Source organism: Nonomuraea rubra (assembly GCF_014207985.1).
GTDB classification, from domain to species: domain Bacteria; phylum Actinomycetota; class Actinomycetes; order Streptosporangiales; family Streptosporangiaceae; genus Nonomuraea; species Nonomuraea rubra.
Genome location: NZ_JACHMI010000001.1, coordinates 1,034,621 through 1,147,811, shown reverse-complemented (window position 1 = coordinate 1,147,811; position 113,191 = coordinate 1,034,621). Strand labels below are relative to the sequence as shown.

Sequence of the window (113,191 nt, the reverse complement as noted above, 5' to 3'; positions counted from 1 at the left end):
GGCCTCGCGCAGCGCCGCGCAGTCGACCACCCAGGGGTAGACGACGTAGTGCAGATCGGTCGCGGGCGCCGGGGTGATGCCGAGGCGGTGCAGGCGCTGGGCCGTGCCGAACGTCAGGCCCGCCGGGAGCTCCAGGCTGCGGATGCCGGACAGCTCCTCGACCTGCTCCTGCTCCAGCCAGCCGTCGGAGCCGACCGCCACCACGCCGCTGACGAGGCCGCGGGCCGCCAGCTCCAGCGCCGAGACCAGGTCGTCGAGGTGGCAGAACTGCCAGTGCGGGCTGCAGCCCTTCACGGTCAGCAGCCTGGGCGACTCGAAGTGGCGGGTGATCACCGTGTCGATGCCGGGGCCGACGACCGCGGCCGGGCGCAGCACGGTCACCTCCAGGCCGGGGTGGCTGCGCAGCGACCGGCGCACCAGGGACTCGATCTCCAGGAAGTCGCCGACGACGCCGGTGTCGGGCTCGGCCGCCACGGGGGCGTCCTCCGGGAGCGGCACCTCGTTCTCGGGCGCGGCGCCGTACACCATCGCGCTCGTCACCAGCACCACCCGGCGCACGCGCGCGGCGGCGCAGGCCGTCAGCACGGTCTGGGCGGCGCGCAGGTTGTACGCCCGCCGCTCGGCCGGGTCGGAGTCGACGGCGTAGTCACCGGCCAGATGGACCAGGACGTCGATGTCCGAGATCCGGTTCGCCAAGAGCGGATCTCGTACGTCGATCACTCTCCACGTGGCTTCCTGGACGTCTCCGCGTTCCTCGTCGATGGCCACCACTCTGCGGAAATCCGCGGAGTTCACGAGTCTCGCGAGCACCTCGCGGCCGAGGCCGGAGGCCGCGCCCGTTACGGCGACGACGGGTTGACGCGGGCGTTTCGAGGTAGGCACCAGGTCCTCACTTTGCACTGATCCGCCGTCGGACGACTAACGTGGCGGATGTGGATTCCTCCTCCATCCTGCATGAGGTAGACCGGTGACTGACCTGCCAGGTCGCGAAAACGACCCCAACGAGAACCCGTTCGCCATGTTCGGCAACCCTGAGCAGATGGCTCAGGCGATGCGCCAGTTCGCCGACATGCTGTCGGCTCCGCAGGGCTCAGGCCCTGTCAACTGGGACATGGCGAAGAACATCGCCAGGCACGCCGTGGTCGCCGAGGGCGACCCGAGCGTCATGGAAGGCGAGCGGCGCCAGATCGTCGAGGCGCTCAGCCTGGCGGATCTGTGGCTGAACGAGGCGACGACGCTGCCCAGCGGCGTGTCGACCCCGCAGGCCTGGAGCCGTTCCGAGTGGATCGAGAACACGATCCCGATTTGGCGCAAGCTTTGCGAGCCGATCGCGGAGCGCATGGTCGACACCATGGGCGGCGCGCTCGGCGGCTCGGGGCTGCCACCCGAGGCCCAGCAGATGGCCGGGCCGCTGATGGGCATGTTGAAGCAGATGGGCGGCATGATGGTCGGCCAGCAGATCGGGCAGGCGCTCGGCTCGCTGGCCCGCGAGGTCGTCGGCACGACCGACATCGGCCTGCCGCTCTCCGACACGGCCGCGCTGCTGCCCGGCGGCATCGCGCACTTCAGCGAGGGCCTGGAGATCCCGGCCGACGAGATCAGGCTCTACCTCGCGCTGCGCGAGGCCGCGCACCACCGGCTCTTCCAGCACGTCCCGTGGCTGCGCTCCCACCTGCTGGGCGCGGTGGAGGAGTACGCCAGGGGCATCACGGTCGACACCTCCGCGCTCGAAGAGCAGATCCGCGGGCTCGACATCAACAACCCCCAGGCCATCCAGGAGGCGCTGAGCGGGGGCAACCTGCTCAAGCCCGAGGAGACCGAGCGGCAGAAGGCCGCGCTGGCCCGGCTGGAGACGATGCTCGCCCTGGTCGAGGGGTGGGTCGCCACCGTGGTCGACAAGGCCGCGCAGGGCAAGCTGCCCTCCGCCGTCGCGCTCGGCGAGACCGTACGCCGCCGCCGCGCCACCGGCGGGCCGGCGGAGCTGACGTTCGGCACGCTGGTCGGGCTGGAGCTGCGGCCCAGGCGGCTGCGCGAGGCCGCCGCCCTGTGGCGGGCGCTGGAGAGCGCGCGCGGCCTCGACGGGCGCGACGCGCTGTGGGGTCACCCCGACCTCATGCCGACGGCCGAGGACCTCGACGACCCCGACGCGTTCGTACGCGGCGAGGCGGCGTGGGACATCTCACAGCTCGACAAGGGTCCCGACGACGACAAGGGCGACGAAGGTTGAGCCTGCTGCACCACGACGCCGTGGAGGTGCTGTCCGCCTGGACCGCGCCGACGCCCGGGGAGGAGGCGCTGCGCGCCGAGTTCCTGGAGCACCTGCGGACGCACGACGACGCGATGCTGCGCGAGTGCGTGCCCGGGCACCTGACGGCGACCACGGCCGTGCTGTCGCACGACGGCTCCATGGTGCTGCTCACGCTGCACCCGAAGGCCGGGATGTGGCTGCCGATGGGCGGCCACTGCGAGATCTCCGACACGTCACTGGCGGCGGCCGCGCTGCGGGAGGCGTGGGAGGAGTCGGGGATCTCCGGGCTGGAGCTGCTGCCTGGGCCGCTCGCGGTGGACAAGCACGTCGTGTGGTGCCATCCGCCGCACAGCTGGCACCTCGACGTCGAGTACGCCGCCGTGGCGCCTGCCGGGGCCGAGGCCGTGATGAGCGACGAGTCGCTCGACCTGCGCTGGTTCCCCGTGGACGAGATCCCCGAGCTGTCCGACGAGGCGACGCGGAGATTGGCCGCACGCGGACGGGCCGCGCTCGGCTCGGGTTCGCGCCTGCTTGGCTAGAGTCCATTGCGTCGTTCCAAAGGGGGGCTGCGTGGAGACTTCTGCCGTCGGCGGCACGATCGTGACACCGGTACGCAAGCGCAGGAAGTTTCCCGCAACCGCGCTGACCTGGGCCGCGGTGACCCCGTTCGCCGCCTGGGCGGTGGCCAGGGTGGCCGGGCTGGAGCGCGGGTCGCTGCCGACGCAGCTCATGACCGCGACGCCGTACGCCGCGGCGGGCTCGCTCGTCCCCCTGCTGATCGCGGCGGTCGGGCGCAGGCGGGCCGCGACGGTCGTCGCCCTGCTGTCGGCCACGGCGCTCGGCATCAGCGTGCTGCCCAGGGCGCTGGGCGGCGCCGAGGCGACCACCGGCAGGCCGTTCAAGGTCATGACGATCAACATGCTGTTCGGCAGGGCCGACATCGCGACGATCATGAAGCTGGTGCGGGAGTTCCGGCCGGACGTGCTGAGCACGCAGGAGTTGACCCCCGGCGCGGTCGCCGACCTCGACGCGGCCGGGCTCAAGGAGATCATGCCGCACCGCGTGCTGCAGGACGAGTGGAGCGCCGGCGGCAGCGGCATCTACTCCAGGCACCCGGTCGAGGCGCTCTGGGACGTCATGCCGCCCGTCGGTCACCAGATGCCCGCGGCGACGATCTCGCTGCCGGGCGGCAAGCCGATCGAGTTCATCGACGCGCATCCGTTCCCGCCGCTGGGGCCGCAGGTCAGTGACTGGAACGCGGCGCTCGCGGCCTTCCCCTCCGCCTCCGCCGACCGGATCAGGATCATCGCCGGCGACTTCAACGCCTCGCTCGACCACGCCGCCATGCGGGGGCTGCTGTCACGGGGTTACCTGGACGCGGCCGACCAGGTGGGGGCCGGGCTGATCCCCACGTGGCCGGCGAACAAGCGGGTGCCGCCGCTCATCACGATCGATCACGTGCTGGTGGACCGGCGGGTCGGGGTGCGGGAGGTCAGCGTGCGCGACGTGCCCGGCACCGACCACCGGGCCGTGCTGGCCGAGCTCACCGTGCCCTGACCAGGGCCCTGGTGTTGTCCCAGCCTTCGAGGCCGGGGTCGAGGCGTCCGACGTCCTGGGGCGTGCGCAGGCGGTGCCAGCCCGGGGTGGTGGCGACCCTGCGCGGGCCCGGCGCCTGGGCGCGCAGCTCCTTGACCACGTCGTACGCGTCGAGGTCGGGGTCCGCCCAGGCGGGTGCCGGGAGTGCGCAGGCCAGGGCCACGGCGCCGCCGTTCTCCGCCGGGCAGATCGTGATCTCGGCCCTGCCGAGCTCCCTGAACAGCTTGCCGATGAGCAGCGGCGGCAGATCGGGCGCGTCGGCGCAGACGACTGCGGCCTGATCGGCGTCGAGACGGGTGAGAACGTCTTTCAGCGGCTCGTCCTCGGCGATGGCGATCACCTCGGTGCCGGGCCAGACGAGGTCGTCCAGGCCGGGGACGCTGGTGATCAGGACGGGGGTGACGAGCTCCAGGCCGGCGACGATCTCGTACGTGTCCTCCGCCACCGCCTCCAGGAAGTCTCCCGGGTCGACGCCTGGGGGCGCGGCCTGCGCCATGTGCTGTCGTACCAGGACCGCGGCGATGCGCGTCAACACTCCTCCGGTGCCATGTGGGCCGCGGCGGAGAACCCCTCCAGGAACCCGCGGGCCCGCTCCGCCTTGGGATACTGTTCTACCAGCGCCCAGAACTTGGGCCCGTGGCTGGGCACCAGCAGGTGCACGAGCTCGTGGATGATCACGTAGTTGATGACCCATTCGGGCAGGCCCTTGAGCCTGGTGGAGATCCGGATGGTGCCGGTCTCGGGGGTGCACGAACCCCAGCGGTGCTGCTGGTTGTCGACCCAGCGGACGCTGACCGGATCGGGCTCGCCGTTCAGGTACTTCGCCGACAGCTCCTTGGCCCGCTCCAGCAGCGCCTCGTCGGTCGGCCTTCGGCGGCGTTCCTTGGCGGCCAGCCGATCCAGCATCCGGCTCACCCATTCATCCGCGTCTTCGCCGCTCAGCCAGGCGGGCAGGAGCACGATCGTCTTGTCGCCGTCGCGGTATGCGGACACCGTACGCCGGCGACGAGAACTGCGACGAACCTCGACTGTCTCGGGGGGCACATATGCACGGTAGCCGAGACTGGCGAAATTCCACAGAGGGTGGACGTTGTTTCTGCTGGTCAGATGATTAAGAGCCGGTGAATTTGGGCATGCGCCTTTCCCGATGCGCGGCCAGGCCCTCGATCATGTCGGCGGAGGCCATGGTCACGGGCTGGGCCAAGGATTCCCACCTCAGAGCGGCTTCCAGGCCTTGATGGTCTTGGTTGAGGGCTACTTTGGTGAGCCTTGTGGCAATGGGAGCGTTCTGGGCGATCTTCATGGCGATGCCGGTCACTTCCGACATTAGGCCATTTTTCGGGAAACTCTGATTTACCAGGCCTTTATCCGCCGCTTCCTTGCCCGACACGGTGCGGCCCGCCAGCAGCATCTCCCGGGCCAGGCCCGGCGCCCTCCTCGGCAGGAGGTAGGTGGCCGCCATGCCCGGGTGCAGGCCCAGGGTCGTGAACGGGGCCAGCAGCCTGGCGTCGTCGGCGGCGTACACGAGGTCGCAGGCCAGCGCCACGCACAGGCCCGCACCCACCGCCGGGCCGTTGACGGCGGCGATGGTCGGGATCTCGAGCTCGGTGATCGACAACCAGGTGCGGTAGAAGGCCAGCATGCGCTCGCGCAGCCGCGGCACGGCCTCGGCGCCGCGCTCGCCGATCCACGACAGGTCGCCGCCGGAGGAGAAGGCGGTTCCCGCGCCCGTGACGATCAGGCAGCGGGCGTCCCGGTCGGCGGCCAGGGCGGTCATGGTTTCGCGCCATTCGGCCGTCATGGTGTCGGTCATCGCGTTGCGCATGTCGGGGCGGTCGAGGGTGATCTGTACGACTCCGTCGTCATTGCGATCAACTGAGAGCTCGTTCATGCGGGGAAGCGTAACGTGGGCACCTTCCCAGTTGACGATCAATGGGCCCGTAATGACGGCGGCGACCCATATGACCGGGCGGCCGATCATTACTCCTGTCCACAGGGACGCGCCTCATTTCCGAAGTTATCCACAGCCGCCACGGAACCCGCTCGGGATCTTGCCCGGGCATGGAAGCCTTTCCCGCCATGAGGCCACGTGTGAAGCCCACCCTGCGGCACATCCTCCGCGACGAGCGCACCCTGCAGCTCGGCGTGCACCCCCTCCGGGCCGTCATGCTGAGCGGCCTGACCCAACCCGTCCGGGAGTGGGTCGAGGGCCTCGACGGCACCCGCGACCTGGAGACCGTCCTGCGCGAGGCGGCCCTCGCGGGTCTCGACGAGTTCCGCGCCCGTTCCCTGCTCGACCAGCTCGCCGCCCAGGGCGCGCTGCACGACGCCGCCACCGGCCCCGGCTCCCTGCGCGACCTCCCCCTGGCGGAGCGCGACCGCCTCAGACCCGACCTCAACGCCCTCGACCTCGGCTCCACCGCGCCCGACGGCATGATCGCCCTCTTCGAGCGCCGCAGGCGGTCACGCGTGCGGGTCTACGGCGCGGGCCGCATCGGCGCCCAGGTCGTCGCCCTGCTCGCCGCCGCCGGCGTGGGCCACATCCGCGTCCTCGACCCGGACGAGGCGCGGCCGCAGGACATCACCCCTGGCGGGCTCACGTGGGCGGAGGTGGGCATGGCCCGCGAGGCCGGCGCCGTGGCGGTCGCCAGACGGCTCACGTCGGCGGGCCTGCCGCCTCTGGAGAGCGACGAGCCGACCGCGGCCGAGTACCGGGAGGCCCTCGACGCGGCCGGCGTCCTCCCCGACCCCGTTCAGAGCGCGGGCCAGGCGGCCACCAGAGCCACGGGAACGGCCGCGACTCCCCGGCCCACCGCCCTCCCACGCGGCAGCGGCCGCAGCACCAACCTCTCACCGCGTGATGGCGGTAACGGCGCCCCTTCGCGTGGGGCAGGTAGTGGCACCGGCATTTCTCCGCGCGATGCGGGCAGCGGGGCCCCCTCCGGCAACCGGCCCGCCACGTCGTCGCCGCGAGGCACGGGCGCTGCTAGCCCGCCGAGCGCGCGCTCGGGTGCCGCTCCATCGCCGAGCGCGCGCACAGGCGCCGCCCCGCGGCCAAGCGCGCGCTCGGGCATGTCTGCGCAGGGCGTGGGTGGCTCCTCCAGCGCCCAGTCCGCAGGCTCGGCCACACGGCAGGGCACCGGCCCCTCTTCCCCGGGAGACGCCCGCACAGCGTCCCCACAAGACGCCTGCACAGCATCCGCACAGGGCGCACGCGCAGCGTCCGCACAAAGCGCCCGCGCAGCGTCCCCACAGGACGCTCGCACAGGGTCGTCACAGGACGCCCGTGCAGGGTCCACGCAAGGCTCCCGCACAGCGCACGCACAAGGGGGCCGTACGGGGGCCGCGCAGAGTGCGCGCGCCGCTGCTCCTTCGCGCGGTGCCGGCGCGGCCACTCCTCCGGGTCATGGCGGTGCCGGCAGAGGTGTTCCCTCCGGCGCTCAGCCCGGTGGGCGGCGTGGGGAGAGGGAGGCCGGCGGGGTGGAGGGGCGGTGCCGGCCGACCGTCAAGGCGGTGGCCGGTGGGACGAGCCTCGGGGACAAGTCGGACCGGCCGGATCTCGTCATCCTGGCCCCGGTCGGTCCGCTGGACATGTTGCTGGTCAACGACCTCGACTCCCTGCGCATCCCCCACCTGCTGGTGTCCGCCTTCGAAGGGCACGGGACCGTGGGGCCGCTGGTCCTGCCGGGGGACACGGCGTGCCTGCACTGCCTCGACCTGACGCGGCGCGATCGCGACCCGTACTGGCCGATCGTCACGGCCCGGTTGGGCGGGTATCCGCCGGGGGAGATCGCCTGTGACGTCGCCCTCGCGACCGTGGTCGCGGCGCAGGTGACCGGTCATGCGCTGGCGTTCCTCGACGGCAAGGAGCCCTCTGTGACCAACGGCACAATGGACGTAACCCCTGATTGGCGCTGGAGAAGGCGCTCCTGGAAGGCCCACCCCCAATGTCGTTGTATGCGAAACAATCCATATTCGCTAAGAATGGTCATGGCACCTGACCGCGACTGACGTGCTCAGAAGGACCACGAAGGGGGGAAGCGGTATCTCGCCGAGGTTCCGCGCATCAGTGTGAGCGATCTTCCGCGCCGTGCTGTCACGCGTTCGGCCAAACTGGCCACCCTTCCGCTCAGCTTCGCCGGTCGCGCCGCCCTTGGGCTGGGCAAGCGCATCGGGGGCAAGTCCGCGGAGATGGTGGCCCAGGAGGTTCAGCAGCGCACCGCCGAGCAGGTCTTCAAGGTGCTCGGCGAGCTCAAGGGCGGCGCCATGAAGCTGGGGCAGGCGCTGTCCATCTTCGAGGCGGCGCTGCCGCAGGAGATCGCCGGCCCCTATCGCGCCACGCTGACCAAGCTCCAGGAGTCAGCCCCGCCGCTGCCCGTGTCGACGGTGCACAAGGTTCTGGCGGAGCAGCTGGGTGACGGCTGGCGGGAGCACTTCCTGTCGTTCGACGATCAGCCGACGGCGGCGGCCTCGATCGGCCAGGTGCACAAGGCCGTGTGGCACGACGGCAGGGAGGTGGCCGTCAAGATCCAGTATCCGGGGGCGGGCAAGGCCCTGCTCGGCGACTTCTCCCAGCTCGCCCGGCTGGGCAAGCTGTTCGGCGCGCTACTGCCGGGGCTCGACATGAAGGCGCTGCTGGGCGAGCTGCGCGAGCGGATCGCGGAGGAGCTCGACTACCTGCGAGAGGCCGAGGCCCAGCACGCCTTCGCCCTCGAGTTCCACGAGGATCCCGACTTCCACGTCCCCGATGTGGTGGCGGCCAACGAGATGGTGCTGGTCACCGAGTGGATGGAAGGCACCCCGCTGTCGCGCATCATCTCCGACGGCACCCAGGAGCAGCGCGACCGCGCCGGCCTGCTCTTCGTACGCTTCCTGTTCTGCTCCCCCGCCCGCGTCGGCATGCTCCACGCCGACCCGCACCCGGGCAACTTCCGCATGCTCGCCAACGGCAAGCTGGGCGTGCTCGACTTCGGCGCGGTCAACCGGCTGCCCGACGGCTACCCCAAGGCCTTCGGCCAGCTCACCCGCATCTTCAACCAGGGCGACATGGAGACCGTCACGGCGGGCCTGCGCAAGGAGGGGTTCATCCGCCAGGACATCGAGATCGACCCGGACGCGCTGCGTGCCTTCCTCGCCCCGTACGTGGAGCCGACGGCGGTCGAGGAGTTCACGTTCAGCCGGGAATGGCTCCAGGCCCAGGCCGCCAGCGTCGCCGACCTCCGCCCCACCAACGTGATCCGGCAGCTCAACCTGCCGCCATCGTACGTGCTCATCCACCGCGTGCATGCGGCTGGGGTCGGCGTGCTCTGCCAGCTCGGCACCACGGCGCGCTTCCGGGACGAGGTGATCCGCTGGGTGCCCGGCTTCGCCGACGACCCCGACGACCAGCCGCTCGCGATCGGCTGAACGGCACCTGCTGAGTGGCAGGTGGGTGGTACACGGTGGCCGGGCGCCGCGTGGGAGACGTCTGTGGCCAGGCCCGTGCGGGAGAGCACGATGGCGGGCGGTCTGCGAGAGCGCACAGTGGTGGGGCCGGCACCGTCGCAGGCTGCGTGTGAGAAGGCTCGGTTACAGGGCGGCACGGTGGCCGGGCCACGTGCGCGAGAGCGCGGTGGTGGGGCGGAGTCTGGGAAGGCACTGTTGGGCGGTGACTACGATGTGTAATTATTCGAGTGCCAATCGTTACTCTCTCTTGGGGGGATGCAGATGCACCGATCCGCGCGCCTGCTGGCGGGTGCTGCCCTGGTTGCCGTAGGGGTGTTCGTGGTGGCCCCGGCTGCGAGTGCCGTCGTCGATCCGGTTCGGGCCGGGGAGTGTCTGGCCTCGCGGGCGGGTGAGGTGACGACGACGGTGGATCCGTCGCTCAAGGGTGTGCCTGTCGAGTTGAGCGCCGTGCGTTGTCTCACGTCTCCCTGAGTGCATGGCGCCGTCACCGAGTGCGTGAGCCTTCGTGGTCCTCTTGGGGCGCGAGTGGGGCGCACGGGTGATCGGCGGTTGGGCAGGGCTGTTCGCCGGTGGCGTTCCCGTCAGGTTTGATCTTCCGCACGGGCCTCATGGGTGACCGGCGGTGGGCGGCTCGTTGGCCGGCCGGCAGGGCACATGCTCGCACGTGTCCTGCCGGTCGGCGCATTGTGCCCGTGCCTGGTCAGGTGAGGCCGGCGAGGAGGGCCTGGATGCCGTCGGTGAGGATGCGCTCGCCTTCCTCGCGCGAGTTCAGGAACCAGCCGGGTAGCGGGGTGCGGAGCGAGCAGGTGAGTTCGATGCTGACGAGGCCGTGGATCGTGGTCCATACGAGGTAGGCGGAGCGCTCCGGGTTCGAGGAGCGGATGAGGCCGGCTCGGGTCGCTGCCGTGGTGGCCTCGACTAGCAGGCCGAAGCAGCGGCGGAGGGCGTCGTGGCGTTGCTCGGGCGAAGGGTCGAAGTCGGGGAGCGGGCGCTCGAACATCAGCGCGTACAGGGCCGGGTGGGTCAGGGCGAACCGCCTGTAGCCGTACGCGATCGCCATGATCCTGGCCGGCGGGTCCGTGTGGCCGTTCAGGGAGGTGGTCAGCGCCTCGTGGAGGAGGTGGAAGCCGTGCTCGTAGACCGCCTCCAGGAGGCCGGCGCGGCTGCCGAAGCAGGTGTAGATGCCCATGGTGGAGGTGGCGGCGGCGTCCGCGACGCGGCGGAGGGTCAGGGAGGGGGCGCCTTGTTCGCGGAGGATGCGCAGGGCCGCGTCCAGGAGGTCCTGGCGCAGGGCGCCGAGTTCTTTCGGGGTGCTTACGGCTCTCGGCACCCCCTCACCATAGCGGGCGATAACGCGCATCATAACGAGCGTTATCGCCTTATCGGCCGGAGGTGAGAGGTCCGGTTCCGGAGGGCGGGTGCCATGGGTTCAAGGAAAGGGGATTCGTCCATGAGTGTTCAACGGGTCGCGGCGGTGGCGGGGTTCGCCTGCGCCGGGCTGCTCGTCGTCAACGCCGCCCGGCGGGGTGGGTTGCTGCCCGAGACAGCGTTCACCCATGCCATCGCACCGTTCGCGGCGCTGACCGGGTTACTCGCGATCACCGGTATCTACCTGCTCATCCGGGTTCGTGCCGGGGCGCTCGGGCTCGTCGGGTACGTGCTCAACTCGGCCGGGCTGGCCGGGGCGTTCGCGGTCGAGTACACGCTGCACTTCGTCTTTCCCTACCTGGGTGGCGGCACCGTGAGCGAGCTGCTGGCCGGGGGGACGGGGCGGGCGTTCCTGGTGACGTCGGCCGTTCTGCTGGTGGGGGTGGTGACGTTCAGCGTGGCGGCGGTCAGGAGCGGGGTCATGCCTGTGGTGGGCGTGGTGCTCTACGGGGTGGGCATGGTGCCCGGGTCGCTGCGGAACGTGGTGCCGGAGCCGGTCTATCTGGGCGGGCTGGTGATGGCGGCGGTGGGGGTCGCGTGGATGGTGACGCGGCTCTGGAACGCGGAGGAGGAGCCGATGGTGGCGTTGGGGTCGCGAGGGGCGAGCCCCGCCGGTTGAGGGCGTAGGAGGGTGCCCGGCAGCGCGGGATGAAACCCAGCGGTCGAGTCTCCGGGAAAGTGAGAAGGCGGCCGGCGTCAGGTGGCGAGGAGCGGATCCGTGCAGGGGCGGCGGCTCACGTCGTGCGGTGCGGACGGCGACGGAAAGGCCGGGCGCTCGGTCTGGGGAGCAAGGGAAGCAAAGGGGAGCAAAGGTAAGAGCCGGGCGCTCGGTGCGCCCGGCTCTCAGGAAAGGATCTGACGGGAGATCCTGCGCCGGCGGCAGGATCTCCGGATCAGATCTGGCGGCTCAGGGCCTGGCGCAGGCGGTCGTTCGCCCGCTTGACCTCTCGCCGCGCCCGCTGCACGCGCGTGACGCGCAGGATGAGGCGTTGCTCCTCCGCCTCTCGGTGGAGGGTTTGTATTCGGTCATTGACCAGGTCATGGATGAGATCCGGCACTGCTCGGCTCCTGCTCGGTCGAGTCGTCATTGGTTTGTTTCGCTTTCTGGTGCGTGGGTGGAGATGGCGGTCAGGCAGCGACCGGGTGCTTGCGGGGACGCCCGCGCGGACGCTTGCGGGGAACAACGGTTCCCCTGAGGATCAGCTCGCCGCCCCAGACGCCCCACGGCTCCTCGCGCTCGAGCGCGCGGGCCAGGCAGGCCTTCTGGATCGGGCAGCCGCCGCAGAGTGCCTTGGCGAACTCGACGTCCTCCGGCGACTCGGCGAACCACAGGTCAGGGTCGGTACGACAGGGGATCTTGGCTTCGTCGATCAGGTCCATGATCGTCTTCGCCCCCATCTGCTTCTCCTTCGATCGATCTTTGATCTTTAGTCGGGCACCTCATAGGTGGTCGGAGGATCACGGACAAACAAGAAGGCCGCGGATCCTGTGTGCGGATCCGCGGCCTGGAGGCTGCTATGTGCCGGTCAGGTTATGACCGGAGCATCCCTCCAGGGTTGCGGACCGCACAGTCCACCCTTGGTGAGCTGGTTGGCCGGCAGTTCGATACGTCCCTCGTAGACAGGAGCGCCTGGCATGGCGGCCACACCGACGTGGGCGCGCGCGTAGAAGGCGGCGGCCTGGCTACGGGCAGACTTCTCCTGCCGCAGCTTGGCGGACCCATCTGCGAGTCTCACCGAGTCGCGGCATGCGAAGGCGAGCCACTGCGTGGCCGACATCTGAATGCTGATCACCCGGACTCACCTTCTCTCTCTGGATCGTCGGAACAGACCTGTCCGACTCGCTTGACCATGACCCTAAACCGGGAAGCCGGGAAGGGGCAACATATTTTCTACCTGCGATTTCGCCTAATTCGTGAGGCGAATCATGGCCTCCTGGACGACTGAGACCACGAGGTCACCCGACGCGGTGTACATCTCACCCCGCGCGAGCCCTCGAGCCCCCGCCGACCACGGTGACTCCTGAGCATAGAGCAGCCAGTCGTCGGCCCTGAAGGGGCGGTGGAACCACATGGCGTGGTCGAGCGAGGCGCCCATGACGTTCGAGGCGCCCCAGGCCATGCCGTGGGCCAGCAGTATCGTGTCGACCAGCGTGAAGTCGGACGCGTACGCGGCCAGCACCACGTGCAGGAGCGGGTCGTCGGGCAGGTCGGCGTGGTAGCGGAACCACACGTTCGTCTGCGCGCTGCGCAGCTCGGGGTTCTGGAACGCCTCCCACGTGAGCGGCGAGGCGTAGCGCGCGTCCACCGGCCGGGGGCGGGTGAACCACTCGCGCAGCTCCGGGTGGTCGCCGACGAGCTCGTACATCCGGTCCTGGAACGTCGGCAGCGTCTCCGGGTCGGGCACCGAGGGCATCACCGAGGCCTGGTGCGAGACGCCCTCCTCGAAGACGTGGAACGAGGCGGACATCGTGAAGATGGCCTTGCCGTGCTGGACGGCCACCACACGCCGGGTGGTGAACGACCGCCCGTCGCGCAGCCGCTCGACGTTGTAGACGATCGGGATGGAGGGGTCGCCCGGGCGGATGAAGTAGGCGTGCAGCGAGTGCACGTTCCTGTCCTTGGGGACCGTGCGGCCGGCGGCCACCAGGGCCTGCGCCGCCACCTGACCGCCGAAGACACGCTGGATGCGCTCCTCCGGGCTCCTGCCGCGGAAGATGTCGAGCTCGATCTGCTCCAGGTCGAGCAGATCGAGCAGCTCCTTGAGCGCCGAGTTCACGTGTGCGTCCCCCTCGTGGTCACCGGTCATCGGGACACGTTCCCCCTCATGGTTACCGGTCCCTGGACAAGTTTGGCGTGCCGTCCATTCCACCCCATGAGGGGGTCTGGTTTGTCCGATGATGCCCCGGCCGGGTTTCGGCTCCGTTACGAACCCCGGCACAGGGACAGAACGGCCTCGCCGTACCGGTCGAGCTTGACTCGGCCGACGCCGGCGATCGAGAGCAGCTCCTGCTCGGTGACCGGCGCGCGCTCGGCGATGGCCTGCAGCGTCACGTCGGTGAAGATGACGTACGGCGGCACCTTGCTCTCCTTGGCCGTGGCGGTACGCCACGCCTTGAGGCGTTCGAGCAGCGCCTCGTCGTAGTCGGCGGGGCAGGTCGAGCAGCGGCCGAGCTTCTGCTCGGCGGCGTTGACCAGCGTCTTGGCGCACACGCGGCAGCTCACCGGCGTGGCCACCTGGCGGCGCTCGCGGGTGGGCGGCGCCAGGCGCGGCGGGGACGCGGCGCGGCCGGTGAGGCCGTCGAGGAAGCGGGACGGGCGGCGGCTCTTGCGGCCTCCCGGCGCGCGGGCCAGGGCCCAGGAGATCGACAGGTGCTCCCTGGCCCGCGTGACGCCGACGTAGAGCAGGCGGCGCTCCTCCTCGATCTGGTCGGGGGTCTCCGCGTAGATGATGGGCAGCATGCCGTCGGTGACCCCGACGAGGAAGACGGCGTCCCACTCCAGGCCCTTGGCGGCGTGCAGCGAGGCCAGGGTGACGCCCTCGACGGGCGGCGCGTGCTGCTCGGAGGCGCGGCGCTCCAGCTCGGCGACGAACGCGGGCAGGTCGGCCCCCTCCGCCGCCATGTCCTCGGCCAGGTCGGCCAGGGCCTTGAGCGACTCCCACTTCTCCCGTTCCTTGCCTCCCCCCGGAGGCGTGGGACTGAGGCGCAGGATGTTGTGGACCTCCGCGGCCAGGGGTTCGCCGGCGGCGGAACGGGCGGCGCCGCGCAGCAGCACGACCGCCTGGCGTACTTCCGGACGTTCGAAGAAGCGCTCGGCGCCGCGCAGCACGTACGGGATCTCCGCCTTGGTCAGGGCCTCCTCGTACGCCTCCGACTGGGAGTTGACCCGGAACAGCACGGCGATCTCGCGCGAGGGCACGCCCTTGTCGAGCAGCTTCCTGATGCCCCTGGCCACTCCGGCGGCCTCGGCGGGCTCGTCGTCGTACTCGTTGAAGAGCGGCTTGGGCCCGTCGGGCCGCTGGGCGACCAGCTCCAGGCGGTGCGGCGAGCGGCCCTTGGCGATCACCAGGTTGGCCAGGTCGACGACCTGCGGGGTGGAGCGGTAGTCGCGGACCAGCTTGATGACGGACGCGTTCGGATGTTCCACCCCGAACCCGGTCAGGTAGCGCGGGCTGGCGCCGGTGAAGGAGTAGATCGTCTGGTTGGGGTCGCCGACCACGCAGACGTCGTCGCGACCGCCGAGCCAGGTGTCGAGCAGCAGCTTCTGCAACGGGTTGACGTCCTGGTACTCGTCGACCACGAAGTAGCGGTACTGCTGGCGGATCTGCGCCGCCACCTCCTGGTGCTCGGTCATCACGGCCGCGGTCAGCTCCAGGATGGTCTCGAAGTCGACCAGGTGGCGCTCGCGCCTGATCCGCTCGTACGCCTCGTAGACGCGGCTGAGCTGCTCGGCCGGGATCGGCGGCGTGCGGTGGTACTTCGTCGCGGCCGCCACGTAGTCCTCGGGGCCGATCTGCGTGACCTTGGCCCACTCGACCTCGGAGGCGATGTCGCGCAGCTCGGAGCGCTCGGGGGTGAGCCGCAGGCTGCGGCACGCCTCGCCGAGGACGGGCAGCTTGGACTCGATGACCGACGGGGCGGTGCCGCCGATCACGCGCGGCCAGAAGAAGGTGAGCTGGCGCAGCGCCGCGGCGTGGAACGTGCGGGCCTGCACCCCGGGCGCGCCGAGCGCGCGCAGCCGCTGGCGCAGCTCTCCCGCCGCGCGCGTGGTGAACGTCACAGCCAGCACGCTCTGCGCGTCGACCACGCCACTGCGCACCGCGTACGCGATGCGGTGGGTGATCGCCCGGGTCTTGCCCGTCCCCGCGCCGGCCAGCACGCACACCGGCCCGCGCACGGCCTCGGCGACAGCGCGCTGCTCGGGATCGAGTCCGATCAGTACGTCGTCCGCGTCGTTCACGTGTGTATCCTCCCAGCCGCTGGCGGAGAACCACTTTATTCTGGCAACATGCGGGGCCGAACTATGTTCGTAAGCTAGTCGTCAACAAGATGCAAAGAACTGGTCTTTTCCCCCACAATGGGGCCCGACCATTGCATGGGGGAAAGGAAGGCCGTGCGAACTGCGGTTTCCGTGAGCGCTCTGGCGCTCGCTGCCGTCGCGCTCACACCCGTCGCCGCGAGCGCGTCCATGGAGCCGACCCCAGCTCCCACGGTGGACAACCCCGTAGACGCCGAGGGCATCGGCGGGTTGTCGATGGAGACAGTCCAGTACGGCTCGCACAAGCGCCAGAGCATGGATGTCTGGTGGACGCCCGACGGGCAGCAGCGGCCGGGGATCTTCCTCATCCACGGCGGCTGGTGGTCCAGCGGCGACAAGAAGTACATGAGGGAGATCACCCGCAGCTACGCCGAGCTGGGGTACACGGTCTTCAACCTCAACTACCGCCTGTCGGGTGACGCGGCCTGGCCCGCGCAGCGTACCGACGCGCTGGCCGCCATCGCCGCGGCGCGCAAGCACGCCGACCGGTACGCGTTCGACGCGAACAACTACGTGCTCATGGGTTTCTCCGCCGGCGGGCACATCGCGGCGGCGGTGGGCACGTACGGCGACGGCATCGGCGGGCTCAAGGGCGTGGTGGGGCTCTCGCCGATCATCTCGCCGCTGCGCGCGTACTCCGACGGCGAGAAGAGCGACAACGCCAGCAAGCGCAAGCTGCGCACGGCCGCGATCAAGCTGGCCGGCGGCTGCGCGCCCAAGGGCAAGTGCTCGCGCATCTGGGCGAGCATGGAGGTGGCCTGGCACGCCAGCCGTAACGACGCCCCGATGCTGACCATCCACTCCGAGAACGAGTTCGTGCCGCCGGTGCAGAGCCAGTTGCTCAAGCAGATGCTCGGGCAGGTGGGGGTGCAGGTGTCGGTGTTCACGCAGCCGGGCACGAACCACAGCTCGCCGCTCTACCGGGAGCCGGGCGTGGCCGAGCGGGTGCAGGCGTGGATCGCCGCTCGAATCGGGTAATCCGGGATTAGACGGGCGCTGCGCGTTGTTGCACGGATCGCCCGTTACCTGACCTTGGAGGGATGTCCCAAGATGGCGCTCACGGTCTACAGCACCACGTGGTGCGGCCCATGTAAGCGGCTCAAGGCCCAGCTCACCCGCGAGGGCATCAGCTTCGACGACATCGACATCGAGCGTGACCAGTCGGCGGCGGAGTTCGTGATGAGCGTCAACAACGGCAACCAGGTCGTGCCGACCGTCGTGATCGAGACGCCCAAGGGGCGCGTGGTCCGGACGAACCCCTCCGCCCTCGAGGTCAAGGCGCTGCTCGGAGCAGCCTGATCACCAGTCGCCGACGAGCTCGCCGCCGTACCAGGTCTCGATCAGGCGGCGAGCGATCGAGACGGGCGGCGGCAGGCGCAGCTCCCCCGACTCCAGCGCCCGCGCCAGCTCCTCCCGCGAGAACCAGTGCGCCTCGGCGATCTCCTCGGCGTCGGGCGTGAGCGTGGTGGTCACGGCCTCGGCGAAGAAGCCCAGCATGAGGCTGCGCGGGAACGGCCAGGGCTGGCTGCCGAGGTAGCGCGGGCTGGTGACGGCGATGCCGACCTCCTCGGCCACCTCGCGCACGACGGCCGCCTCCAGCGACTCCCCCGGCTCCACGAACCCCGCCAGGATCGACAGCCGCCCCTCCGGCCACTGCGGCCCGCGGGCCAGCAGGCAGCGGTCGGCTTCGTCGCGGATCAGCATGATCACCGCGGGGTCGACGCGTGGGAAGTGCTGGCTGGAGTCCTTCGGGCACACCCGGATGTGACCGCCGGCCTGCACCGCGGTGCGCGTGCCGCAGCGCGGGCAGAACTCGTGGGTGGCGTGCCACGCCTCCAGCGCGACGGCGTAGACCAGCAGGCCCGCGTCGCGGTCGCCGAGCAGGCCGCCGACCTGGCGCAGCCCGGCCGCCACCGGCTCCCCCTCCGGCGTGTCGCGCAGCGACATCGGGATCGTCACGCGGCCGTTGATGTCGCCCTTGGGCAGGCCGGGCAGCGGCGCGGCGACGGCGAAGTAGGCGACGCCGTCCTCGACGCCCAGGAGGTAGCGCTCACCGGGAGGTGCGTCGGCGGGCGTGAACAGCACCGCCTGCACGTCGTCACCCACCCGCCGCACGAGCGTGTGACCGTTGTCGATCACCAGCACCTTGGTCGCGGGATCCGCCCAGGCCCGCTCCAGCCACCGATCGTCGGCCCGCAACGCCGAGGATCGGTCGATGGTCCCCCGCGCAAGCAGTAGCGGGCCGATGAGTTGCTCTTCCGCGGTCTCCACTGGTGCCGCCCCCTCCTGAGTCCCATGTCATCCTATGACCTCGCAGTTAGCCGGTGTTTACGGTATCCGCGCGCCGTGGTGATCTCTGAAGGGCTAAGATTCGACGGGTTAGGTTAGCCTTACCTGATTCTTCGGGGGTGCCTTCGCGTTGCGGCTCTACCTGACCGCGCTCAAACCAACCGATTCCGTGACGGACGGCTTCCTGCCTGCGGCCCGGGCGCTCGGCTGCGAGGTGACCATCCTCACCGACCGGCCCGAGCGGCATCCGTCCGCGGTGCCGTGCGACGTGCGCGACCCGCGCGCGCTGATCGACACCATCGAACACCTCGGCAGGCCGGACGCGATCTTCTCCAACTCCGACCACCTGCAGACCGAGACCGCGCTGGCCGCGGACTACTTCGGGCTGCCGGGCAAGGACTGGCGGGCGTGCGCGGCGGCGAAGAACAAGTTCCTGATGCGGCGCAGGCTGCGGGAGGCGGGGGTCGAGCAGGTCTTCTCCGTACGGCTCGGGCCCGGCGATCCGGTGCCGTCGCAGGTGCCGTACCCCGTGGTGCTCAAGCCCCGCGAGGGGGTGGCCAGCGAGGACGTGATGCTGGTCGAGAGCGGGCTGGAGCGGGCCGTGGCCGAGGTGAGGCGGCGGCGGCCCGGCGAGTCCCTGGTCGTGGAGGAGTACCTCGAAGGGCCGCTGCGGACGCTGGAGACGCTGGGGGACGAGGGCGGGCTGCGGGTGCTCGGCGGGTTCGAGACGACGCTGGGGGCGTTGCCGTACTTCGTCGAGGAGCGGCTGGACTGGGCTCCTTCCGACGGGTCACAGCAGCATGTGCTGGGGGCGTTGCGGGCGCTGGGGGTCGGGTTCGGGGCCTGTCACACCGAGTACGTGGTCACCGCCGGTGGGCCGCGGATCGTCGAGGTGAACTACCGGGTGATCGGCGATCACTGCGACTTCCTGCTGGGGGACGTGCTCGGGGTGCCGGTGTTCGAGTGGATCCTGGGGGTGCATCTGGGGGCGCGGGTGCCTGCCGTTCCGGAGGTTTCCCGCTTCGGGGCTGCGGTCAGCGTGGTCGCCGATCGGGCCGGGGTCGTCAAGAGCGCGCCCGGGCACGAGTCCGTGGTCCTGGAGGACGTACGGCTGTGGCACCGGCCGCTGCGGGCCGTTGGGGACGTTGTCACCCTGACCCGTACCAACCGTGACTACCTCGGCGTGGTGCGGGCCGTCGGGCCGTCCCGGGAGCGGGTGGACGCCGTGGTCGAGGAGTTCCGGGCCGCGCGGCCGTGGGTGGTCGAATGAGGTCGCGGGAGGCCTACCTGGCCGCTCGGGTGCTGGACGCGCTGTTGCGCGAGGACTACGGCGGGCTGGCCTCCCGCGTCACCCGGACCAAGGACGGGGTGGGGCTGCCGCTGGCCGATGGGCGGTGGGTGCGGCTCGCGCCGGGGGTGTTGTTCCAGGACTTCGTGGTGGCGGCGGAGGAGCGGCTGGGGCTGGAGCAGGTGCTGGAGACGCTGGTCGAGGTCTCCCCGGGCGAGGACGCCCAGGGGGTGGCGGCGTTCTTCGAGGAGTGTGTGGCGGCGCTGGGGGCCTTGGAGTTGTTCGACGAGCGGAAGGCGGCTGTGCCGGAGGGCTCGTACGAGGTGCTGGCCGCTGCTGTGGATCATCCTGTTTATCCGACTTCGCGGGCTCGGGTGGGGTTGTCGGAGGCCGAACTGCTGGCCTACGCGCCGGAGTTCGGGGGGTCGTTCGAGTTGCGGTGGGCGGTGGTTCCGCGGCGGGCGCTCGCGCCGGGCTCCGCCGTACACCTACCCGCCGACGCGGCGCCGGGTTGGGCCGGCGCGTCCGCGAAGGCGCGCAGCCCCACGGCGCACAGCCTCGCGGACGCCGATGAGGTGTTGTTCCCCGTGCATCCGCTGGCCGTGGACGAGGTGCGGAAGATCGACGGGGTGCGGGTGCTGGACGAGGCGGCGGTGACAGTACAGCCGACGTTGTCCATGCGGACCGTGGAGGTCGGGCCGCGGCTGCATCTCAAGCTGCCGCTGCCGATCAGCACCCTGGGTGCCAGGAACCGGCGGTCGATCAAGCCGGGGACGCTGGCCGACGGCGCCAGGGCCGAGTTGCTGCTGCGGGAGCTGGCCGGGCCCGACGTGGTGCTCGCCGACGAGCAGACGTACGCGGACGCCGGGCACGAGTACCTCGCCTGGATGGTGCGGCGGCTGCCCGAGGGGAGGATCGTGCCGGTGGCCGCGCTGGCCGTTCCCGGTGTGCTCGACGAGCTGGGTGACGTGCTGCCCGGTTATCTGCGGCTGCTGTTGCGGTGGAACGTACGGCTGTTCGTGCGCTACGGCGTCGCGCTCGAGGCGCACCAGCAGAACCTGGCGCTGCTCTTCCAGGGCGACCGGCTCAAGCTGCTGGTCAAGGACAACGACGGGCTGCTGGCCTCCCCGTCGAGGCTGCGGGCCGCGGGGGTCGCGGTGCCGGAGTTCGCGGACGAGCGCATGCTGAACGACGACCCCCACGCCCTGGCCGACGTCTTCGTGACCATCACGCTGCACCTGGCGGCCGCCGCCGTGGTGTTCGGCGCGCTGCCGCACGACCGGGCCGCCGCGCTGCTGCGGGACACGCTGGCCGAAGCGCTCGACGAGTACGGCGACGACCCCATGGCCAGGCTCCTGCGCGCCAGGACGCTCGACGCGGCCAGGCTGACCGGCAAGTCCATGATCACCGCTGGCACGCTCGTCTCGAAGGAACGTTCCGGGGCGCGCGACGTCAACAAGTTCTACGGCACCAGCGGGCCGAACTACCTGAGGAGAGCCTGAACATGCACGGACTGGCCATCGACGCGCCTTCCGGCCCTGCCGAGCAGGCGACGCTGGCGGGCCTGCTGCGCTGCTGCGTGCGGGAGGTGGCCGGGCCGCGTGGCCTGGTGTGGCCGGCTCCGCCGTACCTGCTGCTGCGGGTGGCGGGCACGCTGCTGCGGGCCCGTACCCATGGCGGGGCGGCGCTGCGCTTCGACGGCCCGCCCGAGCGGCTGGAGGCCGGCGCGTGGCGGCCGCTGACGGCCGACGAGCTGGTCCGCCTGGTCGAGACAGAACTGCAGGGGCAGGGCGGGCTGGTGGAGGTCCCCGGCGGGCCACCGGTGCGAGGCGGGGTGGAGGCGCACGGCGGGGCGCAGGGGTACAACGGGGAGTTCGCCGAGCAGGTGGCGGCCAGCAGGGACGCGGTGGCGGCCATTCTGCGGGCCAGGGCCGCGGCTGTGCCGCCCGCCGATCCGTGGCTGGCCTCGGAGCAGGCGCTGGTGTACGGGCACCCGTTCCATCCCAGCCCCAAGGCGCGGGGCGGGGACGGCTGGCTGGCGTACGCGCCCGAGGCGCACGCCCGGTTCCCCGTCCGGCTGCTCGGCGTGCCGGAGGACGCGGTGGCCGAGGGCGGCGACGCGTCGGCGCTGGACGGCATGGGGCGCGGGCCCGGCGGTTACCGGGTGCTGCCGGCGCATCCGTGGCAGCTCCGGCTGCTGGGGCCGGTGCTCGGGAGCGAGCTGATCGACCTGGGGCCGGGGCCGACCGTGGTGCCGACGTCGTCGGTCCGGACGGTGTACGTGCCGGAGGCGGAGGTCTGCCTGAAGTTCTCCCTGGACGTGCGGATCACCAACTGCGTACGGAAGAACGCCTGGTACGAGCTGGCCGGGGCCGTGGAGCTCACCGAGCGGCTCAGGCCGATCTTCGCCGAGATCTCCGTCAAGCACCCCGCGACTCGCTGGCTCCCCGAGCCCGGGTACCGGTCGGCCGCGTCCGGGCGCAGGCTGCACGAGGGCCTGGGCGTGATCGTCAGGCAGAGCCCCTGGGCCGTCTGCTCCGCCAGCGTCACCCCGATCCTGGCCGGCGCCCTGGCCCTGGAGGTGAAGGCGCCCGACCCGGTGACGTGGTGGCGCTCGTACGTCGAGGTGGTCGCGCTGCCGGTCCTGGAGCTGTACTTCGCGCACGGCGTGGTGCTGGAGCCCCATCTGCAGAACGTCCTGGTCGGGCTGGACGGCGACGGCCTGCCCGTGGAGGCCGTCTTCCGCGATCTGGAGGGCACCAAGCTCGTCGCGGGGCGCCACGACCTCGGCGGGCTGCAGCCCGAGGTGGCGCGCGCGTTCACCTACGACGCCGAGCGCGGCTGGGCGCGCGTGGTGTACTGCCTGCTCGTCAACCACCTCACCGAGATCGCCGCCACGCTCGCGGGCACGGACGACCAGCTGCTGCGCGAGTTGTGGCGGACCGCCAGGGACCTGTTCGACCGGCAGGCGGCGGGGCTGGGGTGGCCGCTGCCGCTGTCGGACCTGCTGGCCGGCGCGCCGCTGCCCGCCAAGGCGAACCTGGGCGTGCGCTGGGCCAGAGCGGCCGACCGCGCCGCCGGTTACGTCCCGATCGCGAACCCGCTCGCATGACCGGCCCCCGCGTCCCGGCCTCCGCCGCGATCGATCCCCGCGTCCTGGCGGCAGCCGCGGCCCTGCCCGGGGTGCCCGCCTACCTCTACGACCTGCCCGCGCTGGACGAGCACGTCGCGTCCGTGCGGCGCGCGCTGGGCGCCGTCGAGCTGTACTACGCGGTCAAGGCCAACCCCGACGCCGAGGTACTGAGGGTGCTGGCCGGGCACGTGGACGGGTTCGAGGTGTCGTCGGCGGGCGAGCACGCGCACGTCACCGGACTGTTCCCGGGCGCGAAGGTGGCGCTGGGCGGGCCCGGCAAGACGGACGCCGAGCTGCGCCTGCCGCACCACCGCCTGCACGTCGAGTCCCCGAACGAGCTGCGCCGCCTGCTCGCCACCGGGCTGGAGGCCGACGTGCTGCTCAGGCTCAACCCGGACCTGCCGGTCGAGGGCGCGGCGCTGACGATGAGCGGGCCGTTCGGGATGGACGAAAACGGCGTGGCCGAGTGCCTGCCGCTGTTCGGCGACCGCGTACGGCTGCGCGGCCTGCACACCCACCTGGCCAGCGGGCTCGACGCGGAGCAGTTGCTGGGGCTGGCGCGGCGGTTGCTGGACAACCCCTACGAGGAGGTCAACCTCGGCGGCGGGATGGCGGTGTCGTACGAGTCGCCCTGGTCCCGCTTCGACTGGGAGGCGTACGGCAGCGGGCTGGCCGGGCTGGGCCGGGGCAGGCGGTTGCGGATCGAGCCGGGCCGGGCGCTGACCGTCTACTGCGGGTACTACGTGACCAGGGTCGTGGACGTGAAGCGGGTGCGCGGCCAGGCGTACGCGATCCTGCTGGGCGGCACCCACCACCTGCGCACGCCGGCGACGAAGGGGCACGACCAGCCGTTCACCGTGCTGCCGGGCGGCAGGCCGGACTTCACCGACGAGCCGGTCACGCTCGTCGGCCAGCTATGCACCCCGAAAGACGTCTTCGCCCGAAATATCGTGACCTCGGTGGGCGTGGGAGACACCGTGGTGTTCGAGATGGCCGGAGCCTACGCCTGGAACATCTCGCACCACGACTTCCTCATGCACCCGAAGCCGGCGTTCCACCATCTACGAGCCTGACCCGCTCGATCAGCTCCACCAGCCCGGCGGCGTCGAGCAGGTCCACCGGGCGTACGGTGCGGTTGGCGCGGACGTAGTGGAAGGCCGCGCCCACCTCCTCCAGCGGCACCTCCGCCAGGTGCGACCAGGCCAGCCGGTACGCGGCGAGCTGCACGGAGGCGGCCCTGGTGGCCTTCTTGCCCCTCGGCGGCTGCCCGGTCTTCCAGTCGACGACCTCGTAGCCGCCACCAGGCCGCTCGAAGACGGCGTCCATGCGCCCGCGCACCAGCCGATCGGCGATCATCGTCTCGAACGGCACCTCCAGGTCCACCGGCCGCCGGTCGGCCCACTCGCTCTGCTCGAACCGCTCCTGCAGCTCCGCCAGCCGGACATCGGCCTCTTCGAGCTCCTCGTCGTACAGCTCCAGGTCGTCGATCAGCCGCTGCTGGTCCCAGCGCGTCTCCAGCCACTTGTGGAACGAGGTGCCCCGGCGGGCCAGCGGCGCGGGCTTCTTCGGCACGGGACGGCGGATCCTGCGGGCCAGCTCGCGCGGGTCGGCGGCCAGCGTGACCAGCGACGACACGGTCAGCTTCATCGGCAGCTCGACCGTGGTGGCGGGCTTGCGCCGGTGCAGCTCCCGCTCGCGCAGCAGCAGGTCCGTGTCACGCTGCCAGGCCCGCAGCCGCTCCTCCTCGTACGCCTTGACCGGCTCGTCCTCGTACGGCCCGAGCGTGCCCGCCAGCGCGTCCTCGACCAGGCGGGCGCCGTCGAGCACCGACTCGTAGCGCAGCCCCTCGGGCTCGACCGGCCAGGTGGCCTCGGCGGGCTCGGCCAGCAGCGGGTTCGTGGCGCCCTCCGCGAGGTCGTCCGCCCAGAATGAGATGCGGTCGGCGGTGTCGCGGATCTCCAGCAGGAAGTCGGACGGCTCCAGCGGCTTGGTCGCGCTGCCCCAGCGGTAACCGGAGGCGATCAGGTGGTAGTGGGCGCGCGTCACGGCCACGTACGCCAGCCTGCGCTCCTCCATCAGGTCCCGCTCGCGGCAGTGCTCGTCGAACGCCGCCAGCTCCTCCTTGCTCAGCCCGCCCAGCCGGGGCAGGTCGGCGGCGTCGCCGCGCAGCGCGTACGGGAGCTTGCGCGGGTTCTCCGTCCACCGGCTGTTCATCACCGGCGTGGCGGGGAAGATGCTGCCGGTCGCGATCGTGCCCTTCGAGCTCACGAGCTGCGACAGGCCGGGCACCACCACGACCGGCCACTCCAGGCCCTTCGAGGCGTGCACGGTCATCAGCTTGACGCTGTTGCTCTCGCCGACCCGGCCCGCCTCCAGGCCGAACTCCTCGCTCTCCGCCGCCTGAAGGTAGGCCAGGAACGCCCCCAGCGTCGGATCCTCCGCGTCGCCCGCGAACCTGGAGGCCGCGTCGAGGAACGCGTCGAGGTCGGCCCGCGCCGCGAACGCCCCCACCGTGCCGCTGCGCGCCGCCACCTCGATGTCCAGGCCGAGCCTGCGCTCCACCTCGCTGATCAGGTCGGGCAGCGGCTGCGCGGTGTGCGCGCGCAGGTGCCGCAGCTCCTGGGCGAGCGCCACCAGCCTCGTGCGGGCCAGCGGCGAGAACGGCTCCAGCCACTCCTCCCTGTCGGGCAGCTCGTCCAGCGCGTCCACCAGGCTGCCTCGCTCCTCCGCCAGGTCGGCCACCACCTGGTCGAGCGGGTCGTCCTCGCGGTGGCTCTCGCTCAGCTCGCGGGCCAGCGTGCGGGCGTGCTCGCCCAGCACTCGGAGGTCGGCGGGGCCGATCCGCCAGCGGGGCCCGGCCAGCAGCCTGGCCAGCGCGTCGCCCGCCGTGGGGTCGTAAAGGACGCGGAGGGTGGCCACGATGTCGTTCACCTCGGGCACGGTCAGCAGGCCGCCCAGGCCCACCACCTCGACCGGGATGTCGCGCTCCTCCAGCGCCCTGCGGATGGCGGGGAACTGCGAGCGCTTGCGGGCCAGGATGGCGACGTCCTGGGGCTGCAACGCGAGGGTCTTCTTGCGCTCCTTCTCGCCCCAGGGCAGGCCGTCGGGCGCGGTCTCCTGGCCGAGGAGCCTGAAGACGCCCTCGGCGATCCACTTGGCCTCGTCCTCGGCGGTCTCGTGGAAGGCGCAGGTGACGCGGCCGCGCTCGACCCGGTTCGCGCCGGGGACCAGCACGGGGACCTCGCGGGCCTCCATGCGCAGCGGGAGCTGGACGCGGGCGGCCACGTCGAGCACGCGGTCGCCGTTGCGGAAGCTGACGCTGAGCTGGCGGACCGGGGCCGGGTCGCCGGTGGCCGTGCGGAAGTCCTGCGGGAAGCGGCGCAGGTTGCCCGCCGAGGCGCCGCGCCAGCCGTAGATCGACTGGCACGGGTCGCCGACGGCGGTGACCGGGTGGCCGCCGCCGTAGAGCGAGCGCAGCAGGACGAGCTGGGCGTGGCTGGTGTCCTGGTACTCGTCGAGCAGGACCACCGAGTAACGGCCCCGCTCGATCTCGCCGACCTCCTTGTGGTTCGCGGCGATCCTGGCGGCCAGCGACATCTGGTCGCCGTAGTCGATGACCTCGCGGCCGCGCTTGAGCCGCTCGTACCGCTCCACCAGGGGCAGCAGCTGCTCCCTGGCCGAGTGCACGCTCAGCGGCTTGCGCTGGGCCAGCGTCGTCCTGCCCGGGAGCGCGGCGTGCCTGGCCTCCAGCCACTCCCCCACGCGCCGTACGTCGGCGGGCGAGCGCAGGTGCTCCGACAGCTCGCCCGCCAGCTCCAGCAGCGCGGCGGTGACCGAGGGCGGGCCCAGCTCGATCTTGTCCATCGGCCCGTCGTACATCGCCACCACCCGCGAGGCGAGCTGCCACGACACGGCGGGCGTGACCAGGCGCATGGTGGGCTCCAGGCCCTCGCGCAGCGCGTGGTCGGTGACCAGGCGGGCGGCGTAGGCGTGGTAGGTGGACACGGTGGGCTCGTTGTCGAGCGCGCCCGGCTCGACCAGCCCGGCCTCGGCCAGGCCGTTGAGCCGCTCCCGGACCCTGGTGGCCAGCTCGGCGGCGGCCTTCCTGGTGAACGTCAGGCCCAGCACGTTCTCCGGCTTGACCAGGCCGTTGGCGACCAGCCAGACCACGCGGCCGGCCATGGTCTCGCTCTTGCCCGAGCCGGCCCCGGCCATGACGACCATCGGCTCCAGCGGGGCCTCGATGACCGTCGCCTGCTCGGGGGTGGGCGGGAGGATGCCGAGCTTGCCGGCGAGTTCGGCGGGCGTCAGCACACCTGGCCCCCGTTGTCGTTGACCGGGCAGCTCGCCCTGGCCGCGCAGGTGCGGCAGCCGTCGTTGACCTTGGCCTGGAAGAACGGGCCCGACATGCCGATCGCCACGGTGTCGACCAGGTCCTTGGCCCAGCCGGGGTCCTTGTCGTCACCCAGCGCGCCCTGCGACTGCTCCAGCGCGTCGTTCTTGCCCGCCGCCTTGCCGAGCTGCACCAGCGCGGCACCGCCCGGCTCGGTCATGCCGTGCCGGGCGAACGCGCCCAGCAGCGCGGCGAGCTGGTAGACGCCGAGCTGCGGATGGCGGTCGAGGTCGCCCGCCTTCGGCTTGGAGCCGCCCGTCTTGAGGTCGATGATCACCGCGCGGTTGTCGGAGTCGCGCTCCACCCGGTCGACGCGGCCCTTGATCTGGACGCCCTCCGACACCATCGCCGTGAACGCCTCCTCCAGGGCCACCAGCTCGCGCGGGTTCTCCTTGTGCCAGCGCAGGAACTTGCCGATCATCTGCTCGGCCACCTGGCGCTGCTTGCGGTTGTACCAGACGCCGCCGAAGTCCAGGTCGTTCCAGATCTGGTCGAGGCGGTCGCCCAGCAGGTCCTCGCTGGGCAGGTCGGTGGCCGCCAGCACGGCCAGGGCGTGGATGATGTTGCCCAGGCCCTGGGCGGTGCTGGTGCCCGCCGCGCCGACCGCCGTCTCCAGCAGCCAGCGCAGGCCGCACTTGGTGAAGCTCTCCACCGCCGACGGGGAGATGCTGACGACGCCGTCCGGCCAGCTCAGGGGGCGGTCGTCGGAGATCGGGGTGAGCGCGTACCAGTCGTTGGGGTGGGCGCCCTGCACGCCGGCGGCGGCCAGGCGGGCGAGCTGCCGCGCCGCCTCGTGCCTGACCCGGCGCGGCTTGGTCGGATCGGTCACCGCGCTGCGCAGGTCGGCCACGAGCGCGGGCATGTTCAGCCAGCGGGCCCGGTCGTCGACCGTGGCCGACTCCACCGCGCCGGGCATCAGCTCCGACAGGAACCTGGACGGGCGCTCATCGGTGTCCTCGCCGCCCACCGCCGTGATCACCAGCCTGCGCCTGGCCCTGGTGGCGGCCACGTAGAAGAGCCTGCGCTCCTCCGCCAGCATCTTGGAGACCAGCGAGGTCCTGTTCGGCTCGCCGCCCTCGACCGTCTCGATGAGGTCCTCCACACCCAGCAGCGAGCCGCGCAGGCGCAGGTCCGGCCAGACGCCCTCCTGGACGCCCGCCACGACCACGACGTCCCATTCGAGGCCCTTGGAGCGGTGGGCGGTCAGCACGCGTACGGCGTCGCCGTCAGGTGCCCGGTCGGCCAGCGTGTCGCCGGGGATCTCCTGGGCCGCCAGGTCGTCGATGAACACCTCGGGCCCCGCCATGGGCATCCGGTCCACGAACCTGGCCGCGTGGTCGAACAGCGCCACCACGGCGTCGAGGTCGCGGTCGGCCTGGGCGCCTCTGGGGCCGCCGGACAGGCTCTGCTCGCTCCAGCGGCGGGCCAGGCCGCTCGCGTCCCAGATCGTCCACAGGAGGTCTTCGGCGGTGCCGTCCTGGTGCACGGCCTCGCGGGCGGCGGCCAGCAGCCTGGCCACGCGCTCGGCGGGGAGCGCGACGTGCGGCTCGACGCGGGTCAGCTCGCGGATGTCCTTGATGGCGGCGACGAGCAGCTCGCCGGACGAGCGCGCCTTGAACGGCAGCCCGTCCACCTCCTCGGCGGGTTCGGCCGGGGCGCCTGCCTCGGCGGAATCGCCAGGATTGCCCGCCTCGGCCGGTTCGCCTGGGGCGGTCGCCTCGGCCGGTTCGCCTGGCGCGGTCGCCTCGGCCGGTTCGCTAGGCGCGGTCGCCTCGTCGGCGGCCACGCCCATGGCCTCGTTCTCGGCGATCTTGAGTGCGCGGCGGAGGCGGCGTACGCCGATCATGTCGGTGCCCCCGAGCGGGCCCGTCAGCAGCTCCTCGGCGGTGCCCTCGTCGAGCTCTGACGGATCAAGCGCCACCCGCAGCATCGTGAGCAGCGGCCGCACGCCCGGCTCCTGCGCGATCGGCACCTCGTCACCGGCGATCATCGTCGGCACGCCGGCGTTGGTCAGCGCCCGCCGCAGCAGCGGCACCTGCCGCCTGGCCGAGCGGACCAGCACCGCCATCCGGTGCCACGGCACCCCGTCGATCAGGTGGGCCCGGCGCAGCGTGTCGGCCACGATCGCGGCCTCCTGGCTGGTGCTGTCGGCCAGCAGCACGCGCACGTCGCCCGGATCGGCGTCCGGCGGCGCGACGAGGTCGCGGTGGCCGTGCCGATGGTCGGGCCGATGGTCGGGCCAGTCGTCAGGGTCCTGGCCGGGCTCCCGCGTCGGCGCCGGCCCGACGGGCAGCCTGGCGGCCACCCGGCGGGAGGCCTCCAGCAGGTCGGCGCCGCTCCTGCGGCACACGCGCAGCGCCAGCACCGGCGCCTCCCGGCCGTCGAGCGTCCTGAACCGCTCGGGGAACTTCATGATGCCCTGCACGTCGGCGCCCCTGAACCCGTAGATCGACTGGTCGGGGTCGCCCACCGCGACCAGGTCGCGGCCGTCGCCGGCGAGCTGGGACAGCAGCAGCTCCTGCGCCGGGTCGGTGTCCTGGTACTCGTCGACGAACACGACGTCGTGCGCGGCCCGCTCGCGCTCCCGGATCTCGGCGCTGGCCAGCAGCGCGGTGGCGGCGCCGACCAGCTCGGCGTAGTCGTAGGTCTCCTCGGGGGCGAGGTCGAACCGGTCCTGGTAACGCTCGGAGAAGCGCCCGGCCGCCACCCAGTCGGCGCGCCCGTGCCGCCGGCCGAGCGCGACCAGCCGTTCGGCGTCGAGCCCGCGCTCGTTGGCGCGGGACAGGAAGTCGCGCAGCTCCTCGGCGAAACCGCGCGTCTTGAGCGGCTCGCGCAGCGACTGGGGCCAGTCGGGGGCGCCGTTCTCCAGCTCGCCGTGGAGCAGCCGCCGGATCTCCAGAAGCTGCTCGGGGCCGGTGAGCAGGCGCGGCAGCGCCTTGCCCGCCAGCACGCTCTCGCGGCGCAGCAGCGCGTACGCGTAGGAGTGGAACGTCATGGCCACCGGCGTGCGCGTGGTGCGGCGCAGGCGGCCGGTGACGCGGCGGCGCAGCTCCTCGGCGGCCTTGCGGCTGAAGGTGAGGATCAGCACGCGCTCGGGGTCGACGCCGCGCCGCTCGATCCTGTCGACCACGCTCTCCACGATCGTGGTCGTCTTGCCGGTGCCAGGACCTGCGAGAACGAGGAGCGGGCCGCTCCGGTGCCCGACCACGGCACGCTGATGCTCATCGAGCACAGGGGGCACATCGGGCCCCCCGCTGCCGCGCCGCACCAACCGCCAGGTCTGAGCACTCACAGCACTAGATTCCACCAGACCACAGGGGTAGATCGTGCCGACTTGCCCGGTCTCCCCTAGCGATCCGCCTACCGTATCGAGGCAAAAGTCAGATTTTCTTGCGACACGCCGGGCACTTTGTTCGCCAGGAGCTTCACCGATACCACGATATATCTTGACTTGCGGATAACGCGATATATCGTGTTGGCCATGACGAAAGCCTACAGAGGCATGAGCATGGAGGGCACGATCGCCCGCTGGTACGACGCCAGCAACGGCAAGGCCCCCTCCCGCTACGACGAGCAGGTCGCCAAGGTACGGCAGCACGCCCCCAAGGGCGCCAGGGTCCTGGAGGTCGCCCCCGGCCCCGGCTACCTCTCGATCGCCCTGGCCGGCACCGGCGACTACACCGTCACGGGGCTCGACATCAGCGAGACGTTCATCGCGATCGCCCGGGGCAAGGCCCTCGACGCCGGCGTGCCGGTGGACTTCCGGCTCGGCAACGCCTCGGCCATGCCGTTCAACGACGACACCTTCGACTTCCTCATCTGCTGCGCCGCCTTCAAGAACTTCGCCGACCCGGCGGGGGCGCTGCGCGAGATGCGGCGGGTGCTCAGGCCCGGCGCGACCGGGCTGATCATCGATCTGCGCAGGGACGTGTCCAGGCAGGCCGTCCGGGACGACGTGGCGCGGATGGGGATCGGCGTGGTGTCCAGGGCGTTCACCAGGTTCGCGCTGCGGTCGTTCCTGCCGAGGCGGGCGTACACCAAGGCCGAGTTCGAGGCGCTCGTCTCGAAGGCCGGCTTCGGCGCGCACGAGATCCGGCAGACGCCGCTGACCCTGGAGGTCGAGCTGCGCAAGTGACTTCGGCGATCCGGTCACCTACGGAACGTGCCGGCTTGTAACGTAGGGTCAACATTTTCCGGTGCGGGGGTTGATCGCATGCGCTGGCAGGTCCACTCCGAACGGTCCGTCTACCTCGACCCGTGGCTCGACGTGCGGATCGCGGACGTGGAGTTGCCCGACGGGCGCCATCTCGACCACCGCCTCGTCCGTACGGCGCCGGGCGCGGGAGCCGTCGTCACCGACGAGGACAACCGGGTGCTGCTGATCTGGCGGCATCGCTTCATCACCGACACCTGGGGGTGGGAGATCCCGCTCGGGCAGGTGGACGAGGGCGAGCTGCCCGTGGACGCGGCGGCGCGGGAGGTCGAGGAGGAGACCGGCTGGCGCCCGGGCGCCCTGCGGCCGCTGCTCGCGGTGCAGCCCGGCAACGGGTTCTCCGACGGGCTGAACCACATCTACCGGGCCGACTCCGCGACCCGCGTCGGGGCGCCGGCCCATCCGTGGGAGGCGGAGCGGGTGGAGTGGGTGCCGCTCGCCGGCGTCCGCAAGCTGATCGGCAACGGCGACCTCGCCTGCGGGACCAGCATCTCGGCGCTGCTGTACGCCTACGCCGAGAGCCTGCCCGACGACATCGTGCTCAAGAGCTCGGATCTGAGCTTCCTGTACGAGTACGACCCCAAGAAGATCTACCCGCTGCCGGGAAACCTCCCCGACCTCTTCTGACCCCGGCGGCAGCCCGCGGGATCAGGAGAAGAGGCGGTCCACCACGCGGGCCGTGGCCTTGCCGTCGTCCCTGGGGGCGAACGTGGCGCGGAAGGCGTCGTAGCGGTCCGCGTGCGCCGCCGCCACCTCGTCGATCGAGCGCAGCGCCTCCACCACCTCGGCCGAGGTCGACAGCAACGGCCCGGGCGCCTGCTCGGGCAGGTCGAGGTAGAGGCCTCGCTTCGAGGAGTACTTGGCCAGGTCGTAGCCGTACAGGACGATCGGCTTGCCGGTGGCGGCGAAGTCGAACATGACCGAGGAGTAGTCGGTCACCAGGACGTCGGCCACCAGCAGCAGGTCGGCGAGGTCAGGGTAGGTGGTGACATCGCGGGCGATGTCGGGCACGGCGGGCATGGCCTGCATCGGGTGGGCGCGTACCAGGATCTCGTGGTCGGCGCCCAGCGCCTCGCGGGCCTTGGCGAGGTCCAGCTTGACCATGGCGTTCTTGCGGTCGTAGTCGCGCCACGTGGGCGCGTACAGCACCACGCGCTTGCCCTCGGCCAGCCCCAGCCGCTCGCGCACCGCCGCCGCGAGCGCGTCGCGGTCGGGCGAGTTGAGCACGTCGTTGCGCGGCAGGCCGCTCTCCAGGATCTCGCCCTTGTAGCCGAACGCCTTGCGCAGCACCGGCGTCGCCCAGGGCGACTGCGACAGCAGCAGGTCCCAGCCGCGCACCTCGGCCGCCTGGCGGTGCCAGATCGGCGGCCGGGGGTCGCGCTGCATGTGCGGCTGGTCGTTGCCGATGAGCTTGGCCGGGGTGCCGTGCCACGTCTGCAGCACCACCTGGTCCTCGCGCGCCCGGAACCAGGCGGGCAGGAAGGAGTTGGTGACGATGTGGCGGGAACGGGCCAGCGCCTCGTGGTGCTCGCGGCTGCCCGCGCGCACGACGGTGGCGCCGCCCGGCGGCACGAAGGCGCCGTCCTTGACGATCCAGATGTGCTCGCGGTCGTCGCCCCTGCGCAGCCGCTCCTCGTAGACGGCGCGGACGCTGTCGGAGTAGTGGCGGCCGTCGTTGACGACGTAGACGGTCGAGTCGCGCAGCGGCTCGGTGCGCTGGGCCGGGTAGAAGACGCGGCGCAGGACGTGGGTGCCGGCGACGCCGCGCTCCTCGGCGGGCCTGTTCTCCTCCACGGTGATCACCGGCACGTCGAAACGGGTCGAGATCATGCGGAAGACGTGGCCGCCGAGCGTGCGCGGCTCCTCGTCGAGGCCGGCCAGCGCCGCGTGGTCCATGCGCAGCGGGACGATCTCGCCGGACGGGTGCCGCAGCGACAGGTTCCACGTGCCGGAGGCCAGCGGCACGGGCTCGCCGAAGCGGTCCATGGACGCGGGCTCCACGCGTACGGAGAACTCCTCGCCGGAGCGCTCCATCGGCAGCAGGTACGACAGCCCCGTCCGGTGGCGCAGCGTGAGCGTGCGCGGGCCGGGGGCGTCGGGGTAGTGGCCGCGCAGGAGCAGCGCCGGGCCCTCCCAGACCGCCGAGGTGATCACGGGGCGGATGCGGTGGGCGGAGACGACGACGCGGTCGCGGCGGTCGCCGAGCACGGTGATCTCGCGGTCGCCCACCGGCGTGCGGGTCTCCACCAGGTCGGCCAGCATGACGGAGGCCGCCGGGTCGCCCTTGGGCTCGACCCAGAGCCGCCTGCCGTCCTTCTCCTGGAGCAGCGCGGGCACCGCCAGGCCGACCACGACCTGAGTGCCGTCGCCCGACGGGGTGAACTCGGCCGCGATGCGGTGGCCGCCCAGCCGGGCGTGGCCCTTGGTGACCTGCCTGCCGGGCAGGAAGATCTTCAGCTCCAGCCGGTCGCCGTCGAGCGTCACGCCGGTCAGCTCGGCCCTGTTGGGCTGGAGCACGACCTGCAACGCCCGGTCGGAGGTCCAGACCGGCCTGACCCACCAGCCGGGCTTCAGCTTGAGCCCGGCGGGCCGCTCGGGACGGCCGATCGAGGAGCCGCGCAGCAGGCCCGTGGCCCGCGCGCCCCGGCTCCAGAACACGATCTCGGCCCGCCACGTCGTGGCGTCGGGCACGGAGGGGCGGTGCCGCATGCGGCGGCGCACGCCGGACACCACGCCGCGCACGGCGCCGCGCCAGCGCAGCGGCCACGGGCTCAGCTCGGCGGTGAAGCCCGACCAGTCGTAGTTGCAGCCCGGCTCGCGCGCGCCGTGCGTGGCCTCGGGGGCCAGGACGCGGCGGGTGCGCAGGCGGATCGGCGGCAGCCAGCGCGGCCCGCGCAGCACCACCGTCGCCCGGTTGAACCTGCGGCTGCGCACCGACAGGCCCGCCAGGTAGGCGAAGCCGCTCACGCGCAGCTTCCCGTCGGCCCACACGATGTCGTCGATGTGGGTGACGGGCACCAGGTCGGAGCGGCGCAGCCGGTAGAGGTCGGGCGGCAGCTCGTCGCGGAAGGGCAGGTCGGCGTACCAGCTCAGGCCCTTGCGGATGCGCTTGGACGGCTCGGCCGCCGCGGTGACCACCTTGGTGAGGGTCTCGCCCTCGACGAGCTCCTCGTCGGGACGGTGCTCGATCAGGTGGCAGATGACGCGGCGCGCGACCGGCAGGTCGCGTTTGACGCGGGGATCCACGCCCTTGAGATAGGGACGCACGAGGTCGAGCATTTCCCGCCGCCGCGCCGCGCCGCGCTTGACCGCGAGGTCGATGCGGGCCCCGAGCGGGCCGCTGAGCACCTCGTTGTCGAACGCCGCGTCGCGACCGCCGGGGCCGACCGCTCGCATGACCGCGTCGAAGGGCTCGCCACGATCGCAGAGATCCTGGACAGCCTTCAGGCGGTCGGCGAGCGAATCGCCGCCCTGGCTCTGGGCTGTGACGCCGGTTGCCATAGGGGAGGCACCGCCTTTCGGGCCGCCATCAGTGTTCTGCCCATGGTAATGGGAGTCACATGTCACAGAATCGCCTGTTCGGCGAAACCGCAGGTCAGGTGGGTTACTGAAAATCGCCTGAACGCCCGTCCCAGCGGGCCAGGCGCATGTCCACCCGCTCGCCGCGCAGCGGGGTGCCCTCCTCGCGCCAGTGGGACAGGCATCGTTGCAGGTGGTCGGGGGCGGCGGCGGTGCCGTCCGCGTGGACGACGCGCCACCACGGCACGCCGCCTCCCCACGTGCTCATCACCTTGCCGACCTGGCGGGGGCCGCCCTCGCCGAGGTATTCGGCGATGTCGCCGTACGCCATGACCTTGCCGGGCGGGATGCGTTCGACCAGGTCGAGCACCCGCTCGACGAACGGGTTCACGGGCTCCATGCGGCGGGACCCGCGTCGATGATCTCCTCGAACTTGCCGATCTCGACCACGCCGCCGGCCGCCGAGACCTCGATGACGCCCTCGTTGAGCGTGTACTCCTCGCCGTCCTCGCCCATCAGCCTGCCGCCGAGCGCGGTGGACAGGCGCAGGAGCTGGGCGACCTGCCAGTCGGAGCCCGGCTCGCCGACGAGCTGGCCCTGCCAGCGCGCCACGGTGTGCAGGCCGCCCGCGTGGCCGATCACGATCTCCTCGGATCCGCGCAGCTCGAAACCGGCCGGCGCGATGGCCTTCGCGAGCTCCGCGAAGGCGAGTGGTGACTCACGCACCACCCGCAGCTCGTATCCCATGGAGCGGGACCATAGCGGATCTTCCCTTCCGACGAGAATCGGCCGCGGTCACTCCTCCTTGCGCTGGTTGAGCACGACGATCGCGCCGCAGAAGGCGACCAGCGCGATCAGCACCCCGCCCCCGTACAACCACAGCCGCAGCGGGTCGGCCCCGGGCCGCGTCGGCACGGGCGAGTCCTCGCCCTGCCCGAAGTGCTCCATGCCGGGCACGACGCTGCGCTTGGCGCCGGTCAGCCGCTCGGCGGCGTTCAGCGCGGCGGCGGCGTCCACGACCCCGAAGCCGGTCTGGTCGTCGTACCCGGCGGCAGGCCGTCCCCTGGCGCTGGCCGACAGGGCCTGGGCGACCTGCTCGGGCCGCAGGCTCGGGTAGCGCGACTTGACCAGCGCGGCCACGCCCGCGACGAGCGCGGCGGCCGAGCTGGTGCCCTCCGACAGCTCGTAGCCGCCCTCGCGCTTGACCACGGGCACCTCGACGCCGGGCGCGGAGACCAGCACGGACAGGTTGTCGCTGCTGAACGTGGCCCGCCTGCCCTGCTTGTCCGTGGCCGCCACGCCGATGACGCCCGGGTAGCCGGCGGGGAAGCTCCAGTAGGAGGTGCCCTTCTCCTTGGCGTACGGGGTCTGGCCGTCGTTGCCCACGGCGGCGACGAGCACCACGCCCTTGCCCAGCGCGTACGAGACGGCTTCGCGCTCCGACCGCAGCGGCCCGTAGGAGCCGATGGACATGCTGACGACCTGCGCGCCGTGGTTGGCCGCGTACCGGAGCGCGCGGGCGAGCGGGCTCTCGGCCGTCGTCCCGTCCCCTTCGACCGGCGGGACGGCGAAGCCGGGCTCCTCGTCGATGACCATGGGCAGCGACAGGATGCGCGAGCCGGGCGCGACGCCGATGAAGCCCTCGTCCTCGCCGGAGGCGGCGATGAGCCCGGCCATGGCGGTGCCGTGCCTGCCGGGCGGCAGCTCGCGCTGGACCGTGCCCGAGGTCATGTCGGGCCCGCTGTCCACGCGGCCCTTGAGCTCCTTGACCCCGGTGTCCACGGCGCTGTCGACGACGGCGACGGTGACGCCCTCGCCCTTGGTGACGGACCAGGCCTGCTCGACGTTGAGCGCGTCGAGGACCCATTGCTGCTGGTCCCTGACGGGGTCGGCGCTGGTGGTCCCCGAGAACGCGAGTATCGCGGCCGCGAGCACGCGTACGGCGGTCAGCACACGTTCCCCTGGGTGCAGGGCGGCACCTTGGGCGGGTCCGCGAGGAAGTAGGCGATCTGGTTGCCGATGGACTTGGCGGCCGGCCACAGCTCGCTGTGCAGGATCTCCTCCGGCGGGATCGCGGCCCTGGTACGCCCGTCGGCGTAACCGCCCGTCGAGAACACGAGGTACGGCCCCGCGCCCACCCAGCCGGTGCGCTGGCGCTGGTCGGGGCCGAAGCGTTCGCTCACCGTGCCGGGGAAGGCCACGGGCAGCACGCCCACGCGGTCGTCCTGGGTGAGCTCCTCGCCTGCCGAGATCCGCGACGCCTCGTCCTTCAGCACGGCCACGCCGACCGTGAACACGAAGGAGGCCGTCTGGTCCATGTAGGTGGCCCGCAACATCGTGACGCAGCCGTGGCTCTGCAGGACCCCGGCCACGGCGGCGTCCGCGGCCTTGCCGCAGTCGCTCTCGGGGGCGATGCCGACCCGTCTGGCGTACTGCTGGGCGCGGTCCAGCCCGAGGTACTTGACCTCCTCGGGGAATACCCCCGTGGCGGGCCACGCCTGCCAGCGGCGGGCGATCTCCTCCTGCTTGTACTGGTCCTGCTCGTCGGCCGTCAGCGGGCGGGAGCGGGTCTCGGCGAACAGGCCGACGGTGCCGAGCAGCACGACGACGGCCGAGATGGCGATGATGACGCCGAGCAGCGCCACGAAGATGCGGCGGTACCGGATGCCCTGCCGCAGGCTGAGCAGCTCGGCGCGTTCCCTGGCGGCCGTGCGCCTGCGCGAGTTCGCCGCCGGCCACGAGCGTACGCGTGACCGGCGGCCGGTGGAGGCGCCGAGCGGATTGCTCCGTCCCTGCGTGGCTTCTCCCCCGGCGCGCGGTAGCCCTGAGGTCGACCTACGTGCCTTCACCACCGCCTCGTTCCCGCATTCGACTTCTTGTCTATTTCGTCCCCCTAAGGGGGAGGATCATGCCTCTTGTGAGATGTGTGCCCGCCGTACGCGTCTGACCAGGATGAATATGACCGACAGGGCCGCGAGCGCGCCGACGGCGGCACCGGCGGCGATCGCCGCGTACACCGTGACCCGCCGCTCGTCCCTGACGACGACCTGCACCGGGCCGGGCGTCCCGCCCGCCACCGGGCGGGACGGATCCTGGGCCTGGGCGCCGGTGGCGGTCTCCTCGTGACCGGCCAGCCGGGACGCCTCGGTCAGCGCCCTGGCGGCGTTCACGACTCCGAAGCCGGTCGCGGTGTCGTAGCCGCCGGGCGGCCGGTCGGTGGCGCCGGCGGCCAGGGCCCGCGCCACGAGCGGCGGCGACAGATCCGGATGCCTCGCCTTGACCAGGGCGGCGACCCCCGACACCAGCGCGGTCGCCTGCGAGGTGCCCCTGCCGACCCAGTACTCGTCACCGGGGCCCGCGCCCATGATGTCCACGCCGGGGGCGGCCACCAGCACCGAGGAGTTCCAGTTGGAGAACGAGGCCCGCCGCAGCCGCCGGTCGGTCGCCCCGACGGAGACCACCCCGGGGAACGCGGCCGGGTAGGAGTACGGCGCGAAGTCGCCCTCGACCTGCCGGTCCCCGTCGTTGCCCGCGGCGGCGACGAGCACGACGCCCTTGGAGATGGCGTAGCGGATGGCCGCCCGCTCCTCCCTGGTCGCCAGCTCTTTGGAGATCGACATGTTGATCACGTCCGCCCCCTCGTCCACCGCGTAGCGGATGCCCCGGGCCACCACGTTCTCGAAGCGCTCCGCCGAGTTGAACTCCCGGAAACCCGGCTCCTCGTCCTCGAGGATGACCCTTACAGACAGTACGTCCGCATCGGGCGCGACGCCGATGATCCCCCTTTTTCTCCCGGGCCCGTGGCCGTGGCCGGCGATCAGCGAGGCCATGTACGTGCCGTGCAACCTGCTGGGAGGCGTGCCAGGCGGGTTCGCTCCCTCGGTGAAATCCCTGCCCTCGCGTACCGAGCCCGCCAGGTCCCGATGGCCGGGATCGACGCCGGAGTCGAGCACGGCCACCGTCACGCCGGCGCCCGTGCTGGTCCGCCAGGCCTGCGTCAGCGCCAGCGTCTCGATCACCGCCTCCTGCCCGCCGCGTACGTCGTCGGCCCGCGCTGGAGGCGCCGTGAACAGCAGCACCCCGGTCACCGCGACCGCCATCAGACGCCTGCCCGCGTTCAGCACCGCCACTCCTGGGAGCCGCAGTCGGGGATGCTGGGCGTGCTCAGCTCGGTCAGCACGCGCTCGGCCAGCTCGGTGGCGAAGGCGAAGATGGCCGGCCGCTGCTCGCCCGCCGACTTCGCGGGCCTGCCGTCCACCTGGCCGGCCGTGGTCAGGACGAGGTACGGGCCCGCCTGCCGTACGGAACCGGACTGGCGCACGGCGGGGGTGAACCGGTCGGACAGCGTGCCGCGGAAGGCCAGCGGCCGCAGGCCGGGGGCGGGTTTGCCGGTGCCGGGAAAAGCGGACTTGGCGCGTACGGCGGCCAGCTCGTCGCGCAGGGCGACCACGCCGACGGTGACGAGCACGCCACGCAGGGCGTCGATGTAGGTGGCCCGCAGCACGCCCTGGCAGCCGGCCCTGCGCAGGGCCTTGACGGCCTTGGTGTCCACGGAGTCGCCGCAGGAGGTGTGCGGCGAGATGCCGATCCTGCTGGCACGTTCCCGGCCGCCCTGCTCGGCGGAGTACGGCAATGTGGCGGGGAAGATACGGCCGGTGGGCCAGGTGCGCCAGCGGCCGGCGACCTCCCGCTCGGCCGCGGCCCGGAGCTCGGCCGCCGTGGGCCCGCGGGTCAGCTCCGTGCCCGCCGCGCTGCCCGCCACCCCGGCGGCCACCGCGCAGATCAGCGTCAGCGCGGAGGCCACCACGAGTGTCGGCCACGGGCGGGCGGAATTCACGGCATCGACCTTAACCGGGACGCCCCGGCGCAAACCCCTTAATAGCTGGGCAGGCTCGGGTCGACGGTCTTGACCCAGCTCAGCACGCCGCCGCCGACGTGGACGGCGTCGGAGAAGCCGGCGTTCTTGACGACCGCGAGCGCCTCGGCGGAGCGGGCGCCGGACTTGCAGTGCAGCACGATCTTCTTGTCCTGCGGCAGCTTCTCCAGGGCGGAGCCGTTGAGGAACTCGCCCTTCGGGATCAGCGTGGCGCCGGGGATCGAGACGATCTCGTACTCGTTGATCTCACGGACGTCGACGACGTAGATGTTCTCGCCGCGGTCCATCATGCCCTTGAGCTCGAGCGCGGTGATCGTGGAGCCGCTGGCAGCCTCGGCGGCCTCGTCGGAGATCGCGCCGCAGAACGCCTCGTAGTCCTCGAGCAGCTCGGTGACCGTCGGGTTCTTGCCGCACAGCACGCACTCGGGGTCCTTGCGGACCTTGACGTCGCGGTACTTCATCTCCAGGGCGTCGTAGATCATCAGGCGGCCGACCAGCGGGTCGCCGATGCCGGTGAGCAGCTTGATGGCCTCGTTCACCTGGATCGAGCCGATCGAGGCGCACAGCACGCCCAGCACGCCCCCCTCGGCGCACGACGGCACCATGCCGGGAGGCGGGGGCTCCGGGTAGAGGCAGCGGTAGCAGGGGCCGTGCTCGGCCCAGAAGACGCTCGCCTGGCCGTCGAAGCGGTAGATCGAGCCCCAGACGTACGGCTTGCCGAGCAGCACGGCCGCGTCGTTCACCATGTAACGCGTGGCGAAGTTGTCGGTGCCGTCGACGATGAGGTCGTAGCCGGAGAAGATCTCCATGACGTTCTCGGTGGTCAGCGCCATGTTGTGGATCACGACGTCGATCAGCGGGTTGATCTCGCGGACCGACGCCGCGGCGCTCTCGGCCTTCAGCCTGCCCACGTCGGACTGGCCGTGGATGACCTGGCGCTGCAGGTTGGACTCATCGACCACGTCGAAATCGATGATGCCGAGAGTGCCGACGCCCGCCGCCGCGAGGTACAGCAGCGCGGGTGAGCCCAGGCCCCCGGCGCCCACACACAGCACCTTGGCGTTCTTCAGCCGCTTCTGCCCCGCCATGCCCACGTCGGGAATGATGAGGTGGCGTGAGTAGCGGCGCACTTCGTCGACGGTCAGCTCATCGGCCGGCTCGACCAGCGGTGGCAACGACACTTTTCTACGCTCCCGTTTCAGGGGGTCTTATCTCACAGTGAAACCTAGCTGGGCAGTGGGGCATTCCCCAATCGAGTCTCACCGATCAGACGGCGTGCTTCCGCCGCCACGACCTGCGGCATCTCCATCATCGCCACGTGCCCCGCTGTCGGCAGCAGGACGAGCCTGACCTGCCGGAACGTACGGTACGCCTTCCTGGCCATGGCCGGGCGGACCAGGCGGTCGTGGCGTCCGTGGATGATCAGGGTGCGGGCCATGACCTTCGAGGCCTGCTCCCAGAGCGTGTGCTTGCGGCGGAAGTACTCGGCCACGATGCCGCGGGCCGAGCCGACCATGGCCTTGCCGGCGTACGGGAGGTCGTCGCGCCTGCGCTGCTCCTCGATGGCCTCGCGCAGGCGCAGCGGGTGCACGGCGTCCATGTTGGCCCAGACCACGGCCATGGAGGCGGTGATGCGCTGCTCCGCGGGAACCAGGGTCAGCCTGGACGCCACCCACTCGCCCAGCAGGGGGATCGCCGCCGCGGCCACGCGGAGCGGGCCGTACCTGGGCAGCAGGTCGGGCAGGGCCGGCGAGATGAGCGTGAGCGAGCGGACGAGCTCCGGCCGGGTGGCGGCGACCTTGACGGCGACGGCGCCGCCGAGCGAGTTGCCGAACAGGTGGGCCGGGCCCGTGTGCTCCAGCAGCCCGATCACGGCCCTGGCGTGGCCGTCGACCGTGTAGTCGCCGTCGGCGGGCGCGGGCGAGAACCCGGCGCCGGGCAAATCGATGGCGTGGCCGGTGACGACGTCCTTGAGCTCGCCCATGAGGTCGGTCCAGTTGGTGGCGGCACCTGCCAGCCCGTGCACGAACACCGCCTGCTCGGCTGGGCCGTCCGGGGTGGACCGAACGTGCACCGAGCCGATCATGCGTCCCGGCCAGTGCGGGATCGGCTCCGCGGTCATCTCGGCTCCTCCTTGTCGCTCTCCGAACGCCTCTTCCCGTTCCATCAACGATAACCATCGCCCCCTGATGGGGTCTGGATTCGGTACAGGGGGTTATTTACCGGAAGTTTCTGGCAGTAGCGCACATACGTCCCAAACGTGCACAGGGGGTACCGCCATGCTCACGTCCCGTATCGTCGCCGGCCTCGTGGCCGCGGTGCTCGCCGCGTGCGGGCTCGCGGTCGTGAGCACCCCCGCGCGGGCGAGCGCCGAGGACCGCCCCGGGTGCCTGTATCGGGTCGTACGGGTGAAGACCCGGCTCAACATCCGGACGGAGCCGCGGGGGCGGGTCGTGGACAAGCTGTATCCGGGAGATCGTACGTGGGGAAGCTGCGGGAAGTCCGGGGACTGGCGGCGGATCCACGGGACGGAGATCGGGCGCGCGGGGTTCGCCCATGGGCACTTCCTGAAGAAGATCGGCAGGCGGTAGCACCCGGGTTCGGGCTACGACACCCCAAGAATGGGGCAAATGCCACACTTGATCGTTTATCGTCATCACTCTGGGAAATCAATACGGCACTCAGCGTGACTCGCTTCACTCGCCATGACGGCGGGCCGGCGATTCGTCACCGATAATGCGGCAGGCCTGCACGGGTCCTTTTGTTGCCCGAAGGCCACGGCAATGACGGCGAGAATTCCGGCGATTTCCTTTTCGCCCGCGAATTCCGCGCCGGAGCACCGCGCCGCCGCATGCGCGAACACATCACCACCTCATCACCACCGCCGGTAGCACCTGGATACGGCCGGCGAACTGCTCGTTGCCACGCGCACTCGCTACTCCATATGCGACACAATCGGACATATCCTCTCATTTCATTTGATAAATGTTTAATGCGAGCAATAAGATTGTTAATGCAGAGCAAAATGGAGTCGTATCTGTTTGCCCGCGCACCGCCCCGGAAATGACTTTCGGTGGATGAGCCTTCAGCAGCCGTCCAAGATCTGTTTCCTGGCAATTCGGAAACGCCGAGAACGGGGCAATCGATCCTTTAGGGGGAAACACAATGCCCAAGCTCAAGAGTGTTATCGCAGGCCTCGCCATCAGCACGGCGCTGACGGGCGGCATGGTGGGCGCGGGCGCGGCGACGACCGCGGCCAGCGCGACCACCCAGTTCAGCACCGGCACGTCCCTTCGCACGGACGACGGCTGGGGCTGGGGGCGCCGTCACCACCACCACCACCGCCACCACAACCACCGCTGCGGCAGGGGCCACCACGGTGGCGGCGGCTGGGGCTGGGGCTGGGGCGGCCGGCGCCACCACCGTGGCCAGGTCTGCATCGTCATCCGCAACCACAACCACAACGACAACGGCGCCCGCCACCACCACGACAACCACAACAACGGTGAGCGCTGGTAAATGACCGTGCGTCAATGGCGCAAGGAGTTCTCGGGGGCGGCCTGATTTACCGTCGCGGCTGGGCCTGAGGTTCATTTCTCCTCGTCTCCACGGCAACCTTGGTGAGGGCTCTCCCGGCATCAGCCGGGGGGCCCTCGCTGCGTCGCGTCCCGGTCCGGTTTCGGGCCGGGATTTCGGCGTCTGCCGGCGGTTTCGGCGAGGCTTGCTTTATGCGCGGGCCTTGCGATGGGCAAAAACGGACAATTCCGGTTTGTCGCCCTTTAGGTGGGAAATATGCACAGTGCGGGTGACTTGCTAGTCGTCATCCGTAACGGGGCAATCGAATCCTTTAGGGGGAAAACGCAATGCCCAAGCTCAAGAGTGTTATCGCAGGCCTCGCCATCAGCACCGCGCTGACCGGTGGCGTGGTGAGCGCGGGTGCCGCCACCACCGCGGCCAGCGCCGACGCCGCCACTCAGGTCAGCACCGGCGGCTCCGTCCTCGCGGGCAACCACTGCGGATGGGGCTGGCGCCGCTGCGGAGGCTGGGGCTGGGGGTGGAACCGCTGGAAGAGGTGGGGCCACCGCCACCACGGCCATGGCCGCATCAGGGTCGTCATCGTCAACAGGAACTACAACAACAACGGTCACCATCACCGTGGTCGGTGGTAGAACCCTTGGCTGACGAGCCCCGCCGTTGGGCGATGAGCTCGGGCCGTACGTAGGCGAGTGCCCGCGTTTCGCCGGGGACCGGCGTCCGTCCTCTCCGTGAGGACGGATGTGGAACCTGGGGGACGCGGGCACTTCGCGTGTTCGGGGTGGGGGTGCTGTGGGGGTTGCTGCGGGGTGCGCGGCCGTGGGAGTGCACCACACAGTGCGCGCTCCCACGGGGCGAACCCGTAGCGGGCATCCGTGCGCGCCCTCGCAGCGCGGCGCCCTCGCAACGCGTGCCCCCCATGACGAGCGCTTTCCCGCGGCCTGCCCTTCCACGGCAGCGGGTGCCGATGGCCTCGGGGTATCACCATGCGGCCGGTCGCACCGCGTACCGCATATCGCGCACCGCACGCGCAAGCCGCGCACCGCACGCGCACCCGTCGGGCACCGGGCAGCACAAGGCGCGCATCGCGAACCGCGCGAGGACGCCATGCACCGCGCACCGCACGCCATGCACCGCGCACCGCACGCCATGCACCGCGCACCGCAGGCCGCGTACCGCCAGCGCAGGCCGCATACCGCCGAACCGCGCAGGACCGCCGCGCACCCCACACCTCAAACCGCGCACCGCGAGCCGCATGCGCACGCCGCACGGGGCGCCGCCCTGCCGTACCTGCGCACCGCGCGCCGCAGATCGCGGACGGGCGGCTCCCAGGTGAGCACGCCGGCACGCCCGGCACGCCCAGCACGCCCAGCACGGCCGGCACGCTGACACGCCCCAGCTCCGCCTGTTTGCCGTGCTTTGCCCGCCACAAACCCGCCGGCAATAAAGCCGGCAACGACGTAACGAGGGCTCCCCGGTCGATACCGGAGAGCCCTCGCGGAAAGCGCCATGAGACGAGGAGAAAATCCTGCGCCATTAACGCCCGGTCGCGTCAGTCCGTCGCGTTGTCGTCAACGCGGCGCTCGGTCCGCGGCTCGTGGTGGCGGTGTTCTGGGTTGCGGTTGTAGTTGTGGTTGTGCACCTTGATCTTCACCCTCATGCGGTGGTGGTGGTGACGCCGGTGGCCCCAGCCCCACCCGCAGCGGCGCCAGCCCCAACCGCAGTGGTTCCCGGCAAGGACGGAGGCACCGGTGCTGACCTGGGTGGCGGCGTCGGCGCTGGCCGCGGTGGTGGCGGCACCCGCACTCACCACGCCACCGGCCAGTGCCGTGCTGACGGCGAGGCCGGCGATAACACTTTTGAGCTTGGGCATTGCGTTTTCCCCCTAAAGGATCGATTGCCCCGTTCTCGGCGTTTCCGGATTTACCCGAAAACAGCTCTCTTGGATGTCTTCCGAAGAGCCATCCATGATGTGTCATTTCCGGCGGATGCCCGGGCAAACAGCCACGACTCCTTTTTGCTCTGCATTAACAATCTTATTGCTTGTCTTAAAGATTTATCCAATGAAAAAACACCACTTATCCGTATATGTCCCACTCCGTCGGGTCGGGCGGCCCCGCGAGGCCTGGCTACGATGACCGACCATGGGGACGGACTGGGTGCCTGCGGCGGTACGCGATCTCACCGACCCCGCCGAGCTGGACGGCCTGATCCGCGTGCACGCCCACCTGTCCCACGCCCTCGGCCGCACCCTCCGCACCGACCCTCCGGAGGAGATCGGCCACGACACGGCCCTGCGCCGCTGGCGGGACGCCGACGCCCGGCTGCGCGCCCTGCTGCTCCTCGACACGGACGCGGACGGCGCCCACCCGTCCCACCGCGTGGCCGTCATCGGCGCCAACCGCCCGCCCACCCCCGGCCACGCCCGCCGACGACCGGCCGTTCCCGGTCAGCGGGCTGATGAGGAGGCCGTGGCGAGGCACCTGGCGCTGCTGGAGCACTCGGCACGCGAGTTCAGCCGTACGGTGCCGGGCCCGTACAGGCGCGCCCTTCGCCTGTCACCGGCGACCGGCATGGAGGCGGACCCTTGGCTGGAGGGGTTCTTCGACTGGCTGGTGCCCGTCGTACGCGCTGTCCGCGCCCTGTACCTGTGGGCCTGAACAGCCCATGCAAGCCGAAGGCCAACACAGGGCTGAGGCCAACGCGAGGCCGGGGCCGACGCGCGCACGCCGGGCTTGGCGCACGCCGAGGCCGACGCCCGCCAGGGCTGGCGAGAGGCCAACGCGGGGCTGCGGGCGACGCGAGACTGCGGGCAACGCGGGGTTCAGGCGGACTTGCGGGTCTTGCGCTTGGGCGCGGCCTTCTCTTCGTCCTTGTCGTCCTTGGCGGCTTCCTTGGCGTCCTTCGCCGACTTGCCCGCCGCCTTCTTCGGCTTGGCCGCCTCGCCACCGCGTTCCCGCTTGGCCGCCTCGACGCTCGCCCGCAGGGCCGCCATGAGGTCCACCGCGGGCCCGGCCTCCTCCTCCTCGCGGGCCGGGATGACCTCCTTGCCCGCCACCTTCGCCTCGATCACCTGCTGCAACGCCTCGCGGTAGGTGTCGTGGTACTCGGCCGGGTCGAAGTCGGACTCCATGGTGGTGATCAGGGACTCGGCCATCTTGAGCTCCTGGGCGCGGACCTCGATGTCCTCCTCCAGGAACCCGAAGTCGGGCGTGCGGATCTCGTCCGGCCAGAGCATCGTCTCCAGGACGAACACCCCGTCCCTGACCCGCAGCGTGGCCAGCGACTCGCGCTGCCGCAGCGCCACCTTGACCACCGCGACCTGCCCGGAGCTCTCCAGCGCGTTGCGCAGCAGCACGTACGGCTTGGCCCCCTGCGCGTCGGGCTCCAGATAGTACGACTTGGCGAAGTAAATGGGGTCGATCTGCTCGGCCGGCGTGAACTGCAGCACGTCGATCCGGCGGGAAGTGCTCAGCGGCAGGTCCTCGAAGTCCTCGTCCGTGAGGATGACCATCTCGCCCGAGGCCAGTTCGTACCCCTTGGCGATGTCGGCGTAGGGCACCTCTTCGCCGTCCTGGGTGCACACCCGCTTGTAGCGGATCCGGCCACCGTCCTCGCGGTGGACCTGGTGGAAGGTCACGTCCTTCTGCTCGGTCGCGGAGTAGAGCTTGACCGGGATCGTGACCAGCCCGAAAGAGATCGCACCCTTCCAGATGCTGCGCATGGGGCACCCCTCAGCTCTCAACCGGCCCGGCAATGGGCACATACCCGTCATGGGGCAACCAATGCCATACCCAATCGAACCGATGCTGGCCGTACCTGGGGAACTACCCTTCGATCGCGATCAGTACGGCCTCGAGGTCAAGTGGGACGGGATCCGCGCCCTCGTCCATCTTGACGGCGGGATGCGGGTGACGGGGAGGCATGGAGTCGAATACACGCGGAGATATCCGGAAATTTCCGGGTTCGGGCTGAAGAACGCGATCATCGACGGCGAGGTCGTGGCGCTCGACCAGCACGGCCGGCCCAGCTTCGAACGGCTCCAGCACCGCATGCACCTGACCGACCCCGAGCCGATCATGCTGGAGCTGTACCCGATCACGTACATGCCGTTCGACCTGCTCTATCTCGACGGCCTGCCGCTGTTCGACCTGTCGTACCGCGACCGGAGGGCGCTGCTGGACGAGCTGGACATCGGCGCGCCGCCGTACTTCCCCGGCGAGTCCGACCTGCTCTCGGCCACGTACGAGCAGGGCCTCGAAGGCGTCATCGCCAAGCGCCTCGACTCCCCCTACCGCTCGGGCGTCCGGTCCCCCTGGTGGATCAAGGTCAAGAACCTGGCCACGCGCGAGGTCGTGATCGGCGGCTGGAAACCCGGCAAGGGGCGGCGAGCCGGCGGGGTCGGATCGCTGCTCATGGGGGTGTTCACGGACGCTGGGCTGACGTACGTCGGGCACGTCGGCACCGGGTTCACCGACGCGGTGCTGGACGAGCTGTACCGGGTGCTGCTGCCGCTGGAGATCTCGCGCAGCCCGTTCACGAATGAGGTTCCGTGGAGGAATCGGTGGGTTAGGCCGGATCTGGTCGGGGAGGTGGCCTACACGATGTGGACCGACGAGCAACGGCTACGGCACCCGGTGTGGCGCGGCCTGCGTCCCGACAAGCTCCCCGCGGAGGTGACGCTATGAAGGTGCCGGTCAAGGTGGACGGGCGCGAGCTGACCCTGAGCAACCTGGACAAGGTCCTCTACCCCGACTACGGCTTCACCAAGGCCGAGGTCATCGACTACTACAGCCGCATCGCGCCCGTACTGCTGCCTCACCTGCGGGGCCGCCCCCTGACCGTCAAGCGTTACCCGAACGGCGTCACCGGCCAGTTCTTCTTCGAGAAGAACGCCCCCGAGCACACCCCCGGCTGGGTCAGGCGGGTGAACCTGCCCGCCCCCGGCAGCACCAAGAACCGCGAGACCATCGACTTCGCCGTCGTGGACGACCTGCCCACGCTCGTCTACTACGCCAACCTGGCCGCCCTGGAGCTGCACGTGCCGCAGTGGCGCGTGGACGAGGACGGCCGGGCGCTGCCGCCCGACACGCTCGTGTTCGACCTCGACCCGGGAGCGCCCGCGACGATCGTCGAGTGCACCCGGGTGGCGGTCATGCTGCGCGAGGTGCTGAAGGAGGAGGGCCTGAAGGCCCTGCCGAAGACCAGCGGGAGCAAGGGCATGCAGCTGTACGCCGACTGGGACTGCCGCGAGGAGCCGTCCGCGTACGCCAAGAGGCTCGCCCAGCGCCTGGAGAAGGAGCATCCCGGCCAGATCGTCAGCGTGATGACGAAGAAGCTGCGACCTGGCAAGGTGTTCATCGACTGGAGCCAGAACAACCCCGCCAAGACCACCGTCGCCCCGTACTCCCTGCGGGCCAGGGAGCAGCCGACGGTCTCGACCCCGCTGACGTGGAAGGAGGTCGAGAGCTGTGAACACCCCGACGACCTGGTGTTCACCGCGCCCGACGCCCTGGCCAGAGTGGAGAAGCGCGGCGACCTTTTCGGCCGGGCGTAGGCTGGTTCCGTCCGTACCGAGAGGGGGACTCGAACATGTCGGAGATGGACGTACGCGGGGACGAAGGCCCCTACACCGACGAGGAGGGGGAACGGTCGATCGAGACGCCGGAGGCCGACGCCGCCGAGCAGCACCGCGAGGTGCTCCAGAGCACGGGACGGCTGCGCCGCGAGCTGCCGCTGGACGTGGATCCGGCGGACGCGTCCGACCAGGACCGCGAGGTCGATCTCGACGACGACGAGTACCGCTGAGCCGATCCGGCACCGGCCCGGCGCCGGTTCGCTTGCCGGGCCGGTGCCGGGCTCGGTGGCCGGGCCTGTGCCGGGCTCGGTGGCCGTGACCTGCGCGGAGGCCGCCCGTCATCGGCGTCCGTCGCCGACGTGTGACCTACCGGCACGTAGGATGTGCGCTGCGTGCGACGCTACACACGCACAGCCCGCCTGAGAGACCAATGGAGACCCGCGTGACCGCAACCCCGGATGCCAAACCCCGGGGCACCCGGCTGCCCCGACTGGCCCGACGCCGGCAGCTCCTGAGCGCCGCGCAGGAAGTGTTCGTGGAGAACGGCTATCACGCGGCCGCCATGGACGAGATCGCCGAGCGGGCCGGGGTCAGCAAGCCGGTGCTCTACCAGCACTTCCCCGGCAAGCTCGAGCTCTACCTGGCGCTGCTCGACCTCCACGTCGACGACATGGTCAACCGCTGCCGCGAGGCGCTGGCCTCCACCCACGAGAACAAGCTGCGCGTGCAGGCCACCTTCAGCGCGTTCTTCGACTTCGTCTCCAGCCAGGGCGAGGCGTTCCGCCTGGTGTTCGAGTCCGACCTGCGGAACGTCGCGCCGGTGCGGCAGCGCGTGGAACGCTCGCTGCGTGAGTGCGCCGAGATGGTCAGCGAGCTCATCCAGGAGGACACCGGCTGCACCAGTGACGAGGCGCACCTGCTGGGGGTCGGGCTGGTCGGCATGGCCGAGGTGAGCGCCCGCTACTGGGTCACCACGCAGGGCTCGATCCCGAAGGACGCGGCCGAGCAGCTCATGGCCCGGCTGGCGTGGCGGGGCATCAGCGGTTTTCCGCGTACGGCATAACCCGTTCGCTGGGCGCGATCATTGGCCCTATTTCGGGGCCGGACCCGCGACGATGGGGGTGAGCCAGCCCGTCGACTAGGGAGCCACGATGGAAATCAAGATCGGCGTACGCTCCGTACACCGCGAACTCGTTGTCGAGACCGACCTCAGCGCCGAGCAGGTCGAAGAGGAGATCAGGAACGCCCTGGCGGCCGATCGCGGCGGCGTTTTCGCGATCACCGACGCCAAGGGGAGGCGGGTCGTGGTGCCGGTGGCCGCGCTCGGGTTCGTCGAGATCGGCGAGGACGAGTCCAGGCCGGTCGGATTCGGCGGCACGCTCTAACAGGCCAGCTGGGCCGGGGGGTACGGCTGTTCGCCGTACCCTTCACGAGCCCCGTCACCGCGGGCTCAGCTCTTGGGGTGAGGCCCCGTCATGCGGCAGCCGCGGGGCCGATGCTCCCTGACGACGGCATCACACCTCGGGTCGGTGGCCGGGCAGCGGGTGCTCTCCCTTCGCAGCACGGCGCGGGTGGTCCAGCGATTCGGCCCACATCTCGTCAGGGAACTGCCGTAGCGGCGCGAGGCCCTCATGCTGGCACGCTACAACCGCGGGCCGCCCCTGCGCCGCCCGATGGCAAGACCCGCTCAGATGCCCATCGCCGCCATGCGCTTGTTGTGCGCCTCCGTCAGCTTGGCGAACAGCCGGGAGATGTCCGTCTGGCCCTCCTGCTGCGACTCCATCAGGAGCAGTGCCAGCTCCGGCCGGGCCGAAGCCACCTGCTGGCCCTGGCTGAGCGCCTCGCCGACCAGCCGCCGCGCCCACAGCGCCAGCCGCCCGGCCGCCGCCGGCTCCGCCTCGATCCCGGCCCTGACCCGCTCGACGGCGAACGCCGAGCGCTCCTCGTCCACCAGCACCTCGTCCACCAGCTTGACGATCGACGGGTCGAGCAGCCTGGCCGCCTCGCGGTAGAAGTCGAGCGCGATGCCGTCGCCCACGTACGTCTTGACCAGCGCCTGGAGCCAGTCGGCCGGCCTGGTCTGCGCGTGCCAGGCGTCCAGCGCGCCCACGAACGGCGACATCGCCTCCCCCGGGTCGGCCCCGAGCTCGGCCAGCCGGTCGCGCAGGAGGCGGAAATGGGCGTACTCGGTGACGGCCAGCTCGCTCAGCGCCGCCCTGTCGGCCAGGGAGGGTGCCAGCGTGGCCGCGTCCTCCGTCATCCGCGCGTACGCGCTGAGCTCCGCGTAGGCCAGCACACCGAGCAGGTCGACGACTCCAGGAGACTCCTTCATGGAAGGCAGCGTACTTCGGAGAATCTTCGGGAACATACGCGAGCTGGGTCGGCGTTGTGGTAATCGAGTACACTGCTCTGTGAAAGTGCGACCGCACTGTGTTAATTCGGGGGAATCCCCCGATTACCCCCCGATTCCCCGGGTGCGCGGTCGCTGATGACGCGAGAGGGCTGGCTCTACCGCGAGGACCCACGAAACAGGCGCTGTTTTCCGCCCGTCGGTCCCGGCAGGCCCGCCTTCATTTGAGACTGAGGCAGGCCACGCTGACGACTTTCCGAGACCTCGGAGTCACACCAGAGATCGCCGATGCCCTCGAGACCGAGGGCATCGTCACACCGTTCCCCATCCAGGAGATGGCGCTCCCGCTCGCGCTGAGCGGACAGGACCTGATCGGCCAGGCGCGCACGGGCACGGGCAAGACCTACGCGTTCGGCATCGCGATGCTCCAGAGCATCGGCAAGCCGCGCAAGAACCGCAAGAAGCCCCGCGGGCTGGTCATCGTGCCCACCCGTGAGCTGGCCACGCAGGTCAGCGAGGACCTCGTGACCGCTGCGGGCAAGCTCGGCTCCCGGGTCCTGACCGTGTACGGCGGCCGCGCGTACGAGCCGCAGATCGAGGCGCTCAAGGCCGGGGTCGACGTCATCGTCGGCACCCCGGGCCGCCTGCTCGACCTGGTCAAGCAGAAGCACCTCGACCTGAGCCAGATCACCACGCTCGTGCTCGACGAGGCCGACCGCATGCTCGACCTGGGCTTCCTGCCCGACATCGAGCGCATCTTCAAGCTGATCCCCGAGCAGCGGCAGACGATGTTGTTCTCGGCGACGATGCCGGGCGAGATCGTCGCGCTGTCGCGCAAGTACCTCAACCGCCCGACGCACGTACGCGCCGAGCACGAGAGCGGCGAGGGCGAGACCACGCCGCAGGTGCGCCAGATCGTGTGGCGCACGCACCGCATGGACAAGATCGAGATCCTCGGGCGGCTGCTGCAGGCCGACGGCCGCGGGCTCACCATGGTCTTCTGCGAGACCAAGCGGGCCTGCGACATGGTCGCCGAGCAGCTCGACACGCGGGGCTTCGCGGTCGCGGCCGTCCACGGCGACCTCGGCCAGGGCCAGCGCGAGCAGGCCCTGCGGGCGTTCCGCAACGGCAAGATCGACGTGCTGGTGGCCACCGACGTGGCCGCCCGCGGCATCGACATCGACGACGTCACCCACGTGGTCAACTACGACTGCCCCACCGACGACAAGACCTACGTGCACCGCATCGGCCGCACCGGCCGGGCCGGGCGCACGGGCATCTCTGTCACGTTCGTGGAGTGGGAGGAGCTGACCCGCTGGAAGATGATCAACCAGATGCTCGGGCTCGACTTCGCCGAGCCTGAGGAGACCTACTCCACCTCGCCGCACGTCTACTCCGAGCTGAGCATCCCCGAGGGCACCAAGGGCGTGCTGCCGCACGCCGCCCGCTCGCGCGCCGGGCTGTCGGCCGAGCGCCTCGAGGACCTCGGTGAGACCGGACGTACCCGCACTCGTGGCGGCCGCCGCCGTGACGAGCGCGAGGAGCGTCCCGCCCGTACGCCCCGCCAGCGCCGCCGCACCCGCGGCGGGAAGGAGCTGGCGGAGTCCGCACCCGCCGAGAGGTCGGAGGTCGAGCTCGTGGATGCCAAGACGGAGGAGACTCCGGCGATCTTCACTACGGACGAGATCCAGGCGGCCACCGAGCCCAAGCGCACCCGTACGCGCAGGGGCGCCGCCTCCTCGGCCATCGAGCAGGCGCTCTCCGACGCCCCCGAGGCGCCGGTCAAGCCCACCCGCTCGCGCCGGGCCGAGACTCCCGCGGAGGAGACCATGGAGGCACCCGCCGCCACGCGCACCCGTACCCGCAAGGCTCCCTCCGAGGAGGCCGCCGAGGCGCCGGCCAGGCGTACGCGTACGCGCCGGGTGGCGGCTCCGGCCGAGGTGGACAGCGTCGAGCCGGCCCTGGAGCCGTCCGCCGCACCCACCACCCCGCCCGCCCGTACGGCACCCGCCGCCGCGGACCACCAGGCACCCGCCGCAGCGGAGCGTCAGGCACCCGTTGTCGCGGACCGTCAGGCACCCGCCTCCGTGGAGCGTCAGGCACCCGCAGTCGTCGAGCGTCAGGCACCCGTCGTTACGGAGCGCCAGGCGCCCGCCGTCCCGCCCGTCGCCTCGCCGGAGTTCGAGCCGAGCTTCCTCGCGACGCCGCCTCCGCCGGTGCGCAGGGAGCCGGAGCGGATCATCCCGGCCAGCCCGTTCACGGTGATCTTCCAGTCGCCGGACCTGGCGTCGGACGACGACGACATCGCGCCGTCGGCGGCGACGGAGCGCAAGCAGCAGCGGCGCCAGCCGCGTGGCGGGGGTGGCGGCAACCGCCGCCGCACGGGCTGACCGCCCGGTTTCGCCCGCCACGCGCGTGACCTGATCGTCACGGCCACGCGCACGGGCCGCGAAGCCACGTCTTCAAGGCGCGCACCCATCCAGGGTGCGCGCCTTTTCGCGTACGCGCCTCTGAATCACCCCACCGTACGCCGCATGATCGGCCGAGTCGGCGACCGCCGTTCCACCTCCTCAAACCCCGCCCCCTCGAACAACCCCCGCCACCCGTAATACAACTCATCGGCAGCCAGCCGCTTCTCCGAATCCTTCGGATACCCCTCGACCACCCGCGCCCCCTGCGAAGCCGCGTACGAGACCGCCCCCTCCAGCAGAGCGGCCGCCACCCCCCGCCCCCGCCCTTCGCGCCGCACGTAGAAGCACGTCACCGACCACACCCCCGGCGACCCGGGCGAGGCGGGCCGGGTGACGCGGGACCGGAGGAGCCGTGCGTGCTCCTCAAGCGGCGCCACAGCGCACCACCCCACCGGAGTGCCTGAAAGGTAGGCCAGCACCCCAGGCGCCCGCTCAGCGCCGTCTACGAGCCTCTGGAGGCGTTCCCTGCGCCCACCGGCGGGGGTGGCGCGGAATTCCGGCCCGGAGAGCCGGAACCACATGCACCAGCACCCGGAATAGGCCCCCTGTGGCCCGAAGACCGCCTGAACGTCGTCCCACGAGGTGGCGGGCCGGATCTCGAGATCGCGCATACCTCACAACTCCTCAGAACTCGCACCAGCGTAGTGGGCATGCCGGTGTCGAGGCGCTGACCTCTGGGTATTGTTGCCCCACGTGAGTACGCCGCGATTCCTCGACCTGCCTCCTGGCGTCACCCCGCAGAAGATCGAGACGCCACAGGGCACGTTCGCGGCCCTGGAGGCCATTCCGGTCAGTGGTGTGGTTGAGCGCTGGCCCGCGCTCCTGGTCCCCGGCCTGACGGGCAGCAAGGAGGACTTCATCGCGGTCCTGATGACCCTGGCCCAGTCGGGCCGCCGGGTGGTGGCGATCGACCTGCGCGGCCAGTACGAGACCCCGGGCCCCGCCGACCCCGCCGCCTACACGTGCGCGGCTCTCGGCGCGGACGTCGACCTGCTCTCCCAGGTGATCGGCGCCGGCGACCCCGTTCACCTGGTGGGCCACTCGTTCGGCGGGCTGGTGGGCAGGGAGGCGGTGATCGACGGGCGCACGCGGTTCGCCTCGTTCACGCTGATGGGCTCGGGCCCGGGGGCGATCGAGGGCAGGCGGGCCCGCAACGGCAGGAAGATCATGGAAGAGGTGCCGTCGCTGGGCCTGGAGGCCGTCTGGCACTCCAGGTTCGAGCCCGACGCGCTGGCGCAGGACGTGTCCGACGAGATCCTGGAGTTCCTGCACAGGCGGCTACTCGCCAACTCCCCCACGGGCCTGTCGTGCATGGCCGAGCAGGTGCTGTCCATGCACGACCGCACGGACGAGCTGCGCGAGGTCGAGGTGCCCACGCTCGTCCTGTACGGCGAGCACGACGACGGCTGGCCGCCCGAGCTGCAGTCGGAGATGGCCGCCAGGCTGGGGGCCGAGTGCGTGGTGGTGCCCGGCGCGGTGCACTCCCCCGCCGTCGAGGCCCCGGAGACGACCGCGGCGGCCCTGGTGAGGTTCTGGAACGCGGCGGAGAAACACTTCTTGGACATCAGGTCCAATGCGGTGTAACCATGTACTTACTATGGAAGACCTCGTCGTCCAGCCGCCGCAGAGCGCGACCTGGCAGGTGCACCTCGACCGTTCGATGTGGGTGGGCGGGGTGCGCGGCCTCATGCTGCAGGCGCTGCACCCGCTGGCCATGCTGGGTGTCTGGCAGAACTCCAACTTCCAGGAGGACCCGTTCGGCCGGCTGCGCCGCACCGCCGACTTCGTGGGGCGGGTGACGTTCGGCAGCCCGCGGGAGGCCGACGAGATCGGCAGGCGGGTGCGGGGCATCCACAGGGCGCTGCGCGTCCACGATCCCGAGACGGGCAGGACGCACCGGGTGGACGACCCCGAGCTGCTGCTGTGGGTGCACTGCGCGGAGGTGTCGTCGTACCTGGAGGTGGCCAGGCGCGGCGGGCTGGGGCTCAGCGAGCGCCAGGCCGACCGCTACCTGTACGAGCAGCGCAGGAGCGCCACCTACGTCGGCCTGCACCTCGACGACGTGCCCGGCTCGTGCGCCGAGATGGACGCCTACTTCAAGCAGATGCGCCCCAGCCTGCGCGTGACGCCGGAGGCGGCCTCGACCGTGCGGTTCCTGCTGTGGCCGCGGCTGCCGCGCGAGCTGCGCAGGTTGTCACCGGGCAAGCCGGCGTACTTCCCGTTCGGCGCGCTGTGCTATTACACGCTGCCCGGCTGGGCCAGGCGGATGTACGGCACGCTGCCCGAGGTGCCCCAGGCCGCGGTCACGGCTGCGCTGAAGGCGTTCAGGCTGGGCCTGAACTCGCTGCCCGAGCCCGTGCACGACCTGGCCTTCATGCCCGCCACCAGGCAGATGTTGCGAGCGTCCAGGGAGCGGCTGGGCGCGGCGGGTTACGACGTGGGCAAGGGGCTCAAGGGCCTGACCGATCCCCGCCGGTGGCCGCGCCGGGCCGCTTGACAGGTAAGAGCACGGCTCCCGCCAGCACCACGGCCGACGCGCCCGCCATGAGCCAGGCGCCGCCGCCCAGCCCCGCCCGGTCGAACAGCACGCCGAGCAGCACCGACGCGGTGCCGGCTCCGACGTACCTGGACGCCTGGAAGAGGCCCACCGCGGCTCCGGTGTCGCGCCGGTCTGCGTGCACGAAGACCAGCGAGTTCAGCGCGAACTGGGTGAAGGCCGCCGACATCCCCAGCAGCGCGGCGGCCAGCAGCACGGGCCACACCGTACGCGCCGCCAGCATCGCGCAGGAGCCGGCGAGCAGCAGCGCAGAGCCCGACACCAGCACGGCGCGCATCCCGGCCCGCCTGGCCAGCGTCACCGCGAGGGGCGTGACCACGATGCCGAGCCCCGCCAGCGGCAGCACGAGCAGGCCCGCGACGTGCGCGGGCAGGCCGGCCGCGCTCTGCGCCCACAGCGGCACCGCGAAGAAGGCCACGTAGAAGACCACGTTCCCGAGCGCGAACTGGCCGCAGGTGGCCAGCAGCCCGCCGCTCAGCCGGGGCAGCGCCGCCTCGCGCGGGCCGTCCGCCCGCACCTCGGGCAGCCGGCGCAGCGCCACCATGAGCGCGAGAATCGCGAGCGGCACGTTGACCAGGAAGATGGCCCGCCATCCCCACAGCGCGACCAGGAACCCGCCGAGCACCGGCCCGGCGGCGGCGCTGGCGGTGAGCACCATCGAGATCGTCGCGATGACCCGCGGCGGCGGCCTGCCGTCCTCGCCCGGCATCACGGCCTGCACGATGGCCATGCCCGCGGGCAGCGTCGCGCAGCTCCCGAACGCCTGCAGCAGCCGCACCGCCACCAGCACGGCGAACGACGGCGCCAGCGCGGCCAGCACGCCCGTGACGGCCATCGTGACCAGCCCGGCGCAGAACACCGGCCGTGGCCCGAACCGGTCCGCCAGCGTGCCCATCAGCGGCGGGACCATGATCCCGACCAGGTAGAAGCCGGCCGCCAGCCAGGTCACCGCGGCGATCCCGACGCGGAACTCGGCCTCGACGTGGGCCAGCGCGACGGAGATCATGGACGAGTTCAGCGGGTTGAACAGGGAACCCAGCGCCACCACCGCCGGTAACCGGCCCACAGGTTTCACATGGGTCCCCTACCGCTATTCGGCCAGACCATCCCAAGGTTGGCGTTCGGGACCGGCGGCCTGGCCCTCGGGGCAGTGGCGGCGGAAGTCGCACCAGGAGCAGATCGGCCCGGGGCTGGGCGCGAACAGCTTGTCGACGTCGGCGGGCACCTCGGCCGGGCCGATCGTCTGCCGCTCGCCGGGAGGCCGGCGCGGCCCTGACCGCTCGCCCACGACGGCCCGGTAGCGGTCGTCAGCCTCGGACGCCTCCATGGCGACCTCTTCCGCGCGGCTCAGGTGACGGGCCAGGGACTCCTCGGTGTGCCGCCACTCGACGACCTCGCCGGTGGGCAGGTGGTGCAGCTCGACCGTGCGGCACGGGGTGCGCATCATGGTCGAGGCCGCGACGGCGTACACGGCCAGGGCCAGCGAGGAGCGGGCGTCGTCCTGCGTGAGCGGGCGGCGGCCGGTCTTGTAGTCGACCACGACCAGCTCGTCGCCGCGCCGGTCGAGCCGGTCGATGCGGCCGGACAGGGCGATGACCTTGGTCCGCGTGGCGACCGTGCGCTCGACGCCGACCGGGTCGTCGGACGGATCCAAGGTCGCGACATATCCGGACACGAGGTCGCGGGCCCGGCCCAGCCAGCGTCCCGACTGCTCGGCGTCCCTGAACCCCTCGGTGATCCACCCGTTCGTGAGCAGGATGGCCGCCGTCAGCGGGGTCCTGCGGTCGTACGGCTCCCGCCACCAGCCCGCCAGCGCGTTGTGCACGCTCGCGCCCACGCTGTTGTGCGCCCAGGCGGGCCCCTTGGACGGCTGCGGCCGGTCGAGGTAGGTGAACCGGTAGCGGCGGCGGCAGTCGAGCCAGGTGTTCAACCGCGACGGCGTGCACGAGTAGAGCCGCCGCGGCATCCCTTCCAGCGGAAGCTGCCCCTGCACGGACACCTAGTCGTCGCCCAGCTTGATCCCGGAGATCCTGGTGCCGTCGGTGAGCGGGCCGTCGCTCTCGGCCTCGGTGTCGACGCGGGTCAGCGAGCCCGAGACCCAGTCGTCGAAGTGCGGCTCCAGGTCGCCGATGGTGACCTCGTCGCCGTGCGCGGCCAGCACCCGCGTGTCGCCGGGCAGCGTGAACAGCCGCCCGCCGATCGAGGTGAGCTGGTCGGCCAGGGCCGGATACTCGCCGCCCAGCTTGCCGGGGCCGTCGGCCTGCAGGGCCTTGCCGGTGAACACGGCCCCGAGCGCCTCGCAGTAGAGCGACACGCCGCCGGGCGAGACGCCGGGCGTCTCCATGACGTCGAGCTGGACGTCGGCCACGCCGAAGATGCCGTCGTCCTCCATGTCGATGTCGGGCCAGGTCTCGCGCCAGGTCTCCCGCCACAGGGGCTTGTCCTTGGGGTGCAGGGCGACGACGGCCTCGTCCCTGCTGGCCACCTCGATGGCGGCCCCCACGTGGTCGGGCAGGCCCGCCGTGCAGATGACGGCCAGCACCTCCCGCTCGCCGACCTGCTCCAGGATCTTGTCGGCGTCACGCGAGGCGTCAATGACGATCACCTCGTCGTCGTCACCCACGATCCAGGTGTTGTTCTCGACCTTGTGCTCGGTGCCGTCGATGTCGACGACGCCTTCGGTCACCACTCGCTCGATACGCGCTGTCACGCTTCCGAACTCTAGTCCGTTCCCCTGACAGCGCGAATCGCTAATCTTCGAGTCTGGGGGAAAAGGCCCCGAACGGCACGTCCAGCTCGTGGTCACGGGCGTCGAGCAGCGACAGCTCGGCCAGCGCGATCATGCATCCGGCGTCGGCCGGCCAGGCGATCGCCCACAGCCAGTTGCCCATCGCCTCGCCCGCGTAGACGGCCCTGTCGTCCTGGCCGTCCACGCACCACAGCGCGGTGGGATGACCGAGCACGGCGATCTTCGCGTTCGGCGGGCCGGAGTCGAACCCCTCGCCGGGGTCGGGCCCGTCGAGCCCGGCGAACGCGGCGCCCAGCCCGATGCCCGGTTCCTCGGCGATCACCACCAGATCCGCCGGCCCCTCCGTCAGCGACGGCCCGGTCAGCGCGACCAGGCTGGCGCGCGCGCCGGTCCGCTGGTCGCCCACCTCGCCGAAGCCGGTCACCAGCCAGCCGGCGGGCAACGGCCAGGGCAGCCACACGGGCACGACTGAGCTCTTGCGTATCGCCTCTAGCGCGGTGCTGGTCGGCGGCCACGGAGGCTGATACGGCAGGACATCGCCGTGCGTGTCACATCGAAACGCACTCGACCAGGCGCTCGGCCCGTGAAGCGGGCCAAAGCACCGTGGACAGGTTGGAGCCGCTCTCACAACTACCCACGGTGCTTTCTCCGGCACGGCCACGTCAAGGGCGGCGGCCGTTATCCCGTCGTAATCTTGGTCATGTGCGCGTAAATTGTGTGGGCGCGATCATCTTCGACGCCTCCGGCCGGCTGCTTCTCGTCCAGCGGGGTCGCCCGCCCGGCAAGGGCCTGTGGTCCGTTCCCGGCGGGCGGCTGGAGCCCGGCGAGTCCGACGAGGCGGGGGTGCGGCGGGAGGTGCTGGAGGAGACCGGGCTGCGCGTGGAGGTGGGCCGGCTGGCCGGCACGGTGGACCGGCCGGGGCCCGGCGGGGTCACGTACGTGATCCGCGACTACCTCGCCACCGTGACCGCCGGGACGCCCGCCGCCGGGGACGACGCGGCGGGCGTGGGCTGGTTCGGCCGCGCCGAGCTGGAGCGGCTGCCGCTGTCGGAGGGCCTGCTGGCGGCCCTGGCCGAGTGGGACGTGCTCCCCGGGCGGCCCTGACCGAGTGGGAGGTGCTCTCCCGGCGGTGGCCCTACCTGTTCGACGTCAGGCTCGACGTCCACAGGATCAGGTGGTCGGCGCTGTACGTCGTGGACCGGCCGAGCGCCACGACCTCCGCCCCGTCCACGGCCACCGCCGACAACCACTGCGTCCCCTGGCCCGCCAGGCGGTCCTGGGTGAGCGCCATGCGGTTCCACGACAGCCCGTCCTGCGACGTCCAGGCCGCGCTGTCGCCCTCGCCCGGCACGCCGTGCCAGCCGACCGCCACCAGGCCCTCCTGCGCCGCGGCCAGGTCGTACACGGCCGCCGCCCGGTCGGCGGGCAGCCAGGCCGTCTCCCAGGTCTGGCCCTCGTCCTCCGAGACGGCGGCGAACGCGCGGCGCGCCCCATCGGTCAGCGCCGTGCCGATCGCCACCAGCTTGCCCTGGTACGCGGTGATCCGCCGGAGCCCGGCCGACGTGGTGTCCGGCGGGGCCACGCTCTCGCGCGCGGTCCAGTTCACGCCGTCCTCCGAGTGCCAGACCACGGTGCGCTCCTGGTCGGCGTCGCCGGAGCCGCCCACGGCCAGGTACCCGTCGCCGCTCGCGATCGCGTCGTGCACCCGCACGCCCGCGCCGCCCTGCGGCAGCTTGTTGGAGCGGGTGTACTTGCGCATGTCCGGCGTGAACCACATGGCCGCGCCGACCGTGCCCGCCTGGTCCCTCGACTGCCCGGCCAGCACGTAGCCCTCCTTGCCCGCGGTGACCACGTCGGTGCGCAGGTAGGGATGGTCCTGGCGGCGGGCCAGGTCGCCGGTGACGTCGACCCGCTTCCAGCTCTCGCCGTCGGCGGAGGTGACGAGGAGGGGGTCGGTGACGCCGACGTTCGGCTCGGTGCCGCCGACCGCGAGCCAGCCGCGGCTGCCGTACGCGACGTCCTCGAGCGTCTGCCTGCCGGTGCCGCCCAGGCTCATCGACTTCCAGCTCTGCCAGTTCCTGATCGTCCACAGGCCGGCGTCGCCCGAGGCGGAGCCCACGGCCACGTATCGGCCGCCGTGTCCGGCCAGCGCGTTCGTCTCGCGGGCGATCCTGGTCAGGCCCTCCACCTCGCCGAGCTGCACGCGCGAGGCGTCGCCGCGCGCGGGCGCGGCCATGAGCACGAGCTGGTTGTCGACGTCGGAGGCCGCGCGGTCGCCGCCGGCGAACAGGGTGCCGCCGTCGGAGATCGTGAACCCGCGCAGCGTCGCGCCCGTCAGGTTGCCGAGATCGGCCCGTTTCGTCCACGAACGCCCGTCCGTGGTGGTCAGCACCGTGTACGTGCCCATCCCGCCTGGGCTGATCGCGGCCACGCCCGACGGGTACGAGATCACCGACTCCACGCCGACGCTCTCGGGGGCGAGCCCTTCGATGGAGCCGCACTGCGACCACTGCGCCCCGGTCGGCGAGCAGTAGACGCGCACGTCGCCCTCGACCGTACGCCGCCGCGTCGGCACCAGCACGAACCGTTTGGGCAGCACCGCCACCGTCCCCGCGCGGGGATCGGTGGCCTCGGGGAGCTGGAAGCCGGTCGCCTGCCAGTCACGCCCGCCGTTCGCCGAGCGCAGCACCCGCGATCCCTCGCCGTCCGCGGGTACTCCGATGGCCACGACCGTGTCGCCCTTGGCCACCACGGCCTTGAGCTCCCGGACTCCCAGCTCCCTCGTCTCGACGCGCTCCCAGGCCCGGCCGTCGGCCGAGCGCCAGGCCGCCGGTCCCGTGCCGCCGTCGTCTCCCGTCGTACGCCCGACCGCGACGAACCCGGACCCGGTCCGCGCGATGTCCTCGATCCGGTCACCCGCGCGGAACGCGGCCAGCCCCGACGCCTCCACGGCCGTCCAGCTGTAACCGTCGGCGCTGGTCCACAGGCCGCGCTCGCCGGCGCTCTCGTCGCCGCCGCTGGCCAGCCACCTGCCCTCGCCGCCGACCACGCGCCGCACGATGGCCGTGGAGGCGCCGTTGACCTGGCCGAGCCGCCAGTTCTTGCCGCCGTCGGGGGAGAACAGGAACAGCGGGCGCGGGGTGGGGCTGGTCGTGTCGCTGCCGACCGCCACCACGGCGCGGCCCACCGAGGTCATGTCGTTGAGCTTCTGGTCGGTGCCGACGCCGGCGGCGGGGACCGTGAACAGCTCGTCCCCCGAACGTCCGGTGCCCGCCTCCAGGCGCAGGCCGGCGGCGTCGTCGTCGTTCCACTGCCAGACGAGCACGCCGGTGGCCACCAGGACGGCCGCGGCGACGGTCAGCACGATCGGGATCGCCCTGCTGCCCCGGCGGGCGGGGCCTGACCTGCGCACGGCGGCGGGGGCCGGACCGCGGTGGTGCCGGCCGCCCGGGCCCTGCGCGCCCGCCGGGCCGCTCGCGACCAGCAGGTCCGGTCTGGTGGGACGGCCCGCGGGGGGCCGCCCGACGCGCCGCACCTCGGTGTCGTCCCGCTCCTCGCCGCGCTCCTCCCCGCGCTCCTCCCCGCGCTCCTCGTCCCGCTCCTCGCCGCGGCCTTCCCCGGCCGGCACGGGATACACCAGCCGGTACGGCGGCGTACGGTCCCGCCCCTCCCCGTTGCCCGCCGCCACCCCGTGGTGCGGCGCCACCGCGTCACCCTCGGGACGCGGCCTGGGCACCTGCGGAGCCTCGGGCAGGGGCAGGTTCCGGACGTAGGGCCGCGCCCCGGCCTCGGACCCGGGCCACTCGCCGACACCCGCCCGCGACCCGGCGCCGGCCCCGGGACTCTCGTCGGCACCAGCCTGGGGCGCGTCGTCGGCGCCCGCCTCAGGTGCGTCGTGGGTGCCCGCCCGGGACGCGGCCGCCTCGGACCCGGGCGGAGGCACATCGCCCGCGTAGGGCCGCGACCCGGCATGGGCCCCGGGACTCTCGTCGGCGCCCGCCCGAGGCACGTCGGGGGCGCCAGCCTGGGGCGTGTCGGAGGCGTCCGGGCGGGGCGTGGGCGTGTCGGGCCGGGGCTCGCCGGGAGCGTCAGGCTGCGGTGTGGCGGGCTCCGGGCGGAGCGGGGTGCCGGCGACCAGTTTGTCGGGCCGGTTGACGATGCGGCGGCGCCGGCGTGGCTCGTCCTCGGGCTCCGCCGTCGGCGAGGTGTACGGCCTGCGCCCCTTGGGCAGCTCCTGCGGCTCGTCGTCCGGGATGGGAGCGGCGAACGGCGGCATGCCCCAGGGCGAGGTCAGCGGTAAACCCCTGGCCCGGTCGTCGGTGGGACCGGGCGGCGAGTGGCTGATCCTGGGCTCGTCCGAGGGGGAATGGGGCTCGGACGCGCCCTCGGAGCGAGGGTCGTCGTCTTCCGGCGGTCGCCGTGGCGGTTCGCTGGGGCCGGAGGCCACGCGCCGTACCTCCTAGTCGAGCTCGTCGTACAGGCAGATCCGAGGCCGCGTTCGCGGACCGTTCCATGGCGGCGCGGAGGTCCGTGCCGTCCCGACAGCATCCAGACCAGCATGACTCAGCCGGAATTACGAGACCTCTCTAGCGAGATTCCCCGCACCCCGCGCCGGATTTATTCCGAAATAGTCCTAATTGACTGCTTTTTGGCTAGATACATCACACCAAACGCATACACCCCGAGCTGCACCACGGTCCCCGCCAACGCCTGCCACGGCACCGGCACCTTCGCCTGATCCAGCGCGTCCTCCAGATCCCCCGCCGCCGCGCTGATCCCGAAGGCCACCACGTTGTTCACCACGTGCAGCGCGATCGGCGCCTCCAGCCCGCCCGTACGCACCGCCAGCCACGCCATCACCGCCCCGAACGCGAACACGTCCACCAGCCCCGCCCACGAGTACCCGTGCAGCGACGCGAACAGCGCCGACCCGATGAGGATGCCCCAGACGGGGCTGCGCACGTGCGCCCCCACCGCCTGCATGAACCAGCCACGGAAGACGTACTCCTCGGCCGCGGCCTGGAACGGCACCAGCAGCACGATCACGATGATCAGCGGCAGGAAGGCCGACCAGCCGGTCCACCCGAACATGCCCGCGTCCAGGCCGGAGAGCGACAGGGCGAGATACTGGGCCCCCTGCCCGAGCGCCAGCGCCAGCACGGCCAGCGCCCCGCACCACGCCATCCAGGACCAGCGCAGCCGCCCCGCCACGGACGAGAGCGTCCCCGGGCGGCGCCGCTGGACGAGCGCCGCCGTGCCCTGCACGAGCAGCAGCACGGGCGCGATGGACAGCAGCGTCATGGCCAGCCCGTACGCGGTGCCCCGCGGCACCCCCGTCTCGGGGTCCACCGCCTCGGGCAGCCCGAACAGCTCCGTCCCCAGCATGAACGAGATGACGACCACGACGCCGATCGCCAGGAACCCGGCGCCGACGATCAGCGTGCCGACGATCGCCCGCCACGGGCGGACGCCCGGAATCGCGGCGAGATGGTCGAACCGGGCTCCACGCGGGACGGCCACGAACCAGGGCGGCGCCTGCTGCGGGTACGGGTACCCGGCCGCCTGAGGACCGTACGGAAGGTGGGGCCCCGGATTTTCTTGCATATCTCCATTCTGTCCGCTTGATGCGCATTAGTTCACAGACGGTCCACCGTTTTAGGCGGATGCTCGGAGTCGTAGGCAATTCGACCCTGGGAGCAGTCCATGTCAAGGCTGGGACCTGTCATCACCCTCGCGGCGGGAGCAGTGCTCGCCGTGGGGCTCGGTGTCGCCAGCACCATCGCGACACCCGCGGCCGAGGAAACGGCCGCCGGCACCGCTGCCGAAGCACCCGCCGAGGCACCCACCGAGGCACCGCCGGAGGAGCAGAACACCGCGGCACCGTCGCCCTCTCCGTCGCAGACGGCGGCCAAGAAGATCGCCAAGGCGGACTACGGCGGCCGGGTGAAGGGCAACGGCGCGCTCATCGCCATCTCCATCAGGAACGGCAAGGCCATCGGCTACTTCTGCGACGGCAAGACCGAGGCCTGGTTCAAGGGCTCGGAGTCCGACGGCGACCTCCAGCTCAAGGGCGTGGCGAACGCCGGCTCCAAGGTGACGGCCGAACTGGGCGGCGGCCGCGCCGAGGGCTGGGTTTCCGTCGGCGGCAAGAAGTGGGACTTCACGGCCCCCACGGTGGTCAAGCCGTCGGGCCTGTACCGGGCCACCGCGATCGTCAGGGGTGCCAGGCTGCGCGCCGGCTGGATCATGATCAAGAACCCGAACGGCGGCTACTACCAGGTCGGCGCCGCCTTCGCCGGGGAGGAGCAGCTCGACATCCCGCAGCTCGACAGCGAGCAGCCCACCGCCCCCGTCACCGTGGACGGCACCACCGTCAACCCCGAGGACGTCGACGGCTTCATCGAGGAGATGCAATGACCGCCATCCACCAGCAGCGCCGCACCCCCAGCGCGACCTCGTTACTGGTGCCGCTGCTCATCGGCGGCCTCGTGGTGCTCGCGCTGGGCGTCTACGGGCGGGCGCACACGCCGACCGGGTTCGCCGTCGGCGTGGCGGGCTTCTCCGCGGCGCTGCCGATGAAGGTGTGGCTGACCACCGGCGCGTTCGTGCTGGCGATCGTGCAGGTGGTCTCGGCCCTGTCGATGTGGGGCAAGCTCGGGATCACGATCCCGCCCGCCGTGCACCGCTGGTCGGGCCGGCTGGCGTTCGTGCTCACGATCCCGGTCGCCTTCCACTGCCTGTACGCCCTCGGCCTGCAGTACGACGTCCCGCGCGTGCTCGCGCACTCGCTGCTCGGCTGCTTCTTCTACGGCGTGTTCACCGCGAAGATGCTGGCCCTGCCCAAGCGCGACACGCCGGGCTGGACGCTGCCCGTGCTCGGCGGGCTGGCGTTCACGGCGCTCGTGGGGCTCTGGCTGACCTCGTCGTTCTGGTTCTTCACCGCCGTCGGCTTCAAGGTGTGAACCTCTTCGTACGGCCCAGCCCGGCCGCCCGCCCCTTGGCGGCCACGACCAGCGCCATCTTCCTGGACGCCTCGTCGATCATCTCGTCGCCCAGCATGACCGCGCCGCGCTTCTCCACGGTGGTGTAGTACTCGTACGCCTCCAGGATCAGCTCGGCGTGGTCATAGTCCTCCTGTGACGGCGAGAACACCTCGTTGGCGGCGTCCACCTGCGACGGATGCAGCACCCACTTGCCGTCGAACCCCAGCGCCGCCGCCCGCTGCGCGACCCTGCGGAAGCCCTCGACGTCCTTGATCTGCAGGTAGGGCCCGTCGATCACCTGGAGGTCGTGCATCCTGGCCGCCATGAGCAGCCGCATGAGGATGTAGTGGTAGGCGTCGCCCTCGACGTAGCCGGGCGGCTGCTCGCCGACGACGAGCGTGCGCATGTTGATGGAGGCCATGAAGTCGGCGGGGCCGAACACGAGCGTCTCCAGCCGCTCGGACGACCCGGCGATGGCGTCGGCGTTCACCAGGCCGCGGGCGTTCTCGATCTGCGCCTCGATACCGATGCGGCCCACCTCGTAGCCCATGGTCTTCTCGATCTGCGTGAGCAGCGTGTCGAGCCAGACGACCTCGGTCGGGTCCTGCACCTTGGGCAGCATGAGGCAGTCGAGGTACGCCCCCGCCCCCTCGACGATCTCGATCACGTCGCGGTACGTCCACTGCGTCGTCAGGTCGTTCACCCTGACCACGCGGGTCTTGCCCGACCAGTCGCCCTCGCGCAGGGCGGCCACGATGTTGCCCCGCGCCTCCTCCTTGGCCAGTGGCGCGACGGAGTCCTCCAGGTCGAGGAAGACCTCGTCGACGGGCAGGGTCTGGGCCTTCTCCAGGAACCGGGGGTTGCTGCCTGGCACGGCGAGCACAGAACGTCGTGAGCGCATGCGCACACGCTACTGGTCAGCCGGTGAAGCCGTTCGCCTCGAGCCGGGCGACGAGGCCGTCGATGCCGCACGGCTCGTCCCATCCCGCCAGAGCGAGCATCTCGGTCCTGCCGCCCACCGCACGCCCGCGCCCGTCGGGCCCCACCTCGTGCAGCACGACGCCCTGCGGGGCGGCCGCGTAGTCCGGAGTGCCCGGCGGCAGCCCGGCACGGTCCTCGACCACCGGATACCCGGACGGCCTGGCGGCCTTCAGGAAGAGCAGCACGCGCGTGCCCGTGGGCACGGCCCGCTCGAAGTCCTTCTCGTCCTGGAAGGGCTTCCTGGCGCTGAGCAGGGCGCCCTGATAGTAGGGAAAGTGGACGACCTCGGCCGAGGAGCCCTTGAGGCGCCGCTCGACCCGCACCCGTAACAGCACGTGGTAGGTGCGGCTGTCCGGGATCTCCTCGATCACCGGCCCCGGCAGCCAGCCCGTCACCCGCCCCATGACTACCAGCTCGGCGGCCTCCCGCGCGAGCGCCTCGGGCGTGTCGAACGGCGGGTAGTCCATCTCGGTCTGGTACAGCACCTTCGTGTCGAGCGTGCCCGTGGGACGCTCGGTGGCGCAGGCCATCGGGGCAGGGTCAGGGGCCGTGGACGGGGCGGCGCCGCAGCCGGTCGCGAGCGCCAGGAGAAGCGCGAGAGAAATCGTTCGCATGCTCTGGAGACGAGATCGTGGCGGCGGCGGTTCGCCGGTTACAGTCACATCTGTGAGCGACAACACCATGGCCATCGAGGAGGGCGCCAAGAAGTCCGGCATCCTCTGGCTCACCCTCGACCGTCCCCGCCTGGCCTGGCACGCCTGGCACGACGGCGCGATCTACCTCGTGACGGGGGGCGAGGAGCAGCGGCTGCCCGGGCTCGACGCGCTCGACCGGGTGCACGTCACGCTGCGCAGCAAGGACAACGGCGCCAGGCTGGTGGAGTTCGAGGCCGCCGTGGCGGCCGTCGACCAGGCGGCGGCGGCCGAGGCCGTGGCGGTGCTGGCCAAGGAGCGGCTCAACGCCCGCGACAGCGAGCACCTCACCGAGCGCTGGGCCCGCGAGTCCACCGTCTGGCGGCTCACCCCGGAGCGGTGACCGCCTCCGGCTCCGCCGCGAGCTCCGGCTCAGCGCTGGAGGTGGCGGTCTGGGCGAGCAGCGCGCCCGACAGCACGAGCAGGCCGCCCAGGATCTGGAACGCGCCGAGCGTCTCGCCGACCAGCGCCCAGGCCACGATGGCGCCGCCGATGACCTCCAGCGACGCCACGGTGGCGCCCACCGCGGCCGACAGCCGCCGCACGGCGTTGACGCCCAGGATGTACGCGACCACGGTGGCGATCAGCACCATCCACAGGTACGCCCCCAGCACCGGCAGCCGGAGCCCGCCCTCCGGCGCGGCGGTGACCGTGAAGGCGTCCCACGGGATGTTCCACGGCCTGGCGAACGGGATCAGCACCAGGGCCGCCCCTGCCATGCCCCAGGCGATCAGGCCGAGCGGGTCGACGTCGTCGCCGAAGCTATCGTTCATCAGGAAATATCCGGCGCAACACGCTCCGGCCAGCAGCCCGAGCAGCAGGCCCAGCGCGTCCAGCCGCAGGCCCTGCCACGCCTCGACGACGATCCCGAGGCCCACGACCGCGACGACGGCGCCCACGTACGCGGCGCGGGCGAGCCGTACCTTGCGGATGACCCGCACCCAGGCCACCACCATCACCGGCGCCATGAACTCCAGCAGCAACGCGATCCCCACCGGCAGCCTCGTGATCGCCACGAAGTAGAGCGCCTGCACGCCGGCCACCGCCATCACCGCGTACAGCGCGAAGAACGGCAGCCGGGAGCCGGGGATCCGCAGCGCGCGCGGCCTGACGACGGCCAGCACGGCCAGGAGCAGCAGCCCCGCGCCCGCCATCCGCGTCCACACGGCCTCGATCGGCGCCAGCCCGGCGGCGATGAGGTACTTGGCCATGGGCCCAGAGAACGCGAAACAGCACGAGGACACGAACGCGAGCGCCAGCCCCGCATACCTCATCGCACACCACCTGCCACGTAATCACCGTTTAGCAGGTTTGATACTGACACGCCGGGCATCCGGGGTGCAATGGGATACCGCTGTTAGCCTGGCCACGTGAAGATCTTCGTGGCCCGGCTTCCCGGGACCCCGGTCTTCGACCCGGCGGGCGACCAGATCGGCCGGGTCAGAGACGTCGTGGTCGGGCTGCGCATCGGCCGGCGCCCCCGGGTGCACGGCTTCGTGGTGGAGGTGCAGCCGCGCCGCCGGGTGTTCCTGCCGATCACTCGCGTGCGCCGCATCGAGGCCGGTTCCGTGGTGTTCACCGGGCGGCTCAACATGCGCAGGTTCGAGCAGCGCGCCTCCGAGACGCTGGTCATCGGCCAGATGCTCGACCTCACCGTACGCGTCGGCGACGAGCCCATGACGGTGTACGACGTGGGCATGGAGGAGATGAAGCCGTACAACTGGGAGATCACCAAGGTCGCCGTCTACAAGGGCAGGCGGCGCGAGCCGCGCACGGTCGGCTGGGGGGAGGTGTCGGGGTTCGACACGCTGCAGAAGGACCAGGGGGCGGCCGGGCTGATCGCCGCGTTCGAGTCGCTGCGGGCCGCCGACATGGCCAGCGCCCTGCACGACCTGCCCATCAAGCGGCGCGTCGAGATCGCCCGCGCGCTGCACGACGACCGGCTGGCCGACGTGCTGGAGGAGTTGCCGCCCGACGACCAGATCGGCATCCTGGGCACGCTGGAGCCCGAGCGGGCCGCCGACGTGCTGGAGGAGATGGGGCCCGACGACGCCGCCGACCTGCTGCACGACCTGCCGGAGGAGCAGGCGGCCAAGCTGCTGGCGCTGATGGAGCCCGGGGAGGCGGCGCCGGTGCGGCGGCTGCTGACGTACCCGGAGACCAGCGCGGGCGGCGTGATGACGAGCGAGCCGGTGATCCTGCCGCCCAGCGCAACCGTCGCCGAGGCGCTGGCGCACATCAGGCACCAGGACCTGACGCCCGCCGTGGCCTCCCAGGTCTACGTCACCCGGCCGCCGACCGAGACGCCGACCGGGGCGTACCTGGGGGTCACGCACTTCCAGCGGCTGCTGCGCGAGCCGCCGTCCACGCTGCTCGGCGGCGTGCTCGACCCCTCGATCGACCCCATCAGGCCGGAGTTCACGCTCCGGCAGGTGACCTACTACCTGGCCAACTACAACCTCGTCGCCGCCCCGGTCGTGGACGAGCTGGGCCGCCTGGTCGGCGCCGTGACGGTGGACGACGTACTGGATCACATGCTGCCCGAGGACTGGCGCGAGCGGCCCGACGACCTGTGGCCCGACGACCCGCGCGAGAGGGCCGGGCGACCGTGACGGCTGACCGCCTCGACCAGCCCAGGGACCTGCGCCGCACGCTGCGCCCGCACTACGACCCCGAGGCGTTCGGCCGCCTGTCGGAGCGGATCGCCCGGTTCCTCGGCACCGCCCGGTTCCTCGTCTACATGACCGTCTTCGTCGCGGTCTGGGTCATCTGGAACGTGACAGTGCCGGAAGGCTGGAAGTTCGACCCGTACCCGTTCATCTTCCTCACGCTGATGCTGTCGCTGCAGGCCAGCTACGCCGCCCCGCTGATCCTGCTGGCCCAGAACCGGCAGGACGACCGCGACCGTATCCAGTACGAGCAGGACCGCGAGTCCGCCGAGCGCAACCAGGCCGAGATCGAGTACCTGACCCGCGAGATCGCCGGCCTGCGCCTCGCGCTGAACGAGGTGGCCACCCGCGACTACCTGCGCGCCGAGCTGGGCAGGCTGCTGGAGGAGCTCAGGGAGAGCGGTCAGGAGCCGGGGCGCTGAGCCCGTCGCCGAGCTCATCGCCGAGCCCGTCGCCGAGCTTGGCACCCAGCTTGGCGCCCAGCTTGGCGAGCATGCGGCGCACCTGCGCGATCTCCTCCGCGTCCAGCAGGTCGAGGAACTGCCCCCTGATGCCGCGCAGGTAGGTCGGCGTCGCCTCGGCCAGCCGGGCCGCGCCGGGCTCGCTCAGCACCGCGAACAGGCCGCGGGCGTCGTCGGCGCACGCCTCGCGCGTCACCAGGCCGTCGCGCTGGAGCCGGTCGATGAGCCTGGTCAGGCCGCTGCGCGAGAGCAGGACCCGGTCGGCCAGGTCGTTCATGCGCAGCCGCCCGCCCGGGGCCTCGGCGAGCTGCATGAGCACCTCGTACGAGGCCAGCGGTAGATCGTGCGCGACGAGCAGCTCGCTCTCCAGATGGCGGGCGACGCGCACCTGGGCCCGCTGCAACATGCGCCAGACCGCGAGTTCCCCGGCGGTCAGGCCCTCGTCGCGCAGAAGAGTCACGGAGTAACCTTAGACGTTGTTGCACAGACATCTAACAGTGCGGATTAACCCAGCGCGGGCTTCGGTTCATACCATGGAGGGGCATCCTCGCTGGCGACCAGCGCCTGTCACACATAGACCGACTAAGGAGGGACGGCACTCCCTCGTGCCGAGACTTCGATGGCACCAACCCAGGAACTCGTGACGGCGGCCCTCGCCACCGTCATCGACCCCGAGATCCGTCGTCCGATCACGGACCTCGACATGGTCAAGAACATCGAGATCGCTCCCGACGGGGCGGTGCGCGTAGGCGTGTACCTCACCGTGGCCGGCTGTCCGATGAAGGACACGATCAGCCGCGATGTCACCACCGCCGTCTCCAAGGTCGAAGGCGTGACCGGCGTCCAGATCGAGCTCGACGTCATGAGCGCCGAGCAGCGCAAGACGCTGCAGACCAAGCTGCGCGGCGACCGCGGGCCGGAGAAGGAGATCCCGTTCAACCAGCCGGGCTCGCTGACCCGCGTGTTCGCGGTGGCCAGCGGCAAGGGCGGGGTCGGCAAGTCGTCCGTCACGGTCAACCTCGCCGCCGCCATGGCCGCCAGCGGCCTCAAGGTGGGCATCGTCGACGCCGACATCTACGGTCACAGCATTCCTCGCATGCTGGGCGCCGCCGAGCGGCCCACCAAGGTCGAGGACATGATCATGCCGCCGGTGGCGCACGACATCAAGGTCATCTCGGTGGGGATGTTCAAGCCGCCGGGCAACACGCCGGTGGTCTGGCGCGGTCCCATGCTCGACCGGGCGCTCCACCAGTTCCTGGCCGACGTCTACTGGGGCGACCTCGACGTGCTCCTGCTCGACCTGCCCCCGGGCACGGGCGACATCGCCATCTCGGTGGCCCAGCGGCTGCCCGGCGCGGAGATCCTCGTCGTGACCACGCCGCAGATGGCCGCCGCCGAGGTGGCCGAGCGGGCCGGCTCGATCGCCGCCCAGACCCACCAGCAGATCGCCGGCGTCATCGAGAACATGGCCTGGCTGCCCTGCCCCCACTGCGACGAGCGCATCGCCGTCTTCGGCGAGGGCGGCGGCCAGACGGTCGCCGACGCGCTGACCCGCACGCTGGGCGCGCGCGTCCCGCTGCTCGGCCAGGTGCCGATCGACATGCGGCTGCGCGAGGGCGGCGACGAGGGCAAGCCCCTGGTCCTCACCGACCCGGACTCGCCGGCCGCCGCCGAGCTGGCGAAGATCGCGTCCGGCCTGAGCAAGCGCTCGTCCAGCCTGAAGGGCCTCCAACTCGGCCTCGCCCCGCGCCGCTGACGGCCCGGCTCGTTCCAGCCCCCTCTTCGGAGGGGGCTTCTTCATGCTGTACGGCGATGTACGGCTCTATCAGGTCGCTTCGGAGTCGTAGGGCGGCAGTTCCCCGTAACCGAGCTCGTCGACCGGCTCAGCCGCGTACGGGGCCGGCGCGCCCGCGGGCTCCAGCTCGCGGGGCTTGTTGTCGTTCCAGTCGTCCTCTAGGTCGTCGAGGAGATGCTTGCGGACGAAGTTACGCGGGTTGAGATCCGCGGGATCGAAGTTCTGGAACTCCGGCCCCAGCCCCGCACGCAGGTCGTCACGCGCGTTGTTGGCCATCCGGCGCAGGTTGCGCAGCGTCTTACCCGCCTGCGCGGCGGCCTGCGGCAGTCTTTCTGGACCGAAGACGAGCAGCGCGATCACGATCAGCGCGCCGACCTCCATCCACCCGAGTCCGAACACCGTGAGCTCCTACCGCAGTCAAACCTCTCCGAGGACAACCCCGGCCTATCCACAGACTAAGGGCTCCATCGGGTAGGTCGGTCGTCTCCCCTGGGTCATATCATCCCCCACCCCTCCCTGGCACCCGCAGCCCGTGCCTGATCAGCGACGCGGGCAGGGACGGGGTACGACGGGACGAGGTACGGCGCGGCCCGAAGCAACCGCCCGATGGCTACCCCGGCACGCAGCGCGGGCGCCGGCGCAGCGACGGGCGCAGCGTAGCCAGCGCAGCGTAGCCAGCGCAGCGTAGCCAGCGCGGCGTAGCGGCGCGTCTTCGCACCGCGCCGGGTCGGCGGGACGTGGGGCGGCGCGGTTAGCGAGGAGGGGATGCGTCAGGAGGGCGAGGGGTGGGCTCGACCTCAGCGGTCAGGAGGGCGAGGGGGTGGGCTCGTCCTCGGCGACCACCGTGAGCGTGGCGGTGCGTTCCTGCCCCGCCCGCTGGTATTTGATGTTGATCTTCGAGCCGGGCGTCTTGCTGCGGATCAGGGCGATCAGCTCGTTCCCGTCCTGCAAGGCGAGCCCGTCGATCTCCAGGATCACGTCACCGGCCTGCAGCCCCGCCAGGTCGGCGGGACCGCCCTTGGTGACCGGCTGCTGCCCGCCGGCGGGCTCCGAGGCGATGCGGACGCCCTGGCCCCGGTAGTCCTTGTCGAGGACGATGCCGATCTTGGGGCGCTTGGCCTTGCCTGTGGTGATCAGCTCTTCCGCCACCCGTCGCGTCTGGTTGACCGGGATCGCGAAGCCGAGGCCGATGCTGCCGCTCTGGCTGCTCATCGAACGTCCCAGCGTGGCGATGGCCGAGTTCACGCCCACGACCTCGCCCCTGCCGTTCACCAGCGGGCCGCCGGAGTTGCCCGGGTTGATGGCGGCGTCGGTCTGGATGGCGCTGATGTAGGCGGGCTCCTCCGAGCTGGTGCCGGTCTCGTCGCCGGCGATGACCGGGCGGTTGAGTGAGCTGACGATGCCGGTCGTGACCGTGCCGGTCAGGCCCAGCGGCGAGCCGATCGCGATGACCGGGTCGCCGACCACCACCTGATCGGAGTTGCCGAGGGTGATCTCCGGCGTGCCGAACGTCTCCTCCGGCTTGACCACCGCCAGGTCCGAGCCCGGGTCGCGGCCGACGATGCGGCCCGTGGTGGTCTTGCGGTTGTTGAACATGATCCGGATCTCGCCGCCGTTGGCCGCCAGCGAGACCACGTGGTTGTTCGTGACCACGTAACCGTTCTTGATCAGGAAGCCGGAGCCGGACGCGCCCTCGGTGTTGCTGCCGTTGCCGACCTCCAGCGAGACCACGCTGGGCAGCACCCGCGCGGCCACGCCCGCCACCGAGTCCGGTGCGCGGTTGGTGGCCCCCGTCGGGAGCGGGCCGAGGCTGTAGGAGGGGTCGTTGGCGCCGCTCGGCCTGGTCAGCAGGTACGTGCCCACGCTGCCGAGCACCGAGGCCACCAGGGCGATGACCACGGCCATGGAGATCAGGAGACCGGTGGCCGGGCCGCGCTTGGCGGTGCCCGCACTGCCTGGAGGCGGCGGCGCCCAGCCGGGGCCCATGCCGAGCGCCTGGCGGGGCGGCGGCGGCTGGGCCGGCCCGCCGCCGTAGTTCGGCGGACCGCCGAAGGGCGGCCCCTCGTAGGAGCGGGCGCCGCCGTCCGGTGAGCCGAAGAACGGGCTGTCGTAGGCGCGGGTGCTGTTCTCGGGCCGCGTGCCACCGCCCTCGGGCGAGCCGAAGGAAGGTCTCTCGTAGGACGGGCTGTCGTAGGAGCGAGTCGTCCCGTCGGGCGGACCGAAGGACGGGCCTCCGCCGCCGTCGGGCGGACCGAAGGACGGGCCGCTGCCGCCGTTGGACGGGCCGAACGAGGGCGCGCCGTACTGAGAGCCCGCCTGGGGTCCGGTCTGGGGTCCGGTCTGAGGGCCGGTCTGGGCGCGGTGGTCCTGGCCGGTGCCGGGGGCGCCGTGCGAGGAGCCGTTGGAGGGCGAGGCGTCGCCGTACGAGGAGCCGTACGAGGGTCCGTAGGACGGTTCGTACGAGCGGGACTCGTACGGCGGCGAGCCATAGGGCTCGGGACGCCCGGAGGGGTCGCCCCACGTGGTGCCGAACGAGGCAGGCGGCTCCGGCCGCCTGCCTTCCTGTCCGGGCCTGTCGTCAGCGGGTAGGAAGTCCGGCCGCCCCTGTGGCTCGGGGGAGTCCGACGGCGTGCGTCCCTCGGTGGACCGCGTCTCGTCGGTCATCTAAGTCTCACCACTCCTTGGCTCGGCCACCGCAATCCTCGCTCTTGCGGCATACGAGGGTAATGAAGGTTTTGTCAGGACTTGCTTGTGACAATTCCCGAACCCAGATCGTATGCCCCGCGCGCCGCCGACTACGCCAACCGTTTGCTCCCCGGCATGACCCGGTCAAGGCGTGGCGGTCGAAGAGCCGTTCGTAGGCGTAGTACGGGCCTGCTGCTGGAACAGTTCAACCGGCGGGGCCGGATTGTTCTGACCTATGCCGGTGGTGGCGAAGAAGGTGCCGATCGCCACGGCCGCCGAGACCACGCCGACGGCCACGTACGCCGAGCGCCTCCTGCTACCACCGCGACCAGGGCCCGAGGCCCCACCAGAGGCGTCCCTGCGCGGGCGGTTGTCCAGCGGGGCGATGGTGTGCGGCCCGGGGATGGGCACTCCCCCGAACGTACGCGTGGGGAAAGGGCGCTCCCTCGGCGGCAGCGGCCCGCCCGGCTCCGCCATCCGGAGCAGGGACATCGTCAGGTCCGCCGGCATGGCGGGGGTCTCGAGCGAGCGCAGGCGCGACTTCAGCGCCCGTACCGACTCGACCTCGCGCCTGCAGTCAGCACAGAAAGTCAGGTGGGCGAGCGCACGGTCGCGCTCGGTGTGGTTGAGCTCTCCGTCGACCAGCGCGGAAACACGCTCTCCAAGATGGGACATATCAGACTTCCTCCCCACGGATTACGGTCGGGGGGAGTTGAGAATTACGGGGGGCCCGATGGTCGAGCGCCTCCCGCAACTGCGCCCGGCCACGGTGAATACGGCTTCGGACCGTACCCAGCTTGACGCCGAGCGTGGCCGCGATCTCCTCGTAAGACAGGCCCTCGATGTCACACAGCACGATCGCGGCCCGGAACTCGGGGGCGAGCGCGTCGAGGGCGGCCTGGATGTCGGGCTCCAGGTGGGCGTCGTCGAACGCCTGCGCCGGAGACGGCTCACGGCCGCGCAGCCGCTCGGCCGCGTCGTCCGCGAGCCCCTCGAACCTGATGCGCTGCTTGCGCCGCGCCATGTCGAGGAACAGGTTGGTCGTGATCCGGTGCAGCCAACCCTCGAAAGTGCCAGGGGTGTAGCTCGACAGCGACCTGAAAACCCGGACGAAGACCTCCTGTGTGAGGTCCTCGGCATCGTGGACATTGCCGGTCAGCCGGTACGCAAGCCGATACACACGTGCGGAGTGCGTCCGCACGACCTCCTCCCACGTCGGAGGAGTCCAATCAGACGACACGGGAGTATCGGTCTGGTGGTCGCTTTCGTCCACCAGAACTCCTCTCTCTGGGACCACCGCTACCGCCATAGTGCCTGGTTTCGTCCCTTCGTGCGCACTGCCTGCCTTCCGGACCGGCAAAGCCCGTTTAAACCTGCAACGCCTTAGGTCCCTCCTGAGTTCCCGTCCCGGCGCGTCTCCCCTAGGCTGCGATCGGTGCCAATCTCGCGGACCAATCGCACGAAAGTGGGGGGAGGAGGCCGATGACCACTCCGGTGGAGGCCACTCTGGCCTATGCGGAGCAGTTCCATCACGAGGATGAGATCCTGCACGCGGCGCGGCAGCGCGGGCTGGAGATGGGTGCGACACCCGTCCTTCCCGGGGCCGGGGCGGCGCTGTGCTTCCTCGCGACCGCCGTCAACGCCAAGTCCGTCGTCGAGATCGGCACGGGGTGCGGCGTCTCGGGGCTGTGGCTGCTGCGCGGCATGCGTACGGACGGCACGCTCACGAGCGTCGACGTCGAGCCCGAGCACCAGCGGCTGGCCAGGCAGGCGCTCACGGAGGCCGGCTTCTCCGGCAGCCGGGTGCGGCTGATCTCCGGCCGGGCCCTGGACGTGCTGCCACGGCTGTCCGACGGCGGCTACGACATGGTCTTCGCCGACGGGGCCAAGCACGAGTACGCCGACTACCTGGCCGAGGCGGTCCGCCTGCTGCGCGTGGGCGGCATCGTGGCCTTCGACAACATGTTGTGGCACAACCGCGTGGCCGACCCCGCGCAGCGCGACCCGGAGACGGTGACGCTGCGCGAGGTGGGCAAGCTGGTCCAGTCGGACGAGCGGTTGCGCTCGGTGCTGATGCCGCTGGGCGACGGCCTGCTGGCCGCCGTCAAGGTCAGCGGCTGACGGCGATCCGCCGGGGGCCCGGCTAGCCTCGCGTCAGCCACTCCAGGAGCAGGCGGACGCCGAAGCCGGTGGCCCCCTTGCTCAGCACGCCCTCGTCCGCCGTGCTGCGCCCGACCCCGGCGATGTCGAGGTGCGCCCACGGCCGGTCGCCCGCGAACTCCCGCAGGAACAGCGCCGCCGTGATCGAGCCGGCCCCGAACGTGGACCCGGCCTCGACGTTGGCCAGATCGGCGACCGACGACTCCAGCGCGGGCGTGTAGTCCTCGATCAGCGGCATCCGCCACAGCCGGTCGTCGGCGGCCTGCCCCGCCTCCACGAGCTGCTTCGCCAGCGCGTCGTCGGAGGCGTAGACGGCGCCGACGTGCGGCCCGAGCGCCACCGTGATCGCCCCCGTGAGCGTGGCGACGTCCACGACCGCGTCGGGGTCGAGCTCGGCGTCGGCGTAGGCCAGCGCGTCGGCCAGCACCAGGCGGCCCTCGGCGTCGGTGTTGAGCACCTCGACCGTGCGCCCGCCGTAGTGCGTGATCACGTCGCTGGGCCGCTGGGCGGTGCCCGACGGCATGTTCTCGGCCGCCGCGACCAGCCCGGTGACGCGTACGGGCGCCTTCAGCGCGGCCAGCGCGCCGAGCACGGCGATGACGACGGCGCCGCCGGCCATGTCGGTCTTCTGGAACTTCATGTTGGCCGTCGGCTTGAGCGACAGCCCGCCCGAGTCGAACGTGATGCCCTTACCCACCAGCACGACGTGCCGCTCGGCCGGCTCCTCGGGCGTGTAGGAGAGCTGGATGAGCCGGGGCGGGCTGGCCGAGCCCCTGCCCACGGCGAGGATGCCGCCGAACCCGTCGGCCCGCAGCCCCTCCTCGTCCCAGACCTTGACCGGCAGGCCGCTCTCGCCGGCCCGCTCGGCCAGCCAGGCGGGGTTCTTGACGGAGGACGGCGTGTTGGCCAGGTCGCGGGCGAGCGCCACCGCCCGCGCCACCGTCTCCGCGCGCCGCACCTGCTCCTCGTCGGCCCCGGCGAGCACGAGCGCGCGCACGGCCTGCTTGCCCGCGCCGCCGATCCTGAACGTGTACGCAGCCAGCAGCGCCGCCTCGGCGAACGCGGCGACGTCGCCGTCGGGTGTCACCACGGTCAGCGTGTCGCGGCCCTTGGCCCTCCTGGTCAGCCCCGCGGCCGCGGTACGCAGGGCCTTGGGCGAGCCGTCGCCCACGCCGTACAGCAGGATCCGGCCCACCCCGCCGGCCCGTGCCACCGGAACCTCGACGATCTCGCCCGCCGCGCCCTTGGCCTCGTAGTGGGCCAGCAGGTCGGACACCGGCAGGGGCAGCTCCACCCCCGGGCTGAGGTCGGCGGCATAGGGTACGGCCAGCAGCTCGGCGTCGTCGGGAACGTCGGCGACCACCGTCGCAGTGGTCTCAATGGGCACGGATTTCTCTCCTCGAACGTCAGCGACCCTGGCGCCGTTCTACGCCAGGGTCGTGGAACAAGTTGTGTCTCTCGGGAGCGCTCAGCCGACGACGTTCTTCAACGCCTCGCCGAGCGCCTTTGCCTCGTCGGCGGAGATCTCCACGACGAGCCGGCCGCCACCCTCCAGGGGGACCCGCATGACAATGCCGCGCCCTTCCTTGGTGACCTCGAGCGGACCATCGCCGGTCCGCGGCTTCATCGCCGCCATGCGTGCATCCCTTCCTGCCTTGGGCTCCCGCGGCCCGCGATTTCCGACCTCCCGAGGGGGTGGTCGGCGCATTCACGTCTTCTGTGATGTCCTATTCTCCCGCATCGAGAGCCCTCATGGGTAACGATCTCCTCCCAGAATGCGTTGTCGGGGCGTGCGATGACGTCCAAACTGGACTTCGTGCACGCTCGCGCCGCTCTGTTCGACCTCTACGGAGACCACCTGCGCTCGCGCGGTGGCCAGGCGTCCGTCGCCGCGCTCGTGCGGCTGATGAAACCCCTGGATATCGCCGCTCCGGCGGTGCGCACGGCGGTTTCGCGCATGGTCCGGCAGGGGTGGCTGCGGCCGCTGCGGCTCCCTCAGGGGGCGGGCTACGGGCTGACTCCCAAGTGTGTGAGGCGGCTGGACGAGGCGGCGTTGAGAATTTACCGAGCCGGGACACTCACCTGGCACGGCCGCTGGCACGTGATCGTCTTTGAGCCGGTGAAGGAGCGCCCGCGCAGGGAGCGGCTGCGGGCCGACCTGACGTTCCTGGGGTACGCGTCGCTGTCGGAGACCACCTGGATCGGCCCGCGCTCGTCGATCGAGCTGGACAACCTGCTCGAAGGCGAGGGGGTGCGGGCCGACAGGTTCGACGCGGCGCTGGAGGGCGACCCGCGCGAGCTGGTCGCCAGGGCGTGGGACCTGGCCGCCATCGGCGAGGCGTACGAGCACTGGCACGCCGAGGCCGTCACGCTGATCAGCACGCTGCCCGAGGGAGCCCCGCCCGACCAGGTGTTCGCCACGCGCAGCCGGCTGGTGCACGGCTGGCGCAACTTCCTGTTCCGCGACCCCGGGCTGCCGCCCGAGCTGCTGCCGGCGGGCTGGCCGGGCGAGAAGGCCAGGGTGTACTTCGAGCAGGAGGCCGCCAGGCTGCTGCCCGCGGCGGCCGCGTTCGTCGACAAGGAGCTGTGAGGCGCCCTCCTCGCGAAAGAGATGCCAACCTTCAACGGTGAGTAACTGATCGGCCACGCTCCCATGGGTCAAGCTAGCGGCATGCGCTCATCCGACGCCTCGCGATCGCTCGCCACGCGCGACTTCGAGGCACTACGCACGACCGCCGCGACCCTCCTCACCGGCGGGGACTTCGACATCACCGACCCGGTCTACGCCCGGCCGCTGGCCGCGCTGAGCGAGCGGGCGGCCACCTGGCTGGCCCAGATGGTGCCCGGCCTGATCTGGCCCGACCTGCCGCTCGAAGGCCGCCCGGGGCACGTGACCGGCAGCTACGGGCGGTTGCGCGCCATCGTGACCGCCTGGGCCACGCCGGGCACCGCCCAGCACGGCGACGAGGCCGTGGCGGCGAAGGTGATCGAGGCGCTCGACCTGCTCTACGAGCGGCACTACCACGAGCGCCTGCCCGAGACCGGCAACTGGTGGTTCTGGGAGATCGGCACGCCCGCCGAGCTGAGCCGGGCGTGCGTGCTGCTCGGCGACCGGCTCGACGAGGGCCGGCTGGGGGCCTACCTCGGGGCGATCGACCGGTTCTGCCCCGACGCCGACCGCCGCGCCGGCCGTCCCGACGCCAGCGAGAGCGGCGCCAACCGGGCCGACAAGGCCGCCATCGTGGCCTTCCGCGGCGTGGCGGGGCGCAGCGCGGACAAGCTGGCGCTGGCCCGCGACGGGCTCTCCGACGTGCGCGACGCCGGGCGGCACAGCGTGTTCGGCTACGTCGACACGGGCGACGGCTTCCACCGCGACGGCTCGTTCATCCAGCACGCCGTGGTCGCCTACACGGGCTCGTACGGGCTGTCCCTGCTCATCGCGGTCGCCGAGACCGTGGCGCTGCTGCACGGCTCACCCTGGGAGATCACCGACCCGGGACGGCGGGTGGTGCTGGACGCCGTGGAACGTTCCTTCGCACCGTTCGTCCACGACGGGCTGCTCATGGACACCGTCAGGGGCCGGGCCACCAGCAGGCAGGCGTTCCCCGACAGCGTGGCGGGGCACGGCGCGACCGGGGCGGTGCTGCTGCTGGCGCGCAGCGCGCCCGAGCCGTACCGGAGCCGGTTCAGGTCGCTGGCCAAGGGCTGGATCGAGCGGGGCAGGGCGCTGCCGTACCTGGAGCACGCGAGCGTCGCGGAGACCCGGCGGGCGGTCGAGGTGCTGGACGACAAGACGATCGAGGCCGCGACGGGGCCCGACGGGCACTTCGTGTTCCCCTCCATGGACCGGGTCGTGCACCGGCGGCCGGGGTGGACGGTGGCGATCAGCATGTCGTCGCAGCGGACCGCCGCGTACGAGGCGATCAACGGCGAGAACCGGCACGGCTGGTACACCGGCGACGGCATGACCTACCTCTACACCGGCGACCTGGACCACTACGGCCGCGACTTCTGGCCGACGGTGGACCCGTACCGGCTGCCGGGGATCACGGTGGACCCGCGCGAGCGCGAGGACCTCGACTTCCGCGTGCACCGGCCGCCCACCGCGTGGGCGGGCGGGGTGGCGCTCGACGGCCTGTACGGCGTCAGCGCCATGGAGCTGATCGGCGACGGCGTGAGCCTGCGGGCGCGCAAGTCGTGGTTCTGCCTCGACTCGGCCGTGGTGGCGCTGGGCAGCGGCATCTCCAGCTCCGACGGCCGCCCCATCGAGACCGTGATCGAGAACCGCGCGACCACCGCCGAGCCGCACGTCGGCGACGGCTGGGCGCACCTACCGGGGACGGGCGGCTACGTGTTCGAGGGCGCCAGGATGCTCGTGGAGACGCGTACGGGCCGCTGGCGCGACATCAACACGGGCGACGACACCGCGGGCGCCTTCGAGCCCGTCACGCGCCGCTACGTGACGTTCTGGTTCGACCACGGCGTGGACCCGGTGGACGCTTCCTACGCGTACGTGCTGCTGCCCAACGCCACCCGCGCGCGGACCCGCTTCCTGCGCGGCGCCCATCCCGCGCGGGTGCTGTCCAACACGCCCGAGCTGCAGGCGGTGGAGACGCGGGCGCTGTTCGGGGCCACGTTCTGGAGCCCGGGCAGCGCGTGGATCGTGAGCGTGGACCGGCCGTGCGTGGTGATGGCGCGCCGGGCGAGCCGCCGGCTCCTGCTGGCCGTGGCCGACCCGGCCAGGACGGCGGACGTCATCACGGTCACGCTGGACCGGGCGGTGGGCGGGATCGTGCGCGCCGACGACACGGTCACGGTGCGGACCGGCAAGAAACCCGTCATCGTGGTCAGGGCCGGCGGGTCGCTGGGGCGCTCCCACAGCGTGGAGCTCACCGACTACGGGCCACGCACTCCTCGAGGTGGTCGTTGACCAGGCCGATGGCCTGCATCAGCGCGTAGGCCGTGGTCGGGCCGACGAACCTGAAGCCGCGCTTCTTCAGCTCCTTGGCCAGCGCCTTCGAGCCGGGCGTGACGGCGGGCACGTCGGCCATCGTCCTCGGCACGGGCGCGTCGGGGTCGGCGTGCCGCCACACCAGCTCCGACAGGCCGCCGGGCAGGTCGAGCGCGGCCCTGGCGTTGGCGATCGCCGCCTCGATCTTGGCCCGGTTGCGGATGATGCCCGCGTCGCCGAGCAGGCGCTCGACGTCCTGCTCGGTGTACGCGGCGACCTTCGGGATCGAGAAACGGTCGAAGGCGGCGCGGAAGTTCTCCCGCTTGCGCAGGATCGTCAGCCACGACAGGCCCGACTGGAACGCCTCCAGCGACACCCGCTCGAAGACGGCGTCGTCGCCCCGGACGGGGCGGCCCCATTCCTCGTCGTGGTAGGCCAGGTACATCGGGTCGGCCATGCCCGCCCAGGTGCAGCGGATCGGCTCGGTCACGGGTGCTCGTCACCCTCCTTGGCGGCCGAGATCTTGGGCTTCTCCCCGTCGGCCGCCTCCGGCACGCCCTCGTCCCCGGCTTCGGCCGTGCCCTCCGGCCCGGGCTCGTCGCCGGCCTTCGCCTCCGCCCTCACCTCGGGCTCGTGCTCGTCCCCGGTCTCCGCCTCGGGCTCGGCCTTCGCCTCCGGCTCGGGCTCGGGCTCGTCGCCGGGCTTCGCCTCCGCTTCGGCGGGCAGGCCGGCCTTGCCGTTCAGTGCGGGCTCGGCGTCGCCGGGCCGCGGCAGGCGCCACTCCGGCTCCTCCGGCAGGTTGGTCAGCTCCGCGCGGCCCGCCCAGTCGACCGAGGAGCCGCTGACCGACACCGGGTCGCCCGACTCGGGCAGCTCGCGCGGCGCGGCGGGCGCCTCGGGCCGGTGCTCGGTGCGCGGCCCCGCCCCGGGCGCGGCGTAGATCTCCTGCCGCGCGTGCAGGCGGCTGGACAGCAGCTCGGAGACCCGCTGCTCCAGCACCGCGATCCGGGTGTCGCGCGCGCTGATGGCGCCGGCGGCGCGGCGCAGCGTCTCGTCGACGCTCTGCGTGTGGTAGCCGACCAGGTTGACCGGCAGCTGCAGCGCCATGAAGTCGACCGCCGTCAGATGACCGGCCTCGGGCAGGTCGAGCGGCGGCACGTCGGGCGGGAACTCGGTCAGCTCACCGCCCCGGCCCAGGGAGACCAGCACCACGCAGGCCAGGATGGCGATGGCGGCGATGGCGAGTATGACCAGCACATTGGCATCGTACTCACACGGTGGCCCACATTTTGCGCTCCGCCGCAAGTCGTGCATTCCGTGCGTACCGCCGGAGAACGGCTCCCGCCCAGGTCAGCCGGTGGCCTCGCCGAGCTCGGCGACGCTGGGCCTGACCGGCTGCGCGCGCGATTCGAGCGCGGCGAACGCCTCGTCGACGGTCGAGGCCCAGGAGATCGCGTCGAAGACGTCGGGACGGGTGAAACCCTCGTCGTACATGCCCTCGACGAGCTTCTTGAGCGGGCCGTACAGGCCCCACGGGTCGAGCAGCACCAGGGGACGGTCGTGGATGCCGAGCACCCGCGCCGTCCAGATCTCGAACAGCTCCTCCAGGGTGCCGATGCCGCCGGGCAGCACGAGGAAGGCGTCGGAGCGGGCGTCCATGATGCCCTTGCGCTCGCGCATGTCCTCGGTGACGATCAGCTCGTCCGACTCCTCGTCGGCCACCTCCATGTCCACCAGGACCTGCGGGATCACGCCGACCGTGTGGCCGCCGGCGGCGCGGGCCGCCGCGGTGACGGCGCCCATGCACGAGACCGAGCCGCCGCCGCTCACCAGGGTGTGGCCGCGCTTGGCGAGCTCGGTGCCCACGTTCGCGGCCAGCTCGATGTACTTCTTGTCGATGGTCAGGCTGGAGGCACAGAAGACGCAGATGTTCACGTCGTCAAACCCTATTGGGGCTCGGCGATCTGGGCGTCGGTGGCCTCCAGCTCCTCCTCGCGCTGCTTGGACCTGGCCAGGTCGGCGTCCGCGATGATGCGTACGGCCTCGTCGACGTCGTCGGTGACGCTGATCAGGTCGAGGTCCTGCGCCTTGATCTTCGCGGTGCTCAGCAGCGAGCCCTTGATCCAGTCGAGCAGGCCGCCCCAGAACTCCGAGCCCATCAGCACCACGGGGAACGAGGTGACCTTGTGCGTCTGCACCAGCGTGAGCGCCTCGAACAGCTCGTCCAGCGTGCCGAAGCCGCCGGGCAGGGCGATGAAGCCGCACGAGTACTTGACGAACATCGTCTTGCGCACGAAGAAGTAGCGGAACTCGATGCCCAGGTCGACGTAGTCGTTCATGCGCTGCTCGAAGGGCAGCTCGATGCCCAGCCCGACCGACACCGCGCCGTCGATGTCGCGCGCGCCCCGGTTCGCCGCCTCCATCACGCCGGGCCCGCCGCCGGTGATCACGGCGTAGCCGGCCTCGGCCAGCGACCGGCCGAGTGCCCTGCCCAGCTCGTAGTCGGGCGAGTCGGGCGTGGTGCGGGCGGAGCCGAAGACGGTGACGGCCTGCGGCAGCTCGGCGAGCTGGCCGAAGCCCTCGACGAACTCCGCCTGGATGCGCAGCACCCGCCACGGGTCCATGTGCACCCAGTCGGACGGCCCCTGCCGGGCCAGCAGGCGCTGGTCGTGGGTGGAGCTGGGGACGAGGCTCCCCCTGACGACGGCCTGGCCCTGGCGGCGTTCGCGACGATTCTGTTCCATGCGGATCACGCTAGCCCCTCTCCCGGACGGCGATTTCGCGCCCGTCCCCCTGCCCGGCCACGCACCCAGACTGCCCGGCTTCGGCGAATCCGCAGGTAGCGGCGGTAGAACGGGGGCCTAAAAAATCTTGAAAGATACGTGGAACCGAATTTCGACTCCCTCGCGTCTAAACGCATGAGGGTGCTGCTCGGGACTGAAAGTGGTCTTCCCCGCCAAATGGCCGGCGAGGAAGGCCACTTTCATATGGTCAGCCAGTCGAGCATGGCCCGCTCGCTCTCCACGATCTTCGTCAGCGACACGTACTCGCCCTGCTGGTGTGCCAGGTTCGGGTCTCCAGGGCCGTAGTTGACGGCGGGGACGCCCAGCGCGGAGAAGCGGGCGACGTCCGTCCAGCCCAGCTTGGCGCGCGGCGTGCCGCCGACGGCCGCCGTGAAGGCCGCCGCCACCGGGTGCGTCAGCCCCGGCCTGGCCGCGGGCGCGGCGTCCACGATGGTCACCGCGAACCCGGCGAACACCTCGCGTACGTGCTCCTCGGCGTCCTCGATCGACAGGTCGGGCGCGAAGCGGTAGTTGACCGTCACCACGCACAGGTCGGGGATGACGTTGCCGGCGACCCCGCCCTGCACGCCGACCGCGTTCAGCCCCTCGTGGTACTCCAGCCCGTCGACCACCGGCCGCCGCGGCTCGTACGCGTTCAGCCTGGCCAGCACCGGCTCGATGCCGTGGATGGCGTTGACCCCGAACCACGAGCGCGCGCTGTGGGCCCGCTTGCCGGTCACCGTGACCTCGGCGCGCAGCGTGCCCTGGCAGCCGCCCTCGATCACGCCGTCCGTGGGCTCCATCAGGACCGCGAAGTCGGCCGCCAGCCAGCCGGCGTGGTCCCTGGCGACCCTGGTCAGGCCGTTGCGCTCGGCCTCGATCTCCTCGCAGTCGTAGAAGACGTACGTGACGTCCCTGCTGGGCGCGGGCACGGTGGCGGCCAGCTTGAGCGCGACGGCCACGCCGGCCTTCATGTCGGAGGTGCCGCACCCGTACAGCAGGTCGCCCTCGACCCTGCTGGGCAGGTTGCCCGCGGTGGGGACGGTGTCGAGGTGGCCGGCGATCAGCACGCGCTCGGAGTGCCCCTGCTCGGTGCGGGCCACCACCGTCTCGCCCGACCGGGTCACCTTGAGGTGCGGCAGCGCCGACAGGGCCCCCTCCACCTCGTCGGCCAGTGCCCGCTCGGCGCCGCTCACCGACTCGATGTCGACGATCGCCGCGGTCAGGTCGCGTACGTCCTGGGTCAGGTCCAGCATCAGGTGTTCACTCCATGTGCGCGCAGCGTCTCGTTGATCGCCGCCTTGCCGTGCCGCCGCCCCGGCTCCAGCCGCTTGATCACCAGCACGCACGGCAGGCCGAACGTGCCTCCGGGGAACTCCTTCATCCGCGTGCCCGTCACGGCCACGCACCACGGGGGGATCTGCCCCCGCGCCAGCTCCTCACCCGTCGCGGTGTCGATCACCGGCATGGACGCGGACAGGATCGTGCCCGCCCCCACCACCGCGCCCTGCCCGACCCGGGCGCCGTCGACGATCATCGACCGGCTGCCGATCAGCACGTCGTCCTCGATCACCACGGGCACGGCGCTGGGCGGCTCCAGCACGCCGCCGATGCCCACGCCGCCGGACAGGTGCACGTTCTTCCCGATCTGGGCGCACGAGCCGACCGTCGCCCAGGTGTCGACCATCGTGCCGGCGTCCACGTACGCGCCGATGTTCGTGAACGACGGCATGAGCACCACGCCGGGCGCCAGGTACGAGCCCCAGCGCGCGATCGCCCCCGGCACCACCCGCACGCCGTCGAACGAGCTCTTCAGCGGATGCCGGTCGTGGTGCTGGAAGTCGCCCACCTGCGAGCGGGCCAGGCCCAGCACCTTGAAGCTGAGCAGGATGGCGCGTTTGGCCCGCTCGTCGACGACCACCTCGCCGCCCGCCACCCTGGCGGCCCTGGCCTCGCCCTTGTCGAGCAGGTCGACCGCGCCGACCACCAGGTGACGCGCCTCGGCGTCGGCGGGAGACAGCTCCGAGCGGCGCTCCCACAGCTCGTCCACCACGGAGGGGAGCGGTGACGAGGTGCTCACTTGACTCATGGCCACGGAGCTTATCCGGCCGGGTAGGTTTTCCAGGGTGCGCCTGCGCTTCTCACGTGGAGTCATCACCATCGCGATCATCGTCGTCGTGCTCGCCGTGGGCGTCTCCGCCGGTCTCTACTGGCTGCTCAAGAGGGTGCCGCAGTTCGCCGAGCGGCAGCCCGCGTTCTGCTCGGTGACGACCCCCGGCGGCGTGCGCACCCTGCTGCCCGAGCAGGCCCGGGTCGCCGCCACCATCGCGGCCGTCGCGGCGCGCCGCAAGCTGCCCGAGCGGGCCGTGGTCATCGCGTACGCCACCGCGATGCAGGAGTCGAAGATGCAGAACATCGACTGGGGCGACCGCGACTCGCTCGGGGTGTTCCAGCAGCGCCCGTCGCAGGACTGGGGCAGCAAGAAGCAGATCATGGACCCGGTCTACGCCACGAACAGGTTCTTCGCCGAGCTGGTCAAGGTCAAGAACTACCGGAAGATCCCGCTGGCCGAGGCGGCGCAGGCCGTGCAGCGCTCGGCGGGCGGGTACGCGTACGCGCCGCACGAGACCGAGGCGAAGATCCTCGCCGCCGCCTTCACCGGCCGGGTGCCGAAGGCCGTGCACTGCTGGTACCCCTCGGACAAGACTCCTGCCCCGCAGGCGCGGACGGCCGAGGCCCGCAAGGAGCTGGCCAGGGCGATGGGCAGCACGGCGATCACCACGAAGAAGCGCGGGTGGCTGGTGGCCGCGTGGTCGGTGGCCCACGCCGAGACGTACGCGCTCCGCAAGGTCGACTACGACGGCGCCACCTGGGTCAACGACTACGAGAGCGACGGCTGGCGGCAGGGCGGCTCGGGCGGCGCGCGCAGGGTGGAGCTGGCGTAGCCCCGGCGGTCAGGTCCCCGGCGGTCAGGAGGCGCGCCGCACGATGGAGATGGAGCCCGGCGGGAGGGGCTGGGCGTAGCTGGCGGTCCAGGAGCCGCCCTGGATGCGCTCGAACGACAGCAGCCGCCCGTCGGAGGAGCGGTAGTCGGCGAAGTCCAGCAGCCCCCTGTCGGGATTGCCCGTGTCACCCTCGCTGCGGAAGGCGGCCGTGCCCCGGTCCATCGGGAAGAACTCCACGCCCTCCATGATGATCATGCTCTTGGCCGGCACCATGCCCTGCGTGGGCACCTCGTTCCAGAGCTGCACCTCCAGGTGCGGCGGGTCGCCCGCGCGCACCTCGACCGAGAGCCACTGGTAGCGCCGCGAGGCGTCGCGCAGCAGGAACTCGACCCACTGCTGCCCCTGCCAGGAGATGTGCATGGCGCCGAGCACGCGGGCGGGAGCTCCGAGCACCTCGATCCGGTCGCCGATCCGGATCGTGCGAGGGTCGGTGTAGTCGGTGCCGACATGGCCGGGCCCGCTCACCGGCGCGCCCAGCGGGGTCTCGATCGCAGCGACCTCGGCAGGCGGCGTGCTCGTACGGCGGCCCTTCCTGTCTTGCCGCAACGTGGCCCAGAAGGCCCCGAGCAGCAGCAGGACGGTGGCGATGCTCAGCCCGAGTACGACCATGGAGGTCATGCTCATCGATCAGCTCGCTCCACTCGCGGTCTGCCTCGGCGTTAGCCCTTATTCAATGTATGCGTGCCGAGCCGGCGCTCCGGCTCACTATGACGGGCGATCCTACTGGAGGCGGCGCACCGCCGCACCGATCCGTTCGTCAGTGGCGGTGACGGCGATACGGATGTGCCGCCCACCTGCCGCTCCGTAGAACTCGCCGGGCGCGACCAAAATCCCGATTTCGGAAAGCTTGCCTACCTGATCCCAGGCGCTCTGCCCGTTCGACGCCCAGAAGTACAGGCCCGCCGTCGAGTGGTCGATGCTCCAGCCGGCCTTCTCCAGCGCGGGGCGCAGCACGGCGCGGCGGGCGGCGTACAGCTCGCGCTGCCGGTCGGCGTGCTCGTCGTCGGAGAACGCGACCGTCATGGCCGCCTGCACGGGCTGGGGCATCAGCATGCCGGCGTGCTTGCGCGTCTCCAGCAGCCGCTTGACCAGGACCGGGTCGCCGGTCACGAAGCCGGCGCGGTAGCCGGCCAGGTTGGAGCGCTTGGAGAGCGAGTGGACGGCGAGCAGCCCCTCGTGGGAGCCGCCGCAGACGTCGGGGTGCAGGATCGAGATCGGGCGCTCCTCCCAGCCGAGCTCGATGTAGCACTCGTCGGAGGCGACGACGGCGCCGCGCTCGCGGGCCCAGGCCACGACCTTGCGCAGGTGCTCGGCGGGCAGCACCCGGCCCGTGGGGTTGCCCGGCGAGTTGACCCAGATGAGGTCCACCGCCTCGGGGCCGAGCGCCAGCGTGCTGTCGGAGGCCGTGCCGGCCGCCCCCGCCAGGCGGGCGCCCACGTCGTACGTGGGGTAGGCCAGCTCGGGGAAGACCACCCGCTTGGCGCCCAGGTACGTGGGCAGCCAGGCGACGAACTCCTTGGACCCGATCAGCGGCAGCACGTCCTGCTGGTCGACCGTGACGCCGTGCCTGCGGCCCAGCCACCCGGCGGCGGCCTCGCGCAGCGCCTTGGTGCCGTGGGTGAAGGGGTAGCCGGGACTGTCGGCCGCCCGGGTGAGCGCGTCCTGGACGATCGCGGGCACGGGATCGACCGGCGTGCCGATCGACAGGTCGACGATGCCGTCGGGGTGTGCCAGCGCGCGCTCCTTGTACGGCTCCAGCCGGTCCCAGGGGAAGTCAGGCAGCTTGTTCACGATTCTCCAGGGTTTCTGCGTTGCCGTACGTCCGGGCGCACGCGTACGGGGCGCATCCACATTCGCCGGATGCCCCCGTGCACGGCGTTGACGGGACTTAGTGGTCCTCGCCCTGCGGCGGCAGTGCCGCCACGACCGGGTGGTCCTTGTCGATCTTGCCGACCTTCGAGGCCCCGCCGGGCGAGCCGAGGTCTTCGAAGAAGTCCACGTTCGCCTTGTAGAAGTCCTTCCACTGCTCGGGAAGGTCGTCCTCGTAGAAAATCGCCTCGACGGGGCACACAGGCTCGCACGCGCCGCAGTCCACGCACTCGTCGGGGTGGATGTAAAGCATGCGCTCGCCCTCGTAGATGCAATCGACGGGGCATTCCTCGATGCACGCCTTGTCCAGGACGTCCACGCAAGGCTGCGCGATGACGTAGGTCACCTCGAGCTCCTTCTTCTCCAGCACCATGGCATGACTCTGACCGCGGTTTGCTACGCCCTAGTATTGCCGTGCTTGCCAGCTGGCCGAAACGGAGGGTGGCAAACTCGTGGTCGCACGCCTCGTGATCGCCATTACAACTCAGGACATAGGCGCACGGATCACCACCCGGAGAAGGGTCCCCGGCGGGTTTCGCGACGCCGTCGGCATCCTCGTGTCGTGGGCGGACGGAGTGCTCGAAGTTCGCAAGAAGGACGGCACGGTGGTGACGATCCCCGAGGAGAGCCTGGTGGCCGCCAGGGTCGTTCCGGCCGCGCCTCCTCGACCTGGGCGAATGCAACAGTAAGTATTCGTTGTGTGACTGTACGTACCTGCGCCGCCGCAGCAGCCATCCTCGCCAGCGCCGGATGCGGCGCGTCGTCCACCGACTCCACCACCACCACGGAGAACAAGAACCTGCCGCCGGTCAACACCCAGGCGAGCTCGATGAAGGCCGGCTTCGGCACCATGGAGCGCCTGGCCGAGGCGGCCAAGCGCGAGGGCGAGCTGAACGTGATCGGCCTGCCCCGCGACTGGGTCAACTTCGGCGAGATCATCGACACCTTCGCCGACAAGTACGACATCAAGGTCAACCAGCTCGAACCGGGGGCCAGCAGCGCGCGGGAGCTGGAGATCGCGCCCAAGCTCAGGCCCGACGTCTTCGACCTGACCATGGACGTGGCCGTCTCGGGGGCCGACCGCTTCGCCCCGTACAAGGTGCAGGGCTGGCAGGACCTGCCCGACCACGTCAAGGACCCGTCGGGCGCCTGGTACGCCGCCTACGGCGGCTACATGTCCATCGGGTACGACCCGCGCGCGGTCAAACCGCCGGCCACCTTCGCCGACCTACTCAAGCCCGGCCACCGGGTCGCGCTCGACGGCGACCCCCTGCGCTCGGCCGCGGCGTTCGACGGCGTCATGGCGGCCTCTCTGCGCGCCGGGGTGCCGCGGCCCGAGCAGGGCGTGGCGCTGTTCGCCAAGCTCAAGCAGGAGGGGCGGCTCACCGACCCGGCCAAGGCCAACGTGATCGTCGCCTGGGACCACCTGAACGCGGCCCGCGGCGCCAACCATCCCGATGCCTGGAAGGTCACGATCCCGCGCGACTCCGCGCTCGGCGGCTACCACGTCCAGGCGATCAGCAAGGCGGCCCCGCATCCCGCGGCGGCCCGGCTGTGGCAGGAGTTCCTGTTCTCCGACGAGGGCCAGAACCTGCTCCAGAAGGGCTTCGCCCGCCCGGCGCGCGGCGAGGCGATGCTCATGAAGGGCACGCTCGACACCGAGCAGGCCGCGAAACTGCCCAGGCCGCCCGGCCCGCCCGTGCTCATGACGATCCCGCAGGCCGACGCCGCGAAGGCGTACCTGAAGAGGGAGTGGGGGAAGAGCGTGGGATGAGTCCGAAGTGACTTGATATGTCGTAGGGACGATCAGGCTCTAAAGTGAACAGACAGCACGGCCACGGGGGCCCGATGTCTGATCGAATGTGAGCTGATCGTCTTGCGATACGACACACCGAGCTTGGAGCGGTGGAACAGTCGCGCCTACGACAGCAGCTTCGGCTACGTCTCCACGCAGGGCGCGCCACTGGTCGACCTGCTGGACCCGCGGCCCGGCGAGCGCGTGCTCGACCTCGGGTGCGGCACCGGGGTGCTGACCGCGCAGATCGCGTTCAGGGGAGCCGAGGTCCTCGGGATCGACGGCTCCGCCGCGATGATCGAGAAAGCGCTCGCCCAGTATCCGGGCATGAACTTCATCATCGGCGACGGGCACGACTTCACGATCGTGGATCCGTACGACGCGGTGTTCTCCAACGCCGCGCTGCACTGGATGAGCCGTGACCCCGGCGCCGTGATCGCCAGCGTCCGCGAGGCCCTCGTGCCTGGCGGGCGCTTCGTCGCGGAGATGGGCGGCGCGGGCAACTGCGCCGAGCTGACCACCGCGATGCTGACCGCCTGGCGCGAGTACGGCCTGCGCGAGCCCGAGCTGCCGTGGTACTTTCCCACGCCTGCCGAGTACGCCCGCCGCCTCGAGCAGGAGGGGTTCGTGGTCAGGTTGCTCGAGTACTTCGACCGGCCGACTCCTCTGGACGAGTGCCCCGGCGGGGCCGCCGACTGGGTGCGCATGTTCGCCGCCCCGGTGCTCGAAGGGCTTCCCCCCGACATCGTGGAGCCCCTGCTCCGGCGCGTGAACGAGCTGGCCGCGCCCGCGCTTCGCAGGGAGAGTGGCTGGATGGCCGACTACGTGCGTCTACGCTTTGCCGCTGTTCGGCGTTGATGCGTCGAGCATGATGCGTAGGGCTGATTTGCCGGACTATGGTCTGTTCCGTGGGCGGCGAGATTATGGCTGCACCGCTGCGGCGGCGTGAGGGGCTGGTGAACGGAACGGGATGAACTTCTGCCTGAGCGACCTCGTACCACCGTTGAGGTGGAGCGACTCGTCGACGATCACGCTACTCACCGGGCAGCCGGACCTGCCGGATGCGTGGTGGCGCAGTTTGCCCATGCCGCTCGTCCTGGCGGCGATCGGCCCCGAGTCACTGGGCGAGCTGCTGACGGAGATCGCCCTTGAGCACTGGCCCGCGGCGGCGGTGGGCGACGTCCTGCCGGCGCTGCACGTCCTGGACCCGGACGAGGCCGACGAACCCGCCGTCGCGATCGCGCTCGACCGCGCCGGATCGTGGGCCGGGCTGCTCGCGCTGACCAGCCGGGAGCTGGTGGACCAGCCGTTCATCCAGGCTCGGCCGGTGCTGAACACGCTCTTCTCGGCCGTCCTGGTGCGGCTCGCGCACCCGCACGGCGACCAAGCCGCGCACGAGCCCGTGGGGCACGAGCCCGTGGGGCACGAGGCGGGGGCCGTGGCCGAGCACGCGTATGTCGCCGACGAGGCTGAGTCGGCCGCTGCGGCGCCGGAGCGCGTGGAGGTGGGTGAGGAGGAGGTCTCCGAGCCGGTCGCCGCTCAGCACGCCGCTGAGGGCGTCGAGGAGCGCGATGCCGCGCCGGAGGCCACCGAGGAGCCCGCCCAGCCGGCCGCCGAGGAGCCTTACCCCGCCGAGCCCGGGCCCGAATCAGCCGCCGAGCACGCGCACGAGCCTGCCGCCGCGCACGAGCCTGGCGCCGCGTTCGAACCTGGTGCCACGTTCGAGCCTGCCGCCGAGCCCGTGCTTGACGCCGGGTCTGAGCCCGTCGCGGAGGACGAGCCCGGCGCTGCGCCCGCCTCAGGGGACGAACCCGCTGCCGAGGACGAGCCCCTCGCCGAACGCGCCGCCGAGGACGTTCCCGCCGGGGACGCCTACGCCGGGGACGCTCTCGACGCCGGCCACGGCGAGCCGCGCGAGGCCGCGGCGCATTTCGAGAGTGCCACTCTGGACGAGGAGGAGCCGGAGGAGGCCGGGCCCGTCCTGGACGCCGACGCGGAGCCGGCGACCGACGAGGCCCGCGAGCCGGAGCCCGAGCCGGTGCTGGACGCCGCCGACGAGCCCGCCCCCGAGCCGGCCGTCCAGGAGGCCGAGGCGCTCCAGGCCGAGGCGGCGCACGAGCCGGAACTCGACTCCGGCCACGAGGCCGCCGAACACGAGCCCGCCGCCGAGCAGGCGCCCGACGCCGGACACGATGCCGAACACGGGGCCGGACACGACGACGCGCCGGAGCGCGCGTTGCCCGAGCTCATCGAGGCCGCGTTCGCCGGTCTCGACGACAAGAGCTGGGCGGTGGCCCAGAACCGGGTCTTCACCGACGAGCCCTCGGCCGTGGACCAGCTGGCCAAGCTGTTCGCCGTCCCCCCGGCCGAGATCTCCGCCACCGAGGACGAGCTGCGCACCCGCCTGGACCGCTGGCTGTCCAGCGACGAGGCGGCCCCGTACCGGGCGCACCTGGACGAGCTGACCAGGACCCTGGGCCCGGCCGCCCCCAAGGAGCAGCTCATCGGCGCGGCCGACTGGCACAGCGTGGAGATCCAGGCCCTGGAGGTCCCAGCATGGCAGTTCGTGCTGGCCACGCTGGGACCACCGCCGCCGCCGGCCCAGCCGCAGTCGGGACCGCCGCCGGGACAGCCGCAACCGAGCCTGCCGCAGCCGGAGCCGCCGGAGCTCCCGCCGCCGCCGCTGCCGCAGCGCAAGCCGTACCAGCAGCAGCCGCAACCGCCGGTGGAGCTGGTGCCGTCGGCGTTCGGCCCGGTCGGGCTGACGCCGCCGGGGCCGCCGCAGTTCCAGGCGTTCACCCCGGCCGTCCAGCCGTCGCAGGAGGCCAACGGCGAGCAGGACAAGCCGTACCAGCCGCTGAAGGACGTCTCCCAGACGCGGCGCTGCTTCAGGCAGCCCGACGGCCGCTGGTGGTTGCGCATCGACGTCACGGCCGAGCAGCTGGCGGGCGGCGAGTGCGTGCTGCCGACGGGGTTCGCGTCGTACCTGGGGCTGTCGCCGGGCGAGAGCAGGACGGTCAGGAGTGCCGCGGGCGAGCTGGCCATGGTCTGGCACGGCAAGCCGATACTCCAGAGCATCGAGCGGCTGCTGGTGGACGTGGGCGCCCGGGAGGGCGGCCACCTGTTCCTGACGCTGTCGGACGAGGGGGTGCTGCGGGCCAGGCACCTGCCGGTCGCCGCCCAGGGCGCCGAGAAGATCACCAAGGCGCTGCGCCTGGTGGGGTACACGGCTCCGGGAGGCACCCGCGACCAGGCGGCCAGGGTGATCGCCACCAGGATCGGCATGACGGGCCCCGTCGCCCTGCCCGACCTGCTCAACAGGCTCCGCGAACGCGGGGATCGCGACCTGCTCGAGCTCCTGGACTGAGCCGGGTGCCGCGGCTCGCGATCGGCCCTGAGTTTCCCAGGGAGCTCAGCGCACTGGCCCAGCCGGTGCGCAGGGACGCCGTGGTCGCGCTGCGCCGGTTCCTGCTGAACGTGGCGGGCGCCCCGCACCCCGAGCGGGTCAGGGGCGCCAGGGACCCGCGGGTGGCGACCCTCCGGCTGGCCGAGGGCCATCGCGGGGTGGTGGTGCGGCAGCGGGACGTGTACTGGCTGCGTACGCTGCTGCCCGACCCCGAGGCCTGGTCGTACGCCCGCCGCCACCGCTACGGCGTCAACCCGGCGATCGGCGTCGTGGAGGAGTGGGACGCCGAGGCGCTGGAGCGGGTGGAGCCCGCGTTACGCAGGTCCGCCAGGTCCGCGCGGCTGTTCGCGCCGATCTGCGACGGCGACCTGCTCGGGCTGGGCCTGGACCTGGAGGCGCTGCCGCTGTTCCGCCTGATCACCACCGAGGCCGACGTGGCCGCGCTGGAGCCGCTGCTGCCGCCCACCCAGTACGTCCCGCTGGCGGTGCTGGCCAGGGGCGGCTCGCTGTCGGAGGCGTGGAAGGAGCTGAACGCCTGGCGCGCCACCGAGCAGGAGCCCGGCCCGATCGACCCCGAGGACCTGTACGCGGCGCTGCGGCGCAGCCCTGACCGGGCGGCGTTCGTCTCCGACAAGGTCGCGCTGGACCGGGTGCTGGAGGCGCCGGGCTGGTGCACGTTCCTGTACCCGCCGCAGCACCGGCTGGCCAGGGCGGCCAGGTTCGAGCACCCGGTGCTGGTCGTGGGCGGCGCGGGCACCGGCAAGACGGTGGTCGCGCTGCACCGGGCGGCGCACCTGGCGGCGCGCGGGGCGGGGCCCGTGCTGCTGGTGACGTTCTCGCAGAGCCTGGCCGACGAGCTGTCGGCCAAGCTGGACCTGCTGATCGAGGACGAGGTGGTGCGCAAGCGGGTCGAGGTGGACAACGCCGAACGCCTGGCCGTCCGCATCGTGGCCGGCGCGGAGGGCCGCCGCCCGCCCCTGGTGGGCCCGGGTGCGCGCTCCCTGGCCCAGCTCACCGAGGACGCGCTCAGGTTGCTGTCGATCACGACAGGTGATCTGCTCGACGATGTGGATCCGGGGCGCAAGCCGTACCGTCACATGGTTGTGGACGAGGCACAGGACATCAGCCCGGCGCAGTGGCGGCTGCTGAGGGCGGCCGTGCCGCGGGCGCGGGACGACCTGTTCGTCGTCGGCGATCCGCACCAGCGCGTCACCGACACGAAGGTGGCGCTCGGCGCGGTCGGCATCCCCGCCGACCAGCACGCGCTCGACCGCTCCCACCGGCTGCCGCAGGAGCTGCTCACCTTCGCCGTACGGCTGCGCGGCGGCAGCCCCTCGCCCGGCCTGGTCAAGGGGGTGACCGACCTGTCGGCCTTCAGCGCGGACAGGCACGGCGAGCGGCCGGTCGTCAGGGCGTACGACTCGCAGGAGGCGGAGCTGGCCGGGTTGCGCGGCACCATAGACGCGTGGCTGGCGGACGGCGTGCCCGCCCGCGAGATCGCCGTCGGGGCCCGCGACCAGCGGTTCGTGCGCGCCGCCAAGCGCGCGCTGACCGGCCTGGACGTGCGGGCGTCGACCTTCCAGCAGTTGAAGGGGCTGGAGTTCGAGCGGGTGGCGCTCATCGGGGTGGCGGAGGGCGTGGTGCCCGCGCCGCCGCCGGAGGAGCCGTACGCGCGGGCTCGTGCCCTGCAACGCGAACGGAGCATACTGTTCGTCGCCTGCACCCGGGCGCGTTCGATGCTCTATATCTCCCATTCCGGAAGAGGCAGCCCTTTTTTACCCCTCTGATCACATAGTCTGAACTGCGGATATCTTCCCTTTGCCGGTTGGACCTCAATGAACCTCAGCCTGAGCGACCTCGCGCCACCCCTGCGCTGGACCTCCCCTGGTCAGATCGCGCCGATCGTGGAGGAGCCCCAGCTGCCCGAGGCCTGGTGGCAGGCGATACCCCTCGACCGCGCGTGCGCCATCGTCGGCACGCAGACCGTCGCGGGCCACCTGGCCGACCTGGCCGTGGCCTGCTGGGGGCACCTCATGCTCGGCGACATCCTGCCGCTGCTGCGCTTCTCCGACCCCGCCGAGGCCGAGCGCACGCCGGAGACGCTGGGCAAGGACGTGGTGCAGAAGCTGTTCAGCGGCGTGTTCGAGCGGCTGCTGGAGCCCGCCCCCGAGGCCGTGCCCGCGCCGTCCAGGCCGGACAGGCCGGACAGGCCGCTGCCCGAGCTGATCGACGAGCTGTTCGGCGCGCTGGACGACCGGCAGCGGGCCATCGCCCGCGACCGCCTGTACGCCACGCAGCGGGCCACCCTGGACGAGCTGGCACAGCGGTTCTCGGTGACGCGGGAGCGCATCAGGCAGATCGAGCGCGACCTGCGCGACCACGTGGAGTCCTGGCTGGGGAGGCCGGAGGCGGCCGCCCTGGTCGCGCACGTGACCTGGCTGCGCGGCCGGCTGGGCTCCGCGGCGCCGGCCGACGACCTCCAGGCCACCGTGCCGTGGCACCGCACCGAGCTGCGCACGCTGGGGATCCCGGCGTGGCGGTTCGTGCGTACGCTGCTGACCGGCTACGAGCAGGCCGACGGCTGGCTGGTGGCGGGCGGGTCCGACGAGCTGAGGGAGAAGACGCGCCAGCTCTTCGCCGACGGGCCGCACCCGCTCGGCGAGGCCGTGTCCATGGTGTCCCAGCTCGGCGTGCGCGAGGACGTCGCCGAGCGGTGGATCCTGGCCGTGCCACAGCTGCGCGTGCTGGGCCAGCACGTGGTGCCGTGGCCGCGCAGCATCAACGAGAAGGCCGAGGCGGTGCTGGCGGTGGCCGGCGCGCCGCTGTCCCCCGAGGAGATCCAGGAGCGCATCGGCGAGGACTACAGCCTGGTCGGCATCCGCAACCAGCTCACCGCCGACGAGCGCTTCCGCCGGGTCGACCGCAACAAGTACGGGCTGACCAGGTGGGGCGGCGACGAGTACCTGGGGATCAGGGAGATGATCGCCAGGGAGATCGAGCGGGCCGGCGGCGAGGCCTCGGTGAGCACGATCGTGGCGAACCTGACCTCCCGCTACGACGTGAGCGAGAGCTCGGTGCGCGCGTACTCGGGCGGGCCCGGGTTCGAGCGCACGCAGCGGGGCTGGATCAGGGTGGCGGGCTCCGCCCCTGGCGGCGAGGCGGAGCCGTACCAGCCGCGCAAGGACGTCTCGGAGACGCGGCGCAGCTTCCGCTCCCGCGACGGCCGCTGGTGGCACCGCGTGGACGTCAACGCCGAGCACCTGCGCGGCTCCGGGTCGCCGCTGCCGACGGGGTTCGCGGCGTACCTGGGGATGGCGCCGGGCGGGCAGCTCACAGCGTCCGCGCCGTCCGGGGACGTGGTGATCAGCTGGCACAACCAGCCCACGATGGGCTCGATCCGCAACGTGCTGGCGGAGTACAAGGCGCAGGAGGGCGACCACGTCTTCCTGACCGTGTCCGACGGCGGCGAGCTGCTGACCCGCTACCTGCCGGCCGCGCCCGTCAACATGCCGCCCATCAACCGGGCGCTCTACCTGTTCGGCTACACCGCGCCGGTCAGCTCGGAGATGGAGGGCCTGCGGCTGATCGGGGCCAGGATCGGGCTGCCCGACACGGCCACCCGCGAGGAGGTCCTGGGCAGGCTGCGCGAGCGCGGTGACCGGGACATACTCGGTTTCCTGGGCGGATGACGCCGGGCTAAGCTCGGGAGATGTTGCGGATCTACGACACGCGTGCCAGGCAGGTCGAGGAGATCGCCGCCGGGCGCGCGGTGCGGATGTACACGTGCGGGCCCACGGTCTACCGCCACGCGCACGTGGGCAACCTGCGCACGTACCTGCTGTCCGACCTGATCAGACGGGTCCTGGAGCGGCGGCGGGTGCGGGTCGTGGCCTGTCAGAACATCACCGACGTCGGCCATCTCGCCGACGACGCCGCCGACGAGGGCGAGGACAAGGTCCTGGCGCAGGCGCGGGCCGAGGGCCGCTCGCCGCTGGAGCTGGCGCGCCACTACGAGGAGGCGTTCGTGGCCGACACGGCCGCGCTCAACCTCCGGCCGCCCGAGCACCTGCCCAGGGCCAGCGAGAACGTCGACCTGATGGTCGAGCTGATCGCCAAGCTGATCGAGCGCGGGCACGCCTACGCCGTGCCCGACGGGTCGGTGTTCTTCGACGTACGGACGTTCGCCTCCTACGGCGAGATCTCCGGCAACCGGCTCGACGCGCTCAAGCCCGCCCACCGCATCGACACCGTCGATCCCCGCAAGCGGTTCCACGCCGACTGGGCCCTGTGGAAGCCAGGCGAGGGCGAGCTGACCTGGGAGACGCCGTGGGGGCGGGGCTTTCCCGGCTGGCACGTGGAGTGCTCGGCCATGTCGCTGCGCTTTCTCGGGCCGCGCTTCGAGATCCACACCGCCGGGATCGACCTGCGCTTCCCGCACCACGAGGACGAGCGGGCGCAGTCGAACTCGGCGACCGGCCACGAGGTGGTCGATCACTGGGTGCACGGGGAGCACCTGCTGTTCGACGGGCAGAAGATGGCCAAGTCCACGGGCAACGTGGTGCTGCTGTCGGACGTGGTGTCGGCCGGGCTCGACCCGCTGGCCGTACGCATGGCGTTCCTGGAGCACCGCTACCGCCAGCAGCTGAACCTCACGTGGGACACGCTGAAGGCCGCCGACCGCACGGTGCGCAGGTGGCGCTCGCGGGTGGCCGAGTGGGCCGAGTCGGTCAGCGCGCCCCTGTCGCGCGAGTACGCGGACCGGGCCGAGTCGGCCTTCGACGACGATCTCGACACCCCGGCGGCGCTGCGGGTCCTGCGGGAGCTGGAGCGGGACGAGTCGGTGGCGCCGGGGGCGAAGTTCGAGACGTTCCTGCATCTGGACCAGGTGCTGGGGCTCGACCTGTCCACCGACATCGGCAAGCCCGGGGTGCTGCCGCCCGGGGCCGCCGAGCTGCTGGAGGCGCGGGAGCGGGCGCGCGCGTCGAAGGACTGGGCCGGCTCGGACCGCCTGCGCGACGAGCTGGCCGAGCTCGGGGTACGCGTCTCCGACACCCCGGAGGGGCAGACCTGGACGGTGTGAAGCGTCCGGAGGAGTGATCAAGAACTGCCAGACTTGATGCCAGTTCGGCATGAAGGAGGTGGCGGTGAGACCCTTTGCGTGGATGCCGCGGCCATTGCGGTGGTTCGCTCGGGTGTTGACCGTTCTTCTCGCGCTGGTTCTGGTGCTGGCGGGGGTCGTCGTCTACACGGTACGCAAGTCGTTCCCGCAGGTGGACGGGTCGCTCCGGCTCCCGGGTCTGACCAGCAACGTAGAGATTTATCGGGATAAGTCGGGGATCCCCCACATTTATGCCGATAGCGCCGCGGACCTGTTCATGGCCCAGGGCTTCGTCCACGCCCAGGACCGCTTCTTCGAGATGGACTTCCGCCGCCACCTGACCGCCGGGCGCCTCTCGGAGCTCTTCGGCGCCTCCACCCTCGACAACGACAAGGCCCTGCGCACCATGGGCTGGCGCAGGGTGGCCGAGCAGGAGGTGCCGGAGCTGGCCCAGGAGACGCGCGGCTACCTCGACGCGTACGCCAAGGGGGTCAACGCCTGGCTCAGCGCCAACCCGAACGCCTCCGACCGCAGCGTCGAGTACTCCGTCCTGAAGCTCCAGGGCGGCGGCGGCACGCCGGAGAAGTGGACGCCGGTCGACTCCGTGGCCTGGCTGAAGGCGATGGCGTGGGACCTGCGCTCCAACGTCGAGGACGAGATCGACCGCGCCCTGGCGCTGACCAGGCTGCCCAGGGAGCGGGTCGAGCAGCTCTACCCCGGCTACCCGTACGACCGGCACCTGCCGATCGTCAACGAGGGCACCGTCCTCCAGGGCCGCTTCGACCAGCAGGCCGAGCCGCGGCTGCGCGGCAACCGCGCCCTGGCCGACGCCGCCGGCACGCTGGCGGACGTGCCGGGCACGATGAGGACCGCCGACCGCTCCGGCGTCGGGTCGAACTCGTGGGTGATCTCCGGCGAGTACACCACCAGCGGCAAGCCGCTGCTGGCCAACGACCCGCACCTGTCGGCACAGTTACCTTCCGTCTGGTACCAGGCGGGGCTGCACTGCCGGAAGATCACCGAGGCGTGCCCGTACGACGTGACCGGGTTCACGTTCTCCGGCGTGCCCGGCGTGATCATCGGGCACACCGACAAGATCGCGTGGGGCTTCACGAACCTCGGCCCCGACGTGGCGGACCTCTTCCTGGAGCAGGTGGACGGCGACACGTACCTGTACAAGGGCTCCCGGCTGCCGGTGGAGTCCCGCGAGGAGAAGATCAAGGTGGCGGGGGGCAAGACCGTCACGATCACCGTCAAAAGCACCCGGCACGGCCCGCTGATCAACGAGGTCATCCCCACCGCCAAGCCGAGCGGCGAGGCCAACGCGGTGGCGCTGCAGTGGACGGCGCTGACGCCCGGCAGGACGGCTGACGCGATCTTCGCGCTGAACAAGGCCGCCGACTGGCAGGAGTTCAAGGCGGCTGCGTCCCTGTTCGACGTGCCGTCGCAGAACCTCGTCTACGCCGACACCTCCGGCAAGATCGGCTACCAGGCGCCCGGCCGCATCCCCGTACGCGCGAACGGCGACGGCACCTGGCCCGTCCCCGGCTGGACCGGCGCGTACGACTGGAACCCCGCCCCCATCCCCTACGACCAGCTCCCCTCGGTGGAGGACCCGGCCGACGGCTTCATCGTCACCGCCAACAACGCCGTCATCGACCCCGAGCGCTACAAGCCGCTGCTCACCAAGGACTGGTCGTACGGCTACCGCTCGGAACGCATCCGCACCCTGATCAAGGAGGCCATCAAGAAGGGCCCGATCGACGCGGCCACCATGTCCGAGATCCAGCAGGACACCTCCAACGGCTTCGCGGAGACGCTCGTCCCCGCCCTGATGCGGGTGGACCTGGCGGGCCCGTCCGTCCGGGCCAGGGCCCTGCTCGACGGGTGGGACGGCGAGCAGGGCCAGGACTCGGCCGCCGCCGCGTACTTCAACGCCGTCTGGCGCCACGTGCTCACGCTGACGTTCGACGACGACCTGCCGGAGTCGGCCCGCCCCACGGGAGGGGACCGCTGGTACGAGGTCGTCAGGCGGCTCCTGGAGGCCCCGGAGGACCCGTTCTGGGACGACACCGCCACCAAGAACCTCACCGAGACCCGCGACGACATCCTCCGCCAGGCCCTGGCCTCGGCGCACCAGGAGCTCGCCGACCGGCTCGGCGAGGACGTCAAGGCGTGGCGCTGGGGCGACCTGCACCGCCTCGAACTGGTCCACGGGTCGCTCGGCACCTCGGGCATCGCGCCGGTGGAGGCCCTGTTCAACCGGGGTCCGCTGCCGATGGGCGGGGGCAAGGACGCGGTGAACGCCACGGGTTGGAACGTTCAGAGCGGCTACGAGATCACGGCCGTGCCGTCGATGCGGATGGTCGTCGACCTGTCGGACCTGGACAAGTCCCGGTGGATCAACCTGACGGGCGCCTCCGGGCACGCCTTCCACGGCAACTACTGGGACCAGGCCGAGGCGTGGGCGCGGGGCGACCTGCTGCCGATGCGGTCCAAGCCGGAATCGGTGAAGAAGGCCGCGGTTCACACGCTGAGACTGAGCCCCTGACGCCGGGCGCCGCCCCTCGCGCAGGGGTGGCGCCCCTTACAGACCGTGTCAATCAGGAGCTCCTGGTTCGCCGCCACCACAGGTGCTTGTGCGGATATCCGCCGTCGTCCAGACCGGCCAGGCGTTCGAAGACGTTGTACGAAGCCTGATGGCCGCAGACGATCACCGAGCCGAGCATGGCCAGCAGATAGAGCGGCAACATCGGCAGCCCGAGGCACCAGGCCCACTGCGTGGCGTGCCGCCCCTCGTGCAGGACAAGCCGCTCGTCCAGCGCGTCTCTCCTGGTCAGGACCACGTTCCCGACCGTGAACGCCCCGGCGACGGGGAAGCGGTAGCGGTAGCCGAAGGCCAGGATGAGGCCGTCGGGGCCGGGCAGCCTGGACGCGCCGCCCACGATCGCGATCAGCAGGCCGAGCGGTGTGGAGAGATTCACGTAATTCACCGCGCGCCGGAACCGCAAGCGCCTGTTCATGCGTCAGAGCCTTGACCAATCTTGACAAGTCGGAATAATGATCCCCGTCCTGAAATCTCCCACAAGAGCAGGATTATGAGATTCTCCATCCTGGGCGCGCTGCTCGGCACCGTCGCACTGGCAGGAGCCGGCGGAGTCGCGATCACCCAGACGTCAGCGACCGATTCCCTACGATTCACTGACACTCCTCTCAACGCGCAGGTGGCGTTAGCCGGCGACCCATCGACGTCGCCGCCCCCCACGACGTCGCCGACCCCGACCGAGACCACCAGCCCCCCTACTGAGGGGGAGTACACCGCGGAGACGCGGGTGGTCAAGAGGCGAGGCGTCTCCTATCTGAACGTCTCGGTCACCTACGAAGGGGCGGCGTTCTTCAACGTCGATCAGCGAGTGTGCAAGAGGAGAGCGTGTAAGACCGCGAGTGTGGACCTCACGGTCGTCGGGGGCGAAGGTAGCGCCACCACCCGGCTGGGCCGGGGCACGTACAAGAAGCGAGGGCAGGCCGGTGTCAGCATGGCGCCCCTGCCGACCGTCACCGTCCGCGAGACGGTCACGGTGACCGAACCAGGTCCCACGGTCACCGTCACCGAGCCGGGGCCGACGGTCACGGAGACGTTCACCTGTCAGCCGTACGTCGAGCCGACGGACACCCTTCCACCCTCGGAGGAACCCACCGTCACCGTCACCCCGACGGGGACCGTGACGCCCACCGTTTCGGAGACCCCGACCGTCTCGGAGACCCCGACCGTCTCGGAGACCCCGACCGTTTCGGAGACCCCGACGCCGACCGTGTCCGAAACCCCGACCGTCACCCCTCCGACGGACACCGTGTCTCCCACGGTCAGCCCCACGGAGACCCTGACCCCCACCGAGACCCCCACCGAGACCCCCACCGAGATTCCGACCTGTCCGCCGCCGACCGAGGTGCCCGCGGACCCGACACCGACCGACACCAGCGTCCCGACCGACACGAGTGTTCCCACCGACACCGCGACGGCCTCGCCGTCGGAGTCGGTCAGCGCTCCCGCCGCCCAGTAGGGCCGCGACACCCTGTCCGGGCCAGGCCACGTGCCTGGCCCGGCTCGGTTCACAGGGACTTGTAGCGGCCCTCGTGGTAGAGGAGCGGCGCCCCGTCCGACGGCGTGCCCAGCGCCGTCACCTCGCCCACCACGATCGAGTGGTCGCCGCCGTCGTGCACCGCCGTGGTCGCGCACTCCACCGTGGCGATGGCCCCGTCGAACAGCGCCACCCCCGACTCCCCCCGATGGTGCGGCCAGCTGCGCAGCTGCCCGTTCAGCGGCCTGCCCCGATGGGCGAAGAAGCGCGAGGCGTCCTCCATGGACGCCGGCAGGACCGACACGCCCCACACCCCGGACTCCATCACGGCGTCGTGGAAACGCGCCACCTTCTCTGCGCAGAACAGCACGAGCAGGGGATCGAGGGAGACGGAGGTGAAGGAGTTGATCGTCATCGCGTGATCGACGTCGCCCAGCCTGGTCGTCACGATCGCGACTCCGGTGGCGAAGCGGCCGACGACCTTCCGATACGCTCCCGGGTCCACGTGCCGCTCGATGGAATGCACCTAGCTACTTTATGCCTCTACGTCTGGTTTTTCGGAGGGGTACCCCCGCAAGAGCCATGATCCCCCTCCCGACGTGGGCGAAAGCAGATAGGCCCCGACGAGGCCCACCAATCCCCCGTACAGGTAGACGTACCCGGGCGGACCCGACGCGATCACCAGGTCCCCCATCCCCAGCTCCAGCGTGAACGGCATGGTCACCAGCAGCCAGCCGAGCGCCGTCACCATCGCCCCCAGCCTGGCGCGCATCAGCCTGCCCGCCCCCAGGCACACCCCGAACAGCGCCAGCACCCAGACGATCGCCGACACCGGGATCGCCCCCACCTGCAACGTGGGATGCGTGAAGCCGCCCACGACGGCCATGACGACCCCGAGCACGAACAGCATGCCGTACGCCGCCCCGCCCAGCGCCGACTCGGCCTGGCTGCGATGTTCCATGTCGAATGAGGTTAGTGGATGCCCGCGAAGAGATCGTTCTCGCGGTTGTGCGGCTCACCGAGGCCTCCCGCGTCGACCGGCGGCCCTGGCACCGGAGGGCCGGGGACGCCGATGGCCAGCGTGTAGTGCTCGACCGCCAGCACCTCCTGGCCGATGTTGTTCGACAGCGCGTACCAGGGGGGCCGGACGCTGATCTGGGTGGCGTGCGCGCGCAGCGCCTCCAGCTTGTTGCCGATCCAGGGGCGGGCGTCGATCTCGGTGGTGATGTCCTCGTCGGGGCTGCCGAACGGCATGTCGTCGACGTTCTCCGTCAGGAAGTCGACGTCCGCCTCGCCCAGCGCCTCGGCCGCGCGCCGCATGACGGACCTGGCGACGGCCGTGTGGTAGAACTTCGCGATCTGCCACGGCTCGCCCTCGCCGAAGCCCGGCTTCGCCGCCAGCTCGAACGCCCTGCGCGAAACCCGGTGCGCCTGGATGTGGTCGGGGTGGCCGTAGAAGCCGTTGGCGTCGTAGGTGACGAGGACCTGCGGGCGTACCTCGCGGATGACCTTGACCAGCTCCCCCGCCGCCTCGTCGAGGTCGGCGCCCCAGAACGCGCGCGGGTGGTCGTTGGAGGCCACGCCCATCATGCCGGAATCGCGCCAGCGGCCCGGCTCGCCGAGGAACCGGTGGTCCTCGACGCCCAGCGCCTGGCACGCCGCCGCGAGCTCGCCGATCCGGTACGGGCCCAGCGCGTCGCCCCGGTCGGCGGCCAGGTGCGCGAGATCACCGGGGATGATCTCCCCCTCCTCGCCGAGGGTGCAGGTCACCAGCGTGACGTGGGCGCCTTCCGCGACGTACTTGGCCATGGTCGCGCCGGTGCCGATCGACTCGTCGTCCGGGTGGGCGTGCACGAGCAGGAGCCGTCGATCAGTCATGCCCACGAGCGTAGCAATGGCAGGATTGAGGCCATGAGCGAGAGCTTCCCGCGCCTGTCAGCCAGGACCCGACGATTCACCCTGGGGGTTCCCCGCGGCTTCACGATCTCCCCGGACGGCGGCCGGGTGGTGTTCCTGCGGACGAGGTCGGGCACCGATCCGGTGACCTGCCTGTGGGAGCTCGACACCGAGACCCACGTCGAGCGGCTGGTGGTCGATCCGCGCACGCTCCACGCCGACGAGGAGGACCTGCCGCCGGAGGAGCGCGCCAGGCGCGAGCGCAGCCGCGAGGCCGCGGGCGGCGTGGTCGCCTACGCCGCCGACACCGCGCTGACCAGGGCCTGCTTCGCGCTGTCCGGCGGGCTGCACGTGGTCGACCTGGCGAACGGGGAGACGAACCGGCTCTACTCGCCCGGCCCCGTCATCGACCCGCGCCTCTCGCCCGACGGGCGGCACGTCGCCTACGTCTGCAACGGCTCGCTGATGGTGCACGACCTGACCACCGGCCACTCCCGTGCGCTGGCCTCGCCGGAGTCGGAGACGGTGACGTACGGGCTGGCCGAGTTCATCGCCGCCGAGGAGATGGACCGCATGCGCGGCTACTGGTGGTCGCCCGACGGCGACGCGCTCCTCGTCGAGCGGGCCGACGAGGCTCCCGTGCACGTGTGGCACATCGCCGACCCGGCCAACCCCGACCGCACGCCGACGGCCCAGCGCTATCCGGCCGCGGGCACGCCCAACGCGCGTACCGAGCTGTTCGTGCTGGGGCTCGACGGGTCGCGGGTGGCGGTGCCGTACGAGGAGGAGTACCTCGTCACGGCGGCGTGGGACTCCCACGCGCTGTCGATCGTGACGCTGACCCGCGACCAGCGGACGATGCGGCTGTTCTCGGTCGATCCGGCGACCGGCGCGTCCACCCTCGTGCGCGAGGACACGGACCCGGCGTGGATCGACATCGTCGGCGGCGTGCCCGCGCACCTCGACGACGGCTCGCTGGTCTGGGTGGCCAACTCCGAGGGCGGCCACCGGCTGTTCGTCGGCGACCGCGCCGTCACCCCGCCGACGCTGCAGGTGCGCGCCGTGCTCGACGTCGACCACGACAGCGTGCTGTTCAGCGCGAGCGGCGACCCCACCGAGATCCACCTGTGGACGTGGGACGGGCACTCGCTGCTGCCCGTCTCGACCCGTTCCGGGGTGTTCTCCGGGCGGATGGCGGGCGGGGTCGGCGTGCTGAGCGAGCAGAGCCTCGACGACGAGGGCGTCTCGACCACGGTCGTCCGCCGCGACGGCATGGCCGTCCCGATCCCGTCGTTCGCCGAGCGCCCCGGCCTCGACCTGCGCGTCTCGCTCGGCCGCTCCGGCAGCCGCGAGCTGGCCACCGCCGTGGTGCTGCCCACCTGGTACGAGCAGGGGTCCGGCAGGCTCCCCGTCCTCATGGACCCGTACGGCGGGCCGCACGCGCAGCGGGTGCTCAACCGGCGCGGGGCGTTCCTGGAGAGCCAGTGGTTCGCCGAGCAGGGCTTCGCCGTCATCGTGGCCGACGGCCGCGGCACCCCAGGCCGGGGCACCGAGTGGGAGCGCGCCGTGCTCGGCGACCTGGCGACCCCCGCCCTGGAGGACCAGATCGACGCGCTGCACGGCGTGGCCGAGCAGTACCCCGACGACCTCGACCTGACGCGGGTGGCCATCCGCGGCTGGTCGTTCGGCGGCTTCCTGGCGGCGCTCGCGGTGCTGCGCCGCCCCGACGTGTTCCACGCCGCGGTGGCGGGGGCGCCGGTGACGGACTGGCGGCTGTACGACACCTGCTACACCGAGCGGTACCTGGGGGATCCGGGGCAGCAGCCGGAGGTGTACGAGAAGTCGTCGCTGTTCGCGGACGCGGCCAAGCTGGAGCGGCCGTTGATGCTCATCCACGGGCTGGCCGATGACAACGTGGTGGCCGCGCATACCCTGCGGCTGTCGTCGGCGTTGCTGGCGGCTGGGCGGCAGCACAGTGTGTTGCCGTTGTCGGGGGTAACGCATATGACGCCGCAGGAGGTTGTGGCGGAGAACCTGATGCTGCTCCAGGTGGACTTCCTGAAGAAGTCACTGGGCTGATCCCGGGCCGCACCGGCCCTTGGAAGTTTCGGCGCCGGCGTGACGACGTTCGTCCGCCGGCGCCCTTCTCGGCGGTTCTCCGCCGCGTGACCGCGTACCTCCGCCGACGCCCGTTCGGCGGCTTGGCACTACGTGACCGCGTACCTCCGCCGGCGCCCGCCCGGCAGCTCTCGCTGGCGTGGTGTGCCACCTCGCACCCCGCACGCGGCCGATCTAGACGGCGCCCCTGCCTCCCTGTCCGGCACGCCCGCCGACCTGGCCCAGCCACGCGATCCGCTCTCCCTCACCACGCGGTCGATCAACCCGTGGTCCGACATCCCTCCCCCGAAGACCAAACCGTGGTCCGACGCGGCCCACCCACCCGCTCCGGCATCGTGAACGCATGCTGAAGCCCCTCGCCCTGACCCTCGCCATGCTCGGCACAACCCTGCAGCCCTTGCAAGCATCGGCCCCCACCACCAGCACACTCAGCTGGCAACCATGCCCCAACGACAACAACAACGACACCGGGCTGGAATGCGCCGACCTCCAAGTCCCGGCCGACTGGCAGAAGCCGGAAGGCCGCAAGATCACCCTCAGACTCGGCCGCCTGAAATCCACCGGCACCCCGAAAGGCTCGGTCCTGATCGCCTACGGCGGCCCGGGCGCCCCAGGCATCGCCATGACCCGATCTCTCCAGAGCTGGTGGACCGACCTGCGCAAGAGCATGGACGTCATCACATGGGACACGCGAGGCTACGGCAGCGACCAGTTCCAGGGCCTCAGCACGGGCCTGCCATGCACCTGGACCCGCATCCCCATCGCCGACCTCCCGCGCGACGACGCCGACTTCGGCCGCCTGTCCGACACCAACCGCGGCTACGCCGAGGCCTGCCGCCTGAAAGACCCGGAGCTGTTCGCCAACATGAGCTCGGCCGACCACGCCAGAGACATGGAGGCGATCAGAAAGGCACTGGGCGACGACCGGCTCAACTACTACGGCGCCTCCTACGCGGGCTTCTACGGCCAGGCCTACGCCCGCCTCTTCCCAGGCAACCTCCGCACCATGGTCCTGGACGGCACGTGGAACCACAGCGCCGCCGACTGGCAGCGAGAGCTCGAGGCCATGGCCACCACGAACGAGCAGCACCTGCGGCGCTTCTTCACCTGGTGCACCGCCCACGACTGCAAGGACGTCCCCGCCCTCTGGCGCAAGCTGATCGCCCGCGCGACCGGCACCCCCGTACCCACCAGGACGCCGAACGTCGCCTACAAGTCCGGCGACCTCCAATCCTTCGCCCTGGGCCTGGCCCGCCAGGGCGAAGCGGCCTGGCCCAAGCTGGCCACCGCGATCCGCAAGGCGAGCAAGGGCGACGCCTCCGACTTCGTCCCCGCCAGGGGCGCCCGCTACCCCGACCAGGCCACCCCGGTCACGGAATGCACCGACTGGCCCCGCTTCACCACCCTCAAGCAACTGACGACGACGATCGCCCGGCTGCGCAAGCTCGCCCCCAACGCCGGCGCCGCCAACACCTTCGCCACGAACACCCTCAACTGCATCGGCTGGCCCGTCCCCGTCACCAACCCACCGGCGCCCCTCCCCGACAACCTCCCTCCCCTGCTCGCCGCAGGCGCATGGGGCGAGTCGGACGCAACGGAACGCGTCCTCGCCCAGGTCCCGGGCAGCGTCACCATCCGCCACGACGGCCCCGGCCACACCCTCTACGGCACGAACACCTGCGCCCGCGACCACATCAACCGCTACCTGACAGTCGGCACCCTGCCCCCCGCCAAAACCTCCTGCTGATCACCACTCGCCCCTTGACGCCTACATTTCTATAGTCTAACTCTAGTAACAATCACTAGAGTCCAACTCCAGTAATCGAGTGACGAGGGGTCGCATCATGCTCGACATCGCCAACACCCAACAAGCCGAGGCCTGGAACGGATGGGAGGGCAAGCTCTGGGCCGACAACCCGCGCTACTACAACGGCATGCTCGACGGCTTCAACGACGCGCTCTTCACCGCCGCCGCGATCCAGGCGGACGACCAGGTCCTGGACGTGGGATGCGGCACCGGCCGCACCACCCTGCTGGCGGCCGGCAGGGCGTCACGAGGCACCGCCCTGGGCATCGACCTGTCAGCCCCGATGCTGGAGCGAGCCCGTGCCGACGCCGCCGCCCAAGGCGTGCACAACGCCGTCTTCGAGCAGGGAGACGCACAGGTCCACGCCTTCGGCGACGGCAAGTACGACGTGGCCATCAGCCGTGGCGGCGTGATGTTCTTCGCCGACCTCGTCGCCGGCTTCGCCAACATCGCCCGCGCCCTCCGCCCCGGCGGCCGCCTGGCCATCATCACCTCGGTCCCGTCATCCCCCGACGGCGACTACGCCCGCGCCACCGCCGCCCTGCGCGACCACATGCGCCGCCCGTCCCCCGCCGCCCAGGGCATGATGTCCATGACCGATCCCACCCGCATCCACCAGGTCCTGACCGACGCAGGCTTCACCGGCATCGACATGACCATCGTCGAAGCCATGGAAAACCTCGGCCGCGACGCCACCGAGGCGGCCACCCACATCTGCGCCATGGGCCCGGTCCGCTACAACCTCTCCCACCTCGACGAACCGGCGATCGCCACCCTCCGCGACACCATCCGCGACGCCCTACGCCCCCACGAAACCCCGGACGGCGTACAACTCCGCGGGAAGGTACGCCTGACCACCGCCACCCACCCCTGACCAGCGGGGCGGCCGGACAGGTCGTGGTGGCCACCTTCAGCCGCGCCGCGACCCCGCAGGAGGGGCTGGCACGATGAACCAGAGCGCAAAGCGCGTGGTTCCCCCGCAAGAGAGCTACCGGTGCGCCCAGGGCCCGAGATGAACCTGCTGACCGCGACCATGGATCCACGGTCTGGATGAGTGAGGCCAAGGGGCCTGGCTACGGCTGGTGGTCGTATGCGGCCAGGGAGCGCTTGGTGCAGCTCACGCTCGGCGAGCCCGGCTTCGAAGAGGCGGCGGTAGTACTGCCGATCGGCGATTGATCGTGTGACCCGGCCGGGCGGCCAGGGCCTGCAGCATGCCAGGCAGGACCTGGCGCTCATCGGCCTTGGCACCGCTCAGTGCGAACAGCGCCGGCTGCCCGGCCGGCGTGCACACCAGATGCGGCCGCAGCCCCCAGAGGTACGGGGGCGCTCGTTCAGTGGAGGGCCCTCTGGAGGAGATCCTGGAGGAGGGTCTGCTCCTGCGGGGAGAATCCCGCCATGGGCGAGCCCTCCGTGAGGATCTCCAGCAGTCGCTCCCGCAAGGCGCTCCCCTCGGAGGTCAGGACGAGTTGCTTGGCGCGGCGGTCGCTCGGGTGGGGGCGTCGCTCGACGAGCCCTTGCTCCTCCAGCCGGTCGATGACGAACGTGGCGTTCGACGGCTCGCAGCCCATCCGGTCGGCCAGGTCCCGCATGGTGAGCGGGGCGCTGAGCTCGCGTAGCGCGGTCGCCTGCGGGGCGGTCAGGTTGAGGGTGACCGCCCGCTCCCGCACGTGCTGCTCGATCTGCCGGGACAGCGCGCTGACGAGCCCGCAGAGGTTCCGTTCGGCGAGAGCTTGCGCTTCGGCAGCCGCACTTCGAGCGTCGGCGGCACTGCCAGCGTCGGTGGCACTGGCGGCGTCGGTGGCACTGGCGGCGTCGGCGAGCTCCTGTTCGGTTGTGGCGAACGGGCCATCGAGCGACGTCATGCCGTGAACAATACCCCAAGTCATGACATTTGCAGCTTGAATAGTTCTAGTTGTAAGTTTCTGCCCCATGAGCACCTTTGAAGAGCGCTTGCGCCGTACGTCCCTCATCCGTTCGCTCCAGCTCGGCGACCTCAAGATCAGCTACGTGCCCGACGGAGTGGTGGCACTCAAGCCGTACGGCTGGCTCCCCGCCGCGACGGAGCAGGACTGGCAGGACAACGCCGCCTACCTCGACGACGACGGGAACCTGGTGGCCACGATCGGCGGGCTGCTCATCGAGTACGGCGAGCGGGCCCTGATGATCGACGCCGGTGTGGGCCCGGTGTCCATGCCCGACGACCCCGGCAACGAGAGGATCGGCGCCCTGCGCGGGGGCGACCTGCTCGGCAATCTCGCCGAGCTGGGTCGTACGCCGGAGGACATCGAAGCCGTGGCGTTCACCCACCTCCACCCCGACCACCTGGGCTGGGCCCACCACCTCGCCCCCGGCAGTGACCGGCCGGCCTTCGGGCGCGCCGCGTACCTGTTCGGCGAGCCGGAGTGGACGCAGCGGCACCTGAGTGCGGTCAACGACATCACCGGGGAGATGCTCGCCACGATGGAGCCGCAGGCGCGTACCGTCGCCGACGGCGAGGAGGTCTTTCCTGGGGTGCGGGCCATGTTCACGCCGGGGCACACGGTGGGGCATGTCAGCTACACGATCTCGTCCGGCGGTCAGCGCCTGATCGTCTTCGGGGATGCGCTGCACTCCGCGGTGCAGATTCGCCATCCGGAATGGTCTGCCGGCGTGGATGTGGACTCCGTGGAGTCGACCGTGCACCGGCGCCGGCTGGTCAAGGAACTGCAGAGGCCCGGCACGATCGGTTTCGGCGGGCACTTCGCCGACGTCGTCTTCGGCCGCGTCCACGACACCGCCGACGGCCCGGACTGGCGGCCCGTGGTGTGAGACCACTGCCCCGGCGATCCCCGGCCGCGTCGACGACGCCGCCGCACGGCCAACGGCCTCACCGATCTCCGGCCGCTTCCGCGATCGGCGCCTGGCGGCATGAGCCAACGGCCTCGCCGATCTCGGCTACCTCCGCGATCGGCACCCCACCGCACGGGCCGGCCGGGTCAGGAGAAGGCGAGGCCGATGGCCAGGGCGGCGAGGAGGGAGCCCATGGTGAGCCGTTGCAGCCGCAACCAAGAGGGCCGTGCCGCCAGAAACCCCGCGATACCGCCCGCCGCGACCACGATCGAGAGGTTGACCAGGAGAGCGACCGCCACCTGCACGCAACCCAGAACGATCCCCTGCAGCAGCACATCCCCCCGCTCCAGGTCGATGAACTGCGGGATGACGGACACGTACAGAAGGGCGATCTTCGGGTTGAGCAGGTTCGTCATCAGCCCCA

108 protein-coding genes and 1 pseudogene (2 of these 109 cut by a window edge) are annotated in these 113,191 nt (G+C 71.4%); 50 read left to right on the top strand and 59 right to left on the bottom strand.

Translation table 11 applies throughout. The annotated features are described in order from the left end of the window. Positions 1–885 carry the 5' portion of an NAD-dependent epimerase/dehydratase family protein gene (locus HD593_RS05305; RefSeq protein ID WP_185111680.1) on the bottom strand. 189 nt of this gene lie to the left of the window's left edge, so only the first 885 of its 1,074 coding nucleotides appear in the window; it begins with the start codon at positions 883–885; its stop codon lies off the left edge, out of view. Between the two features lie 82 nt (positions 886–967). Here HD593_RS05305 and HD593_RS05300 point away from each other — a divergent pair, with 82 nt between their 5' ends. The 3 genes from HD593_RS05300 to HD593_RS05290 are packed head-to-tail and all read left to right on the top strand — an operon-like array spanning position 968 to position 3,805. Next, entirely contained in the window at positions 968–2,227 is a 1,260-nt protein-coding gene (locus HD593_RS05300; protein ID WP_379478772.1) for a zinc-dependent metalloprotease, read from the top strand. Next, positions 2,224–2,787 (top strand): NUDIX hydrolase, encoded by a 564-nt coding sequence (locus HD593_RS05295; RefSeq protein ID WP_185100985.1) that lies wholly within the window; start codon positions 2,224–2,226, stop codon positions 2,785–2,787. The genes HD593_RS05300 and HD593_RS05295 overlap by 4 nt, the downstream gene beginning before the upstream one ends. Positions 2,788–2,818: 31 nt before the next feature. Further along, the gene (locus HD593_RS05290; protein ID WP_185100984.1) at positions 2,819–3,805 is read left to right on the top strand and encodes an endonuclease/exonuclease/phosphatase family protein; all 987 of its coding nucleotides are present in this window, start codon (positions 2,819–2,821) and stop codon (positions 3,803–3,805) included. Here the strand turns inward: HD593_RS05290 and HD593_RS05285 are convergent. The 3 genes from HD593_RS05285 to HD593_RS05275 form a co-directional block, all read right to left on the bottom strand. Beyond that, the gene (locus HD593_RS05285) at positions 3,792–4,376 is read right to left on the bottom strand and encodes a glycosyltransferase family protein (RefSeq protein ID WP_185100983.1); all 585 of its coding nucleotides are present in this window, start codon (positions 4,374–4,376) and stop codon (positions 3,792–3,794) included. The genes HD593_RS05290 and HD593_RS05285 overlap by 14 nt on opposite strands. After that, on the bottom strand, positions 4,373–4,837 hold the full coding sequence (locus HD593_RS05280) for a M48 metallopeptidase family protein (protein ID WP_312903364.1): 465 nt from the start codon (positions 4,835–4,837) through the stop codon (positions 4,373–4,375). The genes HD593_RS05285 and HD593_RS05280 overlap by 4 nt, the downstream gene beginning before the upstream one ends. A gap of 118 nt (positions 4,838–4,955) precedes the next feature. Beyond that, positions 4,956–5,735 (bottom strand): enoyl-CoA hydratase/isomerase family protein, encoded by a 780-nt coding sequence (locus HD593_RS05275; protein ID WP_185100981.1) that lies wholly within the window; start codon positions 5,733–5,735, stop codon positions 4,956–4,958. A gap of 188 nt (positions 5,736–5,923) precedes the next feature. On the opposite strand from HD593_RS05275, the gene HD593_RS61115 reads away from it, so the two are divergent. Together HD593_RS61115 and HD593_RS05265 are read left to right on the top strand one after the other, a co-directional pair. Beyond that, on the top strand, positions 5,924–7,855 hold the full coding sequence (locus HD593_RS61115; RefSeq protein ID WP_246546322.1) for a ThiF family adenylyltransferase: 1,932 nt from the start codon (positions 5,924–5,926) through the stop codon (positions 7,853–7,855). Positions 7,856–7,915: 60 nt separating this feature from the next. Then, on the top strand, positions 7,916–9,250 hold the full coding sequence (locus HD593_RS05265; RefSeq protein ID WP_185100980.1) for an ABC1 kinase family protein: 1,335 nt from the start codon (positions 7,916–7,918) through the stop codon (positions 9,248–9,250). 739 nt (positions 9,251–9,989) lie between these two features. On the opposite strand, the gene HD593_RS05260 is transcribed toward HD593_RS05265, so the two are convergent. Beyond that, entirely contained in the window at positions 9,990–10,619 is a 630-nt protein-coding gene (locus tag HD593_RS05260) for a TetR/AcrR family transcriptional regulator (protein ID WP_185100979.1), read from the bottom strand. 120 nt (positions 10,620–10,739) lie between these two features. Here HD593_RS05260 and HD593_RS05255 point away from each other — a divergent pair, with 120 nt between their 5' ends. Further along, complete coding sequence (locus HD593_RS05255; protein ID WP_185100978.1) at positions 10,740–11,336, top strand: hypothetical protein; 597 nt, start codon at positions 10,740–10,742, stop codon at positions 11,334–11,336. 274 nt (positions 11,337–11,610) lie between these two features. On the opposite strand, the gene HD593_RS05250 is transcribed toward HD593_RS05255, so the two are convergent. From HD593_RS05250 to HD593_RS05230, 5 genes are all read right to left on the bottom strand, one after another. Further along, positions 11,611–11,775 (bottom strand): hypothetical protein, encoded by a 165-nt coding sequence (locus HD593_RS05250; RefSeq protein ID WP_185100977.1) that lies wholly within the window; start codon positions 11,773–11,775, stop codon positions 11,611–11,613. Positions 11,776–11,845: 70 nt separating this feature from the next. Further along, positions 11,846–12,115, bottom strand: a complete 270-nt coding sequence (locus tag HD593_RS05245; RefSeq protein ID WP_103964555.1) for a WhiB family transcriptional regulator — start codon at positions 12,113–12,115, stop codon at positions 11,846–11,848. A 128-nt stretch (positions 12,116–12,243) separates the two neighbouring features. Next, complete coding sequence (locus HD593_RS05240) at positions 12,244–12,510, bottom strand: hypothetical protein (RefSeq protein WP_185100976.1); 267 nt, start codon at positions 12,508–12,510, stop codon at positions 12,244–12,246. Positions 12,511–12,624: 114 nt separating this feature from the next. After that, positions 12,625–13,524 carry an acyl-CoA thioesterase II gene (gene tesB / locus HD593_RS05235; RefSeq protein WP_185100975.1) on the bottom strand — a complete coding sequence of 300 codons (900 nt, stop codon included), beginning with the start codon at positions 13,522–13,524 and terminating at the stop codon, positions 12,625–12,627. A 116-nt stretch (positions 13,525–13,640) separates the two neighbouring features. After that, a complete protein-coding gene (locus tag HD593_RS05230) occupies positions 13,641–15,677 on the bottom strand; it encodes an ATP-dependent DNA helicase UvrD2 (RefSeq protein ID WP_185100974.1) in 2,037 nt (678 codons plus the stop codon). Positions 15,678–15,830: 153 nt separating this feature from the next. Between HD593_RS05230 and HD593_RS05225 the strand changes: the two genes are divergently transcribed. Further along, positions 15,831–16,733, top strand: a complete 903-nt coding sequence (locus HD593_RS05225) for an alpha/beta hydrolase (RefSeq protein WP_312903363.1) — start codon at positions 15,831–15,833, stop codon at positions 16,731–16,733. 72 nt (positions 16,734–16,805) lie between these two features. Further along, positions 16,806–17,054 carry a glutaredoxin domain-containing protein gene (locus tag HD593_RS05220; protein WP_185100973.1) on the top strand — a complete coding sequence of 83 codons (249 nt, stop codon included), beginning with the start codon at positions 16,806–16,808 and terminating at the stop codon, positions 17,052–17,054. On the opposite strand, the gene nudC is transcribed toward HD593_RS05220, so the two are convergent. After that, positions 17,055–18,026: an NAD(+) diphosphatase gene (gene nudC / locus HD593_RS05215; RefSeq protein ID WP_185100972.1), complete on the bottom strand. Its 972-nt coding sequence runs from the start codon at positions 18,024–18,026 to the stop codon at positions 17,055–17,057. Positions 18,027–18,174: 148 nt separating this feature from the next. Here nudC and HD593_RS05210 point away from each other — a divergent pair, with 148 nt between their 5' ends. Genes HD593_RS05210 through HD593_RS05195 form a run of 4 tightly spaced genes read left to right on the top strand, consistent with a single transcriptional unit; the run spans position 18,175 to position 23,538 of the window. Further along, positions 18,175–19,314, top strand: coding sequence for an ATP-grasp domain-containing protein (locus HD593_RS05210; RefSeq protein WP_185100971.1), 1,140 nt, complete (start codon positions 18,175–18,177; stop codon positions 19,312–19,314). Next, positions 19,311–20,834 carry an IucA/IucC family protein gene (locus tag HD593_RS05205; RefSeq protein ID WP_185100970.1) on the top strand — a complete coding sequence of 508 codons (1,524 nt, stop codon included), beginning with the start codon at positions 19,311–19,313 and terminating at the stop codon, positions 20,832–20,834. Before HD593_RS05210 ends, HD593_RS05205 begins: the two co-directional genes overlap by 4 nt. A 2-nt stretch (positions 20,835–20,836) precedes the next feature. Then, positions 20,837–22,444, top strand: coding sequence for an IucA/IucC family protein (locus HD593_RS05200; RefSeq protein ID WP_185100969.1), 1,608 nt, complete (start codon positions 20,837–20,839; stop codon positions 22,442–22,444). Continuing rightward, a complete protein-coding gene (locus tag HD593_RS05195; RefSeq protein ID WP_185100968.1) occupies positions 22,441–23,538 on the top strand; it encodes a type III PLP-dependent enzyme domain-containing protein in 1,098 nt (365 codons plus the stop codon). The genes HD593_RS05200 and HD593_RS05195 overlap by 4 nt, the downstream gene beginning before the upstream one ends. Here the strand turns inward: HD593_RS05195 and HD593_RS05190 are convergent. Together HD593_RS05190 and HD593_RS05185 are read right to left on the bottom strand one after the other, a co-directional pair. Continuing rightward, a complete protein-coding gene (locus HD593_RS05190) occupies positions 23,498–26,779 on the bottom strand; it encodes an ATP-dependent helicase (protein WP_185100967.1) in 3,282 nt (1,093 codons plus the stop codon). The two genes, HD593_RS05195 and HD593_RS05190, sit on opposite strands and share 41 nt — an antisense overlap. After that, complete coding sequence (locus HD593_RS05185; RefSeq protein ID WP_185100966.1) at positions 26,773–30,090, bottom strand: ATP-dependent helicase; 3,318 nt, start codon at positions 30,088–30,090, stop codon at positions 26,773–26,775. The genes HD593_RS05190 and HD593_RS05185 overlap by 7 nt, the downstream gene beginning before the upstream one ends. A gap of 249 nt (positions 30,091–30,339) precedes the next feature. Between HD593_RS05185 and HD593_RS05180 the strand changes: the two genes are divergently transcribed. Further along, positions 30,340–30,993 (top strand): class I SAM-dependent methyltransferase, encoded by a 654-nt coding sequence (locus HD593_RS05180; protein WP_185100965.1) that lies wholly within the window; start codon positions 30,340–30,342, stop codon positions 30,991–30,993. Positions 30,994–31,071: 78 nt separating this feature from the next. Next, entirely contained in the window at positions 31,072–31,698 is a 627-nt protein-coding gene (locus tag HD593_RS05175; RefSeq protein WP_185100964.1) for an NUDIX hydrolase, read from the top strand. 21 nt (positions 31,699–31,719) lie between these two features. Here HD593_RS05175 and HD593_RS05170 read toward each other — a convergent pair whose 3' ends face one another. The 9 genes from HD593_RS05170 to HD593_RS05130 all read right to left on the bottom strand — a co-directional run bounded on the left by HD593_RS05170 (position 31,720) and on the right by HD593_RS05130 (position 41,588). After that, complete coding sequence (locus HD593_RS05170) at positions 31,720–34,572, bottom strand: CDP-glycerol glycerophosphotransferase family protein (protein ID WP_246546308.1); 2,853 nt, start codon at positions 34,570–34,572, stop codon at positions 31,720–31,722. A 103-nt stretch (positions 34,573–34,675) separates the two neighbouring features. Then, positions 34,676–34,990 carry an MGMT family protein gene (locus tag HD593_RS05165; RefSeq protein ID WP_185100963.1) on the bottom strand — a complete coding sequence of 105 codons (315 nt, stop codon included), beginning with the start codon at positions 34,988–34,990 and terminating at the stop codon, positions 34,676–34,678. Next, a complete protein-coding gene (locus tag HD593_RS05160; RefSeq protein WP_185100962.1) occupies positions 34,978–35,337 on the bottom strand; it encodes a hypothetical protein in 360 nt (119 codons plus the stop codon). Before HD593_RS05160 ends, HD593_RS05165 begins: the two co-directional genes overlap by 13 nt. A 48-nt stretch (positions 35,338–35,385) precedes the next feature. After that, positions 35,386–36,543 (bottom strand): S8 family serine peptidase, encoded by a 1,158-nt coding sequence (locus tag HD593_RS05155; protein ID WP_185100961.1) that lies wholly within the window; start codon positions 36,541–36,543, stop codon positions 35,386–35,388. Then, positions 36,537–37,439 carry a hypothetical protein gene (locus tag HD593_RS05150; protein ID WP_185100960.1) on the bottom strand — a complete coding sequence of 301 codons (903 nt, stop codon included), beginning with the start codon at positions 37,437–37,439 and terminating at the stop codon, positions 36,537–36,539. The genes HD593_RS05155 and HD593_RS05150 overlap by 7 nt, the downstream gene beginning before the upstream one ends. Positions 37,440–37,496: 57 nt before the next feature. After that, the gene (gene mycP / locus HD593_RS05145) at positions 37,497–38,714 is read right to left on the bottom strand and encodes a type VII secretion-associated serine protease mycosin (protein WP_312903362.1); all 1,218 of its coding nucleotides are present in this window, start codon (positions 38,712–38,714) and stop codon (positions 37,497–37,499) included. Beyond that, positions 38,708–39,427 carry a hypothetical protein gene (locus HD593_RS05140; protein ID WP_312903361.1) on the bottom strand — a complete coding sequence of 240 codons (720 nt, stop codon included), beginning with the start codon at positions 39,425–39,427 and terminating at the stop codon, positions 38,708–38,710. The genes mycP and HD593_RS05140 overlap by 7 nt, the downstream gene beginning before the upstream one ends. Before the next feature lie 38 nt (positions 39,428–39,465). After that, a complete protein-coding gene (moeZ, locus tag HD593_RS05135) occupies positions 39,466–40,647 on the bottom strand; it encodes an adenylyltransferase/sulfurtransferase MoeZ (protein ID WP_185100959.1) in 1,182 nt (393 codons plus the stop codon). A gap of 44 nt (positions 40,648–40,691) precedes the next feature. Beyond that, positions 40,692–41,588: an alpha/beta fold hydrolase gene (locus tag HD593_RS05130; RefSeq protein WP_185100958.1), complete on the bottom strand. Its 897-nt coding sequence runs from the start codon at positions 41,586–41,588 to the stop codon at positions 40,692–40,694. A 157-nt stretch (positions 41,589–41,745) separates the two neighbouring features. Here HD593_RS05130 and HD593_RS05125 point away from each other — a divergent pair, with 157 nt between their 5' ends. Continuing rightward, on the top strand, positions 41,746–42,057 hold the full coding sequence (locus tag HD593_RS05125) for a hypothetical protein (RefSeq protein WP_185100957.1): 312 nt from the start codon (positions 41,746–41,748) through the stop codon (positions 42,055–42,057). A 65-nt stretch (positions 42,058–42,122) separates the two neighbouring features. Here HD593_RS05125 and HD593_RS05120 read toward each other — a convergent pair whose 3' ends face one another. Then, positions 42,123–42,329 (bottom strand): hypothetical protein, encoded by a 207-nt coding sequence (locus tag HD593_RS05120; RefSeq protein ID WP_185100956.1) that lies wholly within the window; start codon positions 42,327–42,329, stop codon positions 42,123–42,125. A 302-nt stretch (positions 42,330–42,631) separates the two neighbouring features. Here HD593_RS05120 and HD593_RS05115 point away from each other — a divergent pair, with 302 nt between their 5' ends. Both HD593_RS05115 and HD593_RS05110 read left to right on the top strand, forming a co-directional pair. After that, positions 42,632–42,985: a hypothetical protein gene (locus tag HD593_RS05115; RefSeq protein WP_185100955.1), complete on the top strand. Its 354-nt coding sequence runs from the start codon at positions 42,632–42,634 to the stop codon at positions 42,983–42,985. A gap of 344 nt (positions 42,986–43,329) precedes the next feature. Continuing rightward, complete coding sequence (locus tag HD593_RS05110; RefSeq protein ID WP_185100954.1) at positions 43,330–43,635, top strand: hypothetical protein; 306 nt, start codon at positions 43,330–43,332, stop codon at positions 43,633–43,635. 917 nt (positions 43,636–44,552) lie between these two features. On the opposite strand, the gene HD593_RS05105 is transcribed toward HD593_RS05110, so the two are convergent. After that, positions 44,553–44,873: a hypothetical protein gene (locus tag HD593_RS05105; RefSeq protein WP_185100953.1), complete on the bottom strand. Its 321-nt coding sequence runs from the start codon at positions 44,871–44,873 to the stop codon at positions 44,553–44,555. A gap of 271 nt (positions 44,874–45,144) precedes the next feature. Here HD593_RS05105 and HD593_RS05100 point away from each other — a divergent pair, with 271 nt between their 5' ends. Beyond that, entirely contained in the window at positions 45,145–45,660 is a 516-nt protein-coding gene (locus HD593_RS05100; RefSeq protein WP_185100952.1) for a hypothetical protein, read from the top strand. 164 nt (positions 45,661–45,824) lie between these two features. On the opposite strand, the gene ku is transcribed toward HD593_RS05100, so the two are convergent. Continuing rightward, positions 45,825–46,724 carry a non-homologous end joining protein Ku gene (ku, locus tag HD593_RS05095; RefSeq protein WP_185100951.1) on the bottom strand — a complete coding sequence of 300 codons (900 nt, stop codon included), beginning with the start codon at positions 46,722–46,724 and terminating at the stop codon, positions 45,825–45,827. An 82-nt stretch (positions 46,725–46,806) separates the two neighbouring features. Here ku and ligD (HD593_RS05090) point away from each other — a divergent pair, with 82 nt between their 5' ends. The 5 genes from ligD (HD593_RS05090) to HD593_RS05070 all read left to right on the top strand — a co-directional run bounded on the left by ligD (HD593_RS05090) (position 46,807) and on the right by HD593_RS05070 (position 49,963). Further along, positions 46,807–47,688 (top strand): non-homologous end-joining DNA ligase, encoded by an 882-nt coding sequence (gene ligD, locus HD593_RS05090; RefSeq protein ID WP_221524618.1) that lies wholly within the window; start codon positions 46,807–46,809, stop codon positions 47,686–47,688. Further along, a complete protein-coding gene (gene ligD / locus HD593_RS05085) occupies positions 47,685–48,557 on the top strand; it encodes a non-homologous end-joining DNA ligase (RefSeq protein WP_185100949.1) in 873 nt (290 codons plus the stop codon). The genes ligD (HD593_RS05090) and ligD (HD593_RS05085) overlap by 4 nt, the downstream gene beginning before the upstream one ends. Before the next feature lie 35 nt (positions 48,558–48,592). Beyond that, positions 48,593–48,808, top strand: a complete 216-nt coding sequence (locus HD593_RS05080) for a hypothetical protein (RefSeq protein ID WP_246546302.1) — start codon at positions 48,593–48,595, stop codon at positions 48,806–48,808. Between the two features lie 212 nt (positions 48,809–49,020). Beyond that, positions 49,021–49,641 carry a TetR/AcrR family transcriptional regulator gene (locus tag HD593_RS05075; RefSeq protein ID WP_185100948.1) on the top strand — a complete coding sequence of 207 codons (621 nt, stop codon included), beginning with the start codon at positions 49,021–49,023 and terminating at the stop codon, positions 49,639–49,641. Positions 49,642–49,729: 88 nt separating this feature from the next. Then, complete coding sequence (locus HD593_RS05070; protein ID WP_185100947.1) at positions 49,730–49,963, top strand: DUF3107 domain-containing protein; 234 nt, start codon at positions 49,730–49,732, stop codon at positions 49,961–49,963. A 302-nt stretch (positions 49,964–50,265) separates the two neighbouring features. On the opposite strand, the gene HD593_RS05065 is transcribed toward HD593_RS05070, so the two are convergent. Continuing rightward, positions 50,266–50,910 carry a ferritin-like fold-containing protein gene (locus HD593_RS05065; RefSeq protein WP_185100946.1) on the bottom strand — a complete coding sequence of 215 codons (645 nt, stop codon included), beginning with the start codon at positions 50,908–50,910 and terminating at the stop codon, positions 50,266–50,268. Positions 50,911–51,263: 353 nt separating this feature from the next. On the opposite strand from HD593_RS05065, the gene HD593_RS05060 reads away from it, so the two are divergent. After that, positions 51,264–53,318, top strand: a complete 2,055-nt coding sequence (locus tag HD593_RS05060; RefSeq protein ID WP_221524617.1) for a DEAD/DEAH box helicase — start codon at positions 51,264–51,266, stop codon at positions 53,316–53,318. Positions 53,319–53,443: 125 nt separating this feature from the next. Here HD593_RS05060 and HD593_RS05055 read toward each other — a convergent pair whose 3' ends face one another. Further along, a complete protein-coding gene (locus HD593_RS05055) occupies positions 53,444–53,920 on the bottom strand; it encodes a GNAT family N-acetyltransferase (protein WP_246547601.1) in 477 nt (158 codons plus the stop codon). Between the two features lie 172 nt (positions 53,921–54,092). Here HD593_RS05055 and HD593_RS05050 point away from each other — a divergent pair, with 172 nt between their 5' ends. Further along, positions 54,093–54,983, top strand: a complete 891-nt coding sequence (locus HD593_RS05050) for an alpha/beta fold hydrolase (RefSeq protein WP_185100944.1) — start codon at positions 54,093–54,095, stop codon at positions 54,981–54,983. Between the two features lie 13 nt (positions 54,984–54,996). Further along, a complete protein-coding gene (locus tag HD593_RS05045; RefSeq protein ID WP_246546301.1) occupies positions 54,997–55,896 on the top strand; it encodes an oxygenase MpaB family protein in 900 nt (299 codons plus the stop codon). Here the strand turns inward: HD593_RS05045 and HD593_RS05040 are convergent. Genes HD593_RS05040 through HD593_RS05025 form a run of 4 tightly spaced genes read right to left on the bottom strand, consistent with a single transcriptional unit; the run spans position 55,850 to position 59,333 of the window. Continuing rightward, positions 55,850–57,031 carry an MFS transporter gene (locus tag HD593_RS05040; protein WP_185100942.1) on the bottom strand — a complete coding sequence of 394 codons (1,182 nt, stop codon included), beginning with the start codon at positions 57,029–57,031 and terminating at the stop codon, positions 55,850–55,852. The genes HD593_RS05045 and HD593_RS05040 overlap by 47 nt on opposite strands. Positions 57,032–57,046: 15 nt before the next feature. Continuing rightward, positions 57,047–57,922: a RecB family exonuclease gene (locus tag HD593_RS05035; RefSeq protein ID WP_185111672.1), complete on the bottom strand. Its 876-nt coding sequence runs from the start codon at positions 57,920–57,922 to the stop codon at positions 57,047–57,049. Between the two features lie 33 nt (positions 57,923–57,955). After that, entirely contained in the window at positions 57,956–58,666 is a 711-nt protein-coding gene (locus HD593_RS05030) for an MBL fold metallo-hydrolase (RefSeq protein WP_185100941.1), read from the bottom strand. Between the two features lie 40 nt (positions 58,667–58,706). Continuing rightward, positions 58,707–59,333, bottom strand: coding sequence for a DUF6758 family protein (locus tag HD593_RS05025; protein ID WP_185100940.1), 627 nt, complete (start codon positions 59,331–59,333; stop codon positions 58,707–58,709). 74 nt (positions 59,334–59,407) lie between these two features. On the opposite strand from HD593_RS05025, the gene HD593_RS05020 reads away from it, so the two are divergent. Further along, positions 59,408–59,809 carry an NUDIX hydrolase gene (locus HD593_RS05020; protein ID WP_185100939.1) on the top strand — a complete coding sequence of 134 codons (402 nt, stop codon included), beginning with the start codon at positions 59,408–59,410 and terminating at the stop codon, positions 59,807–59,809. A gap of 31 nt (positions 59,810–59,840) precedes the next feature. On the opposite strand, the gene HD593_RS05015 is transcribed toward HD593_RS05020, so the two are convergent. Continuing rightward, on the bottom strand, positions 59,841–63,152 hold the full coding sequence (locus tag HD593_RS05015; RefSeq protein ID WP_185100938.1) for a DUF6242 domain-containing protein: 3,312 nt from the start codon (positions 63,150–63,152) through the stop codon (positions 59,841–59,843). Between the two features lie 170 nt (positions 63,153–63,322). After that, a complete protein-coding gene (locus HD593_RS05010; RefSeq protein ID WP_185100937.1) occupies positions 63,323–64,309 on the bottom strand; it encodes a CPBP family intramembrane glutamic endopeptidase in 987 nt (328 codons plus the stop codon). A 99-nt stretch (positions 64,310–64,408) separates the two neighbouring features. Between HD593_RS05010 and HD593_RS05005 the strand changes: the two genes are divergently transcribed. Both HD593_RS05005 and HD593_RS05000 read left to right on the top strand, forming a co-directional pair. Beyond that, positions 64,409–65,122 (top strand): hypothetical protein, encoded by a 714-nt coding sequence (locus HD593_RS05005; protein WP_185100936.1) that lies wholly within the window; start codon positions 64,409–64,411, stop codon positions 65,120–65,122. Next, positions 65,119–65,667: a DUF6529 family protein gene (locus HD593_RS05000; protein WP_185100935.1), complete on the top strand. Its 549-nt coding sequence runs from the start codon at positions 65,119–65,121 to the stop codon at positions 65,665–65,667. Before HD593_RS05005 ends, HD593_RS05000 begins: the two co-directional genes overlap by 4 nt. Here the strand turns inward: HD593_RS05000 and HD593_RS04995 are convergent. Together HD593_RS04995 and HD593_RS04990 are read right to left on the bottom strand one after the other, a co-directional pair. Further along, positions 65,657–66,589: an HpcH/HpaI aldolase/citrate lyase family protein gene (locus HD593_RS04995; protein ID WP_185100934.1), complete on the bottom strand. Its 933-nt coding sequence runs from the start codon at positions 66,587–66,589 to the stop codon at positions 65,657–65,659. The two genes, HD593_RS05000 and HD593_RS04995, sit on opposite strands and share 11 nt — an antisense overlap. Positions 66,590–66,605: 16 nt before the next feature. Beyond that, entirely contained in the window at positions 66,606–67,283 is a 678-nt protein-coding gene (locus HD593_RS04990; RefSeq protein WP_185100933.1) for a hypothetical protein, read from the bottom strand. A gap of 52 nt (positions 67,284–67,335) precedes the next feature. On the opposite strand from HD593_RS04990, the gene HD593_RS04985 reads away from it, so the two are divergent. After that, positions 67,336–67,704 (top strand): hypothetical protein, encoded by a 369-nt coding sequence (locus HD593_RS04985; protein ID WP_312903359.1) that lies wholly within the window; start codon positions 67,336–67,338, stop codon positions 67,702–67,704. On the opposite strand, the gene HD593_RS04980 is transcribed toward HD593_RS04985, so the two are convergent. Then, complete coding sequence (locus tag HD593_RS04980; RefSeq protein ID WP_185100932.1) at positions 67,688–68,635, bottom strand: EamA family transporter; 948 nt, start codon at positions 68,633–68,635, stop codon at positions 67,688–67,690. The two genes, HD593_RS04985 and HD593_RS04980, sit on opposite strands and share 17 nt — an antisense overlap. A gap of 96 nt (positions 68,636–68,731) precedes the next feature. Here HD593_RS04980 and HD593_RS04975 point away from each other — a divergent pair, with 96 nt between their 5' ends. Continuing rightward, complete coding sequence (locus HD593_RS04975; protein ID WP_312903358.1) at positions 68,732–69,973, top strand: magnesium transporter MgtE N-terminal domain-containing protein; 1,242 nt, start codon at positions 68,732–68,734, stop codon at positions 69,971–69,973. Further along, positions 69,970–70,452: a DUF1003 domain-containing protein gene (locus HD593_RS04970; protein WP_185100931.1), complete on the top strand. Its 483-nt coding sequence runs from the start codon at positions 69,970–69,972 to the stop codon at positions 70,450–70,452. Before HD593_RS04975 ends, HD593_RS04970 begins: the two co-directional genes overlap by 4 nt. Here the strand turns inward: HD593_RS04970 and HD593_RS04965 are convergent. Next, entirely contained in the window at positions 70,421–70,951 is a 531-nt protein-coding gene (locus HD593_RS04965; RefSeq protein ID WP_312903357.1) for a MarR family winged helix-turn-helix transcriptional regulator, read from the bottom strand. The genes HD593_RS04970 and HD593_RS04965 overlap by 32 nt on opposite strands. Positions 70,952–71,110: 159 nt before the next feature. Here HD593_RS04965 and HD593_RS04960 point away from each other — a divergent pair, with 159 nt between their 5' ends. Further along, positions 71,111–72,247, top strand: a complete 1,137-nt coding sequence (locus HD593_RS04960) for an Mrp/NBP35 family ATP-binding protein (protein WP_185100930.1) — start codon at positions 71,111–71,113, stop codon at positions 72,245–72,247. A gap of 69 nt (positions 72,248–72,316) precedes the next feature. On the opposite strand, the gene HD593_RS04955 is transcribed toward HD593_RS04960, so the two are convergent. From HD593_RS04955 to sigE, 4 genes are all read right to left on the bottom strand, one after another. Next, the gene (locus HD593_RS04955; RefSeq protein ID WP_185100929.1) at positions 72,317–72,685 is read right to left on the bottom strand and encodes a sec-independent translocase; all 369 of its coding nucleotides are present in this window, start codon (positions 72,683–72,685) and stop codon (positions 72,317–72,319) included. Positions 72,686–73,090: 405 nt separating this feature from the next. After that, positions 73,091–74,950, bottom strand: coding sequence for a S1C family serine protease (locus HD593_RS61110; protein WP_185100928.1), 1,860 nt, complete (start codon positions 74,948–74,950; stop codon positions 73,091–73,093). A 165-nt stretch (positions 74,951–75,115) separates the two neighbouring features. Further along, positions 75,116–75,646 (bottom strand): anti-sigma factor family protein, encoded by a 531-nt coding sequence (locus HD593_RS04945; protein WP_185100927.1) that lies wholly within the window; start codon positions 75,644–75,646, stop codon positions 75,116–75,118. A 1-nt stretch (position 75,647) separates the two neighbouring features. Further along, positions 75,648–76,280: an RNA polymerase sigma factor SigE gene (gene sigE, locus HD593_RS04940; RefSeq protein ID WP_148440425.1), complete on the bottom strand. Its 633-nt coding sequence runs from the start codon at positions 76,278–76,280 to the stop codon at positions 75,648–75,650. 173 nt (positions 76,281–76,453) lie between these two features. On the opposite strand from sigE, the gene HD593_RS04935 reads away from it, so the two are divergent. Further along, positions 76,454–77,092 (top strand): O-methyltransferase, encoded by a 639-nt coding sequence (locus tag HD593_RS04935; RefSeq protein ID WP_185100926.1) that lies wholly within the window; start codon positions 76,454–76,456, stop codon positions 77,090–77,092. 22 nt (positions 77,093–77,114) lie between these two features. Here the strand turns inward: HD593_RS04935 and HD593_RS04930 are convergent, their stop codons facing one another. After that, the gene (locus HD593_RS04930) at positions 77,115–78,518 is read right to left on the bottom strand and encodes a leucyl aminopeptidase (RefSeq protein WP_185100925.1); all 1,404 of its coding nucleotides are present in this window, start codon (positions 78,516–78,518) and stop codon (positions 77,115–77,117) included. Positions 78,519–78,599: 81 nt separating this feature from the next. Next, on the bottom strand, positions 78,600–78,767 hold the full coding sequence (locus tag HD593_RS04925) for a DUF3117 domain-containing protein (protein WP_020545024.1): 168 nt from the start codon (positions 78,765–78,767) through the stop codon (positions 78,600–78,602). Positions 78,768–78,926: 159 nt separating this feature from the next. Between HD593_RS04925 and HD593_RS04920 the strand changes: the two genes are divergently transcribed. Then, positions 78,927–79,721 (top strand): PaaX family transcriptional regulator, encoded by a 795-nt coding sequence (locus HD593_RS04920; RefSeq protein WP_246546296.1) that lies wholly within the window; start codon positions 78,927–78,929, stop codon positions 79,719–79,721. Positions 79,722–79,802: 81 nt separating this feature from the next. Continuing rightward, positions 79,803–82,061 (top strand): polysaccharide lyase 8 family protein, encoded by a 2,259-nt coding sequence (locus HD593_RS04915; protein WP_221524613.1) that lies wholly within the window; start codon positions 79,803–79,805, stop codon positions 82,059–82,061. On the opposite strand, the gene HD593_RS04910 is transcribed toward HD593_RS04915, so the two are convergent. The 6 genes from HD593_RS04910 to HD593_RS04885 all read right to left on the bottom strand — a co-directional run bounded on the left by HD593_RS04910 (position 82,021) and on the right by HD593_RS04885 (position 86,954). Continuing rightward, entirely contained in the window at positions 82,021–82,539 is a 519-nt protein-coding gene (locus HD593_RS04910) for a DNA-3-methyladenine glycosylase I (RefSeq protein ID WP_221525609.1), read from the bottom strand. The two genes, HD593_RS04915 and HD593_RS04910, sit on opposite strands and share 41 nt — an antisense overlap. A 29-nt stretch (positions 82,540–82,568) precedes the next feature. Then, positions 82,569–83,339, bottom strand: a complete 771-nt coding sequence (locus HD593_RS04905; protein ID WP_185100922.1) for a hypothetical protein — start codon at positions 83,337–83,339, stop codon at positions 82,569–82,571. 93 nt (positions 83,340–83,432) lie between these two features. Continuing rightward, positions 83,433–84,017, bottom strand: coding sequence for an LOG family protein (locus HD593_RS04900; RefSeq protein WP_185100921.1), 585 nt, complete (start codon positions 84,015–84,017; stop codon positions 83,433–83,435). Positions 84,018–84,028: 11 nt separating this feature from the next. After that, positions 84,029–84,826, bottom strand: a complete 798-nt coding sequence (locus tag HD593_RS04895) for an LOG family protein (protein WP_185100920.1) — start codon at positions 84,824–84,826, stop codon at positions 84,029–84,031. A gap of 239 nt (positions 84,827–85,065) precedes the next feature. After that, complete coding sequence (dapE, locus tag HD593_RS04890) at positions 85,066–86,121, bottom strand: succinyl-diaminopimelate desuccinylase (RefSeq protein WP_185100919.1); 1,056 nt, start codon at positions 86,119–86,121, stop codon at positions 85,066–85,068. Next, entirely contained in the window at positions 86,121–86,954 is an 834-nt protein-coding gene (locus HD593_RS04885) for a 2,3,4,5-tetrahydropyridine-2,6-dicarboxylate N-succinyltransferase (protein WP_185100918.1), read from the bottom strand. Before HD593_RS04885 ends, dapE begins: the two co-directional genes overlap by 1 nt. 37 nt (positions 86,955–86,991) lie before the next feature. On the opposite strand from HD593_RS04885, the gene HD593_RS04880 reads away from it, so the two are divergent. Continuing rightward, on the top strand, positions 86,992–87,810 hold the full coding sequence (locus HD593_RS04880; RefSeq protein ID WP_312903356.1) for a hypothetical protein: 819 nt from the start codon (positions 86,992–86,994) through the stop codon (positions 87,808–87,810). 24 nt (positions 87,811–87,834) lie between these two features. On the opposite strand, the gene HD593_RS04875 is transcribed toward HD593_RS04880, so the two are convergent. The 3 genes from HD593_RS04875 to fdxA form a co-directional block, all read right to left on the bottom strand. Beyond that, positions 87,835–88,494, bottom strand: coding sequence for a DUF4178 domain-containing protein (locus HD593_RS04875; protein WP_246546293.1), 660 nt, complete (start codon positions 88,492–88,494; stop codon positions 87,835–87,837). Positions 88,495–88,590: 96 nt separating this feature from the next. Further along, positions 88,591–89,661: a succinyldiaminopimelate transaminase gene (gene dapC / locus HD593_RS04870; RefSeq protein ID WP_185100917.1), complete on the bottom strand. Its 1,071-nt coding sequence runs from the start codon at positions 89,659–89,661 to the stop codon at positions 88,591–88,593. A gap of 97 nt (positions 89,662–89,758) precedes the next feature. After that, entirely contained in the window at positions 89,759–90,085 is a 327-nt protein-coding gene (gene fdxA / locus HD593_RS04865) for a ferredoxin (RefSeq protein WP_080047500.1), read from the bottom strand. 106 nt (positions 90,086–90,191) lie between these two features. On the opposite strand from fdxA, the gene HD593_RS04860 reads away from it, so the two are divergent. The 8 genes from HD593_RS04860 to HD593_RS04825 all read left to right on the top strand — a co-directional run bounded on the left by HD593_RS04860 (position 90,192) and on the right by HD593_RS04825 (position 102,589). After that, positions 90,192–90,428, top strand: coding sequence for a putative acetyltransferase (locus HD593_RS04860; RefSeq protein ID WP_185100916.1), 237 nt, complete (start codon positions 90,192–90,194; stop codon positions 90,426–90,428). An 11-nt stretch (positions 90,429–90,439) separates the two neighbouring features. After that, positions 90,440–91,513, top strand: a complete 1,074-nt coding sequence (locus tag HD593_RS04855) for an ABC transporter substrate-binding protein (RefSeq protein WP_312903355.1) — start codon at positions 90,440–90,442, stop codon at positions 91,511–91,513. 102 nt (positions 91,514–91,615) lie between these two features. Then, positions 91,616–92,392: a class I SAM-dependent methyltransferase gene (locus tag HD593_RS04850; protein WP_185100915.1), complete on the top strand. Its 777-nt coding sequence runs from the start codon at positions 91,616–91,618 to the stop codon at positions 92,390–92,392. Between the two features lie 226 nt (positions 92,393–92,618). Further along, the gene (locus tag HD593_RS04845) at positions 92,619–94,901 is read left to right on the top strand and encodes a hypothetical protein (protein WP_185100914.1); all 2,283 of its coding nucleotides are present in this window, start codon (positions 92,619–92,621) and stop codon (positions 94,899–94,901) included. Positions 94,902–94,906: 5 nt separating this feature from the next. After that, the gene (locus tag HD593_RS04840; RefSeq protein ID WP_185100913.1) at positions 94,907–96,727 is read left to right on the top strand and encodes a UvrD-helicase domain-containing protein; all 1,821 of its coding nucleotides are present in this window, start codon (positions 94,907–94,909) and stop codon (positions 96,725–96,727) included. A gap of 48 nt (positions 96,728–96,775) precedes the next feature. Further along, the gene (locus tag HD593_RS04835; RefSeq protein WP_185100912.1) at positions 96,776–98,629 is read left to right on the top strand and encodes a sigma factor-like helix-turn-helix DNA-binding protein; all 1,854 of its coding nucleotides are present in this window, start codon (positions 96,776–96,778) and stop codon (positions 98,627–98,629) included. A gap of 20 nt (positions 98,630–98,649) precedes the next feature. Continuing rightward, entirely contained in the window at positions 98,650–100,020 is a 1,371-nt protein-coding gene (cysS, locus tag HD593_RS04830; RefSeq protein ID WP_185100911.1) for a cysteine--tRNA ligase, read from the top strand. 82 nt (positions 100,021–100,102) lie between these two features. Next, complete coding sequence (locus HD593_RS04825) at positions 100,103–102,589, top strand: penicillin acylase family protein (protein ID WP_246547589.1); 2,487 nt, start codon at positions 100,103–100,105, stop codon at positions 102,587–102,589. 52 nt (positions 102,590–102,641) lie between these two features. On the opposite strand, the gene HD593_RS04820 is transcribed toward HD593_RS04825, so the two are convergent. Then, positions 102,642–103,022, bottom strand: a complete 381-nt coding sequence (locus HD593_RS04820) for a hypothetical protein (protein WP_312903354.1) — start codon at positions 103,020–103,022, stop codon at positions 102,642–102,644. Between the two features lie 348 nt (positions 103,023–103,370). On the opposite strand from HD593_RS04820, the gene HD593_RS04815 reads away from it, so the two are divergent. Then, positions 103,371–104,099, top strand: a complete 729-nt coding sequence (locus tag HD593_RS04815; RefSeq protein ID WP_185100908.1) for a hypothetical protein — start codon at positions 103,371–103,373, stop codon at positions 104,097–104,099. Between the two features lie 49 nt (positions 104,100–104,148). Here the strand turns inward: HD593_RS04815 and HD593_RS04810 are convergent, their stop codons facing one another. The 3 genes from HD593_RS04810 to mshB are packed head-to-tail and all read right to left on the bottom strand — an operon-like array spanning position 104,149 to position 105,995. Then, the gene (locus tag HD593_RS04810) at positions 104,149–104,643 is read right to left on the bottom strand and encodes a flavin reductase family protein (protein WP_312903353.1); all 495 of its coding nucleotides are present in this window, start codon (positions 104,641–104,643) and stop codon (positions 104,149–104,151) included. Between the two features lie 9 nt (positions 104,644–104,652). Further along, positions 104,653–105,078, bottom strand: a complete 426-nt coding sequence (locus HD593_RS04805; protein ID WP_185100907.1) for a DUF6113 family protein — start codon at positions 105,076–105,078, stop codon at positions 104,653–104,655. Between the two features lie 11 nt (positions 105,079–105,089). Then, entirely contained in the window at positions 105,090–105,995 is a 906-nt protein-coding gene (gene mshB / locus HD593_RS04800) for an N-acetyl-1-D-myo-inositol-2-amino-2-deoxy-alpha-D-glucopyranoside deacetylase (protein ID WP_185100906.1), read from the bottom strand. 33 nt (positions 105,996–106,028) lie between these two features. Here mshB and HD593_RS04795 point away from each other — a divergent pair, with 33 nt between their 5' ends. The 3 genes from HD593_RS04795 (at position 106,029) to HD593_RS04785 (ending at position 110,812) form a co-directional block, all read left to right on the top strand. Then, complete coding sequence (locus HD593_RS04795) at positions 106,029–108,092, top strand: S9 family peptidase (RefSeq protein WP_185100905.1); 2,064 nt, start codon at positions 106,029–106,031, stop codon at positions 108,090–108,092. Between the two features lie 382 nt (positions 108,093–108,474). Then, the gene (locus tag HD593_RS04790) at positions 108,475–109,878 is read left to right on the top strand and encodes an alpha/beta fold hydrolase (protein ID WP_185100904.1); all 1,404 of its coding nucleotides are present in this window, start codon (positions 108,475–108,477) and stop codon (positions 109,876–109,878) included. A 97-nt stretch (positions 109,879–109,975) separates the two neighbouring features. Continuing rightward, the gene (locus HD593_RS04785) at positions 109,976–110,812 is read left to right on the top strand and encodes a class I SAM-dependent methyltransferase (RefSeq protein ID WP_185100903.1); all 837 of its coding nucleotides are present in this window, start codon (positions 109,976–109,978) and stop codon (positions 110,810–110,812) included. Between the two features lie 206 nt (positions 110,813–111,018). Here HD593_RS04785 and HD593_RS65000 read toward each other — a convergent pair. Together HD593_RS65000 and HD593_RS04780 are read right to left on the bottom strand one after the other, a co-directional pair. Continuing rightward, positions 111,019–111,256 (bottom strand): annotated as a pseudogene (locus tag HD593_RS65000) (transposase); the annotation flags it as partial. A gap of 13 nt (positions 111,257–111,269) precedes the next feature. Next, positions 111,270–111,800 carry a MarR family winged helix-turn-helix transcriptional regulator gene (locus HD593_RS04780; RefSeq protein ID WP_185100902.1) on the bottom strand — a complete coding sequence of 177 codons (531 nt, stop codon included), beginning with the start codon at positions 111,798–111,800 and terminating at the stop codon, positions 111,270–111,272. Positions 111,801–111,867: 67 nt separating this feature from the next. Between HD593_RS04780 and HD593_RS04775 the strand changes: the two genes are divergently transcribed. Beyond that, positions 111,868–112,746, top strand: a complete 879-nt coding sequence (locus HD593_RS04775; RefSeq protein ID WP_185100901.1) for an MBL fold metallo-hydrolase — start codon at positions 111,868–111,870, stop codon at positions 112,744–112,746. A 167-nt stretch (positions 112,747–112,913) separates the two neighbouring features. Here HD593_RS04775 and HD593_RS04770 read toward each other — a convergent pair whose 3' ends face one another. Beyond that, positions 112,914–113,191: the 3' portion of a LysE family translocator gene (locus tag HD593_RS04770; protein ID WP_185100900.1), read on the bottom strand. 346 nt of this gene lie beyond the right edge of the window; only the last 278 of its 624 coding nucleotides appear in the window; the start codon falls outside the window, past its right edge; its stop codon occupies positions 112,914–112,916.

Excerpts from the sequence above, each read along its gene's own strand:
- HD593_RS04925 (WP_020545024.1), bottom strand. The coding sequence starts at position 78,767 with ATGGCGGCGATGAAGCCGCGGACCGGCGATGGTCCGCTCGAGGTCACC.
- HD593_RS05255 (WP_185100978.1), top strand. The coding sequence starts at position 10,740 with ATGAGTGTTCAACGGGTCGCGGCGGTGGCGGGGTTCGCCTGCGCCGGG.
- HD593_RS05060 (WP_221524617.1), top strand. The coding sequence starts at position 51,264 with ATGGCGCTCCCGCTCGCGCTGAGCGGACAGGACCTGATCGGCCAGGCG.
- HD593_RS04845 (WP_185100914.1), top strand. The coding sequence starts at position 92,619 with ATGCCGCTCGTCCTGGCGGCGATCGGCCCCGAGTCACTGGGCGAGCTG.
- HD593_RS05180 (WP_185100965.1), top strand. The coding sequence starts at position 30,340 with ATGACGAAAGCCTACAGAGGCATGAGCATGGAGGGCACGATCGCCCGC.
- HD593_RS05070 (WP_185100947.1), top strand. The coding sequence starts at position 49,730 with ATGGAAATCAAGATCGGCGTACGCTCCGTACACCGCGAACTCGTTGTC.
- HD593_RS05100 (WP_185100952.1), top strand. The coding sequence starts at position 45,145 with ATGGGGACGGACTGGGTGCCTGCGGCGGTACGCGATCTCACCGACCCC.
- HD593_RS05115 (WP_185100955.1), top strand. The coding sequence starts at position 42,632 with ATGCCCAAGCTCAAGAGTGTTATCGCAGGCCTCGCCATCAGCACGGCG.
- HD593_RS04825 (WP_246547589.1), top strand. The coding sequence starts at position 100,103 with ATGCCGCGGCCATTGCGGTGGTTCGCTCGGGTGTTGACCGTTCTTCTC.
- HD593_RS04915 (WP_221524613.1), top strand. The coding sequence starts at position 79,803 with ATGCGCTCATCCGACGCCTCGCGATCGCTCGCCACGCGCGACTTCGAG.
- HD593_RS04885 (WP_185100918.1), bottom strand. The coding sequence starts at position 86,954 with ATGAGTCAAGTGAGCACCTCGTCACCGCTCCCCTCCGTGGTGGACGAG.
- ku (WP_185100951.1), bottom strand. The coding sequence starts at position 46,724 with ATGCGCAGCATCTGGAAGGGTGCGATCTCTTTCGGGCTGGTCACGATC.
- dapE (WP_185100919.1), bottom strand. The coding sequence starts at position 86,121 with ATGCTGGACCTGACCCAGGACGTACGCGACCTGACCGCGGCGATCGTC.
- HD593_RS05170 (WP_246546308.1), bottom strand. The coding sequence starts at position 34,572 with ATGGCAACCGGCGTCACAGCCCAGAGCCAGGGCGGCGATTCGCTCGCC.
- HD593_RS04805 (WP_185100907.1), bottom strand. The coding sequence starts at position 105,078 with ATGGAACATCGCAGCCAGGCCGAGTCGGCGCTGGGCGGGGCGGCGTAC.
- HD593_RS04775 (WP_185100901.1), top strand. The coding sequence starts at position 111,868 with ATGAGCACCTTTGAAGAGCGCTTGCGCCGTACGTCCCTCATCCGTTCG.
- HD593_RS05205 (WP_185100970.1), top strand. The coding sequence starts at position 19,311 with ATGAGGTCGCGGGAGGCCTACCTGGCCGCTCGGGTGCTGGACGCGCTG.
- HD593_RS05125 (WP_185100957.1), top strand. The coding sequence starts at position 41,746 with ATGCTCACGTCCCGTATCGTCGCCGGCCTCGTGGCCGCGGTGCTCGCC.
- HD593_RS05220 (WP_185100973.1), top strand. The coding sequence starts at position 16,806 with ATGGCGCTCACGGTCTACAGCACCACGTGGTGCGGCCCATGTAAGCGG.
- HD593_RS05245 (WP_103964555.1), bottom strand. The coding sequence starts at position 12,115 with ATGGGGGCGAAGACGATCATGGACCTGATCGACGAAGCCAAGATCCCC.
- HD593_RS04910 (WP_221525609.1), bottom strand. The coding sequence starts at position 82,539 with ATGGCCGACCCGATGTACCTGGCCTACCACGACGAGGAATGGGGCCGC.
- HD593_RS04895 (WP_185100920.1), bottom strand. The coding sequence starts at position 84,826 with ATGGAACAGAATCGTCGCGAACGCCGCCAGGGCCAGGCCGTCGTCAGG.
- HD593_RS04795 (WP_185100905.1), top strand. The coding sequence starts at position 106,029 with ATGAGCGAGAGCTTCCCGCGCCTGTCAGCCAGGACCCGACGATTCACC.
- HD593_RS05010 (WP_185100937.1), bottom strand. The coding sequence starts at position 64,309 with ATGCAAGAAAATCCGGGGCCCCACCTTCCGTACGGTCCTCAGGCGGCC.
- HD593_RS04785 (WP_185100903.1), top strand. The coding sequence starts at position 109,976 with ATGCTCGACATCGCCAACACCCAACAAGCCGAGGCCTGGAACGGATGG.
- HD593_RS04990 (WP_185100933.1), bottom strand. The coding sequence starts at position 67,283 with ATGCGAACGATTTCTCTCGCGCTTCTCCTGGCGCTCGCGACCGGCTGC.
- HD593_RS04960 (WP_185100930.1), top strand. The coding sequence starts at position 71,111 with ATGGCACCAACCCAGGAACTCGTGACGGCGGCCCTCGCCACCGTCATC.
- HD593_RS04835 (WP_185100912.1), top strand. The coding sequence starts at position 96,776 with ATGAACCTCAGCCTGAGCGACCTCGCGCCACCCCTGCGCTGGACCTCC.
- HD593_RS05035 (WP_185111672.1), bottom strand. The coding sequence starts at position 57,922 with ATGCCGCGGCGGCTCTACTCGTGCACGCCGTCGCGGTTGAACACCTGG.
- HD593_RS05160 (WP_185100962.1), bottom strand. The coding sequence starts at position 35,337 with ATGGGATACGAGCTGCGGGTGGTGCGTGAGTCACCACTCGCCTTCGCG.
- ligD (WP_185100949.1), top strand. The coding sequence starts at position 47,685 with ATGAAGGTGCCGGTCAAGGTGGACGGGCGCGAGCTGACCCTGAGCAAC.
- HD593_RS05065 (WP_185100946.1), bottom strand. The coding sequence starts at position 50,910 with ATGAAGGAGTCTCCTGGAGTCGTCGACCTGCTCGGTGTGCTGGCCTAC.
- HD593_RS05195 (WP_185100968.1), top strand. The coding sequence starts at position 22,441 with ATGACCGGCCCCCGCGTCCCGGCCTCCGCCGCGATCGATCCCCGCGTC.
- HD593_RS61115 (WP_246546322.1), top strand. The coding sequence starts at position 5,924 with ATGAGGCCACGTGTGAAGCCCACCCTGCGGCACATCCTCCGCGACGAG.
- mshB (WP_185100906.1), bottom strand. The coding sequence starts at position 105,995 with ATGACTGATCGACGGCTCCTGCTCGTGCACGCCCACCCGGACGACGAG.
- HD593_RS05130 (WP_185100958.1), bottom strand. The coding sequence starts at position 41,588 with ATGACCGCGGAGCCGATCCCGCACTGGCCGGGACGCATGATCGGCTCG.
- HD593_RS05045 (WP_246546301.1), top strand. The coding sequence starts at position 54,997 with ATGGAAGACCTCGTCGTCCAGCCGCCGCAGAGCGCGACCTGGCAGGTG.
- HD593_RS61110 (WP_185100928.1), bottom strand. The coding sequence starts at position 74,950 with ATGACCGACGAGACGCGGTCCACCGAGGGACGCACGCCGTCGGACTCC.
- HD593_RS05110 (WP_185100954.1), top strand. The coding sequence starts at position 43,330 with ATGCCCAAGCTCAAGAGTGTTATCGCAGGCCTCGCCATCAGCACCGCG.
- HD593_RS04780 (WP_185100902.1), bottom strand. The coding sequence starts at position 111,800 with ATGACGTCGCTCGATGGCCCGTTCGCCACAACCGAACAGGAGCTCGCC.
- ligD (WP_221524618.1), top strand. The coding sequence starts at position 46,807 with ATGCTGGCCGTACCTGGGGAACTACCCTTCGATCGCGATCAGTACGGC.
- HD593_RS05105 (WP_185100953.1), bottom strand. The coding sequence starts at position 44,873 with ATGCCCAAGCTCAAAAGTGTTATCGCCGGCCTCGCCGTCAGCACGGCA.
- HD593_RS04875 (WP_246546293.1), bottom strand. The coding sequence starts at position 88,494 with ATGAGCATGACCTCCATGGTCGTACTCGGGCTGAGCATCGCCACCGTC.
- HD593_RS04945 (WP_185100927.1), bottom strand. The coding sequence starts at position 75,646 with ATGTCCCATCTTGGAGAGCGTGTTTCCGCGCTGGTCGACGGAGAGCTC.
- HD593_RS05080 (WP_246546302.1), top strand. The coding sequence starts at position 48,593 with ATGTCGGAGATGGACGTACGCGGGGACGAAGGCCCCTACACCGACGAG.
- sigE (WP_148440425.1), bottom strand. The coding sequence starts at position 76,280 with ATGGCGGTAGCGGTGGTCCCAGAGAGAGGAGTTCTGGTGGACGAAAGC.
- cysS (WP_185100911.1), top strand. The coding sequence starts at position 98,650 with ATGTTGCGGATCTACGACACGCGTGCCAGGCAGGTCGAGGAGATCGCC.
- HD593_RS04935 (WP_185100926.1), top strand. The coding sequence starts at position 76,454 with ATGACCACTCCGGTGGAGGCCACTCTGGCCTATGCGGAGCAGTTCCAT.
- HD593_RS04995 (WP_185100934.1), bottom strand. The coding sequence starts at position 66,589 with ATGCGCTCACGACGTTCTGTGCTCGCCGTGCCAGGCAGCAACCCCCGG.
- HD593_RS05055 (WP_246547601.1), bottom strand. The coding sequence starts at position 53,920 with ATGTGGTTCCGGCTCTCCGGGCCGGAATTCCGCGCCACCCCCGCCGGT.
- tesB (WP_185100975.1), bottom strand. The coding sequence starts at position 13,524 with ATGACCGGTGACCACGAGGGGGACGCACACGTGAACTCGGCGCTCAAG.
- HD593_RS04790 (WP_185100904.1), top strand. The coding sequence starts at position 108,475 with ATGCTGAAGCCCCTCGCCCTGACCCTCGCCATGCTCGGCACAACCCTG.
- HD593_RS04920 (WP_246546296.1), top strand. The coding sequence starts at position 78,927 with ATGACGTCCAAACTGGACTTCGTGCACGCTCGCGCCGCTCTGTTCGAC.
- HD593_RS05005 (WP_185100936.1), top strand. The coding sequence starts at position 64,409 with ATGTCAAGGCTGGGACCTGTCATCACCCTCGCGGCGGGAGCAGTGCTC.
- HD593_RS05000 (WP_185100935.1), top strand. The coding sequence starts at position 65,119 with ATGACCGCCATCCACCAGCAGCGCCGCACCCCCAGCGCGACCTCGTTA.
- HD593_RS05200 (WP_185100969.1), top strand. The coding sequence starts at position 20,837 with ATGCACGGACTGGCCATCGACGCGCCTTCCGGCCCTGCCGAGCAGGCG.
- HD593_RS05175 (WP_185100964.1), top strand. The coding sequence starts at position 31,072 with ATGCGCTGGCAGGTCCACTCCGAACGGTCCGTCTACCTCGACCCGTGG.
- HD593_RS05165 (WP_185100963.1), bottom strand. The coding sequence starts at position 34,990 with ATGGAGCCCGTGAACCCGTTCGTCGAGCGGGTGCTCGACCTGGTCGAA.
- HD593_RS05275 (WP_185100981.1), bottom strand. The coding sequence starts at position 5,735 with ATGAACGAGCTCTCAGTTGATCGCAATGACGACGGAGTCGTACAGATC.
- HD593_RS04980 (WP_185100932.1), bottom strand. The coding sequence starts at position 68,635 with ATGAGGTATGCGGGGCTGGCGCTCGCGTTCGTGTCCTCGTGCTGTTTC.